This window comes from Methylobacterium indicum (assembly GCF_017347565.1).
In the GTDB taxonomy this organism is placed as follows: domain Bacteria; phylum Pseudomonadota; class Alphaproteobacteria; order Rhizobiales; family Beijerinckiaceae; genus Methylobacterium; species Methylobacterium indicum.
Genome location: NZ_AP024145.1, coordinates 5,179,375 through 5,292,644, shown reverse-complemented (window position 1 = coordinate 5,292,644; position 113,270 = coordinate 5,179,375). Strand labels below are relative to the sequence as shown.

Genomic DNA, 113,270 nt, shown 5'->3' with positions numbered 1-113,270 from the left:
GCCCCGACGGCCCGCCCGCTCTCGCGGCGCTGGCGGCGGGGATGCGCGGCCTCGGCTGCCCGTGGTGGTGGCCGCTCCTGCCCACTGAGGACGGCGTGGGACCGGCCTTCCTCGCGGCGCTCGCCCGCGACGGCTGGGGCCGGGCGGAGGTCTCGGCGTTCCAGCGCCCCGTCCTCGACCGGCGCGCCAGCCACGACGCCTTCCTGAAGGGCCATCCGCACAAGGGCCGGCTCAAGGACCTGCGCCGGCGCCGGCGCCGCCTGGAGGAGGCCGGTCTCCTCTCGGTCGAGGCGGTCGGGCCGGACGGCGACCTCGCGGGCGCGGTGGCGGAGTTCCTGGCGCTCGAACGGCGCGGCTGGAAAGGACGGGCGGGCACCGCGCTCGCCTGCCGGCCGGGCACCGCGGGCTTTGCCCGCGACGTCTTTCGCGCCGGCGACGGGCCGGTGACGACGCGCGCCGACCTCCTGCGCCTCGACGGGCGGGTGGTCGCGGCGAGCCTCGCTCTCGTCTGCGGCGGCACCGCGATGCTGCTCAAGACCGCCTACGACGAAGACCTGCGCCAGCTCGCCCCCGGCGTGGTGCTGGAGGCCGAGATCGTCCAGGCCCTGCACGAGACCCGCTTCGCCGACCGGCTCGATTCCGCCACCCTGGCGAGCGCGGTGCTGGACGATCTCTACCCGGAGCGGACGCGCATCGCCGAGACGATGCTCTCGCCTCCGGGCGGCCCGGCGCCGTCGCGGCTCGCCGACCGGGCGAGACGGCAGCAGGCCGCCAAGGCTTGGCTTAAGGCTTGGCTCAAAGCGCGGCTCGCCCGTCTGCGTCGGCGCTGATGTCCGGCTCGCGGGCCGAGTCGGCCTCGCGCCAGCCGACCCGGGCCTGCGGCTTGGCATCGGTGGAGGCGAAGTAGGGCTTGATGTCGAGGAGCGGCGTGCCGTCGAGGCAGTCGAGGCCGCGCACCCGCAAGCAGGCGCCCTCGATGCCGAGAAGCTCCACCACCGAGACGGCGATCGGGTTCGGCCGGGCCGGCGAGCGCAGCGCGAAGGTGCCGCGGGGCGCCGGCGCGTGGCGGGGCTGCTGCGCCACGAGGTTCCGGGGCGCCCGGTCCATCCAGTAGAGCACGATCAGGTGGGTGGTGCCGGACAGCTCCCGCAGGGCGGGGGCGAAACGCGGATCGACCTCCAGGGTGCAGACCGCGTCCGACTGGCCCGAATTGCGCGGGCAGGCCGCGCGCTCGGTCCAGGGCGTGCGCACCCGTCCGACGAAGTAGAGCCCGGCATCGAACGCCGCGGGCAGCGCGACCGTCTCCTCCCCCGGCCGCGGCCCGAATTCCGTCTCCGCACCGTTCATCGCGTCACCTCGCTTCCCCGAAACACGCAGGAGCCGGGTCGCCCCGGAGCGGCACCCGGTATAGGCTGGCGCGCAGGACATCAGGGAGACCGACCGCGTGTTCGCCGACGAGCTGAGACCGATGGAGACGGTGGCCGACCCCGAGACGGCGGTCGATCGCCTGGCGAGCCTGCACACCGCCGCCACCGGGAGCCTGCGGGACGCGCTGAACCGCTTCCTCGCCGAGGGCGTGCCGCCCGATTCCGCCGAGCGGCTGACCTTCCGCTATCCCGAGCTGCGCCTGACCTACCGGCCGACCGGACCGATGCCGCGGATCTCCCGCGCCACCGCGAAGTTCCAGGGCCCGGGCGTCTTTTCCACCACCCTGACCCAGCCGGGCCATTTCCGCCCCTACCTGCTCGAGCAGCTGCGCCCGCTGGTGCAGGATTACGGCGCCACGATCGAGGTGGGCCTGAGCGCCCAGGAGATCCCGTACCCCTACGTCGTCGAGCCGGGGGCGGAGCTCGCCCGGGGCGTGACGTCGAGCGACCTCGCGCGCCACTTCCCGACCCCGATGCTGTCGAGCGTCGGCGACGAGATCGCCGACGGGCTGTGGCTCGACACCGACGACGAGGTGCGCCCGCTCGCCCTGTTCGACGGGCCGCGGGTCGATTACTCGCTGCGCCGCCTTGTGCACTATACCGGGGCCGACTGGCGCCAGATCCAGCCCTGGATCCTGCTCACCAACTACCACCGCTACGTCGACCAGTTCGTGCGCGTCGGCCTCAAGGCGCTGGTCGCCGAGCCGGAGCGCTACGCCCGCCTGGTCCTGCCCGGCGGCGTCTCGGTCGAGGCCGGGGAGGCGGCGGGCGCCCAGGCCGAGGCGCTCATCGCCGCCTCGCCCTGGCACCGGTTCCAGATGCCGGCCTACCACCTCGTCGCCCGGGACGGCCAAGGGCAGCCGGGGCAGGGGACCAGCCTCGTCAATATCGGCGTCGGGCCGTCGAACGCCAAAACCATCACCGACCACCTGGCGGTGCTGCGGCCGCATTGCTGGCTGATGGTCGGCCATTGCGGGGGCCTGCGCCAGTCGCAGACCATCGGCGACTACGTGCTGGCCCACGGCTACCTGCGCCGCGACCGGATCCTCGACGAGTTGGTGCCGCCCGACGTGCCGATCCCGGCGCTTGCCGAGGTCCAGGTCGCGCTCCAGGAGGCTGCCGCCAGCGTCACCGGCGAGCGGGCGGAAGCGCTGAAGCAGCGTCTGCGCACCGGCACCGTCGTCACCTACGACGACCGCAACTGGGAGCTGCGCTGGTCGCAGGAGCGGCGGCGGATCAACCTGTCGCGGGCGATCGGCGTCGACATGGAGAGCGGCACCATCGCGGCGCAGGGCTACCGCCTGCGGGTGCCCTACGGCACGCTGCTCTGCGTCTCCGACAAGCCGCTTCACGGCGAGATCAAGCTGCCGGGCGCCGCCAACGCCTTCTACGAACGGGCGGTGGGCGAGCACCTGCTGATCGGGCTCGCCACCCTGGACGCCCTGCGGCGCAACCGGCACGGCCTGCACTCGCGCAAGCTGCGCAGCTTCGACGAGCCGCCGTTCCGGTAACAGAGGCCCGATGACGGAGGCTTTTCAACGGAGACTTGGCGCGTGGCGTCCCTGCCGATCTCGAACAGCCGCCACGTCGCGATCGCGGAGGGCGGCGCCACCCGCGTCGTCGCGGTGGCCGACCTCGCCGCCTCCCTCGGGGCCGAGGCGCTGATCCGCCTGCACGAGGCGGATTTCGCCGCCCTCGAGGCCGTGGAGCGCGATCTCGTCCACTTCAACCTGGAGCGGACGATCAACCGCACCGGCACGCGCTACGCCCTCCTGCCGATCGTCCGGCCCGGGCGGCGCCGGCCCGGCGGGCCGGAGGAGCTGCCGATCCTCGACCCGACCCGGTTTCGCACCGGCCTGTGCGTCGCGGTGCGCCAGGGCGTGCCGGTGGCGGCGGTGACGCCGGACCTGTTCGCGATCTCGCTGCCGACGATCCGCGACGCGAGCGCCCTGGCGGCGGCCCTGGTGCGCCGCTACGCCGAGCTGTTTCCCGATCTCGGCCCGGACGACATCGTCCGGCGCGGCTGCGCGATCACGCGGCTGCGTCTCGACGCTCCCGGTCGGGTCCCGGGCGCCGAGCCGGCCTGATCGGCCGGCCGAGATCGCGGGCGGCCCAAGTCGCGGGCGGCCAACACATCGCGGGCGACGACGTGAGGCTCAGTCGATCCGCCGCAAGCCTTGCGCGAACCGCTTGGCGTTGGCGACGTAGCGGTCGGCCGAGGCGCGCAACCCCGCGACCGCCGCCTCGTCGAGGACCCGCACGGCCTTGGCGGGCGCGCCGACGATCAGGCTGTTGTCGGGAAATTCCTTGCCCTCGGTGACGAGGGCGTTGGCGCCGACGAGGCAGTTGCGGCCGATCTTCGCGCCGTTGAGGATCGTCGCCCCCATCCCGATCAGCGAATTGTCGCCGACCGTGCAGCCATGCACGATGGCCCCGTGCCCGACCGTGATGCCCTCGCCCAGGGTGAGGGGGAAGCCCGCATCGGTGTGGAGCACCGCACCCTCCTGGACGTTGGTGCGGTCGCCGACCGTGATCGGCTCGTTGTCGCCGCGGATCACCGCACCGAACCACACCCCGACCTCGCGGCCGAGCCGCACCCGCCCGATCACGTGGGCATCCGGGGCGATCCAGGCGCTGCCGTCCTCCGGCACGACCGGGCTGACGGTGTCGAGGGCGTAGAGCGGCATCGGATCCTCCGGGTGGTTTGCCCTCCCTTTCGCATGGCGAGAGGGCGGCGTCAGCCCGGAGCGGGGCGGCTCACACCGAGCCGACGGTCTTGAGCCGCGCCCGCGGGTGGATCTCGGCCTGGCTCATCACCGGCGTCTCGCGGCGGAAGCGCTCGATGATCGAGCGCACGAAGGGCCGGGCCTGGACCGAGGTGACGAGGACCGGCATCTCGCCGATCCGCGCCGCCTCCTCGAATCGGTCGCGCACGGTGGTGACGAAGTCCGAGAGCTTCGAGGGCTGCATCGCCAGGTGGCGCTCGTCGCCATGGCCGACGATCGCCTCCATGAAGGCGCTCTCCCAGGCCGGCGACAGGGTGATGATCGGCAGGACGCCGCCCGGCCCCTGGTACTGGGCGCAGATCTGGCGGCCGAGGCGGGCGCGCACGTGCTCGACGATGTCGCGCGGGTTCTTGATGTGGCCGGCCACCTCCGCGATGCCCTCCACGATGGTGCCGAGGTCGCGGATCGAAACCCGCTCGGAGAGCAGGTATTGCAGCACCCGCTGGATGCCCGTGGTGGCGATCTGGCTCGGCACCACCTCCTTGAGCAGCTCGCCGTGCTCCTTGGGCAGCTCCTTGAGGAGCTTCTGCACCTCGACGTGGTTGAGGAGATCCGAGACGTGGGCCTTGATCACCTCGGTGAGATGGGTCGAGACCACGGTGGCGGCATCGACCACGGTGTAGCCCTTGAGCTGGGCCTCGTCGCGCAACGCCGCGTCGACCCAGGTCGCCGGCAGGCCGAAGGTCGGTTCCAGGAGGTGCTGGCCGGGCAGCTGCACCTGGCCGCCCATCGGGTCCATCGCCATGAACTGGCCCGGGAAGATCTGGCCGGTCCCGGCCTCGATCTCCTTGACCCGGACCACGTAGGTGTGGGCCTCGAGCTGGACGTTGTCGAGGATGCGCACCGAGGGCATCACGAAGCCGAGCTCCGCGGCGAGCTGCCGGCGCAGGGCGCGGATCTGGTCGGTGAGGCGGTCCTGGGCCGCCGGCCCGTTGACGAGGGGCAGGAGCGCGTAGCCCATCTCGAGCTTCAGGTCGTCGAGCTTCAGGAGGTCGGCCGCCGTCTCCTCCTTGGCTTCCGCGGCGGTGGCCTCGGCGGCCTTGTCGGCCGCGGCATCGGCCTGCGCGGGGGTCGGCAGGAGGGCGATGCGCCGGGCGAGGTAGGCGGCGCCGAACCCGAGCGCGAGGAAGGGCAGCATCGGGATGCCGGGCAGGAGCCCGATCAGGATCATCACCGCGGCCGACATGCCGAGCGCCTTGGGGTAGTTGGCGATCTGGCGCCCCAGCGCCCGGCTCGCCGGCCCGCGCACGCCGGCCTTGGAGACGAGGAGGCCGGCGGCGGTCGAGACCACGAGGGCCGGGACCTGGCTCACCAGACCGTCGCCGACGGTGAGCAGCGTGTAGGTCTTGCCGGCCTCCGCGAAGGTCAGGCCCTGCTGGGCGACGCCGATGATGATGCCCCCCACCACGTTGATGACCGTGATGAGGAGCGCGGCGATCGCGTCGCCGCGCACGAATTTCGAGGCGCCGTCCATGGCGCCGAAGAACGAGGATTCGTCCTCGAGCGACTGGCGGCGCGACCTTGCGGTCTTCTCGTCGATGAGGCCGGCCGAGAGGTCGGCGTCGATCGCCATCTGCTTGCCGGGCATCGCGTCGAGGGAGAACCGGGCCGCGACCTCGGCGATGCGCCCCGAGCCCTTCGTGATGACGACGAAGTTCACGATGATCAGGATCGCGAAGACGATGATCCCGATCAGGAAGTTGCCGCCCATCACGAAATGGCCGAAGGCCTCGATGACGTGGCCGGCCGCCGCCGTGCCCTCGTGGCCGTGGCCGAGGATCAGCCGCGTCGAGGCGAGGTTGAGCGCCAGCCGCAGCATCGTGGTGATGAGCAGCACCGTCGGGAAGACCGTGAACTCGAGCGGGTTCTCGATGAACAGGCCGGTCATCAGGATCAGGACCGACAGGATGATCGAGACCGCCAGCAGGAGATCGAGCAGCAGGGCCGGCAGCGGAAAGATCAGCACCACCAGGATGGCGAGCACCGAGACCGCCAGCACCAGGTCGCTGCGGCGCGTGAGCGCGACCAGATCCGCCCGCGACGGCAGCGCGAAGATGCGGCCTGCGCCGAGGGCCTCCGTATCGCTCATCTCGGTCCGCACTCCGCCACCACCCGGCAATTCCTGCCGGGTGCGTGGTTAGGGAATGGTTAACGAGGCCGGACACCGCCGCCGGATCGGGCCGTCCGGCGCGCCGTACGGATGGGACGCCGCATAATAATCCATCCGATGATGGAACGATTTTCATGTTCTAACTTTGTGCGGCGCACCATAATGCACAATGCAATTTCGCACCGCGACGATCAAGCTCGGCCATTCGAGCTATATTGTTCGCAACAGGCTTCGGTCACGACCATCCTCCTGCGGAACCAAGACGCTCGGCGATGATTGAGATGGCATCGATCGCTCAGACAAGGTTCGAGGAGACCATGCGCAAGACCCTCATCACCCTCGCGGCCCTCGGCATGCTCGGAGCCGGCGCGGCGCAGGCCCAGACCACCGTGACCGGCGACCCGGCCCGCGACGCCAAGCCGAGCACCCAGTCGCAGGGCCAGGAGGCGGTGACCCGGCCCAACACCGACATGATGGACAAGACCAACCCGGGCACCACCGGCACCGTCGCCACCAACGCCAAGCTCGAGCCCGGCGCCAACAGCTTCACCGAGGCCCAGGCCCGCAGCCGCATGGAGCAGGCCGGCTTCAAGGACGTGAAGGAACTCAAGAAGGACGATCAGGGCATCTGGCGCGGCCAGGCCATGCAGTCCGGCAACACCGTGATGGTCGGCCTCGACTTCAAGGGCAACGTCTCGACCGCCCGCTAAGACCGCCCCGCCGACCCCTTCCTCTCCCCGAACACAAGGACGACGCCCATGGCGACCCGTACCATCACGGCCCTGTTCGACAGCTACGACGACGCCTCCGCGGCGGTGCGCAAGGTGGAGGCGGCGGGCGTGCCGCACGCCGACATCAGCATCGTGGCCAACAACCAGGGCGACCGCTATTCCGGCCATATCGGCCAGCGTGACGCGACCGTGGCCGGCACGACGACGACCGGCGAGACCGCGCACGACGCCTCGAACGGCGCCGGGGCGGGCGCCTCGCTTGGCACCGTGCTCGGCGGCGGCGCCGGCCTTCTCACCGGCCTCGGCCTCCTCGCCATCCCGGGCGTCGGCCCGGTGGTGGCCGCGGGCTGGCTCGTCGCGACCGTGACCGGCGCCGGCGTCGGCGCGGCCGCGGGCGGCCTGATCGGCTCCCTGACCGGCGCCGGCCTCAGCGAGGAGCACGCCCACAGCTACGCCGAGGGCGTACGCCGCGGCGGCACGCTGGTGACCGTGCGGGCCGACGACGTCCATGCCGACCGGGTCTATTCGATCCTCAAGGAGCACGGCTCGGTCGACATGGACGACCGCGCCAAGACCTGGCGCCAGGACGGCTGGACCGGCCGCCACGACGAGACCGCCCCTTCGATGACCAACCCGGCCGCGGTGGCGGGCGGCTCGTCGGCGGTCGGTGCCGCCGGCAGCACCACCACGGGGCTCAACACCGGCGGCATGCCGTTCGCGGCCGGCGCTTCGCCGACCACCCAGCGGGTCGATGCCGGCCTGCCCGGCACCACCCGCGAGCGGAACATCGGCATCGAGGACGAGCTGCCCCCGGCCCGTCAGCCGATCGGCACCGAGCGGCGCTGATATCGATTATCGGTCACTGGTTGAAGAACGCGGCGGCAGGGGCGACCCTGCCGCCGCTTCCTTGTGCGGCTTCTAAGAGGCTATCCCGGTAGGACGTGTCGCCATGCGATGATGGCTGCTGCGAAGTGGAGGACGGCGAGGGCGTTCTCGGGTTTTTTGGCCCATCGGATCAGGAGGGCGCGGAAGCGGTTGAACCAGGAGTGGCAGCGCTCGACCACCCAGCGCCTCGCCCGCGTGCCGCATTCGCGCTTCTCGACGATCTCTTCTCCACGCCGTCGCAGATGCAGTTCGAAGCCGTACTCGTCGGCTGTCTCACGCGGACCGGCATAGTCGTAGCCCTTGTCCAGGCACAGGTGCTGGGGATCCCACGCACCCGGATCAGGCCGGGAGACCGGGATCGCCTCCAGCGTCTCGCGCAGCAGCAGGTGATCGTTGACGTTGGCGCCGGCGATCACCAGCCCCACCGGCACCCCGCGCCCGTCGGTGAGCACCGAGCGCTTGGTGCCGCGCTTGCCCCGGTCGGTCGGGTTGGGACCGGTTTTTCCCCCCACCCAGCGGCGCCTTGCCCTGCGCCCCGTCGAGAGACAACCACGTCCAGTCGATCCCCACCAACGCGTCGTAGGCCAGAAGCCCCTCGCGCCAGAACGCCGCGAACACGCTGGCTGCCGTCCACTCCTGGAAGCGGCGGTGAGCCGAGGACGAACTGCAGATCCCTGTGGCGTTGAGCGCGTTCCACTGGCAGCCGGTGCGCAGCACGAAGAAGATCGCGTCCATCGCCGCCCGATCGGGCACCCGCGGGTTGTGGCAGCCGAGCGGATGGCGCGGCCGGGGCGGCAACAGCGGCTCCATCCGCCGCCACAGATCATCGGGGATGCGCCAGCCGTCGTCCGCGACCGCAGGACGCTGACCAGCTTGGCTCTTGAGCGTCAGCATCCTCACAAGGTGGGAAACTCGACCTGCAATGCCACCCCCAGCAATCCCTACCGGGATAGCCTCTAAGCCGCAGCACCTGCGAACAAACTCGTTCGACGATGCGGGGCTTGTCCGAGATGCGCGTCGATGCCGATGCGCCGGACGCTTCACCATCGAGGTGTCGATGGCGACGCGCCACGCCGTCATGTCTCGACGCCTCCCGCCGGCCCGGCGAAATCCGCCGCCCGCTCGGCGAGGTCGTCGAGGTTGCGGCGCAATTGCTCCAGCGTGAAGGCGAGCCAGAAGATGCGGCCGACGCCGTCGGTGGAGAGCGTCCGGGTCACCTGGCGCCGGCGCATCCCGTCGATGGCGTCGCGGTAGCCGGCGACCGCCGCCGCCAGATCGGCGCCGTCACCGGTCGGCCGATGTCCCGCGGCCAGCGCGTCGGCGACGTTTTGCAGGCGGGAAGCGGCGGCGTTCGCCGCCTGTCCCCAGGCCTGCGCGAGATGGACCCGCAGAACGTCCTCGTCGGATTCGGCGATGGCGCGGCGCAGCAGCACGAGGTCGTGGCGCAGGCGCGTCAGGGTGCGCAGCAGCGGATCCGGATCGGGGGCGGCGGAGAGCCGGCTGCGGCGCTCGCGGGCCGCCTCGCCGGCCAGGGTTTCCAGCCGCGCCAGGCTGCGGCGCACGGCCGGCGGCAGGGCCTTCACGTCGGGCGTCTCCTCCGCGTCGAGGCGGGCCAGCGCCGCGAGCTGGTCCGCGAGCAGCCGGGCGAGGCTCGCCGCCTGGCCGGTCACCGCCCGGGCGGCGCGGGCCGGGGCGACGAGGAGCGAGACCGCCAGCCCGATGACGCAGCCGAGCCCGATCTCCAGGATCCGGTCGAGGGCGAAGGCGAGGGGACCGAGCGTCGAGCCGGTGGTGGAGAGGAGCACGATGATCGCGGTGATCGGCGCGATGCGGAACCCCGCCGAGACCGCGGCCGCGACGGTGAGCGGCGCCACCGCGACGACGAGGGCGATCACCGTCGAGGCGCCGCCGTGATGCGGCAGCGCGAAGGCGACGGCGCCGCCGTAGCAGGCGCCGAGCACCGAGCCGAGGAACCGGTCGAGGGCGGCCTTGAGCGAGCCGCCGACGCTGCTCTGCGTGACGATCAACGCCGTGATCACCGCCCAGTAGGCCTGGGGCAGCCCGAGGGATTCGGCGAGCAGGAAGGTCGCCAGGCTCGCCGCGGTCATCCGCAGGCTCTGGGTCAGGCGCGGGCGCTGGCGGGTGAGGAAGCGGGCGAGGGATCCCGGGCCGTCCGGAGAAGAAGCCATGGCAGGGTCAGAGCCGGTGTGGGCTCCACAAGTCAACCACTCGCCGACCGCCCGCGACGGGATCGCGCCGTCATCCGGGCTTTACCGGACCCATGCGATGTCCGTACGACAGAACAATTGACGACGACGCGAAGGTCAGGGCGGTGACGATGCGCAAGTTCGTGGGTGTTGTGGGTGTTCTGGCGGCGCTGGCGGCGGTCCCGGTGCAGGCGCGGCCGCTGGCGGCGATCAAGCAGGACGGCACGCTGCGGGTCGGATTGACCGGCGACTACGCGCCCTATTCGCTTCGCCTGCCCGACGGCAGCATCAAGGGCGCCGACGTGACCATGGCGGACGAGCTCGCCCGTGCGCTCGGCGTCAAGGTCGAGATCGTGCCGACGACCTGGAAGACCCTGAAGGACGACCTCCTGGCCGACCGCTACGACGTCGCGATGGGGGGGGTCAGCGTCACGCCCGACCGGGCCTCGGTGGCCGATTTCTCGGTGCCGGTGCTGACCGACGGCAAGCGCCCGATCGTGCGCTGCGGCGACAAGGGCCGCTTCGTCACGATCAAGGACATCGACAAGCCGGAGGTCCGCGTCGTGGTCAATCCCGGCGGCACCAACCAGCGCTTCGCCGATGCCAACTTTCCGCACGCCTCGGTGCGGGTGTTTCCCGACAACCGCGCCATCTTCAAGGAAGTGGCCGAGGGCCGCGCCGACCTGATGGTCACCGACGGCGCCGAGGTCGACTATCAATCGCGCCTGCATGCCGGCGTGCTCTGCCCGGCCGCCGTGCCCGACACCTTCGACAAGGCCGACAAGGCCTACTGGATGACCCGCGATCCGGCGCTGAAGGCGGCGGTCGACGCGTGGCTGGGCAAGACCCTGAAGAGCGGCGCCTACCAGAAGGCGCTGGCGAAGGCGGCGGAGTAGGATCCGGCTCCGATCGGATCGGCTGCGCGCGACGTCTCTGCGTCCCCATTTCCGATTCACGACGTCATCCCGGAGCTCGTCGAAGACGAGAACCGGGATGCCTGATCACGGACGGCATGGGAGAGGAGCGGGGATCGTTCCGCCCCGTCCCGCATCGTCGGCGTCGATGAATCCCGGGCTGCGCTTCGCGGCCCCGGGATGACCAGCAGAATGCCGGGACCGTCTTCGGGTCCCGGCATCACTCAGTGCAAGAACCTGCCTCAGTGCAGGAACCCGATCGAGATCCAGGGCACCAGGATCACCACCACGAGGCCGACCAGCAGCGCCGTCATGTAGCCGATGATCGGCCGGATGCCGGCATCCGGATGGATCCGGCTGATCGCGCAGGCGGCGTAGTACCCGACCCCGAAGGGCGGGGCGAACAGGCCGACGCCCATCGCCAGGATCACCACCATCGCGTAATGCACCTCGTGCACGCCGACCTGGCGGGCGATCGGGAACAGCAGCGGGCCGAACAGCACGATCGCCGGGATGCCCTCCAGCACCGAGCCGAGGATCACGAAGGCCACCGCCGACACGACCAGGAAGCCGAGCGCACCGCCGGGCAGGCTCTTCATCATCACGGCGAGGCTCTGCGAGAAGCCCGACTGCGTCAGCGCCCAGGCCATGCCGGTGGCCGCCCCGATGATCAGCAGGATCGCCCCCGACAGGGAGGCGGTCGAGACCAGCATCGGATAGACCCGGCGCCAGTCGAACTGGCGGTAGATCAGGAGGCCGGCGAGGATCGCGTAGACGATGCCGATGGTCGAGACTTCCGTCGCGGTCGCGACACCTTCCACCACCGCGGCGCGGATGACGAAGGGGAGCGCGATGGCCGGGAAGGCGATGACGAGCGACTTCAGGATCTCGCCCTTGGTGGCGCGCCGGACGTGGCTCAGGTCCTCGCCGCGGTAGCGCCACCAGACCAGCATGCACAGCGTGATGCCGAGCACGACGCCGGGCAGCAGGCCGCCGGTGAAGAGCGCGGTGATCGACACGCCGGTCACCGACCCGATGGTGATGAGCACGAGGCTCGGCGGGATGGTCTCGGTCTGGGCGCCGGTGGCGGCGAGCAGCGCGACGAGGTCGCCCTCCTTGGCGCCGCGCTTCTTCATCTCGGGAAACAGGACGGGCGCCACCGCCGCCATGTCGGCGGCCTTGGAGCCGGAGATGCCCGAGACGAGGTACATCGCGCCGACCAGCACGTAGTGCAGGCCGCCGCGGACGTGGCCGAGCATGCTCGCCAGGAAGCCCACCATGGCCTTGGCCATGCCGGTCATCTCGATCAGCAGGCCGAGGAACACGAAGAGCGGCACGGCGAGCAGGATGAGGTGGCTCATCCCCTCGTCCATGCGCCCGACCACCACCATGGCGGGGGCCCGCGTCGTCAGCATCAGGTAGCCGAAGGTGGCGAGCCCGAACGCGAAGGCGATCGGCACGCCGGTGAAGACGAGCGCACCGACGCCCAGCACGAAGAAGATCAGCAGGTTCCAGTTGCCGAGGGTGCGAAGCAGCGGCTCGGCCAGCATCAGCGCCACGATGACGAGGGCGGTGACGGCGACCGCCCCGACCGCGTGGCGCCAATCGGCGCACTCGATCAGGCGAAGTACCGCGACGACCAGCATCAGGCCGAAGCCGACCGGCAGGGCCGCGGCCCGCCAGGCATTGGTGATCTCGAGTGCCGGCGTCTGGACGAAGATCTCCTCGGCCGCGAACTCGTAGGCCGGATGCAGCAGCATCACCACGAAGGCGAGGCCGGCGGCGAGAGCCACCGCCTCCAGGAAGGCCTGGGTCTTCACCGAGGTCATGCTGACGATCGCGGTCATCCGCATGTGCTCGGCGCGGCGGTAGGCCACCACCGACCCGAGCATCGCCAGCCAGAGAAAGAGGATCGAGGCCAGCTCGTCCGACCACACGATCGGCGAGTGGAAGACGTAGCGGCTGACGACGCCGGCGAGCAGCACCACCACCTCGGCCACCACCAGGAGGGCGGCCGGGATCTCGATCAGCGGGCCGAGGGCTTTGTCGAGCGTGCGCGCCCAGGCACGCTTGGCGGAGGCCGCCGGCAATGCCGGCGTCTCCGTCGCGATATCGACATGCATCTCTCAGGCCTCCCTCAGGCCAGTTTGCCGGAGACGGCCTCGAGGTGCTCCCAGGCCGCGTCGCCGTACTTGCTCTTCCAGTCCTTGTAGAAGGTCGTGCGGCCGAGCGCATCGCGAAATTTCTGGCGGTCGACGTCGATGAAGGTGATTCCCTTGGATCCCAGCTCCTTCACCAGGGAGTCGTTGAGCTTGACGATGTCGGCGCGCTCGTCGTCGCCCGAGCGGTCGAGCTCGCGGGTTACGAGGGCGCGCAGGTCCTCGGGCAGGCGCTGGACCGCCTTCTTGTTGCCGAGGATCCAGTAGCCGTCCCAGACGTGGCCGGTGAGGCTGCAGGTCTTCTGCACCTCGTAGAGCCGGGTCGTGGCGATGATCGCCAGCGGGTTCTCCTGGCCCTCGAAGATCTTGGTCTGCAGCGCCGAGTACAGCTCGTTGAAGTTGAGCGGCGCGGCGCCGGCATCGAACGCCTTGAACAGCGAGGTCAGCATCGGCGACGGGGGCACGCGGATCTTGAAGCCCTTCAGGTCCTCCGGCGCCTTGATCTCGCGGGTCGAGGAGGTGATCTGGCGGAAGCCGTTGTCCCACACCTTGGACACGGTCTGGATCGGGGTCTTGGCGATCTGCTCGCGGATATAGGTGCCCAGCCCCCCATCCATCGCCTTCCAGACGTCGTTGTAATCCTTGAACGCGAAGCCGGTATTCGGCAGAGCCGCGGCGGGCACGAAGGTGGAGAGGATCGAGGTCGAGAGGTTGAAGAACTCGACGCTGCCGTTGCGCACCTGCGACAGCAGGTCGGTGTCGGAGCCGAGCTGGTTGGCCGGGAACAGCTTGATGTCGAGCCGGCCGTTCGAGGCCTCGCGGATGCGGTTCAGCGCTTCCTGCGCGCGGATATTGACCGGGTGGGTCGGGTCCTGGCCGGTGGCGAGCTTGTACTCGAACTCGGCGGCGCGAACCGGCCGGGTGAAGACCGTGGCCAGGGGGAAGGCGGCGGCACCGGCAAGCAGCGTACGACGGGAGACGGTGTGGCTCATGGGGGTTTCCTCGAGGAAAGGGGGGAACTGGGCCGGTTGGGCCGGCCTCTGGATGTGAGATACCTTCCCCTCCCCAGGCGATCCCGGGCTTACCCGGTATCGCTGCGAGTTGTGGGGAGGGGAGATTTGGCGAATTACTTGCCGTTGAGCGCCCGGTACGACCCGATTACCTGGCTATCGTCCTCGGCGCCCGCCCCACGGCCCGATGCCGCGAGGAAGAGCTGATGCGCCAGGGCCGCCAGCGGCAGGGCCGCCTTCTCGCTGCGCCCGGCCTCCAGCACGATGCCGAGATCCTTGACGAAGATGTCGACCGCGCTGGTGACGCGGGGGGCCTCCTCCAGCATCCGGGGCCCGCGGTCGCGCAGCATCCAGCTCGACGCGGACGAGCCCGAGACGATCTCCAGCGCCGTCGCGCCGTCGATCCCGACCTTGGCCGCCAGCGACAGGGCCTCCGCCGCCGCCGCGAGGTTGACCCCGCAGAGGAGCTGGTTGACCGCCTTCATGGTGGCGCCCTGGCCGGGCTCGGGCCCGACATGGAACACCTTGTCGCCCATCGCTTCCAGGAGCGGCCTCGCCTGCGCGATCACGGCGTCCGGGGCCGCCGCCATGATCGTCAGCGTCCCGGCCTCGGCGCCGACGACCCCGCCGGAGACGGGAGCGTCGACGAAGGCCCGGCCGGTCGCGGTCACGCGCTTGGCGAGAGCCGCCACGGAGGCCGGCGGGCAGGTCGCCATCAGCACCACGGCAGCGTCGGCGGAGAGACGCTCCAGGGCGCCCTCGCCGAACAGCACCGCCTCGGCCTGGTCGGCATTGACCACCATCAGCACCAGCATCCCGGCGCCGTCGGCCATCTCGGCGATCGTCGCGGCGGGTGTCCCGCCGGATTGCGCGAAGGCGCTCCGCCCCTCGGCCCGCACATCGAAGCCGCGCACGGGAAAGCCGTGGCGCACGAGGTTGCGGGCCATCGGCAGGCCCATCGAGCCGAGGCCGACGAAAGCGACGGGGCGCTCGGCGCTCACAGCCATTCGCGGATGCTCCGCACCATGGCGCCGGTCGAGATGCCGTAGCGGTCGTGGAGGGTCGGCAGGGCGCCGGCATCCAGGAACTCGTCCGGCAGGCCGACCTGGCGGAAGGCCTTCGGCACCGTGCCGGTGCGCATCAAGAGCCCCGCCACCGCCTCACCGAGGCCGCCGACGACCGTGTGGTTCTCGGCCACCACCACCAGGCGCCCGCCCTTGCCGGCCTCGCGCAGGATGGTCTGCGTGTCGAGCGGCTTGATCGTCGGCACGTGCAGCACCGAGACGTCGATCTTGTCGGCCTTCAGGGCGTCGGCTGCTTCGAGGGCCCGCATGGTCATCAGGCCGGTCGAGATGATCAGGACGTCGTTGCCGTCCCGGATGGTCTTGGCCTTGCCGAGCTCGAATGTGTAGCCGTACTCGTCGAGCACCAGGGGCACGTTGCCCCGCAGGAGCCGCATGTAGACCGGCCCCTTGTGATCGGCGATGGCCGGCACGGCCTGCGCGATCTCGTGCGCGTCGCAGGGGTCGAGGATCGTCATGTTGGGCAGGCCGCGGAAGATCGCGATGTCTTCCGTCGCCTGGTGGCTCGGGCCGTAGCCGGTGGTCAGGCCCGGCAGGGCGCAGACGATCTTGACGTCGAGATTCTCCTCCGCGATCGCCATGCAGATGAAGTCGTAGGCGCGGCGCGCCGCGAACACCGCGTAGGTGGTGGCGAAGGGCTGGAAGCCCTCGCGCGCCATGCCGGCGGCGGCGCTGATCAGGAGCTGCTCGGCCATGCCCATCTGGTAGAAGCGCTCGGGGTGCTTCTGGGCGAAGATGTGCAGGTCGGTGTACTTGCCGAGATCGGCGGTGAGCCCGACGATCTCCGGCCGCTCCTCGGCGAGCTTGGCCAGCGCGTGGCCGAACGGAGCCGGCGCGGTGCGCTGGTCGGGACCGGCCAGCGAGGCGATCATCGCCGAGGTGGTCAGGCGCTCACCCGTATTGGCCTCGGAGAGCCAGGCCGGGCGCGTGTACTTCGAGCGTTTCATGCGGGCCTCCCGGCATCCAGGATCTTGATCGCGTCCTGCCATTCCTGCGGCTCCACCCGCAGGAAGTGGTTGCGCTCGCGCGCCTCCAGGAACGGGATGCCCTTCGCCATCTTGGTGTCGCAGATGATGATGCGGGGCTTCTGTTCGGCGCAGGCACGCGCCGCGTCGAAGGCCTGGACCAGGGCGTCGATGTCGTTGCCGTCGACCCGCTGGACGTGCCAGCCGAAGGCTTCGAAGCGCGACGCCGCCGGCTCGAAGCCGGTGACCTGCGAGGCCGGGCCGTCGGCCTGCTGGTTGTTGACGTCGACGATGGCGATCAGGTTGTCGAGCTTCCAGTGGCTCGCCGACCAGGCGCCCTCCCAGATCGAGCCCTCGCCGAGCTCGCCGTCGGAGATCAGGCAATAGACGAACGAATCCGACTTCTTGCGCTTGAGCCCCAGGCAGAAGCCGACCGCGAGCGCGAGGCCCTGGCCGAGGGAGCCGCCGGTGATCTCCATGCCGGGGGTGTAGGCGGCCATGCCGGACATCGGCAGGCGGCTGTCGTCGGCGCCGTAGCTCGTCAGCTCGTCCTCGGGCAGGATCCCGGCCTCGAGGAGCGCGGCGTAGAGCGCGATGGCGTAATGGCCGATCGAGAGCAGGAAGCGGTCGCGCCCCTCCCATTCCGGATCGTCCGGCCGGTAGCGCATGGCGTGGAAATACGACACCGCCAGCACGTCGGCGATGCCGAGCGCCTGGGCGATGTAGCCCTGGCCCTGGACCTCGCCCATCAGCAGGGCGTTGCGGCGGATGCGGTAGGCGCGCTCGGCCAGCGACGGGCTGTTCTGCCCGGGTTCTGTGGCAGGCATGATGGTCGTCCTCAGTGGATCAGCATGCCGCCGTTCACGTCGATGACGGCGCCGGTGATGTAGGAGGAGAGGTCGGAGGCCAGGAACAGGCAGGCATTGGCGACGTCGTCGGCGACGCCGAGGCGGCCGAGCGGGATACCCTTGGCGATCTCGACCTTGAGCTCGTCGGTGAGCTTGCCGCCGGTGATGTCGGTCTGGATCAGGCCGGGGGTGATGCTGTTGACCCGCACCGTGTCGGGACCGAGCTCGCGGGCCATCGCCTTGCCGAGACCCAGCACGCCGCCCTTGGCGGCGCTGTAGTGGGGCCCGCCGAAGATGCCGCCGCCGCGCTGCGCCGAGACCGACGACATGCAGACGATCGAGCCGGATTGCTGCTTGCGCATCTGCGGCACCACCGCCTGGCTCATGTAGAGCGTGCCGCGCAGGTTCACGTCGAGCACCGCGTCGTAGTTGCCGGGCTCGATGTCCATGAACTTGAGCGGCTGGGTGATGCCGGCGTTGTTGATCAGCACGTCGATGCGGCCGAAGCGCGACACCACCTCGTCGGCGGCGGCCTGGCAGGCGGCCTTGTCGGTGACGTTGCAGGCGAGGCCGACGTGACCCTCGCCGAGCGAGCGCGCGGCCTCCTCGGCCTGGCCGGCATCGAGATCGAGGATCACCACCTTGGCGCCGTGGCTCGCGAAGAGCTTCGCGGTGGCGCGGCCGATGCCCCGCAGCGAAGCGGCGCCGGTGATCAGGCACACCTTGTCGGTCAGAAGCATGTCGTCCTCCCTCCAGGACGGGCCGGTTGCGGCCCGCTGCACACGAGGGAGCGACGTCGGCGCCGGGGCTCATCCCCGCGTCGCCTTCCGTCCTCGACGGTGCCTCCCTCGTTTCGTTGCGGGCAGAGTGCCCGCCGGCAGGGTCGGCGACAAACGCGGAAATTGCAGCCGGAGGTGAATTTGATTCACTTGACCCAGGGGCAGCGGGGTGGGCGCGGGGCGGGGCCGCGCCCTCACCATTCCGGTGCCGCCGTCGCGAGGCGGCCGGCGGGCCGGTCCCAGCGCATCGGCACGCCCGCCAGGATGAGCGGCGGCCGCAGGCGCAGCGCCGGCCCCCAGGCGGTCGGCTCGGGCGCGTCCATGCAATCGTCCGGCCCGAGAGGGGCGGGGGCGGGCTCCGGCGGAGCGGGCGGGGCGGCGAGCAGGAGGGCGGCGGTCCGGGCGAGCGCGGTGCGCGCCGCGCAGCCCCGGCCGGTGGCGAGGCGGCGGGCGAGGCCGTGCAGGACCGCCGCGGCCATGACGTAGCCGGTGGCGTGGTCGAGGGCCTGGACCGGCAGCGGCACCGGACGGTCGGCGCCGGCACCGCGCATCCCGGCCTCGGCGAGACCGCAGCTCATCTGCACCAGGCTGTCGAAGCCGCGCCGCTCCCGCCACGGGCCGGTCCAGCCATAGGCGTCGAGGCCGACGTCGATCAACCCCGGCCGCAGGCGGGCCCGGGCCGCCGCGTCGAGCCCGAGGCGCGCCAGCGCGTCCGGCCGGTAGCCGTGAACCAGCACGTCGGCCCCGGAAAGCAAGGCCTCGAACCGGGCCCGGCCGGCCGGATCCTTGAGGTCGAGGCGGGCGCAGGCCTTGCCGAGCGTCGTCTCCGGCAGGACACCCGGCTCGTCCCAATCCGGCGGATCGAGGCGCAGGACCGTGGCGCCGTAGCCGGCGAGGACGCGGGTCGCGACCGGGCCGGCGAGCACGCGGGTCAGGTCGAGGACCCGCAGGCCGGCGAGCGGCCGGTCCGGGCGGGCCTCCGCGAGGAGGCCGTCGGGCCCCGCCTCTCCGTCCTCCCAGCTCACCAGGGGCTCCCGCGCCACCGCCGCCCCCTGCGGGTGGGCGGCCCAGGCGGCGGCGGAGCGCATCGCGGCGGCGCAGCCGCCCGCCGCCACGATGGCGGCTTCGAGGGCGTCCGCCGTCCATCCCGCGACCGCCTCCGCCACCGCCGCCCGCTCCGGGGCGGATCCCAGCACCGACAGGGCCGCCGCACGGTGGTGCGGCGCGTTGGTGTGGAGCCTGATCCAGCCGTCGGCGGCCCGGTAGTCGCCGGCCACCGCGTCCCAGACCGGCGGCAACTCCCAGCCCTGCGGCGCGAGCGAGCGGGCGAACCAGAGCGCGGCGAGGCGCCGATCGACCGCGACGGCCGGTCGCTCGCCGAAGCGGGCCGCGACCAGTTCCGCCAGGGCGAGCCCCGCCGCCGCGACCGAGGCCGCCGCGAGGTCGCTGACGGGACACACCGAGGGCAGGGCGCCCGCGCCGGTCACGGCCACCGGCGGGGCGTCGCCGGCCCCGAGGGCGCGGCGGATCGCCGTCAGCAGCGCGTCGAAGGGTGGCGTCCCCGACGCGTTCGTGTCCGCGACATCGGTCATGGCTCCGTCCCCTTCGCCGAACATCCGGGTGACAGGAGCGCGCCGCGCAGGTCAGATCGTCAATCTTGATTCCTCTGATCAACCTGTGCCGTCGTGACCGCCTATCTCACCGCCGCGGACGCGGCCGCCCGCCTCGGGGTGAGCCGCCAGACCCTCTACGCCTATGTCAGCCGCGGCCTGATCGAGGCCCATCCGACGGACGACCCGCGGGTGCGGGCCTACGCCGCCGAGGCGATCGCCCGCCTCGCGGAGGCCCGCCGGCGGGGACGGCGCCCGCGGGACGTGGCCCGGGCCGCCCTCGACTGGGGCCTTCCGGTGCTGGAGACCGCCGTGACGCTGATCCGGGACGGCCGGCTGTTCTATCGCGGCACGGACGCCGTGGTCCTGGCGGAGACCGCGACCCTGGAGGAGACGGCGGCGCGGCTGTGGGACCTGCCGCCCGGCCCGGCCTTCGGGCCGGACGGGCCCGGGGCGAGGCCGCAGGGCGGCGATCTCCTGGAAGCCTTCGCGGCGGCGACGTCGGACGCGCCGACCGCCCTGGCGCAGGAGGATCCGGCCGGTCTCGCCGCCGGGTGCGGCGCCCTGGTCCGGATCCTCGCCGCCTGCGTCACCGGGGCCGCGCCGGACGCCCGCCCCGTCCATCGGCATTGCGCTGCCGCCTGGGGCCTCGCGCCGGCCGCGGCCGAGGCCGTGCGGCAGGCCCTGGTGCTGTGTGCCGATCACGAGCTCAACGCCTCCGGCTTCACCGCCCGCTGCATCGCCTCGACGGGCGCGAGCGTTCGGGCGGCGGTGGTCGGCGGCCTCGCGGCGCTGAGCGGCGGCCGCCACGGCGGCGCCACCGACCGGGTGGAGGCGCTGTGGGACGGCCTCGATCCGGCCGATCCGGGCACCGCCCTGCGGCACTGGATCGCCGGGCACGGGGACCTGCCGGGCTTCGGCCATCCGCTCTATCCGGCCGGCGACCCGCGGGCGGCGGTCCTTCTCGCGCCGCTCCTCGCCGACGATCCCCACCTGCGCGCCGCCGTGGCGGCGGCCGAGGCGTCGACCGGGGCGCGGCCCTCCCTCGATTTCGCCCTCGTCGCCCTGCGCCGGCATCTCGGCCTGCCCCGGGGGAGCGCGTTCGGCGTCTTCGCCCTGGGCCGCTCGGCCGGCTGGATCGCCCAGGCGCTCGAGCAGCGTCGGGCCGGCGGGCTGATCCGGCCGCGGGCGGTCTATGTCGGGCCGGTGCCCTGACGGGCCCAAGCAGACTTGCGTTGGCAGGCCACACGGTACACGACATTGAAGAAAGTGGAGGCCACCACGCAGGCGTTCCACCCCCTTTCCCGGACGACTGGAGCGTCAGCGGAAGGAGATCCGGGATCCAGCAGAGGACATGCCGCGAAGCGGCTCACCCTGTTGCACCGTCGCAGACAATGAGACGCTTCGCGGCTTTTCGTGCTGGATTCCGGATCTCCTTCCGCTTCGCTTCAGTCGTCCGGAAAAGGGATTGGTTTGCAATGGGTCATTGCAATGGGTCATGGAGCCTGGCTGCACGGTTCCCGGCCAGGGTCGTGTACCGTGGGCAGGCCAACGCTTCGCCCGCTTAGGTTCTTGTTTTGTCGCCGATTTTCAGCGCCGAACCGGCATCCACTTCGGCGAAATCTGCTTAGGATCGGCGGCGATCCCCGCCCGGGCCGCCCCGGCGCAGGGCGCGCGCGCGCGTCACCGGTCGAGCCGATGCACCACCACGGCGAGGCCCGCCACCGCGAGCGCCAGGACCGCGCCGATCAGCGGCAGGTCGGCGTAGGCGACGCCCGCCGTGATGGCGACGCCGCCGAGCCAGGCGCCGAGCGCGTTGCCGAGGTTGAAGGCGCCCTGGTTCATCGTCGAGGCGAGGTTGCGGGCGCCGTCGGCGGTGGTGAGCACCCGCATCTGCAGCGGCGCCACCAGCGCGAAGGCGAGGATGCCCCAGACGCCGATCGCCGCGGTGGCCGGCACCAGGGCGGCGCTCCCCGGCACCAGGGCCAGGATCGCCAGGAGGGCCAGCAGCACCGCCGCGAGGGCGAGGCCGAGGCCGATCACCGAGGGCAGCATCCGCCAGTCGCCGAGGCGGCCACCCAGGACGTTGCCGAGGGTCAGCCCGACGCCGAACAGGAGCAGCACGCCGGTGATCGCCGAGGGGCTGGCCCCCGCGGCGGCGGCGAGCATCGGCGCCACGTAGGTGAAGACGCTGAACAGGCTGGCGGAGGCGAGCACGCTCAAGAGCATCGCCAGCACCACCTGCGGGCGGCGCAGGACCCGCATCTCCGACAGGAGGCTGCCGGATTCCCGCGGCAGGTGCCGGGGCAGCCAGGCGAGGAGCGCCGCGGCGGCGGCGAAGCCGATGCCGACCACCGCCCAGAACGTCGCGCGCCAGCCGAGCGCGTGGCCGAGCGCGGTGCCGAAGGGCACGCCGAGCACGTTGGCGAGGGTGAGCCCGGTGAACATGACCGCGATCGCGCTGGCCTTGCGGTGCGGCGGCACCAGATCGGCGGCCACCACCGAGCCGAGGCCGAAGAAGGCGCCGTGGCAGAGCGCCGTGACGATGCGGGCGAGCATCAGCAGGCGGTAATCGGGGCTCAGCGCGCAGAGCGCGTTGCCGAGGATGAACAGCCCGACCAGCACCAGGAGCGCCCGGCGCCGGTCGAGGCGGCCGAGCAGCACCGCCACCACCGGCGAGCCGAAAGTGACGCTGAGCGCGTAGCCCGAGACGAGCAGCCCGGCGGTCGGGATGTCGACGCGGAGGTCGGCCGCCATCTCGGGCAGGAGCCCCATGATGACGAACTCGGTGGTGCCGATGCCGAACGAGGCCGCCGCCAGCGCCAGGAGCGCCAGGGCCACGGGCCGTCCGCCCGACGCGGCGCGGGCGGTATCGTCGAGGGTGTACTGCATCGCCGTCCCCATTGCTGCGATGCAGCATAAAGACGGTGGCGTCCCGGGTTCAGCCGCTCTCGCGCATGGCTGGCCTGCCCGACACCGGGGGCGTCAGCGCAAGGCGGCCCGGGGGCCGGCGGCGGCGGGGAGGGCGGCGAGCGCGTCGCGGACGATCGATTCGGTGAGGATCTGCGGCAGCACCGCGACGCCGCCGCGCCCGTCGTAGAGCAGGTAGAGCGGCACGCCCGAGCGGCCGTTGGCCTCGAGCACCCGGGTGATCTCCGGGTTCTGGTTGGTCCAGTCGCCCTTGAGCTGGGCCACGTCGCGAGCCTTGAACGCCGCCTGGACGGCGTCGGCCCGCAGGGTGGCGCGGTCGTTGACCTGGCAGGTGATGCACCAGGCCGCCGTCATGTTGACGAAGACCGGGCGGTGCTCGGCCAGCAGCCCGGCGAGCCGGGCCTGGCTGAACGGCTCGACCCCGTCGGCGGAGGCGACCGCCACCGGCCCGGCGCGGTCCCGATCGAGCACGGCCAGGAGCCCGGCGAGGCCGAGGAGGGCCACGATTACCGCGGCCTGCGCCCCCCGCCGTCCGAGCCCCTCGGCCGTCCGGCCGCGCTCGATCGCCCAGGCGCCGAACCCGACGAGGACGAGACCGGTGAGGCCGGCCATCAGCCCGGTCGGGCCGACCTGCTGGCTCAGCACCCAGACGAGCCAGGCCACCGTGAGGTAGAGCGGGAAGGCTAGAAGCCCCTTGAGCGTCTCCATCCAGGCGCCGGGCCGGGGCAGGCGGCGCAGGAGTGCCGGCCAGGCCGCCAGCAGGGCGAAGGGCAGGGCGAGGCCGAGGCCCAGCGCCGCGAAGACCGTGAGGGCCACGGCCGCTCCCTGCGTCAGGCCGTAGCCGACCGCCGCGCCCATGAACGGCGCGGTGCAGGGCGTGGCGACCACCGTCGCCAGCACGCCGGTGAAGAACGAGCCCTCGAGCCCCGTGCGCCGGGTCAGCCCGTCGCCGAGGGCGGCGGCCCGGCCGCCGAGATGCCAGACCCCCGACAGGCTCAACCCCATGGCGAGGAGCCCGTAGGCGAGGCCGGCCACCACCAGGGGCGATTGCAGCTGGAAGCCCCAGCCGATCTGCGCGCCGCCGGCCCTGAGCGCGATCAGCACCGAGGCGAGGCCCAGGAAGGTGGCGAGCACGCCCGCCGCGTAGGCGAGGCCGTGCAGCCGCACCCGGCCCGGGCTCTCGCCGGAATGGCGCACCAGGCTCAGGACCTTGATCGACAGGACCGGGAAGACGCAGGGCATCAGGTTGAGGAGGAGCCCGCCCAGGAAGGCGAGGAGGGCGGCCTGCCACAGGCCCTCGGCCTCTCCCGTCCCGGTCGCAGGCGCGGCCGGAATGGGGGACGCCGGCGCGGCGGCGACCGGAGCCGGGGCGGGCGCCGCCTCGCCGAGCGCGTAGGCGCGGCGGACCGGGCCGGAGGCGGTTTCCTCGGTCAGGGTCAGCACGCCGTCGGCGCGGGGTGCCGGGGCGTCGGGGGCGGCCTGGCTGCTGCGCTGCAGCCGCAGGTGCAGGCCCGCCGCGTCGCTGGTCGCGACCTGCGGGGCGGCATGCTCCAGGGCGGTCTCGGAATAGGGGAAGAACGCGACGTCCCGGGCCCGGAGGCCGGGCGCGTCGAGGGTCAGGACCGGGTTCGCGCCGCCCTCGCTCATCCGCACCGGCCAGGGTGCCGGCACCGGCACCTTTTCCCGGGCCTGCGCGAACAGCTCCGCGGTGCGGGGATCGGGCCGCGGGCTGGTGCCGGCGGGGGCGACCGGCAGGCCGAGCGACAGGTTCGCCTCGCCGGGCACGCATTCGCGCTCGCAGACGAGGTAGGAGACCTTGGCCTTGAGGCTCACCGGCCCCGGCCCGAGGGTCTCGGGCACCGTCAGCGGCACCGTGAGCAGCACCTCGCCCTCGTAGCCGAAATTCATCAGGTCGCCGACCGGGATCCGCTCCGGCGCCGGCCATTCCACCGCCCCGGCGGCAAACCCCGCCGGCAGGGTCCAGGCGATCTCCGGCGGCAGGCCGGAATCGCCCGGGTTGCGCCAGTAGACGTGCCAGCCCGGCTTCATCGTGAGGCGCACCCCGGCGGTGAGGGGGGAGCCGGGGGCGACCGCGCCCTCCTGGGTCACCAGCTCGGCCCGGACGAGATCGGCGTATTTCGAGCGCCCCGTGACCTGCGCCTGCGCCCCGGCGGGCCCGAGGACGAGGCAGGATGCGAGAAGGGCGAGGAGGGCGAGGGGACGGGCGGGCATGGTCTCCGGGTTACCCGGACTCCGTGGCGCTGGCGAGGCCGGCCCGCATCGCGTTCGCGTGAAGCCTGCGGCTCATCCCGCGGGCTCGCGCCAGGGGACCGGGTCGAGGGCGGCGGCGAGCGCGTCGAGGAAGCGGCGGGTGCGGGCGGCGCGGGCGCGGCGGCGGGCGCCCAGAAGCGCCACGACGGGCGCCTCCGGCGCGGAGAATCCCGGCAGGAGCCGGACGAGGCGGCCCGCCCGCAGGTCGTCGGCGACGTCCCATTCCGAGCGCAGGATGACGCCCCTGCCGGCGAGCGCCCAGCCGCGCACCACCTCGCCGTCGTTGCTGGCGAGGCGCGGCTCGATCCGCACCCGCGCCTCGCGGCCGTCGCGGGCGAAGCGCCACAGGGTCACGTCCTCGTCGTTCTCGCGCAGCGCGATGCAGGCATGCCGGCGCAGGTCGTCGGGTACGGACGGCTCCCCCCGGGCGGCGAGGTAGGCCGGGGCCGCGCAGACGATCCGGGCGTTGGGGGCGAGCCGCCGGGCGATCAGCCCGGGGGCCGCCCCGGCGATCTCCCCGACATGCACCGCGAGGTCGAAGGTGCCCTCCGGCACGCCGCCGAGGCGGTCGGACAGGGTGAGGTCGATCGCGACCTCGGGATGCGCCGCCTGGAACGCCGCCGCGACCGGGGCGACGTGGCGGCGCCCGAAGCCCAGCGGCGCCACGACCCGCAGGTGACCCACCACCTGCCCGCGCCGGGCGGCCAAAGCCTCGTCGAGTTCGCCCAGCGCATCGAGGATGGCGCGGCCGCGCTCGGCGAGCAATTCGCCCTCGTCGGTGAGCGCGAGGTGGCGCCCGGCGCGATCGACGAGATGCGTGCCGAGCCGCTCCTCGAGGGCGCGCAGGCGCTGCGTCACCGCGGGCGGCGACACGTCGAGGGCCCGCGACGCGGCGGCGAGGGAGGGCGCCTCGGCCACGGCGAGGAAGAAGCGGAGGTCGTCGGTCGCGAGCATTAAGTCTGCTCTTAATGCAGAAGGCAGGCGGCGTTAATGGCGCTCCCCGGCGCGTCGTGGTTCCTGTCGTCACCCCGGACGACACGAGAGCGACCCACGCACCATGGCCGAACCGACCCCGCTCCACGCCCTCGACACGCCCTGCCTGCTCCTCGACAAGGCGATCCTGCGCGGCAACGTCGCGCGGATGCGAGCACACCTGGACGGGCTCGGCGTGACCCTGCGCCCGCATCTCAAGACCGCCAAGTCCCTCGACGTCGCCCGCCTCGCCATGGCGTCGCCGACGGGTCCCGCCATCGTCTCGACCCTGCGCGAGGCCGAGTATTTCGCGGCGGGCGGGGTGCGCGACATGATCTACGGGGTCGGCATCGCTCCGGCGAAGCTTCCCCGGGTCGCGGCGATCCGGGCCGGCGGCACCGACCTCGAGATCATCCTCGACAGCCTCGACCAGGCCGAGGCGGTGGCGGCCCATGCCCGCGCGAGCGGCGATGCGCTCCCGGTGCTGATCGAGGTCGATGCCGACGGCCACCGTTCCGGCGTCGCGCCGGGCGACCGCGACACCCTGGTGGCGATCGGCCGGACGCTCACCGGCGGCGGCGCCGCATTGCGCGGCGTGATGCTGCATGCCGGCGACAGCTACGCCCTGTCGGACCCCGACGCCCTGGCGGCCGCGGCCGAGGACGAGCGCGTCGCCGCCGTGACGGCGGCCGAGATCCTGCGGGCGGCGGGCCTGCCCTGTCCGGTGGTGAGCGTCGGCTCGACACCGACGGCGCGGTTCGCCCGCGACCTCACCGGCATCACCGAGGTCCGGGCCGGCGTGTTCATGTTCGGCGACCTGTTTCAGGCCGGAATCGGCGCGGTCGCGGTGGCGGACATCGCCGTCTCGGTGCTCGCCACCGTGATCGGCCACCAGCGGGCGAAGGGCTGGATCATCGTCGATGCCGGCTGGATGGCGCTCTCGCGCGACCGCGGGACGGCGCGCCAGGCCGTCGACCAGGGCTACGGCCTCGTCTGCGACCCCGCCGGCCGGCCCTATCCCGACCTCGTGGTGCGCGACGCCAACCAGGAGCACGGCATCGTGGCGGTCCGTACGGGCTCGGGAGCCGACCTGCCGGACCTTCCGATCGGCGCGCAGGTGCGCATCCTGCCCAACCACGCCTGCGCCACCGGCGCGCAGCACGACCGCTACCACGTCCTCGATGCGGATCACCGCGTCGCGGCCGTCTGGCCCCGCATCAACGGCTGGTAGGAGCCCCCATGACCGATCCGATCACCCGCCTCGCCACCCGCGACGCCGCGGCACCCGCCGGGCACTACTCGCAAGGAGTGGCCTGGGGCGACCTCGTCTTCGTGTCGGGCCAGCTCGGCGCCCGGCCGGACGGCAGCCACACGGCCGACCAGCCCTTCGAGGTCCAGGCGCGCCAGGCGCTCGCGAGCCTCCTCGCGATCCTGGCCGAGGCGGGCAGCGGGCCGGAGCGCATCCTGCGGGTGACCGCCTACGTCGTCGGCGTCGCGCACTGGCCGGAGTTCAACCGGATCTACGCCGAGGTGATGGGCGGGGCGAAGCCGGCCCGCACGGTGGTGCCGGTGCCCGAACTCCACCACGGCTACCTCGTGGAGGTCGAGGCGATCGCCGTACGGGGCGGATGAGGCCGCGCCGCGGCCTCCTCACTCCGCCTCTTCCGGCTCCGGCCCGCGGGTCGGGTCGAGGCCCTTGGCGTCCTGCTCCCTTGCCTGATCCTTGGCCTTCTCCTTGTCGGTCAGGCTCGGGCGCCGCTCCGGGCCCTTCAGGGCCACGGTCTGGCCGGTGCGGGCGGCCTCGTAGATCGCCTCCATCAGGATCTGGTCCTGCAGCCCCTCCTCGCCCGGGGTGCGGGGGGTGCGGTTCTCCAGGATGCAGGTCGCCATGTGGTCGATCTCGAGGGCGAACTGGTTCTTCGCCCCGAGCACCCGCTCCTCCCGGGCCTCGGCCTTGCCCTCGCGGTGGCTGAGGAACAGCCTCTGGCCCTGATACGCGAAGGCGTTCTGGAGCGCGATCGCGCCGCCCTCGGCCTGCACGGTCAGCGAGCGGGTCTCGTGCGCGCCGTAGCTGGTGGAGCAGAGCGCCAGCGCGCCGGAGGGGAAGCGCAGGGTGAAGGCCACCGTCTCCTCGACCTCGCGGTAGAGCGGATCGTCCGGCGAGTGGATCTGCGCCTGGACCGCGACCGGTTCCTCGCCCATCAGCGCCCGTACGCCGTTGAGGCAATAGAGCCCGATATCCGGCAGCGACCCGCCGCCGGCCAGCGCCTTCTTCAGGCGCCACTGCTCGGGCAGGCTCATGGTCTGGGTGTTGGTCGCCTCGATCAGCCGGACCTTGCCGTACTTGGCGCTGCGCACGAGGCGCACGACCTCGCGGTTGTAGGGCTCGTACTGGCAGCGATAGGCGATCATCAGCTTCACCTTCGCGGCCGCGCAGGCCTCGATCATCGCCCGCGCCTCGCCCGACGAGACCGCCATCGGCTTCTCGCACAGGACGTGCTTGCCGGCGCCCGCCGCGGCGATGACCTGGTCGCGGTGGAGCGCGTTCGGGGTGACGATGTAGACGGCCTTCACCTCCGGGTTGCGGGCGAGCGCGTCCCAGCCGTGGTAGCCATGGACCGCCTCCGGCTTGATGCCGTACTGCGCCGCCACCGCCTTGGCCTTGTCGGGTGAGCCCGACATTAGCGCGACGGGCCTGGCCTTGCGGCACTCGCCGAAGGCCGGAAGGATTTCTTCGAGCGACAGCCGGCCGAGGCCCACGATCGCGAACCCGACCCGCTCGGCCGGCGGCAGCGGCGCGGCGGGGGGCGGAGCAGGGCGGTCGGAGGGGCCGCGCCAGTTCGGGAAGCTCACCCGGCCGTTCTCGACCTTGCCGGTATCGACCGGCCGCTCTGGGCCGGGCAGACCCTGGCCCGACGCACCTTGGGCCGACGCCGTCCCGAGGCCGACCAGTGTGGCACCCCCGGCCATCATCAGGCTGCGGCGCGAGAGGGCGGTGACATCGTCCGGCATCGGGCAACCATCCGTGGCGGTTTTGGGAGCCTGCGCAACGTGCCGGGGGTGGTGGGGTTCCGCCCGGCACGGGAGGCGAGCGATCCGCGTCCGCCCGGTCCGACGGAGGCCCGAACGCAGAGAAGCCGGCCTCGACGGCCGGCTTCCTGGAACGATCAGCGACGGCGGAAGGCTCACTCGCCCGCCATCATCTCCGGCGAGAAGTGGCCGCACCAATCCTGGGACGAGACCACCGGCCACAGGCCGTGGCCCTGCGGCTCGGGCTGGCTCACCGGCGGGTTGAAGCGGCACAGGCCCTCCTCGCCCTGCGGGGCGCCGGCATTGAGCTTGTGGTCGTCGAAGTAGCGGCAGCTGCGGCAGTTCGCGGACGGGTTCGTCGCCATGCGGCATCTCCTCGTGAATTAGAAACGCTCCAATCAGCGGGACAACGGCGGGGCAGGCGGGGGGTTCCGGGCGTCTCGGATGCGGCTTTCGACCACGGGGTTCAGCGCGCTTCCGCCTTGAACGAAACAGGAACGAGGGCCAGGTTGCGGGGATGGACGACGCCCTGAAGAAGAAGCTCACCATCCTCGCCGACGCGGCGAAGTACGATGCCTCCTGCGCCTCGTCGGGAGCGCCGAAGCGCAAGGCCGAGGCCGGCGGGCTCGGCTCGACCACCGGGGCGGGCATCTGCCACGCCTACACGCCGGACGGGCGCTGCGTCTCGCTGCTCAAGATCCTGCTCACCAATTACTGCCTGTTCGACTGCGCCTATTGCGTCAACCGGCGCTCCTCGAACGTCCGCCGGGCCAAGTTCTCGGTCGACGAGGTGGTGACGCTGACGGTCGAGTTCTACAAGCGCAACTACATCGAGGGGCTGTTTCTCTCCTCCGGCATCATCCGCTCGCCCGATCACACGATGGAGCAGCTGATCCGGGTGGCCAAGACCCTGCGCCAGCGCCACGGCTTTCGCGGCTATATCCACCTGAAGACCATCCCGGAGGCGAGCCCGTGGCTGATCGAGCAGGCCGGGCTCTATGCCGACCGGCTGTCGATCAACCTCGAACTGCCGACCGAGGCGAGCCTGGAGCGGCTGGCGCCGGAGAAGGACGGCGCCGCGATCCAGACCGCGATGGGCCAGATGGGCGAGCGCATCCTGCAGGCCAAGGAGGAGAAGCGCCGCTTCGCGCCGGCCGGGCAGTCGACGCAGGTGATCGTCGGCGCCGATGCCAGCACCGACGAATCGCTGATCCGCACCAGCGCCCGGCTCTACGACCATTACGGATTGAAGCGGATCTACTACTCGGCCTTCAGCCCGATCCCCGACGCCGCCTCGATCCTGCCGAGCCAATCCCCGCCGCTCCAGCGCGAGCATCGGCTGTACCAGGCCGACTGGCTGATGCGGTACTACGAGTTCTCGCCCGACGACGTGGCGGGGGCGACGGAATCCGGCATGCTCGCCCTCGACGTCGACCCCAAGCTCGCCTGGGCCCTGCGCAACCGCGACCGCTTCCCCGTCGACGTCAACAAGGCCGACCGGGAGATGCTGCTGCGGGTGCCGGGGCTCGGCGTCCGGGCGGTGGACAAGATCGTGACGGCGCGCCGCCACGCGAGCTTACGACTCGACGACGTGGCGCGCCTGACCTCCGGCCTCAAGCGCGCCCGGCCGTTCCTCGTCGCCGCCGACTACGCGCCGACCCGGCTCACCGACCGGCTCGACCTGCGCGCCCGCCTCGCCGAGCCGCCGCGCCAGCTGAGCCTGTTCTGATGGAGGCTCAGACCCTTCAAGCCCGCACGATCCGGCTCGCACCCGGCGCCGATCTCGACGGGTTCCGGGGAGCGATCCGGCGGCTCGTCCCGGCGGGCGTCCCGCCGGAGGCGGTGACCTGGGTCGAGGGCGAGGCCCCGTCGCTGTTTCCCGACGCGATGCCGGAGGCGGCGCCGGGCCCCGCGCTCGCCCTGCCGCGGGCGGTGGCCGGCCTCGTCGCCTCGGTCGTGATGCACCGTGACCCCGAGCGCTACGGCCTGCTCCACCGGCTGATCCGGCGCGTCGCCGACGGCGAGCGCCACCTCGCCGAGGTGGCGAGCGACCCCCTGGTCCACCGCCTGCACCTGATGCGCAAGGCGGTGGGGCGCGACCTGCACAAGATGCACGCCTTCCTGCGCTTCCGCCGCGCCGGGGCGGGGCAGGAGGGCCGGGAGCGCTTCATGGCGTGGTTCGAGCCCGACCACCACATCCTGGCGGAGGCCGCGCCGTTCTTCTCCGCCCGCTTCCCGTCCTTCGACTGGTCGATCCTGACCCCGGACGGCTCGGCGCACTGGGACGGTCGCTCCCTTCGCTTCGGGCCCGGCGGCCGGCGCGAGGACGTGCCGGAGCAGGACGCCTTCGAGGCCGGCTGGACCGACTATTATTCCAGCACCTTCAACCCCGCCCGCACCAACCTCGCGGCGATGCGGGCCGAGATGCCGAAGAAGTACTGGCACAACATGCCCGAGACGGCGGCGATCCCGGCGCTCGTGCGCGAGGCCGGGCGGCGGGTCGGCGAGATGATCGCCCGTGCCCCCGAAGCCCCCGTCAAGCGCGTGCCGGCCCGGGCGCTCGCCGCCATGGCGGCGCAGGAGCCGGATTCGCTCGCCGCGCTGAACGCGGTCATCCGCGCCTCCGAGCCCCTGGTGCCGGGCGCGACGCAAGCCGTCCTCGGCGAGGGCCCGATCGGGGCGGGGATCGCCTTCGTGGGCGAGCAGCCGGGCGACCAGGAGGATCTTCAGGGGCGGCCCTTCGTCGGCCCTGCGGGCCAGCTCCTGTCGCGGGCCTTGCGGGAGGCGGGGATCGACCGCGACCGGGCCTATCTCACCAATGCGGTCAAGCACTTCAAGTTCGAGGCGCGGGGCAAGCGCCGCATCCACCAGAAGCCGACGGCAGGCGAAGTCGCGCATTACCGCTGGTGGCTGGAGCGCGAGCTCGCCTTCGTGGCGCCGCGCCTCGTGGTGGCCCTCGGCGCTACGGCGGTGCTGGCGCTCACCGGCCGGCAGGTGCCGATCACCCGGGCCCGCGGGCCGGCGACGTTCGAGGGCAAGCCCTATGCCTGCCTCGTCACCGTCCACCCCTCCTACCTCCTGCGCCTGCCCGACACGGCCCGGCCCGAGGCCTATGCGGCATTCGTCGCGGACCTGCGCCAGGCCGCGGCCCTCGTGGCGGAGCCGGCTCTCGGGGCTGCGGGATAGGATCTTACCTTACGGAAACGCTGCGCTGCGGCAACCAAGCCCGGGCTGCCGAGTTTGTCGCCTGACCGAATCGGGAATCGAGGACCATGAAGCTGATCGTGTCCGCCCTCGCGGCGGGATTGTGCCTGGCGGGCGCCGCGTCGCCCGTCTTCGCCAAGGGTGGCGCCAAGGCGGACCGCTTCGACGGCAACTGGAGCGTCGAGGTCATCACCGAGGGCGGGGCGTGCGACCGCGCCTACCGCTACGGCGTGATCATCCAGAACGGCCAGGCGCGCTATGCCGGCGCCGGCGACTTCACGGTGTCTGGCCGGGTGCAGCCGAGCGGCGCCGTGCGGGCGACGATCAGCCGGGGCGACGCCGCCGCGCAGGTGGTCGGCCGCCTGACCGCCGAGGGAGGCGGCAACGGCACCTGGACCACCTCCGGCTCCACCAGCTGCAAGGGCCGCTGGAACGCCGAGCGCCGCGGCTGACGACCCGCGCCGGCCTACGACGGGCCGTAGGTCTGCGCGTCTCCGGGAAAGCGCCCGGCCTGGACATCCTCCGCATACTCGCGCACCGCGGCCTCGATATGGCCGCGCAGCGCACCGTACCGCTTCACGAATTTCGGGGTGCGGTCGGACAGGCCGAGCATGTCCTCCAGCACGAGGATCTGGCCGTCGCAGGACGGCGAGGCGCCGATGCCGATGGTCGGCGCCGCGACCTCCCGGGCCTGCGCGATGGCGCGGGCCACCGGCTCGACGATCCCTTCGAGCACGATCGCGCAGGCGCCGGCCTCGCTGATCGCCCGGGCATCCTCCAGGAGCAGGCGCTGCGCATCCGGCCCCTTCCCCTGCACCCGAAAACCACCCATCGTGTTGATCGCCTGCGGGGTGAGGCCGACATGGCCCATCACCGGGATGCCGCGTCGGGTGAGGAACGCCACCGTCTCGGCCAGATGCGCGCCGCCCTCGAGCTTCACCGCGCCCGCCCCGGTCTCCTTCAAGATCCGGGCCGCGCTCGCGAAGGCCTGCTCGCGGCTCGCCTCGTAGGAGCCGAACGGCATGTCGACGACGACGAGCGCCCGGGCCGTGCCCCGCACCACCGCCTGCCCGTGCAGGATCATCATCTCCAGGGTCACCGGCAGGGTCGAGTCGAGGCCGTGAACCACCATGCCGAGCGAATCGCCGACCAGCACGACGTCGCAATGGGGATCGAGGATCGCGGCCATGGCTGCGCTCGTGGCGGTGAGCGCGACGATCTTGCGCCCCTCGGCCTTGCGCCGGGCGAGATCCGGGGCGGTCAGGCGGCGGGACTGCACGACCTGCGACATGGCATGGCCCCCTCGGGTTCCGGCGCGCCGGCCGGCCGCCGCATGACGCCCTTATAGAAGGCCCCGCGTTCCGGGGCAGCCCGGGCGGAGGGGGGAGGGGAGAGGCCCCCCGGACGGCCCGAGGACGCGGCCGGCGAGATCAACGGCCCGACCGTCACGGCCTCTGTTCGGCTAAGCTTCGTGCCGAAAGCACACAGCCCGGAAAAAATCGCTCCGGCGATGGAACCTGCCGCAGATCCGCCCTTGATCGGCGCGAGGCTCGCCGGGTTACAGTCGATCGATTCGACGCGAAGGCCTGATGATGAGAGCTCTGCTGTACGGCGCAATCTGCACCCTCGCGGCGGTCGAGCTGGCCGCGGCGGCCCACCCGGCCGCGGCCGCTCCGGCGAGCCGCGCCGAGCATCGGCGCGCCGCGCTCGCCCCCCTCGAACAGGCGGCGACCGACTGCTTCGCCGAGACGATCGGCAACAACCCGGCGGCGCTCGCCCATGCCCGGGCCGGCCGCTGGTACGAGGCGGCCGGGGTGATCGGCTTCCTGTGCCGGCCCGAGGTCGACGCGATGACCAAGGCCCGCGACCACCTCGAGGGGCGCGGCGCCGGCGGGCGCTACTTCACCGGACCCTATACCCGCCATCTCGGCGAGCAGCTCGCCCGGCGCCTCGAGCCGCTGCTGACCACCAAGACCGTCGCCACCGCCGAGCCGCGCCCCGACAGCGAGGCGCCCGGCGCGGCCGCTCCGGCCGGGGAGCCCTGAGGAACCGGACGACCCGGGGCGCGGCGTCCCGCCCTGCGTCGTCGCGCCGACCTTGCCTTGCGGTGGGGAAGGGATCCACACTCGCGGATCCCGAGAGGCACCCGTCGTGCCCTCGTCGGCACCCCGGGTGCCCAGGACCACGACCGAGGAGACCGCATGAGTGACGCCAGCGCGCCGGCCGCCGCGACCCCCATGGACGACGGCATCGTCGCCGCCGCGGAGGCCTGTCTCGACGGCGTCGGACGCGCTCGCGCGGCGATCCACCAGGTCATCTTCGGGCAGGAAGCCGTCGTCGACCTGGCGCTGGTCACCGTGCTGGCGGGGGGCCACGGGCTCCTCGTCGGCCTGCCGGGCCTGGCCAAGACCAAGCTCGTCGAGACCCTCGGCACCGTGCTCGGGCTCGATGCGCGCCGGGTGCAGTTCACCCCCGACCTGATGCCCTCCGACATCCTCGGCAGCGAGATCCTCGACGAGGACCAGGACCGGCACCGCTCGTTCCGCTTCGTGCGCGGGCCGATCTTCACCCAGCTCCTGATGGCCGACGAGATTAACCGGGCGAGCCCGCGGACCCAGTCGGCCCTGCTGCAGGCGATGCAGGAGCGCTTCGTCTCGGTGGCCGGCGCCCGCCACGACCTGCCGCGGCCGTTCCACGTTCTCGCGACCCAGAACCCGATCGAGCAGGAGGGCACCTACCCGCTGCCCGAGGCCCAGCTCGACCGCTTCCTCCTCGAGATCGACGTCGGCTACCCCGATCGCGCCGCCGAGCGCCGCATCCTGATCGAGACCACCGGCGCCGAGGAGCACCGGCCCGACGCCGTGATGGATACCGAGGCGCTGCTCTCGGCCCAGCGCCTGGTGCGGCGCCTGCCGGTCGGCGAGGCCGTCGTCGACGCGATCCTCGACCTCGTGCGCGCCGCCCGCCCCGTCGGCGGGGACGCGGCGATCGCCGACAAGCTGCTCTGGGGCCCCGGCCCCCGCGCCAGCCAGGCCCTGATGCTGGCGGTGCGCGCCCGCGCGCTGATCGAGGGCCGGGTCGCGCCCTCCGTCGACGACGTGGCGGCGCTCGCCGAGCCGGTGCTCAAGCACCGCATGGCGCTGAGCTTCGCGGCGCGCGCCGACGGCGAGACGATCCCCGGCCTGATCGGCCGCCTCGTCGGGCGGCTCTGACCCGGTGGCCCCGACGCGCGTCCTCGACGCGGCTGCCCGCGCCCCCGGCCGGCGGGAGACCGAGACCGCCCTCTCCCTCGCCGAGCGGATGCCGCGCCTGATCCTCGAATCCCGCCGGGTCGCCGCGACCCTGGCGCACGGCCTGCACGGCCGGCGCCGGGCCGGCCCGGGGGAGAGCTTCTGGCAGTTCCGCCCCTTCGTCGCCGGCGAGGCGGCGAGCCGGGTCGACTGGCGCCGCTCGGGGAGGGACGACCGGCTCTACGTCCGCGAGCGCGAATGGGAGGCGGCCCACACCGTCTGGCTCTGGGTCGACCGCTCGGCCTCGATGGGGTTTTGCTCCGACCTCGCCCAGGCGCCGAAGATCGAGCGCGCCCTCGTCCTGGCGCTGGCGCTCGGCGACACCTTCGTGGAGGCCGGCGAGCGGGTCGGCCTGCTCGGCCTGTCGCGGCCGCTGGCCGCCCGCACCATCGTCGAGCGGATGGCCGAGACGCTGGCCGCCGATCCGTCCGGCCTCGACGAGGACCTGCCGCCCCGCGCCCCCGTCGCGCGCTTCGACGAGGTGGTGCTCATCGGCGACTTCCTCTCTCCTCCCGATGAGGTGCGGGCCAGGGTCGCGGCCATCGCGGCCGCCGGCAGCCGCGGCCACCTCGTGATGGTGGTGGATCCGGTCGAGGAGAGCTTCCCGTTCTCCGGCCAGGCCGAATTGCACGACCTCGAGGCCGGCCTGTCGCTGCGGGTCGGCGACGCCGCCGCCTGGGGCGAGGCCTATCGCCGGCGGATCCGCGCCCACCGCGACGCCCTGGGCGAGATCGCCCGGGCGCAGGGCTGGACCCTCACCCTGCACCGCACCGACCGCCCGGCGAGCGAGGCGGCGTTGCGCCTCGTCACCCTGGTCGCCGCCGCCCGCGGCGCGGGCTGAGGACGCCTTCGATGTTCGGATTGTCCCTCGGCTTCGCCGCCCCCGCCGCCCTCGCGGCGCTGATCGCGCTCCCGGCGCTCTGGTACCTGCTGCGGGTGACGCCGCCGCGGCCGCGGCGGATCGACTTCCCGCCTTTGCGCATCCTCGCCGACCTGCTGCCCGAGCGCGAGACGCCGGCCCGTACCCCGCCCTGGCTGCTGGCGCTCCGGCTGCTCGCCGCCGCCTGCCTGATCCTGGCGGTGTCGGGCCCGGTCTGGAACCCGACCCCGCAGGCCGCGGGCGACGGACGCGCGCCCCTCGTCCTCGTCCTCGACAACGGATTTTCCGCCGCCCAGGATTGGCGCGACCGCCTCCGCGTCGCCACCGCCGAGGTCGAGGCGGCGTCCCGCGCCGGGCGGCCGGTGGCGCTCCTGCCCACGGCTTCGGCGCCGACGGGCCTCGAAGCCACCGGCCCCGGCCCGGCTCTGGAGCGTCTGCGGGCGATCGAGCCGCTGCCGCACCTCGCCGACCGCGCCGCGCATCTCCCCGCACTCACCGCCTTCCTCGACAAGACGCCGGGCAGCACCGTCGTGTGGATCCACGACGGCGTGGCGGGGCCGGACGGCGACGCCTTTCCGAAGGGCCTCGCGGCATTGGCCGGGCGCGACCGGGCCGAGATCACCGTGCTCAAGGCCGAGCGGCCGCCGGCGCTGGCGCTGGCCGGTCCCGATTCGTCGGGCGGGCAGCTCGGCGTGAGCGTGGTGCGGGCCGCCGCCAACGGGCGCGACGCCGGCACGGTGCGGGCCCTCGACGCCAAGGGCCTGCCGCTCGCCGAGACCAACTTCGCGTTCGCGGGCGGGGCCGACGCGGCACCGGTCCGCTTCGACCTGCCGGTGGAGTTGCGCAACGCCATCGCGCGGTTCGAGATCGCCGGCGAGCACTCGGCCGGCGCCGTGGTGCTGGCCGACGAGCGCGGACGCCGCCGCCGGGTCGGCCTCGTCTTCGGCGGGACCAGCGACCAAGCCCAGCCGCTCCTCTCGCCGACCTACTACCTCTCGCGGGCGCTCACCCCCTTCGCCGACGTGCTGGAGCCCCGCGGCGGGCGCGGCGTCGCGGAATCGATCGGCCAGATGCTCGATTCCCAGGTCTCGGTGCTGGTGCTCGCCGATGTCGGCGCCCTCGACCCCGCGACCCTGGAACGGGTCTCGGCCTTCGTCGACAAGGGCGGCCTGCTCCTGCGCTTCGCCGGGCCGCGGCTCGCCGCCGGCAGCGACGATCTCGTGCCGGTGCGCCTGCGCCGGGGCGGGCGCAACCTCGGCGGCACCCTGTCCTGGGACAGCCCGCGCACGCTCGCGCCCTTCGCCCCCGAGAGCCCGTTCGCCGGCCTGACGCCGCCGGCCGATATCGGCGTGCGGCGCCAGATCCTCGCCGAGCCGGACGGCGAACTCGCCCGGCGCACCTGGGCCGCCCTGCAGGACGGCACCCCGATCGTCACCGCCGCCAAGCGCGGGGAGGGCATGGTGGTCCTGGTCCACGTCACTGCCGACACCACCTGGTCGAACCTGCCGCTGTCGGGCCTGTTCGTGACCATGCTGCGCCGCGTCGTGGCGCTCGCCGGCACCACCCCGCCGACGGCCGACACCGCGCCCGGCGCCGCCCCGCCGGTGCTCGCCCCGCGCCTCACCCTCGACGGCTTCGGGGCGCTGAAATCCCCGCCCGCCACCGCCCGGGCGGTGCCGGCGACCTGGACCGAGCGGGCGACCCCGGACCACCCGCCGGGCTATTACGGCCCGGCCGACGGGGGCCTCGCCGTCAACGCGCTGACCGCCGAGGACCGCCTGAAGACCCTCGATCTCGCGAGCCTGACCGGCGCCCGCTTCGGCGGCCTGGAGGAGGCCCGGACCCGCGACCTGCGCGGGCCGTTCTTCCTCGCCGCCCTGCTGCTGCTCGCCCTCGACACCCTGGCGAGCCTGTGGCTCGGCGGCTTCCTCGGCCGGCTGACGGCCCGCCTGCGGCGGCATCCGGCGGCCGCGGCCCTCGTGCTCGGCATCCTCGTGCTCGGCGCAGGCCCCGAGACCGCTCGGGCCGCCGAGCCCGCCGCCAACCGGCCGAACGGCATCGAATCGGCGCTGGTCACCCGCATCGCCTACGTGATCACCGGCGACGCGACGGTGGACGAGACCAGCCGGGCCGGCCTCACCGGCCTGACCCAGATGCTGGCGAGCCGCACCGCGCTCGAACCCGGCGAGCCCGCCGGCATCGACCCGGCCAAGGACGAGCTCGCCTTCTATCCCCTGATCTACTGGCCGATCGTACCGAGCCGGCCGCTGCCGAGCGAGGCGACGATCCGGCGGATCGACGCCTTCATGAAGAACGGCGGCACGGTGATCTTCGACACCCGCGACGCGATGACCGCCCGCCCGGGCGGCCCGCCGACGCCCGAAGCCCTCACGCTCCAGCGGATGCTGGCGACGCTGGAGGTGCCGGAGCTGGAGCCGGTGCCCCGCGATCACGTGCTGACCAAGGCGTTCTACCTCGTCGACTCGTTTCCGGGCCGCTACGCCACCGGCCAGACCTGGGTCGAGGCCCTGCCGCCGGCGGGCGACGGGGCCGAGCGCCGCCCGGCGCGGGCCGGCGACGGCGTCTCGCCGATCGTCATCACGGGCAACGACCTCGCCTCCGCCTGGGCGGTCGGCCGGCGCGGGGAAGCGCTATACCCCCTCGTCGGCGGCGACCCGCGCCAGCGCGAGATGGCGTTCCGCGGCGGCGTCAACCTCGTGATGTACGCGCTCACCGGCAACTACAAGGCCGACCAGGTCCACGTTCCGGCTTTGCTGGAGCGGCTGGGGCAGTGAGGCGTCGCATCACCCAACGGTATCGTTCATGCTGAGCCTCAGCCTCGCCCCGCTCGTCCCCATCCCCGTCCTCTGGGCCTTGGGCGGGCTCGCCGCGATCCTGGCCGTGGTGGCGTTCCTCGCCCGCGGGCCGGTGGCGCTGCTGCGCGTCCTCGTCCTCGCCCTGGTGCTGCTGGCGCTGGCCAATCCCTCGCTGGTCCAGGAGGAGCGCGAGCCGGTCAAGGACATCGTCGCCGTGGTGGTCGACCGCTCGGGCTCGCAGGGTCTGGGCGACCGCCCGGCGATGACCGAGAAGGTCAAGGCCGAGCTGCAGCGGCGCCTGGGCACCCTGACCGAGATCGAGCCGCGCTTCGTCGAGGTGCCGGAAGCCGGCGGCGACGAGGGCACCCGGCTGTTCACGGCGCTCTCGAGCGCGCTCGCCGACGTGCCGCCCGATCGCCTCGCCGGCGTGGTGATGCTGACGGACGGCGTCGTGCACGACATCCCGGCGAGCCTCGCGGCCGCGAGCTTCAAGGCGCCGCTCCACGTCCTGGTCACCGGCCGGCCCGACGAGCGCGACCGGCAGATCCGCCTGATCGAGGCGCCCCGCTTCGGCATCGTCGGGCGCGACCAGACCATCCGGGCCGAGGTGATGGAGCGCGGCGGCACCGGCTCGGCCGTCGTGACCGTCCGCCGCGACGGCGAGGAGGTGGTGCGCCAGTCGGTCCGCACCGGCCAGCCCTTCAACCTGACGCTGCGGGTCGAGCATGGCGGGCCCAACGTCGTCGAGATCGAGGCCGAGGCGCTGCCGGGCGAATTGACCACCGCCAACAACCGCGCGGTGCTGCCGATCGAGGGCATCCGCGAGAAGCTCCGGGTGCTGCTCGTCTCCGGCGAGCCGCATGCCGGCGAGCGGACCTGGCGCAACCTGCTCAAGTCCGACGCCAACGTCGATCTCGTCCATTTCACCATCCTGCGTCCGCCCGAGAAGCAGGACGGCACGCCGATCTCCGAACTGTCGCTGATCGCCTTCCCGACCCGCGAGCTGTTTCAGCAGAAGATCAAGGATTTCGACCTCATCGTCTTCGACCGCTACGCCAACCAGAGCGTGCTGCCGTCGAGCTACTTCGACAACATCGTGCGCTACGTGCGCGAGGGCGGGGCGCTCCTGATCGCGGCCGGCCCCGAATTCGCCTCCGCCGCCAGCCTCGCCCGGACGCGGCTCGCCGCGATTCTGCCGGGCGAGCCGAACGGACGCGTGGTCGAGCGGGCCTACAAGGCGGCGCTGACCAATAGCGGCCAGCGCCACCCGGTCACCCGCGACCTGCCGGGTTCCGAGGCCTCGCCCCCGGCCTGGGGCGACTGGCTGCGGCTCATCGGCGCCGAGGTCCGACCGGGCGTGACCCCGATCCTGTCCGGGGCCGATTCGCTGCCCCTGCTCGCGCTGTCGCGCGAGGAGAAGGGCCGGGTGGCGCTCCTGCTCTCCGACCATGCCTGGCTGTGGGCCCGGGGCTACGAGGGCGGCGGGCCGCATCTCGACCTGCTGCGCCGCCTCGGCCACTGGCTGATGAAGGAGCCGGCGCTCGAGGAGGAGGCGCTGCGCGCCGCCACCACGGGCCACGGCCGCGAGGTCCGGGTCGAGCGGCAGACCATGGGCGACACCGCCGAGCCCGTCACCGTGACGGCGCCGAGCGGCAAGACCCGCACCCTGACGCTGAACCCCGACAAGCCGGGCCTGTTCGCCGCCGCCTTCAAGGCCGAGGAACTCGGGCTGCACACCCTGCGCTCCGGCAACCTCGTGGCTTTCGTCAGCGTCGGGCCGGCCAATCCGCGCGAACTGGTCGACGTGTTCAGCGACACCGAGCGCCTGCGTCCCCTCGCCGAGGCCACCGGCGGCTCGGTGCGGCGGCTGGCCGAGGCCGGCGGCGGGATCGCGATCCCGCGCCTCCAGCTCACGCGCTCCGGCCGGCTGTCCGGCTCCGACTGGATCGGCTTTCGCCCGAGCGACAGCGCGGTGGTGCGGGGCGTCTCGGTCTATCCGCTGGGCCTCGGCCTCGCGGCGCTGGCAGCCCTCGCGGCGGCGGTGCTGGCGATGTGGCTGGCGGAGGGGCGGCGAGGGCGGGTATGATACGAGATCCGGAAGATGACTTCCGGATCTCGTATCACCAGCCAGCGCGGCGCCTGAGCGAAGCCGCTTTCCGCATCGCGAAGCGATCAATCGGAAAGCGTATGAGCGGTACCCGCCGTCACGCGGGCCCGTCCCATATCCCCGCCTCGACCCCGGCCATCGCCGCCTCCGGCGCCAGCCAGGTCCAGTCCGGCCCAGCCTGGTGGCGGAACCACGTCACCTGCCGCTTGGCGTAGCGGCGCGTATCGGCCTGGCCCCGCGCCACCGCCTCGTCATACGGGAGGTCGCCGCGCAGATGCGCGATCAGCCCCGGCACGCCATGGGCGCGCATCACCGGCAGCATCGGGTCGAGGTCGCGGGCGGCCAGTGCCTCCACCTCGTCGAGGGCGCCGGCCGCCATCATGGTGAGGAAGCGGGCGTCGATCCGGGCCCGCAACGCGTCTCGATCGGGCGTAAGGAAGAGCTTGATGCAGGGCAGGCCGGTGAGGGGACCCGGCCGGCGGGTGGCCTGGAAGGCGGCGATCGGCCGGCCCGTGGCGGTCAGCACCTCGAGCGCGCGCAGCACCCGCAGGCGGTCGTGGGGGTCGAGCCGGGCGGCGCCCTCGGGATCGCGGGCCGCGAGGGCGGCGTGCAGCTCGGGCGTCTCGCGCCCCTCCGCCTCGGCCCGCATCGCGGCGCGGACCGCGTCGGGCACCGGCGGGATCTCCGACAGACCGTCGGTCAGCCCCATGAAATAGAGCCCGGTGCCGCCGACGACGATCGGCAGGCGGTCCGTCTCCCAGGCTTCCGCCAAGGCCGCAGCGGCCGCGGCGAGGTAATGCCCGACGGAAAAGTTCACCGCGCCGTCCACGCTGCCATAGAGGCGGTGGGGCGCCTGCGCCGCCTCGTCCGGGGCGGGGCGGGCGGTCAGGAGGTGCAGGTCGCGGTAGACCTGCATCGAATCGGCGTTGATCACCACGCCGCCGTGCCGGCGGGCCAGCGCCAGCGCCAGCGCCGACTTGCCCGAGGCGGTCGGCCCTGCGATGAGGATCGCCCGAACCCGCCCGTCCATGCCTGCCCCTCTTCACGCGTGCGGGCGGGACGCGCCGCCTGAGACGAGCCCCGAGATCCCCGATGACCCTGGTCGCCACCCTGATAGCAAACCCGGAGCGCCCCGCCATCACCGACGCGGTGCTGGCCGAGGCGCGGGCGCTGCTGGCGACCGAGCATCAACCGCGGATCCTGCACGGCGAGGTCGCGGCCGAGATCCTGGTCGAGGGCGTGCCCGCCGCGGCTCCCGCGCTCGCCGAGCGCCTGCGCGCGGCGCTCGCCGGCGAGCCGATCGACGTCGCCGTGCAGGCGGTGACGCCCCACCGGCGCAAGCGGCTCTTCCTCGCCGACATGGATTCCACCATGATCGGCCAGGAATGCATCGACGAGCTCGCCGACGAGGTCGGCCTCAAGGAGCACGTCGCGGCGATCACCGAGCGGGCGATGCGCGGCGAGATTGCCTTCGAGCCGGCGCTCCGGGAGCGGGTCGGCCTGCTCAAGGGCCTGCCCCTCGCGGCGGTCGAGGCGGTGATCGCTCAGCGCATCACCCTGATGCCGGGCGGCCGCACGCTGGTGCGCACGCTCAAGGCCCACGGCGCCTACACGGCCCTGGTCTCGGGCGGCTTCACCCTGTTCACCGGGCCGGTGGCGGCGCGGATCGGGTTCGACGAGCACCGCTCCAACCGACTCGTGACCGAGGGCGATATGCTCGCCGGCACCGTGGCGGAGCCGATCGTCGGGCGCGAGGCCAAGCGCGACGCGCTCGTCGAGCTGCGCACCCGCCTCGGCCTCGACTCGGCCGAGACCCTGGCGGTCGGCGACGGCGCCAACGACCTCGCGATGCTGGAGGAGGCGGGCCTCGGCGTCGCGTTCCGGGCCAAGCCCGCGGTCGCCGCCGCGGCCCATGCCCGCATCGATCACGGCGACCTCACCGGGCTCCTCTACCTGCAGGGCTTCGCGGCGGCCGAGTTCGTCGGGTAGGCCGAGTTCGCCGGGTCGCTTGCCTCGCCTCCCCGCATCGTGACACGAGACCGGATGTCGACCGGACTGATCCTGCATCCCGACGGGCACCCGCGCTGCTGGTGGCCGGGCACCGACCCGCTCTACGTCGCCTATCACGACACCGAGTGGGGCGTGCCCGAGCACGACGACCGCGCCCTCTACGAGAAGCTGATCCTCGACGGATTCCAGGCCGGCCTGTCCTGGATCACCATCCTGCGCCGGCGCGACGGTTTTCGGAGCGCCTTCGCGGGATTCGAGCCGGAAGCGATCGCGCGGTTCGGTCCGGCGGAGGTCGAGGCGCTGATGCAGGATACCGGCATCATCCGCAACCGCGCCAAGATCGAGGCGACGATCCGCAGTGCGCGGGCCTGGCTCGCCATCCAGGAGCGCGGCACCGGCTTCTCCGCCTTCCTGTGGGACTTCGTCGACGGGCGCCCGCTCCAGACGAAGGCCGAGACCCGCGCCGAGATCCCGACCGAGACCGAGATCTCGCGAAAGATGTCGAAGGCGCTCAAGGCGGAGGGGTTCGGCTTCTGCGGCCCGACCATCGTGTACGCCTTCATGCAGGCCGTCGGCATGCTCAACGACCACCTCGTCGGCTGCTGCCGTCACGCGCCCTGCGCCGCCCTGCCGGGACCGGGTGGCCTCGGGGTTCGGACGTGAGCGCCCAACCGCGGGCGTGGCAGCGGATGCTGTCGGGGCGGCGCCTCGACCTCCTCGATCCCTCGCCTCTCGACGTCGAGATCGCCGACATCGCCCACGGGCTCGCCCGTGTCGCGCGCTGGAACGGCCAGACCGCGGGCCCGCACGTCTTCTCGGTGGCCCAGCATTCGCTGCTCGTCGAGGCGATCGGCGGCGCCTTCGAGCCGGCGCTCGGAGCGGCTGGGCGGCTGGAACTGCTGCTCCACGACGCGCCCGAATACGTGATCGGCGACATCATCTCGCCGTTCAAGGCGGCGATCGGCCATTCCTACAAGGCGGTCGAGACCCGGCTGCTCGCGGCGATCCGCCTGCGCTTCGGCCTCGCGCCGGCGCCGAGCGCCGCGACGCAGCGCCTGATCAAGCGCGCCGACCGCCTGAGCGCCTATCACGAGGCGACGCGGCTCGCCGGCTTCGCAGAGGCCGAGGCCGTGCGGGTGTTCGGCAAGCCCGAGCGCGTCGAGGCATCCCTCGACGCGCTGCTCGTCCCCTGGCCGACCGCCGAGGCGCAGGGCGCCTTCCTCGCCCGCTTCCACGCCCTCGCCGAGGCGGGGCAGGCGGCCCACGCTTCCTAGACAAGGACCCTCCGCCGCCATGCCGACCCTGCATGTCTGCCCCCTGTCCCGCCTGCCCGAGACCGTGGACGCGACGGGCGCGCGCCACGTGGTGACGCTGATCAATGTCGGCACGCCGGTGATCCGGCCGCCGAGCATCGCGGAGGCCGACCACCTGTTCGTCGGCGTTAGCGACATCACCGACGCCCTCGACGGCCACGTCCTGCCCGACGAGGCGCATGTCCGGCGCCTCCTCGACTTCGTGCGCGCCTGGGACCGGGCCCGGCCCCTGGTGATCCACTGCTACGCCGGCATCAGCCGCTCGACCGCTGCTGCCTTCATCGCGACCTGCGCGCTGCGGCCGGACCGGGACGAGGCCGAGATCGCCCGCGAGCTGCGCGCCGCCTCGCCCTCGGCGACGCCGAACCGGCGCCTCGTCGCGGTGGCGGACGCGATGCTCGGCCGGGACGGGCGCATGGTGGCGGCCATCGCGGCGATCGGCCGCGGCGCCGACGCCTTCGAAGGCGAGCCCTTCAGCGTCACCATCGAGTGATTCTACTGTGGCCGAAAGGCAGCCCTGGCGCGCAAACGGGCATCCGCACTCCTGCGTCGCCGGGGAAGGGTTGTTTCACGTCACCTCACTCGCCATAACCCGATGCTCATCATGGGAGCATCGTCACGCATGTCCGCAGCCCGGTCCGATGCCAGCCGCGCGGCAGCCTCCGCACCCGCCGGCCCGACCGGAACCGCGGATCTGCCGTTCGAGAAGGCCCTCGAGGAACTCGAGGGCATCGTTCAGCGCCTGGAACAGGGCAATGTCCCGCTCGACGAATCCGTCGCGATCTACGAGCGGGGCGAAGCCCTGAAGCGCCATTGCGAGACGCTGCTGCAGCGGGCCGAGGCGCGCATCCAGCGCATCACCCTCGGGGCGGACGGACGTGCCGCCGGGACGGCGCCACTCGATGTCGCCTGATCGCTCCCATTCATCCCGCGCCGGATTCCGGCGGCGGGTTTCCTCCTTCCGGACGTGAGGATGGCTCCGGTGTCACCGCTCAACCTTCCCCTCCTCGACCGCGTCCGCGTTCCCGCGGATCTGCGCCAGCTGCCCGAGAGCGACCTCGCCCAGCTCGCCGCCGAACTGCGCGCCGAGACCATCGACGCCGTCTCGGTCACCGGCGGCCATCTCGGCGCCGGCCTCGGCGTCATCGAGCTCACCGTCGCCCTCCACTACGTCTTCAACACCCCCGACGACCGCATCATCTGGGACGTCGGACACCAGGCCTACCCCCACAAGATCCTCACCGGACGCCGCGACCGCATCCGCACGCTCCGCCAGGGCGGCGGCCTCTCGGGCTTCACCAAGCGCTCCGAGAGCCCCTACGATCCCTTCGGCGCCGCCCATTCCTCCACCTCCATCTCCGCCGGCCTCGGCATGGCGATCGGCCGCGACCTCGCGGACGCCGCCGCGAAGGCGCGCGGCGAGACGCCCCCGCGCCGCAACGTCGTGGCGGTGATCGGCGACGGCTCGATCTCGGCCGGCATGGCCTACGAGGCGATGAACAATGCCGGCGCGCTCAAGAGCCGCCTCATCGTCATCCTCAACGACAACGACATGTCGATCGCGCCCCCCGTCGGCGCCATGTCGTCCTATCTCGCCAGGCTCGTCTCGGGCGACACCTACCGCTCGCTTCGCGACACCGCCAAGCAGTTCGGCCGGCTGCTGCCCAAGGCCCTCTACGACACCGCGGCCCGCGCGGAAGAGTATGCCCGCGGCATGCTGGCCGGCGGCGGCACGATGTTCGAGGAGCTCGGCTTCCACTATGTCGGCCCGATCGACGGGCACAACCTCGAGCACCTGCTGCCGGTGCTCAAGAACGTGCGCGACGCCCCCGACGGCCCGGTTCTGATCCACGTCGTGACCCAGAAGGGCAAGGGCTACGCCCCGGCCGAAGCCGCGGCCGACCGCGGCCACGCGGTGGTGAAGTTCGACGTGGTGTCGGGCAAGCAGACCAAGGCCAAGCCCAACGCCCCGGCCTATACGCGGGTGTTCGGCGAGAGCCTGATCAAGGCGGCGGATGCCGACGACAAGGTGGTGGCGATCACCGCGGCGATGCCCTCGGGCACCGGCGTCGACCTCTTCTCGAAGGCGCATCCCGACCGGACCTTCGACGTCGGCATCGCCGAGCAGCACGCGGTGACCTTCGCGGCGGGGCTGGCGACGGAGGGGTTCAAGCCGTTCTGCGCGATCTACTCGACGTTCCTGCAGCGCGGCTACGACCAGCTGGTGCACGACGTGGCGTTGCAGAACCTGCCCGTGCGCTTCGCGCTGGACCGCGCGGGTCTGGTCGGCGCCGACGGGGCGACGCATGCGGGCGCCTTCGACCTGGCGTATCTCTGCTGCCTGCCGAACATGACCGTGATGGCGGCGGCCGACGAGGCCGAGCTGGTGCATATGGTGGCGACGGCCCACGCGCATGATACGGGGCCGATCGCGTTCCGGTATCCGCGCGGCGAGGGCGTCGGCGTCGAGATGCCCGAGCGGGGCGAGGTGCTGGAGATCGGCAAGGGCCGGGTGATCCAGCGCCCGGAGGGAGCGCGGGTGGCGCTGCTCAGCCTCGGCACGCGTCTGGCGGAAGCGCTGAAGGCGGCGGAGCGTCTGGAGGCGGCCGGCATCGGCGTGACGGTGGCGGATGCGCGGTTTGCCAAGCCGCTCGACGAGGCGTTGATCCTGGATCTCGCGGGAAGCCACGAGGTTCTGGTGACGCTGGAAGAGGGGTCGGTCGGCGGCTTCGGCGCGATGGTGCTGCACCTGTTGTCGTCGCGCGGAGCGCTGGACGACGGCCGGGTGCGGGTGCGCACGCTGACCTTGCCGGACAGCTACCAGGACCACGACACACCGGAGCGGATGTACGCCGAGGCCGGGCTCGACGCTCCCTCGATCGTCAAGGTCGTCGAGGAGATCCTCCCGGCCCGCGAGGCCAAGGCTGCGGCCGCCAGCAACGTCGTCAGCGTCGCGCGCCGCCAGCGCTGACCGCGAGCTCGGGCCGCGTCCGGCGGACGCGGCCCGGTCGCCGTTACTTGATGACCGCGCAGGCGATGCGGGCGCCCGCATTGCCGATCGGCTGCGTGATGTGGTCGTCCTCGTTGGCGTGGATGATCAGCGCCGAGCCGTCATTGTCCTTCAGGCCGCCTTCGCCGGTGAGCGGCGTGTCGCTCGACACCTCGGCATTCACCGAGCCGTCGGTGGCGGCAAAGACGTTCGGCATGTCGCCCTCGTCCGGCCCTTCCGGGTGCAGCAGGCCGTGCTTGGCGTTGTCGTGATTGACGTGCGCCTTGGACTCCTGGAACTTGTCGGTGTCGGCACAGCTGCCCACGGCGTGGAAGTGGATGCCGTGCCAGCCGGGCGGCAGGCCGCCGGGCTGGATCGTCACCCGCATCACCAGGGTGTTGGCACCGTCGCGGATCGCGATCTTGCCGATCGTATCGCCCTTGTTGTTGACGATCGGCGCGTCGTAGGTGGTCGGCGCCGCGGGCTTGTCCGCCGCAGGCTTGTCCTGCGCCAGGGCGGGGGCGGCGAGGCCGAGGGCCAGGGTGCTCGCGAGCGCGATATGTCTCATGGAATGAACTCTCCTCGTGTGCCGCCCCATAGCTAGAGCATTTTCCGACGAAGTGGATTCCGGTTCGTCGAAAGAAAATGCGGCAAGATCAAAGACCTAGAGAGCTTCGCGATGGCAACGCGATCGTGAAGCTCTCTCGGGCGCGCGGCGCCCGCGGGGACGGCCGGCCCGCAAGACGACGAGCCGGTCGTAGACGATCGAGAATGGGACGATGATGACGACGGGCGAGCGGCTGCGGGCCGACCGCCTCCTGGTGGAGGCGGGCCATTTCGAGAGCCGGGCGCGCGCGCAAGCCGCGATCGAGGCCGGTCTGGTGCGGGCCGACGGACTCGTGGTCCGCCGGGCCTCCGACCTGATCGCCCGCAGCGCCACCATCGTCGCCGAGGCGCCGCATCCCTACGTCTCCCGCGGCGGGCTCAAGCTCGCTGCCGCCCTCGACGCCTTCGGGATCGACCCCGCCGGCCGGGACTGCCTCGATATCGGCGCCTCGACCGGCGGCTTCACCGACGTGCTGCTGCGCCGGGGCGCACGCTTCGTCCACGCCGTCGATGTCGGCCGCTTCCAGCTCCATCCGAGCCTCGCGGCCGATCCCCGGGTCGCGGCGCTCGAGGCGACGGACGCCCGCGCCCTCACCCCCTTTCCCGAGCCGCCCTCCCTCCTGGTGATCGACGTGAGCTTCATCTCCCTGCGGCTGGTCCTGCCACCCGTTGTCCCGCTCCTGGCGCCCGGTGCCGCCCTGGCGGCGCTGATCAAGCCGCAATTCGAGGCCGGGCGCGAGCATGTCGGCCGCGGCGGCCTGGTGCGGGACGAGGCGGTGCAGGACGCGGTCTGTGCGCGGATCCGGGATCTCGTCGCGTCGCTCGGCTTCACGGTCCGCGGCCTGATTCCGTCGCCGGTCGAGGGCGGCGACGGCAACCGCGAATTCCTGATCGGTGCCGTGCGGGAGACCGGGCGATGAGCGAGGCGACCATGACGACGACCTGCGAGATCGCGCGCCTGGGCCTGCGCGGCGACGGGGTGACGCCGGAGGGCGTGGTGGTGCCCGGCGCCCTGCCGGGCGAGACCGTGCGGGTGGCGCCGGAGGAGGGCACCCGCCCACCCCGTGCCCGGCTCGACGCGGTGCTGGCTCCGTCCCCCGACCGGATCGCACCGTTCTGCCCGTATTTCGGCACCTGCGGCGGCTGCGCCATCCAGCACCTCGCGCCCGCCCCCTACGCGAAGTGGAAGCGCGACCTCGTCGTCGGCGCGCTCGCGCGGGTGGGGATCGAGGCCCCGGTCGGCCCGCTCCTCGACGCCCACGGCACCGGGCGCCGGCGCATCACCCTGCACGTGCGCGCCTCGGACGGAGGGCCGCAGGCCGGCTTCATGGCGGCGCGAAGCCACGCGCTCGTCCCGATCGACCATTGCCCGATCACGGAGGCCGCCCTGCACCGCGCGCCCGAGATCGCCCGGCGGGTCAGCCGTCCCCTCGGCGGCGGAGGGGGCAAGCCCCTCGACGTCCAGGTGACCGCGACCGCGGGCGGCCTCGACGTCGACATCCGCGGCCACGGCCCGGCCTCCGACCGGGCGCGCCAGGCCCTGGTGCTCATCGCCGGCGAGCTCGATCTCGCCCGGCTCTCCCTCCACGGCGAGGTGCTGATCGTGCGCCGCCCGCCCGAGATCCCGGCCGGCCGCTCGCGGCTGGTGCCGCCCTCCGGCGGCTTCCTGCAGGCGACGCAGGAGGGCGAGGCGACGCTCGCCCGCCTCGTCGTCGAGGGAGTCGGCAAGGCGAAACGCGTGGTCGACCTCTTCTCGGGCGCCGGCGCCTTCTCGCTGGCGCTGGCGGAAGCCCATACCGTCCACGCCGTCGAGGGCGAGGACGGGGCGCTCAAGGCGCTCGACCGCGCCTTCCGGGAGACCGGAGGCCTGCGCACCGTGACGACCGAGCGCCGCGACCTCTTCCGCCGGCCGCTGCTGGCGCCGGAGCTCGACCGCTACGACGCCGTGGTGTTCGACCCGCCGCGCGCCGGCGCCGAGGCGCAGAGCGCCCGCATCGCCGAATCGAAGGTGCCGGTGGTGGTCGGCGTCTCCTGCGACGCCGGCAGCTTCGCCCGCGACGCGGCGCTCCTGGTGCACGGCGGCTACCGGCTCGAGACCGTGACCCCGGTCGACCAGTTCCGCCACTCGCCGCATGTCGAGATCGTCGGCGTGTTCAAGCGGCCGGGCAAGAAGCGCTGAGCCCGCGACGCGTCGGAACGGCCGCCGGACCGCACGGGCGGCCCGGCGGAGATCGGTTCATCCGAAATCCGATCGATCGCCTTGCGATGCGGATTTCGGCTTCGCTCGAGCGTGTGGAGCCTGCGGCTCCACCGCGCGGGCCGGTGATACCGCGTCGGGAAGATCCCTTCCGGAAACGGCATCACCCGTCCTTCGGCTCCGCCCGCGCCTCCAGTTCCGCGATCAGGCCCTGGAACGCGGGCGGCACCGGCTCCTGTGACGGCTCGACGTACATCGTCCGCAGCAGCCGGCCGATCTCGCCGAGCGACACGCTGCCCTTGACGATCACACGCTCGGTGTCGCGGCCCAGCCTCTCCTTCTCGGCCGGGGTGATGTCCTTGGCGGTGAGCACCACCACCGGCACGTCGCCGCCATCGGGCCGGGCGCGCAGCTTCGTCAGGAAATCGAAGCCGTCCATCACCGGCATCATCAGGTCGAGGAGGATCAGCGAGGGCCGGCCCTCGTCGAGGCGGGCGAGGCCGGCGGCGCCGTTCTCGGCCTCGCGCACGGTCCAGCCGTCCCGCGACAGGCTGCGGCGCAGGCGGTCGCGGGCATCGGCATCGTCGTCGACGAGCAGCACCGTGCCGGGGGCGTCGGCCGGGCGGTAGCGCTCCATCAAGCCCTTGAGGTGATCCCAGTCGATCGGCTTGACGAGGTAGTCGGTGGCCCCGAGCGCCCGGCCGAGGCCCTGCTCGTTGACCACCGAGGTCATGATCACCGGGGTGGCGGCGAGGTCCGGGTCGTTGCGGATGGCGTGGAGCACCGACCAGCCGTCCATCCGGGGCATCTCGATGTCGAGGAGGATCGCCCGGGGCTTGAGCGCCCGGGCGAGCGCCAGGCCGGCCCGGCCGTCGCTGGCGGTGCGCACCCGGAACCCCTCGCGCTCGAGGAAGCGGGAGAGCAGCTCCCGGGCCGCGGGGTCGTCGTCGACGAGGAGCACCACGTCGTGGCGCTGGGCCTCGGCCTTGGCCTCGGCGAGCGCCCGCACCTCCTCGGGGCCGGGCTCCTCGTCCTGGGCGGTCAGCAGGGCCGGCAGCCGGATGGTGAAGGTCGCGCCCTCGCCGTAGGTCGAGGTCACGGTGATGTCGCCGCCCATGCGCCGGCAGAAGGCGCGGGTGATGGCGAGCCCGAGCCCCGTGCCGCCGAATTGCCGGGTGGTCGATTCGTCGGCCTGGGCGAAGCGCTCGAACAGGCGCCCGCACTGCTCCGGCGTGAGGCCGATGCCGGTATCCGTCACCGAAAAGGTCAGCCAGTCGGCGCCCTCTTCGCTCTCGCGCCGGGCCGAGAGGGTGATGGTGCCGTCCTCGGTGAACTTCGCGGCGTTGCCCAGGAGGTTGACGAGGCCCTGGCGCAGCTTGCCCTGGTCCTGGTGCATGGCGCCGATGTCGTCGGGCAGGTCGAGCACCAGGCGGTTGCGCTTCTTTCCGATCAGGGATGCGGTCGCCGCCACCACGTCGTCGACCATGTCGCGGACGGCAAAATCCTCCGCCGCCACGGTCATGCGGCCGGCCTCGATCTTCGAGATGTCGAGGACGTCGTTGATGAGGCCGAGCAGGTGGCGGGCCGAGGATTCGATCTTGCGCAGGTCCGGCAGCAATTCGGCCTGGCCGAGATCCTCCAGCTCCTCGGCGAGCATCTCGGAATAGCCGATCACCGCCGAGAGCGGCGTGCGCAGCTCGTGGCTCATGTTGGCGATGAACTGGCTCTTGGCGCGGTTGGCGGCTTCGGCGGCGTGGCGCGCCCGGTCGATCTCGGCCTCGGCCTCCTTGCGGTCGGTGATGTCGACATGCATGCCGACCCATTCGCGCAACGACCCGTCCTCGGCGAGGACGGGGGCGGCCCGCACCTCCATGTGGCGCCAGGCGCCGTCGCGTCGGCGCATCCGGTACTCGATCTCGAAGGGCGTGCGCGTCTCGACGGCGCGGGCCCAGGCATCGGCGGCCCGGGCGCGATCGTCGGGATGCACCGCCTCGACCCAGCCCCAGCCCTGGCATTCCTCGTCGCTCTGGCCGGTATAGGCGGTCCAGCGCCATTGCCCGATCGAGAGCTCGCCATTGGCATCCGCCGACCAGATGATCGCCGCGGCGCTGTCGACGAGGGCGCGGAAGCGCTCCTGGGCGTGGCGCAGGCGCTCCTCGGCGGCGCGCCTCCGGGTGATGTCGGTGTTGGTGCCGTACCAGCGCACGATGCGGCCCGCGGCATCGCGAAAAGGCTGGGCCCGGGACAGGAACCAGCGGAAGACCCCATCGGCGCCCTTCAGCGGAAAGGTGTCCTCCCAGGACTCGCCGCTGGCGAAGGCGCGGCGGAAGCGCGCCTCGACCCGCTCGAGGTGGTCGGGGTGGTGGACGGCGCGCCAGCCCCAGCCCCGCATCGTGTCAGGCGTGGTGCCGGTGTAGTCGTACCAGCGCTGATTGTACCAGATGATCGAGCCGTCCGCCTCGGCGATCCAGGCGAGCTGGGGCAGCGACTCGGCGAGGTTGCGGTAGTCGTCCGGCTGCAGGGCGCTCTCGCTCATCGGGCGCGGCCCCGGACGGGGTGCGAGGGCAGGCGGTCGGACATCCGGGGGCTCCGTGGCGAGGCCCCGACCTCGGGGCCCGGCGACGGAACTAAGCGGGAATGAGCCGGCTTCCAGTGCGCCCCGATGCCGTAACGTCGCGGGCCTCAGCCGAACTGCTCGCGCAGGATGCGCTCGTCCATGCCCTGGCCGGGATCGTGCAGCATCACGAGGTCGGTCGAGCGGTCGAGCTGGGTCTCGACCCGGGCGACGCGGCGGAACTCGGTATGGTCGGCCACCGCCGCGACGGGGCGATATTCCGGATCCTTCACCTCGATGCGGATGCGGGCATGGTTGGGCAGGAGCACGCTGCCCTGGCGCCGGGGCCGGAAGGGCGAGATCGGGGTAAGCGCGATCAGCTGCGAGGAGATCGGCAGGATCGGCCCGCCGACCGAGAGGTTGTAGGCGGTGGAGCCCACGGGGGTGGCCGCCAGCACCCCGTCGGCGATCAGTTCCGGCAGGCGGACCTGGCCGTCGATCGAGATCTTCAGCTTGGCGGTCTGGTGGGTCTGGCGCAGCATGTAGACCTCGTTGACCGCCCGCGCCGTGTGGGTGAGGCCGAGCACGTCGGTCACCACCATCAGGAGCGGATGGACGATGCTGCGCTGGGCCACCTCCAGCCGCTCGATCAGGTCGTCGAGGTGGAACTCGTTCATCAGGAAGCCGACGGTGCCGCGGTTCATGCCGTAGATCGGCTTGCCGGTGCCCATGAAGCGGTGCAGCGCCTGGAGCATCAGGCCGTCGCCGCCCAACCCCACCACCACGTCCGCCTCCTCGGGCGGGACGTGGTCGTAGCGCTGCATCAGGAGCTCGGCCGCCTCGCGGGCGTCGGGCGTCGGGCTCGCGATGAAGGCGATCTGGTTGAAGCGCCGCGCCATGTGGGGTGTCCCGACCGCCGAAATCGCACAATCCCGCCGCGCCTCCCTCGACGCGAACGGCCGCCGGGCCGTCGCCGGCCGCGTCGGCGGAAGGCATAGCACGCGGGGGCGGCGTCCCGTCCAGCGGCCGGACGGACTCAGGCGAGATCCACCCCCCATTGCAGGGGCACGAACTCGTAGGCGCCGTCCGCCTTCGCGATGTGGCCGGCGGCCGGGAAGGGGGCGTGGTAGAAGGCCACCGGCACCCGCTCGTCGGCCATCAGCGCCAGCATCCGGTGGCGGGTGGCCCGCGCCTGATCGGCATCCATGTCGAACAAGGCCGACCAGTCGGGATGGCGCACGAACAAAGCCGGGTGGTTGGTGATGTCGGAGGCGATCAGGAGCCGCTTGCCGCCCGATTCGAGCCGGAACGAGGTGTGGCCCGGCGTGTGGCCGGGGGTGCCCAGCGCCGTGAGGCCCGGCAGCACCTCCTTGTCCCACGAATAGCGATCGACCGTGAGGCCGCTCCCGAAGGTTTTCTGGACGGCGGCGAGATTGGCCTTCAGGGCGTCCGGCGGGTTGGCGATCCGCCCGTCATCCATCCAGAAGCGCCACTCGGCCTCCGGCACCAGCACCTGCGCGTTCGGGAAGGTCGGGCTGCCGTCCTTGCGCTTGAGGCCGAGGATGTGGTCGGGGTGGAAGTGACTGATCACCACCGCGTCGACCGTGCCCGGGTCGATCCCGGCGAGCGCCAGTCCCCGCAGCACGCCGCCGGTGCCGGGCGGGCCCTGATCGGCGAAGCCGGCATCGACCAGCACCCGCTTGCCCCCGAGGGTGAGGAGGAGCGGGGTGAAGGTGATCGGCAGGGTGTCGGTCGGCAGGAAGGCCCGGGCGAGGGCGCCCTGCACCTCGGGGAGAGGTGCGTTGCGCACGAACCCGGCATCGAGCGGGCGCTTCACCCCGCCCTCGTGCAGGGCCAGGACCGACGCCTCGCCGACACCGTACCGGTAGGCCCCCGGCAGGTCGGCAGCCGGGGCCGCGCCGCCGCCGGCGAGGCCGGGCGCGCTGGCGAGGATCGGGCCGGCCAGGATGCCTCCGGCCATGAGGGTGCGACGGTTCATCGACATGGAGGCCTCCCGCTTGCGTCTTCTTCCCGCAGCTAGAGCGCGGGGCGTGGAAGGGGATGGGTCTCATGCGCTTTCCGATTGATCGCTTCGCGATGCGGAAAGCGGCTTCGCTCAGGCGCCGCGCTGGCTGGTGATACGAGATTCGGAGGTCATCTTCCGGATCTCGTATCACAAGGGATAAGTCGCCCCCGGGATCAATCGAGCGCGCGATTCAGCGGCGCGCCGCCCTCGTGTACCGTAGGGGCGAATCAACCAGGGACCCGCCATGCGCCACAGGTTCGCCGCGATCGGCACCACGCTCCTCACCGCGTTCCTCGTCGTGGCGGTCCCGGGGGGGCCGGCCCTCGCCGCCTCGCGGGCGCCGGTCGCCGCCGAGCACGGCATGGTCGTGACGGCGCAGCATCTCGCGACGCAAGTCGGCGTCGACGTCCTGAGGCAGGGAGGCAACGCCATCGATGCGGCGGTCGCGGTCGGCTACGCCCTGGCGGTGGTGTATCCGGCGGCGGGCAATCTCGGCGGCGGCGGCTTCATGACGATCCAGCGCGCCGACGGCAGCCGGACCTTCCTGGATTTCCGCGAGAAGGCCCCGCTCGCCGCGACCCGCGACATGTTCCTCGACACGAACGGCAACGTCATCAAGGGGGCGAGCACCAAGAGCTTCCTGGCGGTCGGCGTGCCCGGCACGGTGTCCGGCCTCGAGGAGGCGTGGGCGAAGTATGGTACGAAGCCCCGCGCCGACCTGATCGCCCCGGCGATCCGGCTCGCGGAAGAGGGCTTCGTCCTCGACCAGGGCGATGTCGACATGCTCGGCACCGCCACCGAGGATCTCGGCAAGGATCCGGCCTCGGCCAAGATCTTCCTCAACCAGGGGCAGCCCTACCGCGTCGGCGACCGGCTGGTGCAGCAGGATCTCGCCGGGACGCTGCGGGCGATCGGCGAGCAAGGCAAGGACGGGTTCTACAAGGGCGCAGTCGCCGCGGCGCTGACCGGGGCGAGCAAGGCGCAGGGCGGGCTCATCGTCCAGGCCGATCTCGACCGCTACGCCACCCGCGAATTGCCGCCGATCGAGTGCGACTATCGCGGCTACCGGGTGATCTCGGCCCCGCCGCCCAGCTCCGGCGGCGTGGTGATCTGCGAGATGCTGAACATCCTCGAAGGCTACGACCTCGCCAAGCTCGGCTGGGGCTCGGCGCAGGCCGTCCACTACGAGATCGAGGCGATGCGCCACGCCTATCTCGACCGCAACAGCTATCTCGGCGATCCCGATTTCGTGAAGAACCCGGTCGCGCGGCTGACCGACAAGGCCTATGCGGAGAAGATCCGCGCGGCCATCGATCCGCAGAAGGCCGGGGTCTCGGCCGAGCTGAAGCCCGGCGTCCCGCCGCACGAGGGCAGCAACACCACCCATTACTCGATCGTCGACGGGCAGGGGAACGCCGTCTCGGTGACCTACACCCTCAACGATTGGTTCGGGGTGCGGATCACCGCGCCGGGGACCGGCGTCCTCCTCAACAACGAGATGGACGATTTCACCGCCAAGGTCGGCGTGCCGAACATCTACGGCCTGCTCCAGGGCGAGGCCAACGCCGTCGCGCCCGGCAAGACTCCTTTGAGCTCGATGAGCCCGACCATCGTCACCAAGGACGGCAAGCCGGTCTTCGTGACCGGCACGCCCGGCGGCAGCCGGATCATCACGGTGGTGCTGCACAGCATCCTCAACGTGATCGATTACGGCATGAACGTGCAGGAGGCCGCCGACGCGCCGCGCCTCCACAACCAGTGGATGCCCGACGTGACCAATGTCGAGCGCTTCGCCCTGTCGCCGGATACCCGTCGGATCCTGGAGGGCATGGGGCATAAATTCGGCGCCGCGCAGCCGGCCAACCACCTGGCGGCGATCCTGATCGGGGCGCCGGTTCTGGGTGGGAAGCCGGTGGGGGCATTCCGCTACTACGGTGCCAACGACCCGCGGCGGAACACCGGGAGCGCACAAGGGTATTGAGGCGAGCGCGCTGCGGGACCCGTCCGCACCGTCTCCCGGAGGCGCGAAAGCGGCCTCCGGGATGACGGCGAGGCGTGGTCGAGAAACCGACGCGAGCGGCTGCCTACAGCAGCGTCCCCTTCAGGATCACCAGCGCCACCGTGAAGTAGATCACCAGCCCCGACACGTCGACGAGGGTCGCGACGAAGGGGGCCGAGGCGGTGGCGGGGTCGAAGCCGACGCGCTGGAGGATGAAGGGCAGCATCGAGCCGGTGAGCGAGCCGAACAGCACGATGCCGACGAGGGCCGTGCCGACCGTGGCGGCGACCAGGAACCAGTGCTCGCCGTAATCGTAGAAGCCGAGCTTCTGCCAGATGACGATCCGCACCACGCCGATCGTCCCGAGGATGGCCCCGAGCGTCAGGCCGGCCGGGATCTCGCGGAGCGCCACCCGCCACCAGTCGCCGAGGCGCACCTGATGCAGGGCGAGGGCCCGGATCAGCAGCGAGGTCGCCTGCGAGCCCGAATTGCCGCCCGAGCTCATGATGAGCGGGATGAACAGGGTCAGCACCAGGGCCTTCTCGAGTTCGCCCTCGAAGCCCTGCATCGCGCTGGCGGTCAGCATCTCGGAGAGGAACAGCACGCAGAGCCAACCGGCCCGCTTGCGGATCATGGTGAGGAAGTTGATCGACATGTAGGGCTCGTCGAGCGCCTCCATGCCGCCGAAGCGCTGCACGTCCTCGGTCTGCTTCTGGATCATCGCGTCGATCACGTCGTCGACGGTGACGATGCCGACCACCTGGTTGGTCGCGTCGACCACGGGAATCGCCAGGAGGTCGTATTTCGAGATCAGGCGGGCCGCCTGGTCGCGGCTGGCATCGGCCGAGATCACCACCGGGCGACGGCTCGGCGCCACCGACAAAATGGAGTCCTCCGGGTTGCCGGTGATGAGGCGGCGCAAGGGGACCGCCTTGGCGAGCGCCCCGGTGCGCGGATCGAGGACGAAGATCGAGTAGATGGTCTCGCGGGTGCGCTCGACCTTGCGGATGTAGTCGAGGGTGAGCCCGACGGTCCAGGTCGTCGGCACGGCGACGAACTCGGTCGTCATGATCGAGCCGACGCTCTCCTCCGGATAGGCGATGAGCTTGTCGACGGCACCGCGCGTCTCGACGTCGAGGCGGGTGCGCAGGTCCGAGCGGCCGGGCTCCTCGATCTCCCGGAAGACGTCGGTGACCCGGTCGGCCGACATTCCCGACAGGAACGAGGCGACGCGGTCGCGCGGCAGCATCTCGATGATGTCGGGCGCGCAGTCGAGCTCGGGCTGGTCCAGCACCTCGACGGCCCGGTCGTGCGGCAGGCTGAGCAGGATGGCGGCCGCCACCTCCGGCGCCTCCCGGTTCAGGGCCTCGACGATGTCGGGAGCGCTCTCCTCGGAAAGGCGCGCGGCGAGGGCGGCGGGCTCGACGGGGGCGTCGATCACGGTGTCGGTCATGGCTCACCTGTTGGGCGCTGGCGTCGGCCGGCCGTCCCCGGCCGGTCGCGGTGAGCCGCCGAAAGGCGAAGCGCGCGGGACCTCAGACCGGAGACGGCAAGAGCGGTCGACTGTGACTGTCGCTCGGCATGGAGTGGGGGTTGTCCGGGGATGCTGCGGCGCGAGAGCGCGCCGCGAGCGGCCTGTCACTGCGCCGGTGCCACGGCCGCGTCAAGAGGGGAACCGCCGACGCCGGATCCGAATTCGTAACCGGAGCCTCGTCGGCCGGATTCTTCGGCCCAGAAGCTTGGAAACCTTGGGGAAACCTTTGGTTCACCGGACCGCAGCGGGAGCCACGATGGTCACGACACGCATCCGCACCTTCTCGGATTTCGCCGCTGCGGTCGCCCGGGCGGCGGGGCGTCCCGCCACCTTCGCGGCGAGCCTGATCCTGATCGTGCTCTGGGCGGTGACCGGCCCGCTGTTCCACTACTCGGACACCTGGCAGCTGATCATCAACACCGGCACGACCATCGTGACGTTCCTGATGGTCTTCCTGATCCAGAACACCCAGAACCGCGACGGGGCCGCGATCCAGGCCAAGCTCGACGAGCTGATCCGGGCGAGCGCGGCCCAGAACGCCTATATCGGCATCGAGCACCTGACCGAGGAAGAACTCGACGGCTTGCGCGCCCGCTGCGAGGCGCGGGCCAGGGACTTCCGCCTCAGCGAGGCGGCGGACGCCGCCGAGGAGGCCGCCAACGCCAAGGCCGAGGCCGCCGCCCGGGCCGCGACCGGATCGCGCAACGCCCTCAGGCGCTGAGCCGGCGGGTCGCCTCCATCTCGCTCCCCATCATCCGGGCGAGCCGCAGGATGTCGGCGATCACGTAGGGCTTGGTCACGAAGATGCTTCCGGGCACCGCCGGGTGGCGCAGATTGGCGGTGGTCGAGGAATAGATCACCGGGCGGTGCGGCTGGATCTGCCGGTAGGCCTCGGCGACGCTCCAGCCGTCGACGAGACCGGGAAGCCGGATGTCGGTCAGGAGCCAGTCGATCCGGCCGCCATGCTCGCGCAGCAGCATGAGCGCCGCCTCGCCGCTCGAGGCGGTCAGCGTCGCGATGCCGTGCTGCTCGCACAGGGTCACCAGCAGTTCGAGCAGCATGTAGCTGTCCTCGACGATGAGCACGCAAGGGCGGCCGTCGCGGGAGGGTGCGTCACCCGGCAGGGTCGTCCGGGGGGAGGGCAGAGGCGCTGGCATCGCCGGATGATCCCAATCATCGATCGGGGATCAATCCCGCGGTTTGGTTAACGGTCCGTCAACCGCGGCCGGGCGCCACCGGACCGGCCTGTGGCCCGTCCGCAACAGGTCGGCCGCCGCGCGCGCCGCCCGCGTTTCGCGCCGCAGCGTGGCCGTATTTGCAGGATGTGCTGTCGTCGGCTCCGGTGATGCTGCGGGGCCGGGAAGGGTCGGCCGGCGTCGAGGTCCCGTCAAGGTTGACGGAACCTTCGCTTAACCGGCCGGGACTACAGACGATCCGGTGTTCCAGTCGTGGCGCCGCCGGGCGAAGGGACCGTCCCGGACGTCGCCGGGTCGCGGCCCCGCACGGGGCCGCCAGAGGAGTTTTGGTCGATGTCGCTGCCGCTCGCGCCCCTGCGCGCGCTCAAGATCGCCGCCGCCTTCGGGCTCGCCCTGTCGATGGCCGCCTGCGCGAGCAACAACGACCTCGCCGACGCCTCCGCGGCCTATGGTGCCGGGGGCGCGGGCGGGGCCGGCGGATATGGGGGCCGCGGCGGCCCCGCGACGCCGGGCAGCGCCCAGGACTTCGTGGTCAATATCGGCGACCGGGTCTTCTTCGATTCCGATTCGACCGACCTGAACCCCACCGCCATCGCCACCCTCGACAAGCAGGCCCAGTGGCTGCAGCGCTACCCGCGCTACACGTTCCTGATCGAGGGCCACGCCGACGAGCGCGGCACCCGCGAGTACAACTTTTCCCTCGGCGCCCGCCGCTCCCAGGCGGTGCGGGACTACCTCGCCTCCCGGGGCATCGGGTCGAACCGCATGCGCACGGTGTCCTACGGCAAGGAGCGGCCGGTCGCGGTCTGCAACGACATCTCGTGCTGGTCGCAGAACCGCCGCGCCGTCACGGTGCTCGACGGCGGCGCCGGGTCCTGACCGAAAGTCGGGGAGGGCGGCCCGCGCCGCCCCTTTTGCCGGGAGGCGCGGCTTCTGCTAACCCGCCCTCCCGAGAGCGGACCTCCCGAATGCGGACCTCCCGCGCGAGGACCTGCCGCCTGACCCGAGCCGTGATGCGCCCCGCCATGCTTCGCCGCCTGTTCCTCGCCCCCGCCCTCGCCGTCTCGGGGCTCGCCCTCGCCGCCGCCTGCCCGGCCGCGGCCCAGGATGCCTCCGAGTTCGTGGTGCGCCTCAACCGGCTCGAGAACCAGTCGCGCCAGATGTCGGGGCAGATCGAGTCGCTCCAGTACGAGAACCGCCAGCTCAAGGAGCAGCTGCGCAAGTTCCAGGAGGACGTCGAGTTCCGGTTCCAGGAATCGAAGGGCGGCCAACGCCCGGCGACCGCGTCTCCGGCGGCCAAGCCCCACAAGCGCAGCGACGCCTTCGATCCGTCCCAGAACCCCGACGCCCCGGGCGCGCCCCAGGCGCTCGGCAACGCCCAGGCCTCCGGCGCCGCGACGCCCACCCAGCCGCCGCGCGGCGCCGCCACCCCGAATGCCACCGCCGGCCTCACCGCGCCCCGCGGCGCGATCGAGGACGCCACCCCGGATTACGCCGCCCCCGTCGACCTGCGCCCGCCGGCCCGCGCCGCGGCCCCGGTCCCGGCGGCGCCGCGCCCCTCCGCGAGCGTGGCGGCCACCGGTTCCGGCGACGCCAAGGCCGATTACGAGGCGGCTTACGCCTACGTGCTGCAGCGCCAGTACGAGCAGGCCGAGATGAGCCTGCGCCAGTTCATCCAGTCGCATCCCCGCGACGCCCTGGTGCCGGACGCGACCTACTGGCTCGGCGAGAGCTACCTGCAGCGCAACCGCACCCGCGAGGCGGCCGAGCAGTTCCTGAAGGTCTCGACGGACTATGCCCGCTCGCGCAAGGCGCCGGACGCGATGCTGAAGCTCGGCGCCTCGCTCAACGCGCTCGGCGCCCGCGAGCAGGCCTGCGCCACCCTGGCCGAACTGGAGCGCAAGTTCCCGCAGGCCTCCTCGAACGTGAGGCAGGGCGTCGACCGCGAGCAGAAGCGGGCGCGCTGCGCCGCGTGAGCGGCCCGGACGGTCCCCTCGGCCCGTCCGAGCGCGACGACCTCCTCCGATCCTGGATCGGCCCGGGCACCCCGTACCGGGGCGCCGTGCTGGCGGTGTCGGGCGGACCCGATTCGACGGCGCTGATGGGCTGCGCCGCTCTGGCGCGTGCCGCCATCCCGCTCCTCGTCGCCACGGTCGATCACGGCCTGCGGCCGGGCTCGCGCGGCGAGGCGGAAGGGGTAGCGGTCCTCGCCGCCGCCTTCGGCCTGCCGCACCGGATCATGTCCTGGACCGGACCGAAGCCGGCGGCACGGCTGCAGGAGGCGGCGCGGGCCGAGCGCTACCGGCTGCTCGCCGGCCTCGCCGGCGAGGTCGGGGCCGACCTTCTCCTCACCGCCCACACCCTCGACGATCAGGCCGAGACGGTGCTGATGCGGCTCTGCGCCGGCTCCGGCCCGGCCGGGCTCGCCGGGATGGCGCCCGTTCGACGCCTCGGAGCCCCGGCCTCCGGCCGCGTCACCCTCGGCCGGCCGTTCCTCGGAATGCCGAAGGCCCGGCTCGTCGCGACCTGCGAGGCCCAGGGCTGGCCGTTCGTGCGCGATCCCTCCAACGCCGACCCCCGCTTCGGCCGCGCCCGGCTACGGCGCCTGCTGCCCCTCCTCGCCGAGGAGGGGCTGAGCGCCGAGCGTCTCGCGCGTCTCGCCGGGCGCCTGCGCCGCGACGAGGCCGCCCTGGCGCAGGCCGCCGAGGCGGCGTTCCGGGACCTGCGACGGCCCGATCCGGCGGGGGAGGGGCGTCTCGTCCTCGACGGGGCCGGCCTCGCGGCCCTGCCTGAGGCGGTGGCGCTGCGGATTGTCGGGCTCGGGCTGGAGATCGTCGGCGGGGACGGGCCGGCCCTGCGGCTCGAACGGCTGGAGCGGATCCTCCTCGGCGAGGTCCTGCCGGCCCTGCGGGCAAGCGTGCGGTGCCGCCGCACGGTGGCGGGCCTCCTCCTCACCGCCCAGGGCGGCCGGCTGGTGCTGGAGCCGGAGCCGCCGCGGCGGCGCCCGCCCGCGGGGTGACGCCCGGGCGCACGCCGCCGCAGGCGCCGGGCGATTGCTTGGCCGGGCGCACGCCGCCGCAGGCACCGGGCGATTGCTTGGCCGGGCGCACGCCGCCGCAGGCGCCGGGCGATTACTTGGCAACGCCCGGGTGGGTGCCTACATTGCGTCCCGAGTGCCGGTGCCCACCCAGCACGCCCGCGCGGCGCCGCGCTCCTCAGGGATTGACTCTTCGATGAACCCCAATTTCCGCAATTTCGCCCTGTGGGTCGTCATCTTCCTGCTGGTGCTGGCCCTCGTGACCCTGTTCCAGAATCCGGGTCACCGCTCGGGCGGCGGGGAGATCGCCTACAGCCAGCTCCTGAACGACGCCGAGGCGGGCCGCATCCAGAACGTGGTCATCTCCGGCCAGGAGGTGAGCGGCACCTACACGAGCGGCGGCACCTTCACGACCTACGCGCCGAACGACCCCTCGCTGGTGTCGAAGCTGCAGGGCAAGGGCGTGACCATCACGGCCCGTCCGCCGTCCGACAACACCCCGTGGTTCATCGCGCTGCTCGTCAACTGGCTGCCGATCCTGGTGTTCATCGGGGCCTGGATCTTCCTGTCGCGCCAGATGCAGTCCGGCGCCGGCCGGGCCATGGGCTTCGGCAAGTCCAAGGCGAAGCTCCTGACCGAAGCCCATGGCCGCGTCACCTTCGAGGACGTGGCGGGCGTCGACGAGGCCAAGGAAGACCTGCAGGAGATCGTCGAGTTTCTGCGCGACCCGCAGAAGTTCCAGCGCCTCGGCGGCCGCATCCCGCGCGGCGTGCTGCTGGTCGGCCCCCCCGGCACCGGCAAGACCCTGATCGCCCGGGCGGTCGCCGGTGAGGCCAACGTGCCGTTCTTCACCATCTCGGGCTCGGACTTCGTCGAGATGTTCGTCGGCGTCGGCGCCAGCCGCGTCCGCGACATGTTCGACCAGGCCAAGAAGAACGCCCCCTGCATCATCTTCATCGACGAGATCGACGCCGTCGGCCGTCACCGCGGCGCGGGCCTGGGCGGCGGCAACGACGAGCGCGAGCAGACCCTCAACCAGCTCCTCGTCGAGATGGACGGCTTCGAGGCCAACGAGGGCATCATCATCATCGCGGCGACCAACCGCCCCGACGTGCTCGATCCGGCGCTGCTGCGCCCGGGCCGCTTCGACCGCCAGATCATCGTGCCGAACCCGGACGTGATCGGCCGCGAGCGCATCCTGCGCGTCCACGTCCGCAAGGTGCCGCTGTCGCCCGACGTCGACCTGAAGGTGATCGCCCGCGGCACCCCCGGCTTCTCGGGCGCCGACCTGATGAACCTCGTCAACGAGGCGGCCCTGCTGGCGGCCCGCCGCGGCAAGCGCATCGTCACGATGCACGAGTTCGAGGATGCCAAGGACAAGGTGATGATGGGCGCCGAGCGGCGCACCCTCGTCATGACCGAGGACGAGAAGCGGCTGACCGCCTATCACGAGGGCGGCCATGCCATCGTGGCCTTCAACGTCCCGGCGACCGATCCCGTCCACAAGGCGACGATCATCCCCCGCGGCCGGGCGCTCGGCATGGTCATGCAGCTGCCCGAGCGCGACAAGCTGTCGATGTCCTTCGAGCAGATGACCTCGCGCCTCGCCATCATGATGGGCGGCCGCGTCGCCGAGGAGATGATCTTCGGCCACGACAAGGTCACCTCCGGCGCCCAGTCGGACATCGAGCAGGCGACCCGTCTCGCCCGCATGATGGTGACCCGCTGGGGCTTCTCGCCGGAGCTCGGCACCGTCGCCTACGGCGAGAACAACGACGAGGTCTTCCTCGGCATGCAGGTCAACCGGCAGCAGAACGTGTCGGAGGCCACCGCCCAGAAGATCGACGCCGAGGTCCGCCGCCTGATCGAGGCCGGCCTGCAGGATGCCCGCCGCATCCTCAGCGAGCGCCACGCCGACCTCGAGGCCCTGGCCCGCGGCCTGCTCGAGTACGAGACCCTGTCGGGCGACGAGATCCGCGATCTCATCAACGGTAAGCCGCCCGTGCGCGACGCCGGCGACTACCCGACCAACCCGAGCCGCGGCTCGCCGGTCCCCTCCGCCGGCCGCGGCCGGCCGCGGGAGAACGACGGCGGCTACGAGCCCCAGCCCCAGGCCTGATCCCGATCGAGCCGGGGGCGGGCCCGAAAATCCACACCGGTCCATTTTCGCGATGAGGGGCGGCGGGAGAGATCCCGTCGCCCCTTGTCGTTGTGGTCGGGCCCCAAAATAACCCAACCAACGTGTGACCGCGTCCGGCGAAGGGCGGTACCGGCTCGAGCCCCGAGGGGCGCGGGGACCGGCGCCCGCCGGCCCGGACGGGACAGGGAGACGACGAGCGTGCGCAAGTATTTCGGGACCGACGGCATCCGAGGCCGGGCCAACGGCGTGATCACGCCGGAACTCGCGCTCAAGGTGGGCCAGGCCGCCGGGCTCGTCTTCCTGCGCGGCGACCACCGCCACCGGGTGGTGATCGGCAAGGACACCCGGCTGTCGGGCTACATGATCGAAACGGCGCTCGTCGCCGGCTTCACCTCGGTCGGCATGGACGTGATGCTGCTCGGCCCGATGCCGACGCCCGCCGTGGCGATGCTGACCCGCTCGATGCGCGCCGATATCGGGGTGATGATCTCGGCCTCGCACAACCCGTTCGAGGATAACGGCATCAAGATCTTCGGGCCCGACGGGTTCAAGCTCTCCGACGACGTCGAGCGCGAGATCGAGCGCCTGATCGACTCGAACCTGCAGACGAAGCTCGCCGGCTCGAACGATCTCGGCCGGGCCAAGCGGATCGAGAGCGTGCATGCCCGCTACATCGAGTTCGCCAAGCGCACCCTGCCGCGGGCGCTCACCCTCGACGGCCTGCGGGTGGTGGTCGATTGCGCCAACGGCGCCGCCTACCGGGTGGCGCCCGAGACCCTGTGGGAGCTCGGCGCCGAGGTGATCGCCATCGGCACCGAGCCGGACGGCTTCAACATCAACCGCGACGTCGGCTCGACCGCCCCGGAAGCGCTGGTCGGCAAGGTGCGGGAGCTGCGCGCCGATATCGGCATCGCGCTCGACGGCGACGCCGACCGGGTCCTGATCGTCGACGAGAAGGGCCAGCGGGTCGACGGCGACCAGCTGATGGCGGTGGTCGCCCGCTCCTGGCAGGAGGACCAGCGGCTGACGAAGAACGGCATCGTCGCCACCATCATGTCGAATCTCGGCCTCGAGCGCTATCTCGGGGGCTTGGGCCTGGGCATGGTCCGCACCGCCGTCGGCGACCGCTACGTGCTCGAGCACATGCGCGAGCACGGCTACAATCTCGGCGGCGAGCAGTCCGGCCACATCATCATGTCGGACTACGCCACCACCGGCGACGGGCTGGTGGCGGCGCTCCAGCTGCTCTCGGTGGTGCAGCGCCAGCAGCGCCCGGTGAGCGAGGTCTGCCACTGCTTCGAGCCGCTGCCGCAGGTGCTCAAGAACGTGCGCTACGGCGCCGGCCGCGAGCCCCTGCGCCAGGATTCCGTCGTCACCGCCATCGAGGGTGCCCGCCAGCGCCTCGGCGAGGGCGGGCGCCTCGTCATCCGCCCCTCCGGCACCGAGCCGGTGATCCGCGTGATGGCCGAGGGCGACGACCGCGACCTCGTGGTCCAGGTGGTCGACGACGTGATCGAGGCCCTGCGCAAGGTCGCGGCCTGACCGGCCGCGCGACGCGTCTCGCCCCCGGTTGATCCATCCGGGCCGACCGCTCCGGTCCAAGGGCGATGCGCGGGACCCCCGCCTCCGCTCGGGGGAGGGGGATCCCGCGCCGGCCCTGCATCCCGCCTGCCGCAATCTCGCGCGAAAGCAACGATTTCTCAGGCATAAGGCTTAACGTTAAGGGCGGGTTTACCGAACGCGGCAAGAGTCGTGAGGTCTTCCGGAACGGCCGCCCGACATCCAGCGGCCCTTCGCAACAGGGAACCGTCATGGGCCGCTGCAAGCCACTCGCGCTGGCGCGCATCTTCACGCTCGCAGCGAGCGTGGCCGCGCCGGGGCTCGTCCACGCCGCCGACCTCCTGCCTCCGCCGCCCCCGCCGCTGCTTCCGCCCCCTCCGGTGGAGATCGGCGGCAGCTGGTACCTGCGCGGCGATGTCGGCGTCGGCATCCTGGATCTGCGCAAGACGGTCGTCGAGGACGTCTCGACCCCGCGGGTCCCCTACAAGTACAGCGCGATCGAGGACCACGTCGGCGACCAGACCTTCGTCGGCGTCGGCGTCGGCTACCAGTTCAATCCCTGGCTGCGCTTCGACGTCACGGGCGAATACCGCACGCAGGCGGAATGGCGCTTCCTCGCCGAGGATCTCTCCTACAACACCCGCGGCGGCTACAACCTGACCACGGGCAAGTTCTCGTCCGTCGTCGGCCTGGCGAACGGCTACGTCGAGCTCGGCAACTGGTACGGCGTGACCCCCTTCGTCGGCGCCGGCGTGGGCTTCGCCCACCATATGTTCGGCAGCGTGACGGATCAGGGCCAGGGCACCTACGCGGGCGGCCTCGGCTACGGCAAGTCCAAGGACAAGACGAACTTCGCCTGGGCGGCCCATGCCGGTCTCAGCTACGCGGTCACGTCGAACCTCAAGCTCGAACTCGCCTACCGCTACCTGAACATGGGCGAGGCCGAGACCGGCGTCGTCGGCTGCCTGCCGAGCTGTGCCCTGAAGACGGTGTACCGCGCCAAGGAGCTCGAGTCGCACGACATCAAGCTCGGCATGCGCTGGATGTTCGGCGCGCCGGTCGTGACCGCCGCCTACGAGCCGCCCCCGCTGCCGATGGCGCCGCTGGTGCGCAAGTACTGAGCATCGCGCGCCGCCCGTCCTCCGCTGCGGCGGGGCGGGCGGCCGGCAAGGGCGACACCGCCCCTTTCTCGTTTCCGCATCATGTCAATCGCCGAACGGGCGAGAACTCGGGCGAATGATGCGGAAGGTTAAGTGTCCGCTAACCTCGTGGCCTTAACCCTAACCATCGGACCCGCGGGGTCCCATCCGAGACGATCACGACGTTACGCCCCGGCTGAGGAGCCGACGGGGCAGAAGAGGGCGCCCCATGGCACGGTTCGGTCACTGCATTCCGGTCGCGGCCCTCGGGCTCGGGCTGCTCGGCGCGCCGGCCCTCGCCGCCGACCTGCTGCCCGCGCTTCCGCCGCCGCCGCCCCCGCCGGTCGCCCCGGTGGAGGTCGGGTCCGGCTGGTACCTGCGCGGCGACTACACGGCGAGCGACTTTCGCCATCCGAAGGACGACACCCTGCCGGGCACCGACGGCGCCAGGCTCGTCGGCTTCCGCATGAGCGACACCGACGGCTACGGCGGCGGCATCGGCTACCGCTTCAACAGCTTCCTGCGCGCCGACGTCACGATCGACGGGCGCACCCGCAGCCGCTTCCGCGACTATTCCTCGCGCACGCTGTTCGTCGAGGGCTTCAACACCGAGGCCGGCAAGATCGACGTCCTGACCGGCCTGTTCAACGTCTACGTCGATCTCGGCACCTGGTGGGGTCTCACGCCGTATGTCGGCGCCGGCGTCGGCATGGCGAGCAACCGCTTCCACGACGCCTGGACCGGCACGACCTGCTACACCACCGCCTGCGGCAGCGGCGTCGACGGCGCCTACACGCTCGGCGCGCAAGGGTTCGACGCCCGCGCCGGCCATACCTCGCTCGGCCTCGCCTGGGCGGCGATGGCGGGCGTCTCCTACGAGATCGGCGCCGGCGTGAGCGTCGATGCCAGCTACCGCTACCTCAACGCCGGCAAGGCACGCTCGGGCTTCGACGCCTATACCCAGAACACCCGCATCAAGGACATCACCGCCAACGAGTTCCGGGTCGGCCTGCGCTGGGCCTTCGGCAACGGGCTGGCCCTCCCGGGTCTCGGCGGCGGCGAGTGGTACTGACCGCCCAATAGCCTATCCAGGTGCAGCAGATCAGATTAGTCCCCGGTTCAGGCAGACCGCGAATTCAACGCTGCCATCGACCTGACGGATCATAGTTACGAGCCCGGCGCCACACGCGCCGGGTTTTTTGCTTGATCTACGACATCTGGAAACTTCGCGACATGATGTAAACGAAATATTAGTGTTAATATTTTATTGTAATAGCTAGATCGGTCCGGAGGAGAGGCCGAGCTGTGGGGCCGCCATGCGCACCGTTCTCTTGGGTCTATGTGCCAGCCTGCTGGTCATCTCGGGCGTCAAAGCCGCCGACTTATTCTCAGAGGACACTGCCGAAATCTTGCGCAGCAACACTTTCTCCGGTGAGGTATTCACCGGCTACCTGCGCAGCGAGGTTCGGGAATACGTCAACGACGTGGGCTCGCGCGCCCGGATCAGCCAGCTCAACTGGAATACCGATGCCGCCGTGGTCGGCGGGCGGGTCGCTCTCCAGCCCCTGGACTGGCTGGCGATCCGGGGCCGCGGCTGGGTCGGCATAGCCTCCAGCGCGGACATGCGTGACTACGATTGGCTCTATGGCTATTATGGCAAGGATAGCTGGTCGCATTACTCTCACAGCCCGAACACACGGACGCCGAAGGCGTGGCAGGTTGATGTGAGCGTCGCAGCGACTTTCTACGAAGATGAAGACACCAAGGCCTATGCTATCGCCGGATACAGAGCGCTCACACTCAAGTCGAACGCCCGCGGGGGTGGCTTCATTTATTCGCAAGACGGGTTCCGGGACACGAGCGGCAGCCTACCCAACGACAGGCTTGGGATCGGATACCAGCAATGGTGGCAGACGCCATATTTTGGCGTTGGTGGCTCCTTCGCGTTCGATGACTGGAGCGTGTCTGGCGAAGTAATTGGAAGCCCATTCGCCATTGGGAGCGACAAGGATCACCATGCCCTGCGCTACTTGGTATTCCGGGAAGATTTCGGAACGACCGGCATGGTCGGCGCCAACGCATCGCTCGAGTACCGCATTGCCCCATTCCTTTCGGCCGTCGGCCGGGTGGAGTACCAGCGCTACTTCGAAGGTTATGGGCCGACGCGCGTGACGTCGGGCTTCACCGGCCAGACGGCAACGATTCCGGCTCCGTCCGGCAGCGGCAGCGCCGAAACCATGCTGCTGTCGCTTGGTATCAAGGCGCGGCTGTAGCGCCCGCGGATCATCTTTCGGATGATTGGCTGGCGCCGCGTCGCCAGCCCAGCTAGCCTCCGACGGCGCCGCGGAACAAGCGACGGGGAGGAACAGCGTCATGCAGCGTCTGGCCGGCAAGGTGGCCCTGGTGACGGGCGGCGCGCGGGGAATCGGCCTCGCGATCGCGCGGCGCTTCGCCCGCGAGGGAGCCGCGGCGGTGATCCTCGCCGACCTCGACGGGGCGGAGGCCGAGCGCGTGGCGCCGGAGAATCCCGCCTTCCATCCCTGCTCCCTCGACGTGACGAAGGACCAGGACTGGACGCGGGCGATCGACCGCACGGTCTCGCGCCACGGCGGCCTCGACGTGCTCGTCAACAATGCCGGGATCGCGGTGGTCGGCACGATCGAATCCGTGACCCTGGAGCAGTGGCGCCGGGTCCAGGACGTCAATGTCGACGGCACCTTCCTGGGCTGCCGCCACGCCGTGCGGGCGATGAAGCCGCCGGCCGGGCGCGGCGGGGCGATCATCAACCTCTCGTCGGTCTCCGGCATCGTCGGCGGGCACAACCTCGCCGCCTACAACGCCTCGAAGGGGGCGGTGCGGCTCCTCACCAAGTCGGTGGCGCTGCACTGCGCCCGCCAGAATTACGGCGTGCGCTGCAACTCGATCCATCCGGGCTTCACCGAGACCGACATGCTGCGCGATCTCGCCGCCGGCAGCCGCTACAGCCCGGAGGAGCTGCGCCAGCGCCTCCAGGCCTCGGTGCCGCTGGGGCGCAACGCCGCGGCCGAGGAGATCGCGGGGCTCGCGACCTACCTCGCCTCGGACGAGGCCGGCTTCGTCACCGGGGCCGAGATGGTGATCGACGGCGGCGTGACGGCGCAATAAACGCCTGCCCCGAAAGTCGGAACCCGGCGGCAGGCTGCCCCCTCTACAGGTCGGCGATTCGCGGCTATTTGTATGCGCCGCAGCAAGATTGACCGGAGACCTGACCGATGTCCGCCCAGGCCGCCCCCGCCCCGACCGACCTCGTCACCCTCGCGCAGGAGGCGGGTCTCTCCGCGAAGGCGCTCGCCGCGGATGGCGCCCGGCGCGTGCGCGCCGGCCTCGTCGGGGCCGACGGCCGCCTGTCGGCGGAGCGCCTCGAGGCCGAGCAGCACGCCGCCCACGGTCTCGCCTGGCTCTCGACCTACGCCGAGGCGATCGTCCAGCTCGGCGCCTACGCGGCCCGCCTCGCGGGCGAGGGGCGCTTCGGCGAGACCGAGACGCTTCTCGTGCGCATCGGGCTCGGCGAGTACCTGGAGCAGCTCTTCGGCGGCATCCCGATGAGCCAGGGCGAGATGGTGCGCCCGACCTCGTCGCTCGGCCTCAAGGCCCAGGAGGTAGCGCGCCACCGCTCCGACGCCGTCGAGACCCTGATCGCGGAAGGCAACACCGCCGGCAACCGCGCCGCCCTGGTGCGGCTGATCCGCGAGGGTTCGGGCGCCACCGTCGGCGACAGCGGCCTCGACGAGGACATGGAGGCGATCCGCACCGAGATGCGCCGCTTCGGCCAGGCCGAGGTCGCGCCCCACGCCCATGAATGGCACCTCGAGAACGCCTACATCCCGCTCGAGATCATCGGCCAGATGGCCGAGCTCGGCGTGTTCGGGCTCACCATCCCGGAGGAATACGGCGGCATGGGCCTGCCGAAGATCTCGATGTGCGTGGTCTCGGAGGAATTGTCGCGGGCCTATATCGGCGTCGGCTCGCTCGGCACCCGCTCGGAGATCGCCGCCGAGCTGATCCTGTGCGGTGGCACCGAGGAGCAGAAGCAGCGTTTCCTGCCCAAAATCGCCTCGGGCGAGATCCTGCCGACCGCGGTCTTCACCGAGCCGAATACCGGCTCCGACCTCGCATCGCTCCGCACCAAGGCGGTGAAGGACGGCGATACCTGGCGCATCCACGGCAACAAGACCTGGATCACCCACCCGGTCCGCGCCGACCTGATGACCGTGCTGGTGCGCACCAAGCCCGAGGAGCCGGGCCACAAGGGCCTGTCGCTTCTGCTCGGCGAGAAGCCCCGCGGCACCGACGCGGATCCCTTCCCGGTCGAGGGGCTGTCGGGCGGCGAGATCGAGGTGCTCGGCTATCGCGGCATGAAGGAGTACGAGCTCGCCTTCGACGGGTTCGCAGTGCCGGAGGGCAACCTGCTCGGCGGCGTCGAGGGCAAGGGTTTCGCCCAGCTGATGCAGACCTTCGAATCGGCCCGCATCCAGACCGCGGCCCGCGCCGTCGGCGTCGCCCAGGCGGCCCTCGATGTCGGCCTGCGCTACGGCGAGGAGCGGGTGCAGTTCGGCAAGCCGCTGGTCTCGTTCCCGCGGGTCGCCGACAAGCTCGCCATGATGGCGGTCGAGATCGCGATGGCCCGCCAGCTCACCTACTACGCCGCCCATCAGAAGGACGAGGGCAAGCGCTGCGACCTCGAGGCCGGGATGGCGAAGCTCCTCGCCGCCCGCGTCGCCTGGGCGGCGGCCGACAACGCGCTCCAGATCCACGGCGGCAACGGCTTCGCCCTCGAATACCCGGTGAGCCGCCTGCTCTGCGACGCCCGCATCCTGTCGATCTTCGAGGGCGCGGCCGAGATCCAGGCCCAGGTCATCGCCCGGCGCCTGCTCGAGGTGCAGTGAGGCGCGGGCCGGCGCGAGCCTCCGACACGTCGAAGCGGCGCGAGGGGGGCTACCCCTGCACGCCGCCGCCGTTTCCGATCCCAGTGTCCGGGGCTACTTGGTGATCTTCACCGAGACGGGATCGCTCGACGGAAACGTCTCCTCCAGCCCCTCGTCGAGGCGCTCGCTGAGCTTGCTCTGCTGATTCTCCGGCCGCGCCTTGTCGTCCGGGGAAGCGCTGTCGCGGCGGAAGCCGGGCTGGTCCTGGTTCGGGGTCTTGGTGTCGTCGGCCATCGGGGCCTCCCTGGGTACGGCGTCCCGGCACGGGACGGGTTGCCCGGCTAACGCGTGGGGCGGGCACCTGTTTCGTCCGCTGGCGCGCTTAACCGCGCGGTGGCGCCTCGCCGGCTAGGATGCGCGGGTGAGAGGGCCCGCCGATGCACGCCGTCATCCTGACGAATTTCGCGACGCCGAAGGGCGGCGCCGAGAAGGTCGCGATCGAATCCGCCCGCGGCCTCGCCGAACGCGGCGTCGCCGTCACGCTGATCCACGGGGTCGACGGCCCGGCCGACCCGCTGCTCGATCACCCGGGCATCCGCCGGGTGTCCTTGGGCCTCACCGACGTGTGGGAGCGTCCGGCCTGGCGCGGCGCCGTCGAGGGAATCTGGAACCGCGAGGCGGCGCGGCGCCTGGACGCGGCGCTGGCGGCCCTGCCGGACCGGCCCGACGTGCTGCACCTGCACCAGTGGACCCGCTCGCTCTCGCCGGCGGTGTTTTCCGTGCTGGCGCGCCAGCACGCCCCGGTGGCCGTGACCCTGCACGATTACTTCCTCGCCTGCCCGAACGGCGTCTATTACCGCTTCGACACCGCGGAGCCCTGCTCCCTGCGGCCGTTCTCGCCCGGCTGCCTCGCGGCGTCCTGCGATCCGCAATCGCGCGCCCACAAGGCCGTGCGGCTGGTGCGCGGCTTCGCCCAGCAGGCCGCGATCTTTCGCGGCTTCGGGCGCCGCCCGCTCGCCCTCGTCCACGTCTCCGACGGCAGCCGGGCCCGGCTCGAACCGATGCTGGCGGGCGGGCCGTTCTTCCACCACCGGATCGACAACCCGGTCCGGGTCGCGCGCGCCGCCCCGGCGGATCCGGCCTGCGGCGACGCCGTCGCCTTCGTCGGCCGCTTCACCCGCGAGAAGGGGGCCGACCTCGTGGCGCAGGCCGCCCACCGGGCCGGGCTGCCATCGCTGTTCGTCGGCGACGGGCCGCTCGCCGACGAGTTGCGCGCCGTGCCCGGCGCCGAGGTGGTCGGCTGGCGCGCACCCGCGGAGGTCGAGGCGCTGCTGCGCGCCCGGGCCCGCGCCGTGGCGGCCCCGTCGCGCTGGCTCGAGACCGGGCCGCTGACGGCCTACGAGGCGCTCGCCGCCGGCATCCCGGCCATCGCCTCCGACCGGGCCGGCGCGGGAGAGAAGATCCGGGACGGGGAGACCGGCTTCGTCGTCGTGCCCGACGTCGCATCGCTCGCGGAGGCGTTCGGTCGCTTGAGGGACGATGCCCTGGTGCGCCGCCTCGGCCGGGCGGCGCACGAGTGCTACTGGGCGGCCCCGATGACGCTCGATGTCCACGCGGCGGCGCTCTGCGACCTCTATGCGGGGATGACGGGCGCGGCCGAGGCGCCATCTTTTCAGCGCAGTGCTGTCATGTGAGAGAGCACCCAGACACGGACAGGACCCGAATGCCGATGCGCCGCCCGACGACCTCCCTGCTGCTCGCCGCGCTCCTGCTCGGAGTCGCCCACCCGGCAGGCGCGCAGGCCGAGTCGGTGCCGCCGTTCCGCGCCCTTCAGGACAATCGCACCGTCCCCGAGTCGAAGGCGCAGGTGCAGCTCTCCTTCGCGCCGCTGGTCAAGCGCGCCGCGCCCTCCGTGGTCAACGTCTACGGCACCCACGTCGAGAAGCGCGCCGCCAACCGCGGCGCGATGGACGAATTCCTGCGCCGCTTCTTCGGCGATGCCGGTCCGAACCTGCCCCAGGAGCGGGCGCAGCGCTCGCTGGGCTCCGGCGTCATCGTCGACGCCTCGGGCCTGATCGTCACCAACAACCACGTCATCGAGAACATGAACGAGGTGAAGGTGGCGCTGAACGACCGGCGCGAGTTCGAGGCGCAGATCCTGCTGCGCGACCCCCGCACCGACCTCGCGATCCTGAAGATCAAGAGCCCGAGCGGCGGCCTGACGCCGATGGAGATCGGCGACTCCGAAAACCTCCAGGTCGGCGACTTCGTGATCGCGATCGGCAACCCGTTCGGCGTCGGCCAGACGGTGACGCAGGGCATCGTCTCGGCGCTCGCCCGCACCCAGGTCGGCTCGGCCGACTACCAGTTCTTCATCCAGACCGACGCGGCGATCAACCCGGGCAATTCCGGCGGCGCGCTGGTCGACCTCAATGGCGGCCTCGTCGGCATCAACACGGCGATCTACTCGCAGTCCGGCGGCAGCCACGGCATCGGCTTCGCGATTCCCGCCAGCATGGTCAAGGCGGTGGTGGAGACGGCCAAGGGCGGCGCCAAGACGGTGCGCCGGCCCTGGCTCGGCGCGCGGCTCCAGCACGTCACCCCGGACATCGCCGAGAGCGTCGGCCTCGACCACCCGACGGGCGTGCTGGTCGCCTCGATGCAGGCCAAGAGCCCGGCCGAGGAGGCGGGGCTGAAGCGCGGCGACGTGATCCTGGCGGTGGACGGGCAGACGGTCGACGACCCGGAGGCCTTCGGCTACCGCTTCGCCCTCAAGGGCATCAAGGGCGAGACCAAGCTCACGGTCCTGCGCGGCGCCACCCGCACGACCCTGCCGGTGCGCCTCGGACCGGCGCCGGAGACCCGCCCGCGCGACGCGCTCAAGGTGAAGACCCGCTCGCCCTTCCTCGGCGCCACGGTGGTCAACCTGTCGCCGGCGGTGATCGAGGACCTGCAGCTCGACCTGCCGGCCGCGACGCAAGGCGACGGCGTGATCATCTCCGAGGTCGAGAGCGGCACCGTCGCCAACCGGGTCGGCCTGCAGAAGGGCGACATCCTGATCGCCGTGAACGGCACCCCGGTCGCCACCACCAAGGACCTCGAGCGGATCACCCGCGCCACCGCCCCGATGTGGGAGGTCACGATCAACCGCGGCGGGCAGCAGATGACGTCGGTGTTCGGGGGGTAGTTCCCCCCGCGTCCAGTTCTCCCCCTGTCCCGGACGACTGACGCGTCAGTCGTCCGGGACAGGGGTCGTGGCGGCTGTCAAAACCGGCGGGATCTACGACCGCACTTCCCGCTTCGCGACGAAATTGATCTCGTCGACCAGCACGTCCTTCACCACGTCGCCGCCGAGACGCTCGTTGACCTTCGCCCGCACCTCGGCCAGCCGCTTGGTGATGTCGTATTTCGCCAGCTTGCGAAAATCGAGCGCCGGATCGCCGTAGATCTGGCGGAAGGCCTCGTCGACCACGAAGGCGTTGGGCGGCACCGGCAGGGTGTGCATCAGCTTGGCGTCGGCGGTGAAGACCAGCACCGCGATGACGTAGCCCTGCACACGGCCGTCGGCGATCATCGGGATGTTGATCGGCGCGAGCTTCTGGTATTGCAAGCCTTCGAGATAGGGCTCGGTCTTCTTCGAGAAGATGCCGCCGCCGAAGGTCACCGCGCCGTAGCACGATGCGATGGTGACGGCGCAGATCCACAATCCGGTGATCAGGATCTTCATGACCGGAGGCTCGTGCGCGCGGTGTAGGTGCCGTCGGAGTCGCGGGCGAGCGCCGCCTGGGTCAGGGTGTCGTCGATCTCCTCCAGCGCCCGCAGATGCAGGGCGACGACCTGCTGGTTGCGGGCGAGCTTGTCGCGCAGCCGCGCCAGATGGATCGCCTCGGTGGTCTCGAGGGCGGTGGGATCGAGGTCGCGGGTGAGGCGGGTGAGCTCCAGGAGCCCCTGGCTCTTGCGGCGGTTGAGGCCGTCGAGGTCCATGGGCGATCGCGTTTCCAGCGCCTCGGTCTCCTCCTCGACCACGGCCTCGAGCCGCTTGATGCAGGCGAGCAGCATGGCGGTCACACCTTGGCCGCCGGATTGGCGGCGTCCACCGGCGCGGGGCCGGCCGGGTGGGCGGCGTTCAGCATCTTGGCGATGCCGATGCCGCCGGCCTTGGCGATCTGGGTGCCGATCTGCTCGGCCAGCATCGACTTCCAGATCCCGCCGGCATTGCCCTTGCCGTACACGGTCTCGGACTTCTCCGGCATCATCGCCTCGACGAATTGCTGCAGCACCAGCCCCTCGAACTTCTTGTAGGGGTCGCTGCCGGCCCCCGACATCGCGGTCTGGTTCTGCAGGCCGGTGAGGGCGCCGCGGGCGTCGAGCGGCATGTGGGTCGAGAGCCCGACGTCGCGGGCCGCGTCCGCGAAGGCGGTCGCGCCGGCGCTGCCGGGCTGCGACAGCTTGGCGGCGGCCTCCTGGAAGCGCGCCGGATCGGCGGCCCGGGCCACGTCGAGCACGATGTCGGAGGGCGGGGTGATGCTCATCGGCGGTCGGGTCCGGACTCGTTCGGTGAACGGAGTGTTACCGCGCCTGGCTTACGGGAGGCTTGCGTCGGGGGAGGCCGCATCGGGCCTGCCCGACAAGCCGTCGAGGCGCTCCATGTCGGCGCGCCGGTCCTGCTCGCGGCGGTGGTCGTCGGCCCGGCGCTCGGCGAGCGCCTCGGCGCGTTTCTGGGCGAGCCCGCGCTCGCGCAAAGCCTGGGCGTGGGCGGCGGCGGCGGCCTCCACGGCGCTGGCCTCGCTGGCGAGCCCGCGCAGGCGCCGGGCGGTCGCCTCCAGCAGCATCGGGCCGTGGGCGCTCTCGGACAGGGCGGCGAGCAGCCTCGCCCGGTCGGCCTCCAGCGCGGCGGCGCGCTCGCGGGTCGCCGCGAGCTCGATCTCCGCCACCCGGCGCATCTGCTCCTGCACGGCGACGAGGCGCTTGGCGCGCTTGAGCCGGTCGCCGGTCCCGGCCGCCATCAGCCGCGCACCAGCCAGGCCGCGTAGCCGAGAAGGAACTGCGTCATGAACTCGCCCGCCAGGTAGTAGAGCATCAGGAGCCCGCCGAACATCACGAACGGCGTGGCGACGAAGTAGACGGGGATCGTCGGCGTGAGCTTGTTGACGAAGCCCGCCGCCAGGTTGACCAGGATCGAGTAGATGATGAAGGGCGCGGTGATGCGAAGCCCGAGCATGAAGGCGCTGGCGACCTGGTCGACGATCCGGGTCAGCATGATCTGGCTGCCGACGCCCTCGCCGGGCGGGATGCGGGCGTAGGATTCGACGAGGCCGCGGAACAGCTCCCAGTGCAGGTCGGCGGCGAAGAGGAGGGCGGTGGCGGTGAGCAGGATCAGCCCCTCCACCGCCGGCACCGGGTCGATGCCCTCGATCGGCGTCCCCGGCATGCTGCCGAAGCCCACCATGGTCGAGGTCGCGTTCATCACGGTCTCCAGAACCAGGATGAAGATCCGGCCGAGGAAGCCGATCATCAGCCCGGTCAGGGTCTCGATGGCGATCCAGACGAGCGTCTGGGTCGGGGCCTGTCCGGCCAGCCGCGGCTCGAATTGCGGCACGATCAGCGGCGCGATGGCGAGCGAGACGGCCCCGGCGATGAGGAGGCGCACCTGCTGGGGCACCCGGGGGCTCGAGAAGCCCGGCACCACCAGGAGGCAGCCGCCGACCCGGCAGAAGATCAGGAAGACGGCGAGGAAGCTGTCCGGCCCGATCCCCGTCACGAAACGGTCCCTAGGGACTTGATCTCGACGCCGCGGGCGATCTCGAGATGCGAGAGCACCGGCAGGGTCGGGAAGATGCGCTCGATGATCATCCGCACGTAGGGCCGGGCATCGGGCGCGGTGACGAGGGCGAAGCCGTGCGCCTCCCGCATCCGGGCGCGGATCGCTTCGGAGGCCTCGGTACCGAACTGCTCGACGAGGCGCGGGTCGATGTCGAACTCCACCACCTCGCCCTTGGCGTCGCGCTTCAGGCTCTGGTGGAACGACAAATCCCAGCTGGCGCCCAGGCGCAGCACGCTGAGCACGCCGTTCTCGGCGAGGTCGCCGCAGATCTGCTGGGCCATGCGCATCCGGACGTGCTCGGCGATCTGCTCGGCCCGGCGCGCATGCGGGGTGATCTCCGCCACCGCCTCCAGGATCAGGTGCAGGTTGCGGATCGAGACCCGCTCGGCGAGCAGGAGCTTGAGCACCGCCTGGAGGCCCGAATAGGAGATCTGCGACGGGCAGATCTCGTCGAGCAGGCGCTTGTATTCGGGGTCGAGGCGGTCGAGGAGCGCGCGCATGTCCTTGTAGGACAGGAATTGCGGCAGGTTGTTGCGGATCACCTCGGAGAGGTGGGTGAGCAGCACCGAGGCGCCGTCGATCGGCTCGAAGCCGCCGCGGCGGACCTCGCCGGCATAGGAATCCATCACCCAGAGCGCCTTCATGCCGAAGGCGGGCTCGCGGACCTCGTCGCTCGGCACGTCGGGGCGCGGCCCGTCGCCGATCACCACCAGCATCTCGCCCGGGCGCAGCTCCTGGCTCGCCGCCACGGTGCCGTGGATCAGGATCTGGTAGCTCTTCGGCGGCAGGGCGAGGTTGTCCGAGACCTTGATGTCCGGCACCACGAAGCCGTACTGGCGGGCGAACTTGCGCCGCATCTTGGCGACCCGGTGGCCGAGCTCTCCTTGCGAGGCCTGGATCTGCGAGCTCGCCTGGCGGCCGAGGCTGAGCTCGATCTCCGGGGTCTTGAGCGAGTCCTTGACCGAATCCTTCTCCTTCGCCTCGGCCTGGCGGACCGCCTCCTCGGCCTTGGCCTTGGCCTCCGTCGCGGCTGCCTGCGCCTGGAGGCGGCGCGGGATGGTGCGGGCGATGAAGAACAGGAGACCGCTGAGCGCCATGAAGGGCAGGAAGGGCAGGCCCGGCACGAGGGCGAACACTCCCATCATCGCGGCCGCCACGAGCAGCGCGCGGGGATAGGCGCCGAGCTGGCCGATCACCGCCTGCTCGGCGGTGCCCCTTGTGCCGCCCTTCGAGACCAGCAGGCCGGCGGCCAGCGAGACGATGAGGGCCGGGATCTGCGAGACGAGGCCGTCGCCGACCGAGAGCTTGGTGAAGATGTCGGCGGCGGTGCCGAGCGGCAGGCCGTGCCGCGTCGTCCCGATGATGATGCCGCCGAAGACGTTGACCGCGATGATGATGAGCGAGGCCACCGCCTCGCCGCGCACGAATTTCGAGGCGCCGTCCATCGAGCCGAAGAAGGCGCTCTCCTCCTCCAGCTCCCGGCGCCGGCGTTGCGCCTCCTTGTCGTCGATCAAGCCGGCATTGAGATCGGCGTCGATCGCCATCTGCTTGCCGGGGATCGCGTCGAGGGTGAAGCGGGCGCCCACTTCCGCGATGCGGGTCGCGCCCTTGGTGATGACCAGGAAGTTGACAGTGATCAGGATCAGGAAGACCACGATCCCGATCACGAAGTCGCCGCTCATCACGAACTGCGAGAAGCCCTGGATGACGTGGCCGGCGGCGTCCACGCCCTTCTGGCCGTTGGCCAGGATCAGCCGGGTCGTCGCGATGCCGAGCGCCAGGCGCAACAGCGTGGCGATCAGCAGGACGGTCGGGAAGGCGGAGAATTCGAGCGGCTTCTGGATCCAGAGCGCCACCATCAGGATCAGCACCGACAGGGCGATCGAGAAGGCGAGCCCGACATCGATGAGCAGGGCCGGGACCGGCAGGAACAGCACCGCCAGGATCGCCACGATGCCGGCCGCGAAGCCGAAATCCCGCCGCGACTTGCGCTCGATCGCGAGTGCTGCGCCCGCTGCCATGTCCCGATCACCCTTCGCCGAGGCTCACGCGGCACGACGTGCCGTCCGGCACTCTGTGCCGCCGCAAGCTTGCGCGAGGGTTGGGAGGGCGCGACGCCCCGGTCTCTAGAAGCCGGTCGCGATGCGCCCGTAGGCGGCCTCGGCGAAGGCGTAGATCTGGCCGCCGATGAAGGTGCCGGTGACGAGGAGGACGAGCAGGATCACCACGATCTTCGGCACGAAGGTCAGGGTGACCTCCTGGATCTGGGTCAGCGCCTGCAAGAGGGCCACCGCGATGCCGACCAGCATCGCGGCGCCGACCGCGGGACCCGCGGCGACGATGACGGTCCAGATCGCGGCCCGGACGAGCTCGAGGGCGTCGACCTCGTTCATGGAATGCCGGTCATGGGGTGCCGCTCACGGATGCCTGTCGCGGCATCCTACTGGATCGTGATGCCGGAGGTCAGCAGCACGTCGGCGCCGCTGGTGAGCCGCGCCTGGACCCCGTCGGCCGTCACCTTCACCGACTGGACGGTGCCGGTCACGGTGCCGTCGGCCGAGGTGAGGGTGCGCCCGATGACCGAATCGGCCTGGTCGAGGAAGCTCGAGGCCAGCAGCGAATCGAGCTTCTGGTTGGTCTTCGTCGCCTGCTCGACCTGCGAGAAGGTCGCGAGCTCGCCGACATACTGCGTCGAGTCCATCGGCTTCGTCGGATCCTGGTTCTTGAGCTGCGCCACCAGCAGCGTCAGGAAGGTGTCCGAGTTCATCGAGGCGGCGACCGAGCTGGTCGCCTTGGCGGCGGCCGCGGCGGTCGTGGTCGCGCCGGTCGCGGTCACGCCCGAGGTGGCGCTGGTTGTGCTGGCGACGGTCATGGTCAGGCTTCCGGGTCGAGGGCGGGCAGGGCCGCGGCGGCGAGGCGGGGCGCGGCCGGCGGCCGGCGCTGCGGCCGCTCGCGGGGACGCTCGACCCCGCGGGGGCGGCGGCCGAGGGCGCCGAGAACCGGCACCGGGACCGCGGCGGCGGGCGGCGCGGCATCGGCGAGGGCGGCCGGGTCGGCGGTCATCAGGGCGGCCTCCAGGGGGTAGAGCCCGCGGATCATCTTGAGGGCCTCGAACAGGCGCCCGGCCGCCACCAGGGCGTCGGCCGAGGCCAGCCCCTCGCGCAGGGCCGGCTCGCCGGTGGCCGCGAGCAGGCCGTCCCGGACCCCGTCGTAGAGCGCCCGCGCGGCCTGCGCCTTGGCGGGCTCGATCAAGAGGGTCTGGGCCGCGAAGTAGAGCTGGCGCAGCGGCGTCGTCGCCTCCTCGGCCTGGAGGACGTGGCTCTCCAGCAGGAAGGTGGCGTCGTTCATGAGCTCGATCGCCACCTTGCGGTCGACCCGCAGCACGGCGCCGTTGATGTAGATCCGTTCCCCGGCTCGCAGCGACAGGCGCATGGCGCGGCTCACCGCAGCCCGTCGCGGATCGAGGTGTTCACCTCGATCAGCGCCGCGAGGCTGCGCTCGGGCGAGCGCAGGACCGCGCCGGCCTCCTGCATCGTCCAGGCGCCGATCTGCACCAGGTCGGCGCGCAGGGAGGCGGGCAGGGCGTTCTCGGGTTCGAGCAGGTCGGCGATCAGGACGTTCCAGAGCTCCTGCACGAAACCCACGGCCGCGGTCCGCTCCGGCCCGGACAGGCCGCGGGCCTCGACGTCGCGCAGGAGGGTGAGGGCCCGGTCGAAGGCGGCGCGCTCGCGGTCGCGGCCGACCTCCGGGGCGTCCTCCAGGATCTCGGAATAGGAAAAGCGGTACATCGAGCCGATGCCTCGTGTGTGTCAGCGCGTGTGGTCGGCGTGGCGCGGCGGGGTCGCGCGCTACGAGATGTATTTCAGCAGGGACAGGCCCTGGAGCTGCGCGGTCAGCGAGTACGACATCTGAAGCTGGGTCGTCGCGGCGTTGAGCCGGGTCTTGGCCTCGGCCGGGTCCACGGCCTCCAGGCCGGCGATCTCCTTGGCGACGAGGGCGGACTGGGCGTCGAGCCGGGTGTTGGCGTCGGTGATCCGGGCCTGGACGCGGCCGAGATCGGCCTGGAGCGAGACCAGCCCGGCGCTGCCCTTGCTCAGGAGGCTCATCGCCCGGTTGGAGACCACCGCCTGGGCCTCGGCCGAGAGGCCGGTCATGCCGAGCGAGGACACCAGGGCGGCCTCGGCGAGCTGGCGGAACGCCGTCTCGTTGGCGCCGACCGAGGTGGTGACGGTCTCGGTGAGGGAAATCCGGCTGGTGATGGCGGTCGAGGAGGCCTGCGACCAGGTCGTGCCCCAGTTCGGGTCGGCGAACTGGGCCGCGACCGTACCTTCGAGGAAGCCCTGGATCTGCGCGGCCGTGAGGTCGGAGGTGCGGGCATCCGACGGCGGGAAGCCGAAGGCGGTCTGGAACGCCGCGACCGCATTGGTCTTGGCGGCAGCCGCCGCACCGTCGCGGATCGGGCTGACCCCGGTATTGGTGCCGGAGAACAGCGACTGGCCGTTCGACGAGGCGTTGAGGAGGCTGGTGAGCGTCGCCAGCGTGTCGTCGGCCGAGGCCGCCATCGCGGCGACGCGCTGGTCGGCCGGCAGCCCGGTCAGGGTGGCGAGCCGGGCGTCGGCCGCCTTCTGCATCTGCTGCAGGTTGGCCTGGGTCGCGCTCAGGCGCGAAGCGGTGAGGCCGTTGCCGTCCTTGAGGGCGGCGATCTCCGCCGCGCCCTGGCGCAGGGAGAGGCTGCGGCCGACCTGGCCGCCGAGGGAGAGGCCGATATCGGCGTAGCGCCCGTCGGCGATCTCCTTGGTGGCATTCGCGATCTCGGCTTGGAGCCGGCCCGACGCGCTGCGGGGCACGTTCCACAGGCTGAGACTGGAGATGTAGCTCGTGGTCATCATGGCTGGCAGGGCTCTGTCTCTGGATCGCCGCGAAACCGCCTCACCGCACCGCGGCGAAGAGGGTCTTCAGCAGGTCGTCCACCATGGTCAGGATCTTGGCCGAGGCGGTGTAGGAGCGTTGGAGCTGCAGGATCTGCGCGGTCTCGTCGTCGCCGTTGACGCCGGCGACGTTCGACAGGGCCTCGGTGGCCCGGCCGAGCAGGGTCTTCTGGTAGTCGGCGTCGGTCGAGGCGGCCTTGCGGCTCGCCTCGAGCCAGCCGGCGGAATCGGCCGCGAAGCCCGCGAGCGTCGTCGTCTCGCGCAGGGACGGGCCGGGATCGAAGCTGCGCGCCGCGGACAGCCCGCCGGTCAGCGCGCGCAGGCGCCCGGAATAGCTCGCATCCGTCGACGGGTTGGCCCTGTAGGCGCTGCCGTTCATGCCGCCGTCGCGCAGGAGCGTCACGGTCCCGCCCGCCTGCGGATCGACCGCGGCGTTGAGGGCGATGCGGCTCGCCAGCCCGGTCTGCGAGACCGGCAGCGCCGCACCGGACCCGGCGGTGAACAGGCCGGCCAGCGGCCCGACATAGGCCGGATCGGTGGCGGCGCGGGTGTCCGCCTCCTGGAACGTGTCGACGAGCGCCCCCGCGATGGCGTCGAGCTGGCCCTGATAGGCGACGGCCGTCTCGTCGCGCAGGGTCGCGAAGCCGGCGAGCTTGCCGCTCGCGATCCGCATCGGCGAGGTGCTGCCGGTGACCGGCACCCCGTCGACCATGACGGCGGCCCCTTGGGTGCCCGACGGGAAGCCGGCGCGCGGCGAAAAGCTCACCGTGCGGGCACCGCGCTCGTAGAGCGGCACGCCGCTGTCGGTGTAGATCGCCATGTCGCCGCCGGACCGGTCGGAGACGGTGATGCCGACCTCCTCGGAGAGCTGCGACAGGATCCGGTCGCGCGCGTCGAGGCTGTCGCTGATGTCCTGGCCCGCGGCGGTGCCGCGCATCACCGCCCGGTTGGCCGTCTCGAACTGGCCGAGCAGGTCGTTGATCCGCGAGACCGAGTCCGCCATGCCCTGGTCGGCCTGGGACCGGACCTGCTCCACGGCCGAGGCCGCGGCGTTGAGGCTCGCCGCGAGGTCGCGGGCGCTCTCGACCGCGGCCCGGGCGAGGTTGGCGTCGTCCGGGCGGTTGGCGGCAGCCTGGAGCGCCGCGTTGAGGGCGCCGAGCCGGGCGGCCGGCGAGCCCGCATCGCTGGTGTCGCCCACCGTCTTCGACAGGGCGGTGATGCCGTCGAGGAGCGCCTGCCGCTCGGCGGCGCCCGAGGACGCCGCGAGCTTGCGCATGAACAGGGCGGCGTCGCTCGCCCGGGTGACGACGACGGTGGTCCCCCCGACCCCGCTCACCAGGCTGACGACCTTGCGCGAGTAGCCGGGATCGTTCGCCCCCGCGGTGTTGCGCGCGGAGGCGGCGATCTGGCTCGACGTCGCGAGGAGCGCCGATCGTGCCGAGTCGAGTGCGAGCGAGAGGCCCATCTGTCAGCTCCCGGTGGCCGTACCGGCTACCGCTTCAGGTTCATCAGGGTGTCGAGCATCTCGTTGCCGGTCGTGAACACCTTGGAGTTGGCGGTGTAGACCGACTGCGACTCGATCATCGCGGTCAGCTCGGTGCTGACGTCGACGTTCGACTGCTCGAGGGCGCCGGACTTGATGCCGCCCCGGCCGTTCTGGTTGGCGAAGCCGACCTGGATGTCGCCGGAATCGACGCTGACCTGGTAGACGTTGCCGGAGCGGGGCTGGAGGTTGTCCGGGCTCTTCACGGTGGCGAGCGGCACCTTGAAGGCGGCCAGCCGCGTGCCGTCCTCGAAGGAGGCGTAGACGGTGCCGTCGGCGCCGAACTCGGTGCCGGTCACCGCGGCCGGCGCCTTGCCGTCGGCCTTGCCGTCGACGCTGTAGTCGCCGGCGAGCTGGTTCAGGCCCGAGAAGTCGAGGGTGATGTTCTCGCCCTTGTTGCCTGGGGCGGTGTTGAGGGTGATCGACTTCGCGCCGCCCGCATCCGCGAGTCGGCCCTGGGCGTCGAAGCTGAGCGTCGCGGCCGCGAGGCGGGTGCCGCTCGGCAGGGCCGGGGTGGAGCCGGCCGGGGTCGGGTCGGTGGCGGCGTTGTAGATCGAGGCGGTCCAGGTGCCGCCGGTGTTCTTCGACAGGTAGACGTCGAGGGTCTGGGCCTTGCCGAGCTTGTCGTAGGTCACGAGCGAGTACTTCTTCGAGTACTGGCCGGCGGCCGCGACGTCCGCGTCGAGGGGCAGCTTGCCCGACAGGCTGGCCTCGGTGGTCGGGGTCGCCCGGGTGCTGACCGACGAGAGGTTGATCGGCACCATGTCGGCGACGCTGTTGAGCGTCGGGTTGGGCTCGCCGTCGAGCAGGCTGTAGCCCATCAGGGTCATGCCGGCCGCGTTGGAGAAGTTGCCGGTGACGCCGTCGACCTTGAAGTTGCCGGCCCGGGTCAGGTAGGGCGCGCCGGACGGGTCCTTGACGACGAAGAAGCCGTTGCCGTCGATCGCGAGGTCGGACTTCGAGGTCGTGGCGTTGAGGGTGCCGCCCTCGGTCACCGCGCGGCGCACCTTGGTCTCGACCGAGCCCGAGTTGTAGTTGCCGCCGGCGCTGTCGGCGATCAGCAGCGACGAGAACTCCGCCGAGCTGCGCTTGTAGCCCGTCGTGCCGGAATTCTGGATGTTCTCCGCCACCGTCGAGATGCGGTTCGACTGGGCGTTCATGCCGGAGACGCCGGAGCGGAGCACGCCGATGAGACTCATTGCGGGACCTCGTTCGTCAGGATGCGGGACCGGGCGTGCCGGGCGGCGGGGTTCTTGCGGTCGCGCGCAGGCGGGGGAGCGGCCTGCGGCAGGGTTTCGGCCGGAATAGACCCGCACAGGCTTGCGCGGGGCTTGGAGAGGAGCCTGGAGGGGAGCGCCGGGCGGCGCGGGAGACGGATCGCCATCGCGCGTCAGCCCCGCAGCGACTGGGCGAGTTCGAGGAACGCGTCCTGGCTCGCCGGCTGGGACGGGTCCTGGCGCAGGGCGTCGTAGATCCGCGGCACGAGGCCGATCGCCTGGTCGAGCTCGGCATCGGTGCCGGCCCGGTAGCCGCCCATCAGGCGCAGGTCCCGGGTCTCCTCGAACCGGGCCATCATCGCCCGGAGCTTGCGGATCAGGTCGCGCTGCTCGGGCGTCCAGACCTCGGTGGCGAGCCGCGAGATCGAGCCGAGGAGGTCGACCGCCGGGTAGCGGCCCTGCTCGGCGATGGCCCGGTCGAGGACGACGTGGCCGTCGAGCGTGCCGCGGATGCTGTCGGCCACGGGATCGTTGTGGTCGTCGCCATCGACCAGCACCGAGAACACCCCCGTGATGGTGCCGCGGCCCTCGAGCCCCGGACCCGCCCGTTCGAGCAGGCGCGGCAGGTCGGAGAAGACGCTCGGCGGGTAGCCGCGGGCCACTGCCGGCTCGCCGGCCGCCAGCGCCACGTCCCGGGCGGCGTGGGCGTAGCGGGTCACCGAATCGACGATCAGGAGCACCGATTCGCCGCGGTCGCGGAAGGATTCGGCCACCGCGAGCGCCACCTTCGGGGCCTGGCGGCGCATCATCGGGCTCTCGTCGCCGGTCGAGACCACCACGACGGCGCGGGCGCGGCTCGGCGCCAGCGCGCCCTCCAGGAACTCGCGCACCTCGCGCCCGCGCTCGCCCACCAGGGCGACCACGACGCTGTCGAAGCCGGCGGCGCCGGCCAGCATCGCGAGAAGCGTCGACTTGCCGACGCCGGAGCCGGCGAAGATGCCGATGCGCTGGCCGGCGCAGAGCGGGGTGAAGAGGTCGAGCGCCCGGACCCCGGTGCGTAGCGGCGCGCGCACCCGGGCGCGGCCGAGGGCGGCCGGCGGGTCGGCGTCGAGGGGGCTCGCGCGCTCGCCCGGAACGAGGGGCCCGGCCCCGTCCACCGGACGGCCGAGGGCGTCGATCACCCGGCCCTTCCAGCTCGGGTCCGGCCGCAGCTCTGCCGGGCCGAGGCGCCGGGCGAGCGTGCCGATCCCGGCCTCGATCCGGCTCTCGTAGGCCTTCAGCGTCGCGCCCTCGGCGTCGACCCGGACGATCTCGCCGACCTGCTCCCGGCCGCCGGCCTCGAAGGCCATGCGGTCGCCCAGGCGCACGAAGGGCGAGACGCCGCCGATCCGGCAGGCGCTGGCGGTGACCTCGCGGATCGGACCGCCGATCCGCACCAGGGCGCCGTCCCGGCGGGCGGCCGCCATCGTCTCGGCGAGGCGCGCGAGCGGATCGGCCATCCTAGCTGCCCTGCGGCGAGAGCGACTTCACGGCGCTCTGGAGAGAGGATTCGGCTTCCGCGGTCGCGGTGGCGGCGCTCTCGAAGGCGCGCTGGATGGTGATGAGCTTCGTCATCTCCATGATCGGGTTGACGTTCGAGCCCTCGACGTAGCCCTGGACGACTCCGATGCCGGTGAAGTCCTGGACCGGCCGCGCGGGCAGGCTGGAGGTCACGGCGTTGTTGGGCGCCCGGGTCAGCGTCGCCTTCTTGTCGAGGATGAAGACGCCGAGCGCCCCGACCTGGTTGGTGCCCTGGAAGATGCTGCCGTCGCGCCCGATGGTCGGGGGACCCTGCTGCGGGTCGAGGAGCAGCGGCGAGCCGCCGGGATCGAGCACCGGCTGGCCGGTGAGGTTGCGCAGCTGGCCGGTGGCGTCCATCGTCAGGCGCCCGTCGCGGGTATAGGCGGGGCCGGACTGGCCGCCGATGGCGAGCCAGGCATCGCCCTGCAGCGCGACGTCGAGGGGCGAGTCGGTCTTGGTGATCGGGCCGGAGGCCCGCGACAGGTAGGTGTCGCCGGTGCCGACGAAGGCCACCGCGCCCTTGGTCGCCTGGGCGAGGAGGGCCGAGAACTTCGTCTCCTCGGCCCGGTAGCCCGCCGTCGACATGTTGGCGACGTTGTTGGCGGTGGTCGTCAGGCGCTTGTCGAGGGCGACCTGGGCCGACAGGTTGACGTAGAGGCTGTTCTGCATCGCCGCCTCACCCCTGCCCGTTGCTGAACAGGGCCAGGATCGGATCCGTGGCGGTGTTGTTCTGCGCGTCCCAGATCGCCGCGAAGCGGCGGGCGAAGGCCTCGACCTTGGCCGGGTCCTGGAAGCTCGCGAAGTCGACCTTCGAGGAGATGAGGTTCGCCCGCACCGTCAGGGCGTCGGAGGTGGTGGCGCTGCTCGTCGCCGGCAGGCCGATCACCGTGTTGACGACCTGGGTCAGGGCGGGGTCGCTCAGGATGTCGTAGCCGGTGTTGAGGCCCGGCGCCTTGCGGGCGAAGTACAGGGCGAGGCGCACGCCGGTATCCTGGGCACCGGCATCCGATTCGAGGCTCTGCTGCAGGTAGGCGTCGACCACCGCCTGGACGTTGGCGCTCGGCGGCAGGTCGGTGCCGTTGCCGATATCGACCGCATTCTGGCCGGTGCCGGACAGAGGCGCGTTGGTGACGCTCAGGGTGCGGACGGTGCCGCCCGCGGCGTAGATCGTGTCGGCGTTCACGCCGTCGCCGCCCGGCGCCCCGTCGAAGCCGTAATCGGTGTAGCCGGTGGATTCGAAGAACAGGTTGCCGTTGACCCCGATGCCGACCTGCACCTTGCCCATCAGCCCGTCGGCGCCCGAGGCGCCGATCTGGGCGCTGATCGCCTGGCCGAGCTCGGTCGGGGTGACGTTGGCGAGGTCGGCGACCTTGCCGGCGAGGGCGGCCCGGTTGAGGACGATCGTGGCGGACTTCGTCGTTCCCGCGTCGACCTGCGACGAGAGCGTGAAGCGCGCCTCGTTGGTGCCGGAGAAATCGTAGCTCGTGGCGAGCGTTCCCGGCAGGGAGAGCCGGGCGGCGACCGCCGGGACCGGATCCTGGCCTTCCGCGAACACTCCGTCGGTGCCGGCGGCGGAGGGGCCAGGCGCGAAGTCGAAGGCCTTGGCGAAGGCGACGTAGCGGTCGTCGGCGAGACGGTTGGCGAAGGCCGCGGACGAATCCGTGCCTTCGGTCAGCACCTTGCGCATGAACGCCTTGGCGTAGCCCATGTCCTCGAGGCCGAAGGCCTTGACGGCGTAGTTGTAGAGCCGGCTGTCGGCCATGAAGTCGTCGATCGACTTCACCTTGCCGATATTGGCCTGGTAATAGGCGGTGTCGCGGGCCACGATCGGCTCCGCGCCCTTGCGCTGCATCGAGGTCGCAAGATTGCGCGACAGCAGCATGTAGCTCGTGAGAGTCGTCACGGATCAGCGCTCCGGCCCGTCGGCCCGGTGGGACGGGGCGGCCGGCCGCTGCGGCACGAAGCCCCGATGAGGCCTCCGCTCTAGGTGGCCACGCTTGCTCGGGGCTTGCAGCCCGGCCGCGGCTTGACGCGTCGAGACTCGCCGCATCGAATCTTGCCGCGTCGAATCTTGCCGCATCGCGTTCACAGCGGGGTCGGCCCGATGATGGTCTCGGTGGTGATGACGATCCAGCCGGCGCCGGTGCTGCGGATCGACAGCACGCGGCCGCCCCCCGGCAGGACCGAGCCGACGGCGACCTGATGCAGGCCGTCGCGTCCCTCGACCACCGCCTGGCCGGCGGCGGCGCGGCGCAGCACGAAGCCGGCTTGCGGCGGGGCGGCCTGCACGACGAGGCCCTGCGCCGGCGCGGGGGCGGACGGAGCCGGGGGCGGCACGTCCGGCAGCGAGCCGGTGATCAGGGGATCGAGGTCGATCTCGGGCTGAGGGGCCGGCGCCGCGATCCGCTTCCAGGTGAACGGCCCGGCGGTCGCGGGCAGCACCTCCCGCACGTCGTAGGGGCGCACCGGCTGGGACAGCGTGTAGCCGGCGAATCCGGTCGCGGTCAGCGCCAGCAGGATGGCGGCCCCGAACACGCCCCGCTCGGTCGCCGCCTCCCGGGCCCGGCGGCGGGCGATCAGGCCCGCGATCGGGCTCGCCGGGGGCGAGGCGGGCCGCGCGAGGGCGGGATGTCGTGGTTTGGCCGGGGCTGCGGGCATGGCCGGGATCGATCGGATGGTTGATGGCTAACGAGAGATGAAGGAACAGGCTTTATGATCGGTTAACGCCGCCGCGCGGGCCCGTCCCGGGCTTGCGCGCCGGCCGGAACGCCGTAAGCGTGACGGGCGGGCAGCGCGGCCCGGATGCGGGGAGACCATGGCCGACCGACCGGAGACCGATCGCCCCGGACCCCACGGACCGGGCCCCGACGACGGTCGCGGCGACGCGCCCATTCCCCGCGCGGGCCGGCGCCACCGCGTGATCCAGCAGGGACGGATCGTGCTCGGCCCCGACCGCCTCGTGACCTGCGAGATCGCCGACCTCTCCGCCGCCGGTGCGAGGCTGCGCGTCCCGGCCCGCATCGCCCTGCCGGAGACCTTCCCGCTCGTCATCGCCGCCCACGAGCTGCGCACGGTCGAGGTCCGCCTGCGCTGGCGCCGGGGAGATTTCGCCGGGGTGACGTTCGAGGGGGCGGGGGCCTATATCGGCTGAGGCGGACGTGGAGGTTCTGAGGTTGTTCGAACCGACCGACGGGATCGAGAGCCCCGCTGTCGTTCCGAGGTCGCGACAGCGGAGCCGCACGACACCTGACGGCGTCGCGCGCTTCCCTTTCCCGGACGACTGACGCGATAGCGCAAGGAGATCCGGGAACCAGCGCAAGAAGCCAGCATGACGGCAACCTTGCAGGATACGGAGCCGCTTCGCGGCATTTCTCCCCTGGATCCCGGATCTCCTTGCGCTATCGCGTCAGTCATCCGGGACAGGGGAGTGGCTCACGAGACGCCGCGCATCTCCCGGCACCCCGTCAAGGCATCGTCATCACGTGGCGGCATGGGTCAGAACAGCTTCTTCAGCTCGCCCTTCAGGATCTTGCCATTCGGGTTGCGCGGCAGGATCTCGTCGTGGAGCAGAACGCGGACCGGCACCTTGAACGAGGCGAGGCGGGCGGCCACGAAGGCGCGCAGTTCCTCCTCGCTGGCCTCCGCGCCGCGGGCGATCGCCACCACGGCGCCGGGCTCCTCGCCGAGCGTCGGATGCGGGATGCCGACGAGGGCGGCGTCGACCACCGCCGGGTGCTCGTAGAGGACGCTCTCGACCTCGCCGCAATAGATGTTCTCGCCGCCGCGGATCAGCATGTCCTTGGCCCGGTCGACGATGGTGACGAAGCCCTCGGCGTCGATCCGCGCCAGGTCGCCGGTGCGCAGCCAGCCCTCGCGCATCACCTCGGCATCGGCGTCGGGCCGGTTCCAGTAGCCCGCCACCACGTTCGGGCCCTTGACCCACAATTCGCCGACCTCGCCGGCGGGCAGGGTGGTGCCGTCCGGATCCGCCACCCGGGCCTCGCAGACCGGCAGCGGCGGGCCGCAGCTGTCGGGGCGGTGGACGTAATCCTCGCCCTGGTGGTGGGTGAAGGTGCCGGAGGTCTCGGTCATGCCCCAGCCGGTGGCGGGCTGCGCCTTCGGGAAGGCGGCGCGCAGGCGCCGCACCAGCTCGGCCGGGGCCGGGGCGCCGCCATAGCTGATCGTCTCCAGGGAGGAGAGGTCGTGGGTGCCGGCCGCCATCCCGTCGAGGAGCTGGAAGGCGATCGTCGGCACGCCGCCGGCGCTGGTGCAGCGCTCGCGCTCGATCAGCGCCATGGCGCGGGCGAGGTCCCAGCGCCGCATCATCACCAGGCGCCCGCCGCGAAACAGGGTCGGCACCAGGGTGGCGAAGCAGCCGGTGACGTGGAAGAGCGGGATCGACAGAAGGGAGACCTTCTGGGGCGCGGCCGGGTCGGGCACCGGCACCGGCTCGCCCCGGCGCAGGAAGGCCCGCGCCGCCGAGAACGGATGCGCCATCACCCCGCAGGCGCCGGCCCGCTGGGTGCCGATCGCGCCCTTCGAGCGGCCGGTGGTGCCGGAGGTGTAGAACAGGGTGGCGACGTCCTCGGGGCCGACCGCGACCTCCGGCAGCGTTCCCTCCGGCAGCCCGGCCCAGCCGGCGACCGGGCCGATGATGTCGGCCAGGCTCTCGGTGCCGGGCGCGGCGGGCGCGCGGGCGAGGAGCACCCGCGCGAGGGCCGGGTAGGCGGCGCGGCGCTCGCCGATGCGGGCCCAGCGCTCCTCGTCGACGATGGCGACGGACGCGCCGGAATCCAGGAATCCGTGATCGAGCTCGGGGCCGGTCCACCAGGCGTTGAGCGGCGTGACGACCGCGCCGGCCAGGATCGCGGCGAAGAACGCCACCGGCCATTCCGGCAGGTTGCGCATCGCCACCGCCACCCGGTCGCCGGGCCGGACCCCGCCGCGGATCAGGTCGGCGGCGAGCGCCAGGGTGGCGCGGCCGAACGCCTCGAAGGTCGCGCGCTCGTCCTCGTAGACCAGGAAGGTCTTTTGGCCGTGCGCCCGCCCGGCGACGAAGACGTCGCGCAGGGTCAGCGGCGCGTTGGCCCAGATCCGGGTCGGCACGCCGCGGATCGGGGTCTCGGCGACGGCGAAGGGCGATCCGGGCGCGGTCAGCCGGGCCGTCGCCTCGGCGAAGGAGAGGGCGGGCCAGAGCGGCGCGGTCATGGGCGGCGCGGTCATCGGCGGGCTCGTGATCGGGGGATTCTCGGGCGATGCAGGAGGGGACGAGCGCTCAGGTGATGGTCTGGCCGCCGTCGATCACGATGCTCTGGCCGGTCATGAAGGCCCCGGCCGGGCTCGCGAGGAAGACCGCCGCCCCGGCGATCTCGTCGGGCTGGCCGATGCGGGCGAGCGGCGTGCGCGCCGTGTAGGCGGCGCGGGACTTCGGGTCCTCCCACAGGGCGCGGGCGAAGTCGGTCTGGATCAGGCCGGGCGCGATGCAGTTGACCCGCACGTTGTGCGGTCCCAGCTCCACCGCGAGGTTGCGGGCGAGCTGGAAATCGGCCGCCTTCGAGACGTTGTAGGCGCCGATCACGCCCGAGCCCTTCAGGCCCCCCACCGACGAGACCAGGATGATCGACCCGTCCCTGCGGGCGATCATGCCGGGGGCGCAGAAGCCGATCAGCCAGTGGCTGGCGATCACGTTGTTGTCGAGGATCTTGCGGAACTGGTCGTCCGAGATGCCGCTCATCGGCCCGTAATACGGGTTCGAGGCGGCGTTGCAGACCACCGTGTCGATGCGGCCGAACCGGTCCTCGGTGCCCTTGGCGAGCCGTTCCAGGTCGCTCTTCGACGAGATGCTGGCGGGGATCACGACGGCGCGCTCCTCGCCGTGACGGGCATTGATCGCCTCGGCCACGGGCGCGCAGGCCTCGGCCTTGCGCGAGGAGATGACGACCTTCGCGCCGTGCTCGGCCAGGCGCTCGGCGATGGCCCGGCCGATGCCGCGGGACGAGCCGGTGACGATGGCGACGCGGCCGGTCAGATCGAAGAGCGGCGTCTGCATGGGGCGTCCTCCCGGGTGGGCCTTTGCCAAAACAGGCCTTGCTTTTGCGCCGACCTTAGCCCCGTATGACGATTAAGCAAGCCGCCTTTTCGAAAACGCGGCCACGGGGAGGGACGAACGCGGGACTTACCCCTCGTTCAGGTCCCGGTTTCGGGGCCCTTGCGGCACCATACCCAATCCCCGATAATGAGGCAGAACCCCACGCTGCCGTGAAGAGCGGCGGCGGGACCATCGGAGGAACCGAGATGCGGGAAGCCGTCATCGTCGCCACCGCGCGCACCCCCATCGGCAAGGCCTATCGGGGCGCGTTCAACGACACGCAAGGACAGGCGCTCGGCGGCCACGCCATCGCGCATGCCGTGCAACGCGCGGGCATCGACCCGGCCGAGATCGGCGACGTGGTGATGGGCGCAGCCCTCCAGCAGGGCTCGACCGGCGGCAACATCGCCCGCCAGGCGGCGCTCCGGGCGGGCCTGCCCGAGACGGTGGCGGGCATGAGCCTCGACCGGCAATGCGCCTCGGGCCTGATGGCGATCGCCACCGCGGCGAAGGAGATCATCACCGACGGGCTCGCCGTCGCGGTGGGCGGCGGGCTCGAATCGATCTCGCTCGTCCAGAACGACAAGGTCAACCGCTTCCGCGGCCAGGATCCGTGGCTCGTCGAGCATGTCCCGGCGATCTACATGACGATGATCGAGACCGCCGAGACGGTGGCGCAGCGCTACGGCATCAGCCGCGAGGCGCAGGACGCCTACGCGCTGCAATCGCAGCAGCGCACCGCCCGGGCGCAGGCCGAGAACAAGTTCGCCGACGAGATCGTGCCGATGGACGCCCGCATGGCGGTCGTCGACAAGGCGACCGGCGCGGTCTCGCACAAGGACGTGACGCTCGCCCAGGACGAGGGCAACCGGCCCCAGACCAAGCTCGAAGACCTCCAGGGCCTCAAGCCCGTCTTCAAGGACGGCCTGCGGATCAAGGAAGGCCGGTTCATCACCGCCGGCAATGCCAGCCAGCTCTCCGACGGCGCGGCGGTGGTCGTGCTGATGGAGGCGCGCGAGGCCGAGCGCCGCGGCCTGCAACCGCTCGGCGCCTATCGCGGCATGGCGGTGGCTGGCTGCAATCCGGACGAGATGGGCATCGGCCCGGTCTTCGCGGTGCCCAAGCTCCTCAAGCAGCACGGTCTTAAGGTCGAGGACATCGATCTCTGGGAGCTGAACGAGGCCTTCGCCAGCCAGGTGCTCTATTGCCGCGATAAACTCGGCATCCCGGACGAGCGCCTGAACGTCAATGGCGGCGCGATCTCGATCGGGCACCCCTACGGCATGTCGGGCGCGCGGATGACCGGGCACATCCTGCTGGAAGGCCGCCGCCGCGGCGCCAGGTACGGCGTGGTGACGATGTGCGTCGGCGGCGGCATGGGTGCCGCGGGCCTGTTCGAGATCTACTGAACCTGCCACCATCCCGGCTTCGCGACGGCGCCCGCCAAGAGGCGCCCGGAGGAGACCGGCAGAGGGATTTTTTGGGATATGGCGCAAGCTTCCAACGCCCAAGGTACGCCGACCAACGACAACGTCGTCTCGACCGCCCGCGAGGGCGCGGTCGCGGTGCTGACGCTGCAATCCGGCCCGGTCAACGCGCTCGGCACCGCGCTCCGCCAGGGCCTCCTGGCGGCGGTCGAGGCTGCGGAGGCCGATCCCGCCGTGACGGCGATCGTCCTGATCGGCGGCGGCCGGATGTTCTCGGCCGGGGCCGACATCACCGAGTTCGGCAAGCCGCAATCGGGCATCGGCCTGCCCGACCTCCTCAACCGCATCGAGGCGGTGGGCAAGCCGGTCGTCGCGGCGATCCACGGCAACGCGCTCGGCGGCGGGCTCGAGACCGCGCTCGCCTGCCATTACCGGGTCGCGGTGCCCTCGGCCAAGGTCGGCCTGCCGGAGGTCAAGCTCGGCATCCTGCCGGGGGCTGGCGGCACCCAGCGCTTGCCGCGGGTGGTCGGGCCGCGCAAGGCCCTCGACGTCATCGTCGGCGGCTCGCCGATCGGCGCCAAGGCGGCGGCCGCGATGGGGCTCATCGACGAATTGGCACCGGAGGACGGGCTTCGCGCCCACGCCATCGCCTTCGCCGAGCGGGTGGTGGCGGAAGGCCGGCCGCTCCTGAAGATCCGCGACCGCGACGACAAGATCGCCGAGGGGCGCGAGAATCCGGGCCTGTTCTCGGAATTCCGCGAAGAAAATGCCCGCAAGACCCGCGGCTTCGAGGCGCCGGAGGCCTGCATCGCCTGCATCGAGGCCGCCTGCCGGCTGCCCTTCGACGAGGGGCTGGCCTTCGAGCGGGCGGAATTCCAGAAACTCGTTTCCGGCACCCAGTCGGCGGCGCAGCGCTACGTGTTCTTCGCCGAGCGCCAGGCCGCCAAGATCCCGGACGTGCCGGACGACACGCCCGCCCGCCCGATCGCCCGCGTCGGCGTGATCGGCGCCGGCACGATGGGCGGCGGCATCTCGATGAATTTTTTGAACGCCGGCATCCCGGTGACGATCGTCGAGACGAAGCGCGAGGCGCTCGACCGCGGCCTCAAGACCATCCGCACCAACTACGAGAACACCGCCAAGAAGGGCCGCCTCAAGCCCGAGGACGTCGAGACCCGGATGGGCCTCCTCACCGACACCCTGGAGCTCGAAAAGCTCGCGGAATGCGACCTCATCATCGAGGCCGTGTTCGAGGATATGGGCATCAAGAAGGAGATCTTCTCCAAGCTCGACACCATCGCGAAGCCCGGTGCGATCCTGGCCTCGAACACCTCCTATCTCGACATCGATGCCATCGCGGCGATGACGAACCGGCCGGCCGACGTGATCGGCATGCACTTCTTCTCGCCGGCCAACGTCATGCGCCTGCTGGAAGTCGTGCGCGGCGAGAAGACCGCCAAGGACGTCATCGCCACCGCGATGCAGATCGGCCGCAAGGTCGGCAAGATCCCGGTGCTGGTCGGCGTCTGCCACGGCTTCGTCGGCAACCGGATGCTGGCCGAGCGCCAGCGCGAGGCCAATCGCCTGATCCTGGAGGGCGTCACCCCCTGGGACGTCGACCGGGTGGTCTACGAGTTCGGCCTGCCGATGGGCCCGTTCACGATGAGCGACCTCGCCGGCCTCGATATCGGCTGGAGCCGGGAGACCAACAAGTCGGAGAGCGTGCGCGACCTCCTCTGCGAGCAGGATCGCCGCGGCCAGAAGACCAGCGCCGGCTTCTACGACTACGACGCCAAGCGCAAGGCGACGCCCTCCACGGTCACCGAAGAGATCATCGCGCGTGTCGCCGAGCGCCAGGGCGTGAAGCGGAAGGCGGCGACCGACCAGGAGATCCTGGAACGCACCCTCTACCCGATGATCAACGAGGGCGCGAAGATCCTCGAAGAGGGCAAGGCGATCCGGGCCTCGGACATCGATATCGTGTGGATCAACGGCTATGGCTGGCCGGTCTATCGCGGCGGCCCGATGTTCTGGGCCGACACGATCGGCCTGCCCAAGGTGCTGGAGCGCCTGCGCGCCTACGAGGCCGAGTACGGCGAGGCGTTCAAGCCGTCGGCCTTGCTGGAAAGACTGGCGGCCGAGGGCAAGGGCTTCAAGGACCTGTAGCGCGTCTGAACCCTCCCCCCCCCTCTGCGGGGGAGGGTGCCCCGCGGATGCGGGGCGGGAGAGGGGACGCCGCTTCCGGATATGGCGGCACCGTTCTGACGGACGCCCCCTGGATCAGCGTCGCGCTGCCCCTCTCCCGGCCCCTGCTCACGCAGGGTCCACCCTCCCCCGCAGAGGGGGGAGGGTTCGGCGTCGCGCCGACCTCTTCAAGACAACAAACCCTCCAGGAGGCACCCCATGGACCTTCGCTTCACCCCCGAGGAGCGCGCCTTCCGCCAGGAAGTCCGCACCTTCTTCCAAGAGAACCTGCCGCAGGAGATCCGCCAGAAGATGATCGACGGGCGCCACCCGTCGAAGGACGACATCGTCACCTGGCAGAAGATCCTCAACAAGAAGGGCTGGGCGGTGCCGAACTGGCCCGTCGAGTGGGGCGGCACCGGCTGGGACCCGGTGCGCCAGTACATCTTCCTGGATGAACTCCAGAGCTTCCCGGCCCCGTCGCCGCTTCAGTTCGGCGTCTACATGGTCGGGCCGGTGATCGCGCAGTTCGGCAACGAGGCGCAGAAGAAGCACTTCCTGCCCCGCATCGCCAACATCGACGACTGGTGGTGCCAGGGCTTCTCCGAGCCGGGCTCGGGCTCCGACCTCGCCTCGCTCAAGACCAAGGCGGTGCGCGAGGGCGACCATTACATCGTCAACGGCCAGAAGACCTGGACCACGCTCGGCCAGTACGCCGACTGGATCTTCTGCCTGGTGCGCACCGATGCCACCGTGAAGAAGCAGGAGGGCATCAGCTTCCTCCTCATCGACATGAAGACGCCGGGCATCACCGTGCGGCCGATCCAGACCATCGACGGCGGCCACGAGGTCAACGAGGTCTTCTTCGACGACGTCAAGGTGCCGGTCGAGAACCTGGTCGGCCAGGAGAACAAGGGCTGGGACTACGCCAAGTTCCTGCTCGGCAACGAGCGCACCAACATCGCCCGGGTCGGCGTCTCCAAGCAGCGCATCCGGCGCCTGAAGGAGCTGGCGGCGATCGAGCGGATCGGCGACACCCCGATCCTGGAGAACCCGCGTTTCCGCGAGAAGCTGGCGGCGCTCGAGATCGAGCTGAAAGCGCTGGAGATGACCCAGCTGCGGGTGGTGGCCGCCGAACGCACCCGGGAGAAGGGCAAGCCCGATCCGGCCTCCTCGATCCTCAAGATCAAGGGCTCGGAGATCCAGCAGGCGACGACCGAATTGCTGCTGGAGGTCGTCGGCCCCTACGCCCTGCCTTACGTCTCGGAAGACGAGGGCGACGAGCCCTTGAGCAACGAGCCGCCGGTCGGGCCCGACTGGGCGGGGCCGGCCGCGCCGACCTACTTCAATTGGCGCAAGATCTCGATCTACGGCGGCTCGAACGAGATCCAGAAGAACATCATCGCGAAGGCGATTTTGGGACTTTGAGATCCAACCCTCGACCTCATCCTGAGGTGTCAGTCCATCGCAGATGGACTGACCTCGAAGGAGGGATCCAGGGACCACCGAGACATCTGGAGCCCTCCTTCGAGGCTCGCTGTCGCTCGCACCTCAGGATGAGGTCGCGGGTGGGATGAAGATACGCAGCCGCGCCGAGGCGCCGGCGAGAACGGAAACGACCCGATGGATTTCGATCTGAGCGAGGAGCAGCGCCTCCTCAAGGACAGCGTCGAGCGGCTGCTGACCGACCGCTACGACTTCGAATCCCGCAAGCGCTACGGCCGTGAGACCGAGGGCTTCGCCAAGGCGATGTGGGCGGCTTACGCCGAGCAGGGCCTGCTCGCGGTGCCGTTCTCGGAGGAGGATGGCGGCATCGGCGGCGGGCCGGTCGAGACGATGATCGTCATGGAGGCGTTCGGCGGCGCGCTGGCGCTGGAGCCCTATCTGGCGACCGTGGTGCTCGCCGGCGGCGTGCTGCGCCATGCCGCGAGCCCGGAGCAGCGGGCCGAATGGCTGCCCGGCCTCATCGCCGGCGAGACCCGCTACGCCTTCGCCCACAGTGAGCGCCAGGCCCGCTACGACCTCCACGATGTCGGCGTCACCGCGCGCCGCGACGGCGACGGGTGGGTGCTGGAGGGGGAGAAGTCGCTGGTCCTGCACGGGGACAGTGCTGACCGGCTGATCGTTTCGGCCCGCACCGCCGGCTCGCGGCGCGACCGCGACGGCATCGGGCTGTTCCTGGTCGAGGCGAATGCCGAGGGCGTGTCGCGCCGCGGCTACCCGACCCAGGACGGGTTACGGGCGGCGGAAGTCTCGCTGTCCTCGGTCCGCGTCGGGGCGGAGGCGGTGATCGGCGACCCGGCAGGCGCGCTTCCGGTGATCGAGCGGGTGACCGACGAGGCGATCGCCGCACTCTGCGCCGAGGCGGTCGGCGCCATGGACCGGATGCACACTCTGACGGTCGAGTACCTCAAGACCCGCAAGCAGTTCGGGGTGACGATCGGCTCGTTCCAGGTGCTCCAGCACCGGGCCGCCGAGATGTTCATCGCGCTCGAACAGGCCCGTTCGATGGCCTTCCTCGCCACCATGATGGCGGGCGAGGACGATGCCGAGGAGCGCGCCCGGGCCATCGCCGGAGCCAAGGTCCAGATCGGCCGCTCCGGCCGCATCGTCGGCCAGGGCGCGGTGCAGCTGCATGGCGGCGTCGGCGTCACCATGGAGTACAGCGTCGGCCACTACTTCAAGCGGGTCACGATGATCGACCAGCTGTTCGGCGATGCCGACCACCATCTCGGCCGCGTCGCCCGGATGGGCGGGCTGATCGCCGCCTGACGCGGGATCGAGCGGGAGATGAATCCCGCTCATCTCGGCGCGGATAAAACTCGTTTGAGTTCCGCCCCGGGCGATTGTTGGGTGATCGTGCCTCAAGAGCACCCGACAATCCCCGGGAGGGAATCCAGATGACCGGCACCGAGCCGCGCGCGCTCGCGGATGCGATCCGCTTCCTGTCCATCGACGCCATCGAGCGGGTGGGCGAGGGGCATCCGGGCACGCCGCTCGGCGCCGCCGACACGGTGACGGCGCTCTTCACCCGCCATCTCAAGTTCCTGGCCCGCGAGCCCCTGTGGTTCGACCGCGACCGCTTCGTCGAGTCGAACGGCCACGGCTCGATGCTGCTCTACTCGCTGCTCCACCTCTCGGGCTATGCGGGGATCGGGCTCGACGACATCAAGCGCTTCCGCGAGCTCGGCTCCCCCTGCGAGGGCCATCCGGAATACGCCCCCGCCCACGGCATCGAGACCACCACCGGCCCCCTCGGCCAGGGCATCGCCAACGCCGCCGGCATGGCGCTGGCCGAGGCTTATCTGAACCGCTGGCTCGGGCCCGACCTCATCGACCACCGCACCTACGCGCTCGTTGGCGACGGCTGCCTCCAGGAGGGCGTCGGCCAGGAGGTGATCTCGCTCGCCGGCCACCTGCGTCTCGGGAAGCTCACCTTCCTCTGGGACGACAACCGGATGACCGACGACGGCGCGATCGACCTCGCGCTGAGCGACGACATGGCGGCACGGTTCCGCCTGAGCCACTGGCACGTCCAGGAGGTCGACGGCCACGACATCGAGGCGGTCTCGGCCGCCCTGCTGCTGGCCAAGGCCGATCCGCGCCCCTCGATGATCCGCTGCACCACGGTGATCGGCCGCGGCCTGCCCGGCGTCGAGGGTACCCGGGCCGCCCACTCCGCCCGCATCCCGGCTTCTTTGAGCGAGGCCGCCCGCAAGGCGCTGAACTGGCCCCACCCCGCCTTCGAGATCCCGGACGAGATCCGGGCCGCCTGGCGCGCGGCCGGCGAGCGCAACGCGCCCGAATTCGAGTCCTGGACCCGCCGCGTCGCCGCCCTGCCGCCGGAGCGCCGCCGCCTGCTCGACCGCCTGCGCGACGGCAAGCTGCCGGAGGGCTGGGAGGCGCCCCTGCGCGCCTTCCGCGACGAGGCCGCCCGCGCGGGCACGGCGCAATCCGGGATCGCGCTCTCGGGCGAGCTGGTCGACCGCCTCGCGGACGCCATTCCGGAACTCCTCTCCGGCGCGCCGGACCTGGAGGGCGCGACCCAGCACAAGCGCAAGCTCAAGGCCTTCACCGCCGAGGACCAGGGCGGGCGCTACGTCCATTACGGCATCCGCGAGCACGCCATGGGGGCGATGATGAACGGCATGGCCGCCCATGGCGGCGTGGTGCCGGTCGGCGTCACCTACCTGGTCTTCTCCGACTACCTGCGCCCGGTGCTGCGGCTCGCCGCCATGATGGGGCTGCCGGTGCCGTTCGTGTTCAGCCACGATTCGGTCGGCATCGGCCGCAACGGGCCGACCCACCAGCCGGTCGAGTACCTGGCCTCCTTGCGCGCCATTCCCAACATGCTGGTCCTGCGCCCGGCCGACGCCGTCGAGGCGGCGGAATGCTGGGAGATCGCGCTCCGGACCCGCACCGGCCCGTCCTCGCTGATCTTCGCCCGCCAGGCCCTGCCGGCGGTGCGGCGCCAGGCGGGGTCCGAGAACCTGTCCGCCCGCGGCGCCTACGTGCTGGAGGAGGCCACCGGCCCCCGCCGCGTGACGCTGCTCGCCACCGGCTCGGAAGTGGCGCTCGCCGTCGAGGCGCGCCGCCGCCTGGAGGAGGAGGGCATCCCGACGGCGGTCGTCTCGATGCCGTCCTGGGAGCTGTTCGAGCGCCAGGACACCGCCTATCGCCGCGCCACGCTCGGGCCCGGCACGGTCCGGGTCGGCATCGAGGCGGCGGTGCGCCTCGGCTGGGACCGCTATCTCGGCGAGGAGGGCGGCTTCGTCGGCATGAGCGGCTTCGGCGCCTCGGGGGCGGAAGCCGATCTCGCCCGGCATTTCGGCCTCACCCCGGAGCGGGTGGTGGAGGAGGTGCGGGCGCGGCTCGGCACCGTCTGAGCGGAACTCCTGCAGAGCGACCCGACAGTCGCGATTCCCCATCCGATTGCCTCGTCGTGAGGCATCGACCGGCTCGGTGGAATCCCGGGCTACGGCCGGGGCGAGGCGCTGGCCGCCGGGCGCGACGGATAGCGTCGAGCGGCCGGCACGTTGAACCGGATCCCGGCGCGATCGGGTGGGGGGCCTCGCTGCGCGCGCCAGCCTGCGCCGCGAGGTTGCCGATCAACAACCGTGGGCAGTCCTGGAAAGAGAACGGCCTTCACCGCTCGTTCTTCCGGCCGATCCGGACACCGGATGACGCGGGCTACGCAGATGTCGCCGAGTCGGACACTGGTTCGGCGGCAAAAATCTGCGACAAGACAAGAACCTGAGCGGGCGAAGCGTTGGCCTGCCAACGCAAATCTGCTCAGGTGGCGGACGGCCTCACCTTCCACGGTCTGCGCCACACCGGGGCGACGCAGACGTGCCGGCTCGATTTCGACACGCGCACGATCGCCCACATGCTCGGCCAGGAGACCGAGGACATGACGGCGCATGACTTGCGGGAAACCGACCTCGGGCCGAAGCTGAGCGGGGGTTGGCGACCAAGCTGGTTGAGCAGCACAGGAAGCGCGAGGGGAGTGTCCAACCGTGCGGGCCGGGTTGTCTAACCGCCCGCCAAGCCAGTTGAAAATCGAGCGCTCGATGCCTGGCGAATAAGGTGGCTGGGGGACGTGGATACGGATCCACCGGACCGCCACACGAAAACCTGATCTGCTACAGGCGCTTAGCCTCGCTACCGCCACAGAATGTGTAGCAGCAGAGTGGAGCGGCGGCAAGGAAGAGCGCTAGAGCCAGCCTGCCGACGACAGCGCACGGGGCACCCCGTTGCAGAGCCCCCGTTCATCCGCCGTCGATGTCCCGCATGCGCTTCTGCCCTCTTGAATTCAAAGCTTTGGCAGAGGGTACGAAGGTAGAGTCCGGGGAGGGTGCCACGTTGGGCGCGCGGCGAGAGACGGGGACGAAGCACTCAGGCCGCGCGCTCGCCCTGTGCGTGCGATGGCCGGCCTGTGCGATCTGGGAACGGTGTCGGCCCCTGGGCCGGTGCGGGGGTTGTGCTTTTCTCGTTCTCCATCCCCTGTGCGGTTCGGCTCTCCGGCTGCAGGGCGGTGAGGTAGTCGGCCGCCCGCGAGGCTTGGGTGGCGGCGTGACTGAGTGCGCGCGGGTCCGTCCGCAGCAGGGGGGCCCAGAATGCGCAGTAGGCAGCGTGGTTGGGGTGGGGTGTGCGCGCGAGGCCGAGGTCTGCCAGCACGAAGGCGGCGCCGAGTTCAGCTGTCAGTTCCTCGGCGGCGTAGGCGCGGGCGCCGAAGCGGCCAGTGAGGTCGCGGGCGAGGCGGTGGGGGGCGCCGGTCCAGTGCACGAGTTCGTGGGCGAGCGTGCCGGCGTAGCCTTCGGGCGTTCGGAACGCGCTCCGCGGCGGCAGGTGGATCGTGTCTGTGGCCGGGACGTAGCAGGCGCGGGTGCCGCCCTCGCGGATCGTCGCGCCGGTGGCCGTGACGAAGGCGTGGAAGGCCGGAAGCGGTGCGGCTGGCGACGTGAGGGTGGCGATGTCCACGGTCGGAGGAGCGGCATCGACCTGGGCGACGTTGAAGACGTGGGCGGCGCGGGCGACGAAGGGGGCGCCGTCGCGCGGGTCGGTGTCGCCGGTGTCGGTGCGGGCGCTGCGGGGCAGGTCCTTGTAGAACAGCACCAGCGTGCCGCGCTCGGCCTTGCGGACCTGCGCGCCGAGGGCGGCCCATTGCTGGTAGGTGGCCCAGCGCGCATCGGCGTAGCCTTCGGCTTGGGCTACGCACCAAAGGGCCAGCACGTTGATGCCGCGGTAGCGCCGGCCGGTGCGGGCGTTGCGCGGCATCGGGTCGGCGCCGTGCCAGGGCGGGGTCCAGGAAGCGGGGTCGGCGGTCTCGATCTGAGCGAGGATGGCGGCGGCGACGCGGGCGTGCAGATCGGTGGGGCGCGGGTCGGCGGGCATGGGCGGTGATCCGGGAACCCCATCGGGGGCGTGGGTCCGGGTTCCCGCTCCCGCGGCGTTCGTTCACCGGGCTGCCTGGGTCGGCGTCCGCGTGCCCCATACGGCGTGGGGGGCTACCTGCCTGGAACTTGGTGGACGTTGGAGGGAGGCCGGCTTGCTGAAGGCAAGGCTTTGCCGGGCGCTGGCAAAGCCTCGTTCGTCCGGGGCGAGTGGAACTCGGAGCCACGCCGTCGGTCGACCGGCGGATCGACGTGCGACCCCACAAAGGGCAGACCGGGGCTGTGCTGTCGGCCTTTATGCACCGCTTCCCGTCAGCTTGGACGGCCAGCGCGGACAGGCCCCGCCGCTCGATCCGGCTGACGGCGGAGTGTCCCGGAGGTCGGGGCGACCCGTTGCCTCCTCCTGCGGTCCGTCCCGGTGTCGGGGCGGGACCGCTTGCTGCCGATGCCCTTCGGCGTGCGACCCGGCGGTCCCCATCCCGCATGGCTGGCGGTGGAGGCTCGGGGCGAGCGTGGCTCTTTCCCTTGGCGGGACAAGAGGTCCGAGACACGCAGTCTCGGCGGAGCAGCGTTTTGGCACGTCGTGCGCGTTGCGGCCGGGCGTTGGGCAAATCGAATCAGCAGGGTTACCGCCGAAACGAGCCCAGCTCGAGCCGGGTTCGCCTAAGAGAGCTTCTGCGCGACAGGCGATGACGCTCTCTGGACTTTCTGCGAACGGATGAGAAAATTCACTGCGTTAGTTCACTTTTTCGTGACCGAACGTTGGATATTCTACCGCTGGTTGTGTCTTATGCGTCTGTTATTGCGCCGCTCCGCCCGATGAGCACTCGTCAAGCCATTGTGAAATATGAACCATATCGGCTACGACGATCGGTACTGGCGCTCTGCTTCGGTTGTATCAAAACAACTTATGGGCCCTTCTATAAGGGCCAAAGACTAAAAACCCACTATTTTACTTAAATTCGTGATTTTTGCTTGTGCTCGCGCTTTTTGGATGCTTGATGAGCTTGCCGACGGCGACCCCGAAGTCGTTACCGGTAAAATCCAGCTAGAACGGCAGATGGGCCATGCACATCGAAGATCACGGCGTGCCTCGCGGCACGACAGAAGACGCACGTCTCGAATCTAACACTTCTACACAAGGCGCTGTTCACGCATCCAGCGCGATTTTACCCCCCTCCGAATGCGCGCCCGCAGGGCCCTATGGGGCACCCGAGGCCAGCACTCAGTCGCCAGCCGATGCACCAGAGCTGTCGCCGACGTCCAATGGTTTCGGGGCGATCGAGCGGATGGACCAAGTGGCCTTCTTCGACCGAATCGAGAAGGTATCGAACTTGGAACAGCGAGCGTTCTTGCTGCGCTGCAGTCGCTTCAAGCCGTACGACGAGCGCTCACGCGGCCTAATCGCGTCGGTGGCCGACGCGGGCCTGGTAGGCGCCATCGTCCAGCACCTGCTGCATACCCCGCCGCCGATGCCTGCTTCGATCATGAAGCCGATGCGCCTCCCGCGTCCCCCGAGACTCAAGCGTGTGAAGCCGCCGAAGAGCCTGATCGAGTCTCTCCTCGGCGAGGACGACGCCGCAGCCTGAACCCCGCGGGGATCAAAAGGCACCACCCTGTCGCGTCCGAGACCATGGCCACGGACCGACACCCTGTCATCCAGAGTGATCCATCACGCACGTATCCGCCGCAGCGGGTCGCTCTGTCCGATTACCTGGGAGTGCAGAAATGCTTGATTACGACGATGAGAAGTCGTTCTTCGAACGGCCGGAAGAGGAGTTTTTCCTGCCCTACGCCGATAGCCATCAGCGTGCGATGCGAGATGCCATCGTCGGCAGCAGTATGGCCGTGTACCTAGAGCAGTTTCAGCCGCAGTCGCGCTATATCAGGCGGATGCAGCTCTGCGTAGCACATCAGGCAGTGGCGTTCGCTAACCATCAGGGGGCCATCCTCAACGTGCAGATCACCCTGGCCTGGGATAGGATTGGTTACCGTCACGGCCAGGAAGTCGATGCGGCGCACCGTCTCTTAATGCAGGCCCAACGCAAATTCATGCGGCGTTACGGGGTGCCGAACTACAACTACACGGTTTTCGAGCGCTCCCAGACGTTTGGCCTCCACTCGCACAGCGGGGTCCATGTCCCCGTGCACGTGTACCCCCAGTACCGGCGGTGGCTGGAACGGTACGTCAAGCGCATCGACCGAGTGGGCTTCAAACGACGCCTCCACGTTCGGCGCCGCCGAGAGACGGCCGTCGCGCGTGCGATTGAGGAGCAGTGGCGCTGGTTTCGCTACTGCATGAAGGGAGTCGACCCGGCGCTCAACGCGCGCGAGCGCGATGTCAACGGCTTGGCGCCCGACGACACATTTACCGGCTTCTATGGTTTGAAACACCGGTACTCGGGCATCGTGACCCTTCAGCGCGTGCGGGTGTCGCAGGACATGCTCAGGAAAGCTAGGCAGGAGGCAGGGTACCCCGAGCGCTACTACCTGATCGATGGCGAGCATCGGTACGACGACGCGGAGTACCGACGCGGGGAGGGCGACCGTCTGACGGAGATGCTTCGACGCGATCTGATCTAGCAAACAGGCCTTTGGGGCATCAAGGAGACTGCGCCGCCTTTAAATAGATCGGCCTTCATTCCGCGTCCTCATGAACTCGTATTTAGAGAAGCCCGCCGGGGATCCCTGGCGGGCTTCTCTGCGTTTGCGACCGTTCGCAACGTAAGCTTTCTCGGTGATCGGGATGCTGTTCCGCCGAGCAACATCCGAGGCGAGGCGATCCGTCGACCGATCATCCGTGGGCCTCAGCGTACCGTCCGAGACGGTCTCGGTGATAGTCGTTGAGGGCGCCTCCGTTCGGCCGCCGGGAAAACTGCCACTTTCACCACTCCGACAGGAATGGACATTTGTCGGGCCGAAATGGCAGGCCGCCTTGAAAAGATATTCTGGTTCAATAGCTTGCGCGCTTCGCTGGGGCAGGCGGGCCAAGACGGTCATTTGAGGGCCTAGCTGTGCGGCACCCAGGGTAGTGACCGGCCTCGGGGCCCCGGGGCCCCGGGCGTGATGGATCGTGGTGGGGCGCCGGTTCCAGAGTGTGATTAGGCGTGGAATAAGGGCTCTGACGCACTCTCGGTGCAGACGAGTTCACGCCGCTCCAACCAGCCGAGCTTCAAGCAGGTCAAGATTGGCACGGCCGAACATCTGCCGCTTCACCAGCTTCAAGCGGGTGATCTGCCCTTCAGTCTGTCCGTTCGACCACGGCTCCGTCAACGCGGCAGCGACGGCTGCCTTGTCCTTCACGAGCCCCGCCGCGAAGGATCCCAGCAGGCTGGCAGCCGCCCTCTCGATCCAGCCATCGAGGTCAGCGTGACGCCGCTTCCGAACCATTGCCTGGAAGGCGCTGACGAGGGAGCGAGCCTCCACGAGCCCCGTCACCTCGGTCTCGACCGTCGCCACGACCACCGCGTCGGCTTTCGTCAGGCCATCCCGCGCGATCGTCAGCAGACGCGCGAGCCGACGAGCCGACGGAACCTGGCCAGGTGCGCCGTCCGGGACCTGCTCGCTGCGGCGCTGCCGTGTCGCCCACTCTCCGACCACCCGCAAACTACCGGTGAACCCTCTCGCACGAAGTTGCCGCCACAGCTCCGCCCCGTTCCGGCAGCCCGCCTTCCACTCGCCCTCCAGCCAGGGCAGATGAGCCTCCAGGCTGCTCTGGCGGGAGCGGAACACGTCGCCCGTCAGGCCGCGCACCACGTTGCGGACGAGCTTGCGGCTGTGGCCGGTCGTGCGAGCGATCGTCTTGATCGGCACGCCTTTCCGCGAGAGGGCCAGGATCGCCTCGCCCGTCGCCTCCCGACGCAGATAACCTTCGTACCGCAGACGCTCGGCACGGGTCAGCCGCTCAGGGTCGACCGTCGCGGTGCCCACCGCCTTGCGGATCGCCGGCATCGACCGGCGCACGGCGTCGAGGAAGGCAGCGCTGGCGTTCTCCATCAGGTGCCAGCGATCGGCGGTCTGGACGGCATCGGGCAGCGCCCGCGTCGTGGCCTCCCCGTAGCCGCCACCACGATCGCGTGCGACGATGGTGATCTCGGGATGAGCCGACAGCCAGGCCTCCACTGTGCCGCTCTCGCGATCCGGCAGCAGGGCGAGGGTGCGCCGCCGCTCCAGATCGACGATGATGGTGCCGTAGCGCCGTCCACGGCGGAACGCCCAGTCGTCGATGCCGATCACGCGCGGCGCCTCCACCGGTCGCGCGGCGTGCCGGCGCACGCTGCGCAGCATCGTATCGCGACGGGCGGGGACGACGAGCCGGCGGCTGAGACGCTCCGCAGGCCTGCCGCCGAGCGCGAGACCGAGGTGGTGCACGATGCTCTCGAGCCGGGCGGTGCGCCGGGCATAGGGGCCGGCGAGATCCGGACCCAGCCGTTCGGCGAAGATCCTGATCGGGCAGCCACTTGCGGCACAGCGGAAGCGGCGGACGACGACCTCGATGACGGCCTGCCTGCCGGCGATGGGCAAGTCCGCAAGGGTTCGCGTGTAGCGGCTGTGGACGCGGGATGAGGGCTGATCGCAGCCAGGACAGCGGGCCGACGCGGCTACGGGCTGCGCGATGATGGTGATGCGATCGGCAAGCTCCACGCGATCGACCAGGATGCCGGGCGGGGCAATCACGTCGGGGTGCAGGCTGGGAGCCATGGCAGGATCTCCAACGGCCAGAGCCGAGATCCATCAACCCACATGCACCGAGAGTGCGTCAGAGCCCCGATTGGACGCCGATCAGGGGTCCCGTTCCGATGCCGTTTGACACCAGAGGGCCGGGCCTTGGAGGGCTACCAGTGGGCGATGCCGAGGGCACCCAGTTGCTACCGTAGCTGTCGCAAGGGGCTTCGATCGGAGCGGCGCAGGTATGCTGGGAGCCCTTCAGGTGACGATCAGCGGAAGTCTAGCGTGCGTACCCGGATCGCGGGGGTGGCCTCGTTCACATTGGGTGCCCCGATTCCGTCGATGTGCAGGTCGGGGGTGAAGATGTCCCAGGGCTTCGGCCCGATCGGACCCGCGGCCTCGGCTCCTCCGGCGCGGTCCGACGGACGCCCGCGCAGGTCGGGGCTGCCTCCATGCCGCGCCTCGTCCCCGCGGCTGGTCATCAGGCGGCCTCGATCGAGATCGCCGATTCATTGCAGCCACGGTATCAGGTCGTCGGGTGCCTCCGCCACGACGTGCGTCACCCCCCCACCCTTGCTGCTGCACGACAGCAGGCCTGCCTCGAGCACGATCCCCCGGCGCCGCTCAAACAGGCTTGGCCAGACGAGGAGGTTGGCCACTCCACCCCTCGTCCTCCAGCGTGATGAACATCACCCGCCTTGGCCGATCCGTAAGCGCTCGGTGAAGGCCGCCTTGTGCCTGTAGTGCTTTGCTCTGGATACAGTGTCTGGCGTCAGATGGCGCTGTATCGGCCCTGTGTCTGGACCTATGACCAACTCTCCTCACGTTGTCGTTGCGGGCACCCGCCGCGTCTGGTCGCTCGAGCAGAAGCGCGCCATCCTGGCCGAGGCGGACGATCCCGCCACGACCGCCTCGGAGGTAGCCCGCCGGCACGGTCTGCACTCCAGCCTGCTGTTCCGATGGCGGCGCGCCTTGCTGGCCGAGCAGCAGGCCTCGGCTGCCCCACCGACCTTCGTCCCGCTCGCCCTGCCGCCCCCGGTCACGACGGCAGCCGACGTGCCGGCCGGGCCGGGCCTGATCGAGATCGAGCTGTCTGGCGGGCACCGGGTGCGGGCGGCAGTCGGGGCGGACCTGGCGCTCCTGCAAGGCGCGATCGCCGCGCTGCTGGGTCGATGATCCCCGTCCCGTCCGGCTCCCGCGTCTGGCTGGCCACCGGGCACACCGACATGCGCAAGGGCTTCGACGGGCTGGCCGCCCTCGTCCAGGACCATCTGGCGCGCGATCCGTTCTCGGGCCAGGCCTTCGTGTTCCGCGGGCGGCAGGGCCACCTGATCAAGGTGCTGTGGTGGGACGGCCAGGGCCTGTGCCTGTTCGCCAAGCGCCTGGAGAAGGGCCGCTTCGTCTGGCCGTCCACCGCCGGTGCCGCTGCCGCGTTGACGCCGGCCCAGCTCGCCATGCTGCTGGAAGGCATCGACTGGCGCACGCCGCTGCGCACCGATCGGCCGACGATCGCAGGCTGAGAGCGGCAGACTACCGAGGTGGCTGCGTCCGTGGTCAGGGCCGGTGGCGACGGCCCTCGGCAAGGGCTAAGCTGTTGGCATGGCTCTCGATCCTGCCTCGCTGCCCGACGACGTCGACGCGCTCAAGCGCCTGATCGTCGGCCTGACGCGCGAGGCGGTCCACGCCAGCACCCTGATCGAGAAGCTGCGCGGCGAGCTCGCCCGGATGAAGCGGGCGCGGTTCGGCACCTCGTCCGAGAAGCTCGGCACGCGCCTCGAGCAACTCGAACTGGCCATCGAGGCGCTGGAGGTCGACGAGGCCGAGCGCCTGGCCGGCACGCCGGTCGTCGCCGAGGCGAGGGAGACCGCACGGCTCAAGCCCGCCCGGCGGGACCTGCCGGCGCACCTGCCGCGCGAGAGCGTGGTCCACGCCGGTCCCTGCGCCTGCCCGGCCTGCGGCGGGAGCTTGCGCCGGATCGGCGAGGACGTCACCGAGAGCCTCGACTACGTGCCGGGCCGGTTCAAGGTCGTGCGCCACGTGCGCGAGGCGTTCGCCTGCCGTGCCTGCGAGCAGGTGGTGCAGGCACCGGCTCCCCACCATGCGGTTCCCCGCGGGCGGGCCGGTCCGGGGCTCCTGGCCCACATCGCGGTGGCGAAGTTCGACGACCACTTGCCGCTGTATCGCCAGGCCGAGATCTACGCGCGCGACGGCGTCGAACTGGCGACCTCGACGCTCTCGGGCTGGCTCGGCGCGACTGCGGCCACGCTGCAGCCGCTGACCGAGCTTCTGCGCCGGGAGGTGATCGGCGCCTCGGACGTCCTGCACGGCGACGACACGCCGATCCCGGTGCTGGCGCCCGGCACGGGCAAGACGAGCACCGGGCGGCTGTGGACCTACGTGCGGGATGAGCGTCCCCATGGCGGCGCCCGTCCGCCGGCGGCCGTGTTCTTCGCCTCGCCCGACCGTCGAGGCGAGCGACCGCTCGCGCACCTGGCGGCCTTCTCCGGCGTGTTGGTGGCCGACGGCTATGCCGGCTTCAACGGGCTGTACGAGGCCGGGCGAGTGGGCGGCGGCCTGACCGAGGCGGGGTGCTGGGCGCACGTGCGCCGCAAGATCTTCGACGTGCACGCCGCGACGGGCTCGGCTCTCGCGGCGGAGGCGCTGGAGCGGATCGGGGCGCTCTACGGGGTCGAGCGCGACCTGTACGGCAAGCCGCCCGATGCCCGCACCCGCGAGCGGCAGACCCGCTCGAAGCCGCTGGCCGAGGCGCTGAAGGCGTTTGCCGAGACGAGCCTGGCCCAGATGCCGGGCCGCTCCGACCTGGCCAAGGGGTTGCGCTACATGCTGGCACGCTGGCCGGCGCTCATGCGGGCCTTCGAGGACGGCCGTCTCGCCCTCGACAACAACGCGGCCGAGCGGGCGCTGCGCTGTGTGGCGGTCGGGCGCAAGAACTACCTGTTCGCGGGATCCGAGCTGGGCGCCGAGCGTGCGGCGGCGTTCTACACGCTGATCGAGACGGCCAAGATGAACGGGCTCGATCCCGAGGGTTACCTGCGCGACGTGCTCACGCGCATCGCCGATCACCCGGCCAAGCGACTGGCCGATCTGCTGCCTTGGAACTGGATGCCAACCAGTGAGGCCGAGCAGGCCGCCTGACCAGTGGCTCCGTCACCGAGCGCTTACGCCGATCCCGGCTTCTACCGATCAGCACCAGTCCCGCCACCGCGACGCATGCGCCGTCCAGGACTGTGGCGAGGTCACAGCAAGGGACGTGACCGCCCGCGGCGAGGTCGGAACGCAGGAAGGCCAGGTGACGGGCGCGCAGGGACAGCTTGGTCGCGCGGTAATCCTCGGCGATTTCCCGCCCCCCGCGGTCATCGCGGCGAGCCGCACCGGTTCCTCTTCGCGTTCTGGCCGCAGCACGCCATCCCGCGCGTCGGCGGTGGCGAACAACGGCATGGGTGCGTCCGACAGCCTACGCACCGCCCACAGCGCCTTGCGCCGAGCCAGACCGAGCCCCGGCTGGAACGCGTCCGCCGCCGCAAGCCGCCGTAATGCGCCCGCGCTCACGCCCGCCCGCCGCCGTAGCGCGTCGATTTAGGCGTAGGGTTCGTCCCCTCGGGCCAGGACCAGCCGCGCCCCATCCCGGTTCGACAGACCCCGCACCGTGCGCAGGCCCAGGCGCAGTGCGAGCCAGCGCCCTGCCGCCGGCTCCAGCGTGCAGTCTTACTGGGAGGCGTTCACGCAAACGGGGCGCACGATCATCCTATGCTCGCCCGCGTCCCGCACCAGCTGCGTCGGGACCGTACGCGGTCAGGGTGAGCCGTGCGCGGGCGCGACGAAGGTCCGTCGACCCGGCGGGGGCGAGCTGCAGCTCGTGGGCTGCGTCGGAGACCGTCTGTCGGCAGAATGCCTCTGATCAGATGTGCCAAGTTTCAGACACTTGGCGTGGCCGCAATCGGCGCTAGAACGGCGATGGGTCTATCTGGGTTGTCCGGTCTCGTCCGGTCTCGTCCGGTCTCGTCCGGTAGGTTCGGCGGTTGCGGGCCGTCGCCGTCGCCTGCGCCTCGAGGCGCCGGAGCCAGAGGTCGGCGAGGTCGCTCAGCAGACCAAGCGGCATGCGAACAACTGACCCATCTCGGACGTTCGGAAGGTCCGCTCCACCCCCGGCGGCCGCGCGCAGGTAGACGTCAGAGCCAAGGCCTGATCATGGACGCCAGTGCGTCGAGATCGCCTTCGTTGTGCCCTGGAGCGACATTGGGGTGGGAGCCGATCCCGTAGGCTTCAAGGAATTTCCGCGTCTCGGGCGTGATCCAAGCCGTCGTCAGGAGCGCCGCGCGCGGATAGCCGAAGCGTTCGACATAGGTGTCGGAAGCCTTGGCGCGGAATTCGATCTTCACACTCTTGACGACCGCGCCGGGGTGGAGGTCGACGACGGTGCCTAGCAAGGCGCGCGCGATCGCCTTGTCCAGCGTAGTCGCATCGTCATAAGCCTTCAGTTCCAGGCCGAGGGCACACGGGCCCTCGTAGGGTCCCCCCTTTGCAGACTTCCTTAGGCCCGAGGTGTACCGCTTCGAGATCGCCGACACGTCGAACTCGTGCGTCTCGTCGCTGAGGCCGACGTGCTCGACGCTGTTGTGAAGTTCGAGCGGCTCCCTCGCCTGGGGCGACCCGAGCTCGAAGTGGCAGGGTAGTTTGCCGGGGGGCTCGCTCGCCGACT

The 113,270-nt window shown here is 71.5% G+C and carries 100 protein-coding genes (2 of these 100 only partly in view); 50 read left to right on the top strand and 50 right to left on the bottom strand.

The genetic code is table 11. The features are described 5' to 3' along the window. Positions 1–830, top strand: the 3' portion of a protein-coding gene (locus miv_RS24535) for a GNAT family N-acetyltransferase (RefSeq protein ID WP_244748690.1). The gene continues 370 nt to the left of window position 1, outside the view; only the last 830 of its 1,200 coding nucleotides appear in the window; the start codon falls outside the window, past its left edge; it ends in the stop codon at positions 828–830. Here the strand turns inward: miv_RS24535 and tsaA are convergent. Continuing rightward, positions 796–1,347 (bottom strand): tRNA (N6-threonylcarbamoyladenosine(37)-N6)-methyltransferase TrmO, encoded by a 552-nt coding sequence (gene tsaA, locus miv_RS24530; protein WP_207179416.1) that lies wholly within the window; start codon positions 1,345–1,347, stop codon positions 796–798. The genes miv_RS24535 and tsaA overlap by 35 nt on opposite strands. Before the next feature lie 97 nt (positions 1,348–1,444). Here tsaA and miv_RS24525 point away from each other — a divergent pair, with 97 nt between their 5' ends. Beyond that, positions 1,445–2,938 (top strand): AMP nucleosidase, encoded by a 1,494-nt coding sequence (locus miv_RS24525; RefSeq protein ID WP_082711228.1) that lies wholly within the window; start codon positions 1,445–1,447, stop codon positions 2,936–2,938. 42 nt (positions 2,939–2,980) lie between these two features. Next, the gene (locus tag miv_RS24520; RefSeq protein WP_058618460.1) at positions 2,981–3,514 is read left to right on the top strand and encodes a hypothetical protein; all 534 of its coding nucleotides are present in this window, start codon (positions 2,981–2,983) and stop codon (positions 3,512–3,514) included. 69 nt (positions 3,515–3,583) lie between these two features. On the opposite strand, the gene miv_RS24515 is transcribed toward miv_RS24520, so the two are convergent. Next, complete coding sequence (locus miv_RS24515) at positions 3,584–4,114, bottom strand: gamma carbonic anhydrase family protein (RefSeq protein WP_048427972.1); 531 nt, start codon at positions 4,112–4,114, stop codon at positions 3,584–3,586. Positions 4,115–4,184: 70 nt separating this feature from the next. After that, on the bottom strand, positions 4,185–6,302 hold the full coding sequence (gene flhA, locus miv_RS24510; protein WP_207179414.1) for a flagellar biosynthesis protein FlhA: 2,118 nt from the start codon (positions 6,300–6,302) through the stop codon (positions 4,185–4,187). Between the two features lie 338 nt (positions 6,303–6,640). Between flhA (miv_RS24510) and miv_RS24505 the strand changes: the two genes are divergently transcribed. Together miv_RS24505 and miv_RS24500 are read left to right on the top strand one after the other, a co-directional pair. After that, on the top strand, positions 6,641–7,033 hold the full coding sequence (locus miv_RS24505) for a PepSY domain-containing protein (RefSeq protein ID WP_048427971.1): 393 nt from the start codon (positions 6,641–6,643) through the stop codon (positions 7,031–7,033). 48 nt (positions 7,034–7,081) lie between these two features. Then, positions 7,082–7,900 carry a hypothetical protein gene (locus miv_RS24500; protein ID WP_048427970.1) on the top strand — a complete coding sequence of 273 codons (819 nt, stop codon included), beginning with the start codon at positions 7,082–7,084 and terminating at the stop codon, positions 7,898–7,900. Between the two features lie 80 nt (positions 7,901–7,980). Here miv_RS24500 and miv_RS24495 read toward each other — a convergent pair. Further along, a protein-coding gene (locus miv_RS24495) for an IS5 family transposase (RefSeq protein ID WP_425312976.1) occupies positions 7,981–8,749 on the bottom strand; the annotation gives its coding sequence in 2 pieces (ribosomal slippage) (positions 7,981–8,451 and positions 8,453–8,749; 768 coding nt in all). A 266-nt stretch (positions 8,750–9,015) separates the two neighbouring features. Next, positions 9,016–10,128 carry an FUSC family protein gene (locus tag miv_RS24490; RefSeq protein WP_207179412.1) on the bottom strand — a complete coding sequence of 371 codons (1,113 nt, stop codon included), beginning with the start codon at positions 10,126–10,128 and terminating at the stop codon, positions 9,016–9,018. 149 nt (positions 10,129–10,277) lie between these two features. Here miv_RS24490 and miv_RS24485 point away from each other — a divergent pair, with 149 nt between their 5' ends. Continuing rightward, entirely contained in the window at positions 10,278–11,042 is a 765-nt protein-coding gene (locus miv_RS24485; RefSeq protein ID WP_058618476.1) for a transporter substrate-binding domain-containing protein, read from the top strand. 260 nt (positions 11,043–11,302) lie between these two features. On the opposite strand, the gene miv_RS24480 is transcribed toward miv_RS24485, so the two are convergent. The 7 genes from miv_RS24480 to miv_RS24450 form a co-directional block, all read right to left on the bottom strand. Then, positions 11,303–13,183 carry a TRAP transporter large permease gene (locus tag miv_RS24480; RefSeq protein ID WP_048427968.1) on the bottom strand — a complete coding sequence of 627 codons (1,881 nt, stop codon included), beginning with the start codon at positions 13,181–13,183 and terminating at the stop codon, positions 11,303–11,305. Positions 13,184–13,197: 14 nt separating this feature from the next. Beyond that, entirely contained in the window at positions 13,198–14,211 is a 1,014-nt protein-coding gene (locus miv_RS24475; protein ID WP_058618456.1) for a TRAP transporter substrate-binding protein, read from the bottom strand. Between the two features lie 134 nt (positions 14,212–14,345). Further along, positions 14,346–15,230 (bottom strand): NAD(P)-dependent oxidoreductase, encoded by an 885-nt coding sequence (locus tag miv_RS24470; RefSeq protein WP_207183621.1) that lies wholly within the window; start codon positions 15,228–15,230, stop codon positions 14,346–14,348. Beyond that, a complete protein-coding gene (locus miv_RS24465) occupies positions 15,227–16,258 on the bottom strand; it encodes a transketolase family protein (RefSeq protein ID WP_207179409.1) in 1,032 nt (343 codons plus the stop codon). The genes miv_RS24470 and miv_RS24465 overlap by 4 nt, the downstream gene beginning before the upstream one ends. Then, on the bottom strand, positions 16,255–17,103 hold the full coding sequence (locus miv_RS24460) for a transketolase (RefSeq protein WP_207179407.1): 849 nt from the start codon (positions 17,101–17,103) through the stop codon (positions 16,255–16,257). The genes miv_RS24465 and miv_RS24460 overlap by 4 nt, the downstream gene beginning before the upstream one ends. Before the next feature lie 11 nt (positions 17,104–17,114). After that, entirely contained in the window at positions 17,115–17,864 is a 750-nt protein-coding gene (locus miv_RS24455) for an SDR family NAD(P)-dependent oxidoreductase (RefSeq protein WP_207179406.1), read from the bottom strand. A gap of 233 nt (positions 17,865–18,097) precedes the next feature. Continuing rightward, complete coding sequence (locus miv_RS24450) at positions 18,098–19,495, bottom strand: CoA transferase (RefSeq protein ID WP_207179404.1); 1,398 nt, start codon at positions 19,493–19,495, stop codon at positions 18,098–18,100. 93 nt (positions 19,496–19,588) lie between these two features. Between miv_RS24450 and miv_RS24445 the strand changes: the two genes are divergently transcribed. Beyond that, a complete protein-coding gene (locus tag miv_RS24445; protein ID WP_207179403.1) occupies positions 19,589–20,728 on the top strand; it encodes a citrate synthase in 1,140 nt (379 codons plus the stop codon). A gap of 468 nt (positions 20,729–21,196) precedes the next feature. Here miv_RS24445 and miv_RS24440 read toward each other — a convergent pair whose 3' ends face one another. From miv_RS24440 to miv_RS24430, 3 genes are all read right to left on the bottom strand, one after another. After that, entirely contained in the window at positions 21,197–22,354 is a 1,158-nt protein-coding gene (locus tag miv_RS24440; RefSeq protein ID WP_207183620.1) for an MFS transporter, read from the bottom strand. Between the two features lie 144 nt (positions 22,355–22,498). After that, positions 22,499–24,676, bottom strand: a complete 2,178-nt coding sequence (locus miv_RS24435; protein WP_207179402.1) for a protein-disulfide reductase DsbD family protein — start codon at positions 24,674–24,676, stop codon at positions 22,499–22,501. A gap of 72 nt (positions 24,677–24,748) precedes the next feature. Next, positions 24,749–25,669 (bottom strand): LysR family transcriptional regulator, encoded by a 921-nt coding sequence (locus miv_RS24430; protein WP_207179401.1) that lies wholly within the window; start codon positions 25,667–25,669, stop codon positions 24,749–24,751. Positions 25,670–25,772: 103 nt separating this feature from the next. Between miv_RS24430 and miv_RS24425 the strand changes: the two genes are divergently transcribed. Both miv_RS24425 and miv_RS24420 read left to right on the top strand, forming a co-directional pair. Beyond that, positions 25,773–26,918, top strand: a complete 1,146-nt coding sequence (locus miv_RS24425) for a DSD1 family PLP-dependent enzyme (protein ID WP_207179400.1) — start codon at positions 25,773–25,775, stop codon at positions 26,916–26,918. 8 nt (positions 26,919–26,926) lie between these two features. Then, positions 26,927–27,319 (top strand): RidA family protein, encoded by a 393-nt coding sequence (locus miv_RS24420; protein WP_048430430.1) that lies wholly within the window; start codon positions 26,927–26,929, stop codon positions 27,317–27,319. 18 nt (positions 27,320–27,337) lie between these two features. Here the strand turns inward: miv_RS24420 and miv_RS24415 are convergent, their stop codons facing one another. Both miv_RS24415 and miv_RS24410 read right to left on the bottom strand, forming a co-directional pair. Continuing rightward, positions 27,338–28,699 carry a Gfo/Idh/MocA family protein gene (locus miv_RS24415; RefSeq protein ID WP_207179399.1) on the bottom strand — a complete coding sequence of 454 codons (1,362 nt, stop codon included), beginning with the start codon at positions 28,697–28,699 and terminating at the stop codon, positions 27,338–27,340. A gap of 173 nt (positions 28,700–28,872) precedes the next feature. Further along, complete coding sequence (locus tag miv_RS24410) at positions 28,873–29,082, bottom strand: hypothetical protein (RefSeq protein ID WP_048461072.1); 210 nt, start codon at positions 29,080–29,082, stop codon at positions 28,873–28,875. Positions 29,083–29,234: 152 nt separating this feature from the next. On the opposite strand from miv_RS24410, the gene miv_RS24405 reads away from it, so the two are divergent. From miv_RS24405 to miv_RS24395, 3 genes are all read left to right on the top strand, one after another. Next, a complete protein-coding gene (locus miv_RS24405; RefSeq protein WP_048430428.1) occupies positions 29,235–30,446 on the top strand; it encodes a putative DNA modification/repair radical SAM protein in 1,212 nt (403 codons plus the stop codon). Next, positions 30,446–31,903: a UdgX family uracil-DNA binding protein gene (locus miv_RS24400; protein ID WP_207179398.1), complete on the top strand. Its 1,458-nt coding sequence runs from the start codon at positions 30,446–30,448 to the stop codon at positions 31,901–31,903. Before miv_RS24405 ends, miv_RS24400 begins: the two co-directional genes overlap by 1 nt. Before the next feature lie 92 nt (positions 31,904–31,995). Next, positions 31,996–32,373, top strand: a complete 378-nt coding sequence (locus tag miv_RS24395) for a hypothetical protein (RefSeq protein ID WP_425312991.1) — start codon at positions 31,996–31,998, stop codon at positions 32,371–32,373. A 14-nt stretch (positions 32,374–32,387) separates the two neighbouring features. Here miv_RS24395 and panB read toward each other — a convergent pair whose 3' ends face one another. Next, a complete protein-coding gene (gene panB, locus miv_RS24390) occupies positions 32,388–33,212 on the bottom strand; it encodes a 3-methyl-2-oxobutanoate hydroxymethyltransferase (RefSeq protein ID WP_207179395.1) in 825 nt (274 codons plus the stop codon). Between the two features lie 301 nt (positions 33,213–33,513). Here panB and miv_RS24385 point away from each other — a divergent pair, with 301 nt between their 5' ends. The 5 genes from miv_RS24385 to miv_RS24365 all read left to right on the top strand — a co-directional run bounded on the left by miv_RS24385 (position 33,514) and on the right by miv_RS24365 (position 40,993). Further along, entirely contained in the window at positions 33,514–33,966 is a 453-nt protein-coding gene (locus miv_RS24385; protein ID WP_048427820.1) for a hypothetical protein, read from the top strand. Between the two features lie 156 nt (positions 33,967–34,122). Next, positions 34,123–35,133 (top strand): AAA family ATPase, encoded by a 1,011-nt coding sequence (locus miv_RS24380; RefSeq protein ID WP_207179394.1) that lies wholly within the window; start codon positions 34,123–34,125, stop codon positions 35,131–35,133. A 4-nt stretch (positions 35,134–35,137) separates the two neighbouring features. After that, on the top strand, positions 35,138–36,052 hold the full coding sequence (locus miv_RS24375) for a DUF58 domain-containing protein (protein ID WP_207179393.1): 915 nt from the start codon (positions 35,138–35,140) through the stop codon (positions 36,050–36,052). An 11-nt stretch (positions 36,053–36,063) separates the two neighbouring features. Beyond that, entirely contained in the window at positions 36,064–38,886 is a 2,823-nt protein-coding gene (locus miv_RS24370) for a DUF4159 domain-containing protein (RefSeq protein ID WP_207179392.1), read from the top strand. 28 nt (positions 38,887–38,914) lie between these two features. Then, a complete protein-coding gene (locus miv_RS24365) occupies positions 38,915–40,993 on the top strand; it encodes a hypothetical protein (protein ID WP_207179391.1) in 2,079 nt (692 codons plus the stop codon). A 118-nt stretch (positions 40,994–41,111) separates the two neighbouring features. On the opposite strand, the gene miaA is transcribed toward miv_RS24365, so the two are convergent. Next, the gene (gene miaA / locus miv_RS24360) at positions 41,112–42,044 is read right to left on the bottom strand and encodes a tRNA (adenosine(37)-N6)-dimethylallyltransferase MiaA (RefSeq protein ID WP_207179390.1); all 933 of its coding nucleotides are present in this window, start codon (positions 42,042–42,044) and stop codon (positions 41,112–41,114) included. Between the two features lie 62 nt (positions 42,045–42,106). Between miaA and serB the strand changes: the two genes are divergently transcribed. The 6 genes from serB (at position 42,107) to dxs (ending at position 47,308) form a co-directional block, all read left to right on the top strand. Beyond that, entirely contained in the window at positions 42,107–43,003 is an 897-nt protein-coding gene (serB, locus tag miv_RS24355) for a phosphoserine phosphatase SerB (protein WP_207179388.1), read from the top strand. Between the two features lie 54 nt (positions 43,004–43,057). After that, on the top strand, positions 43,058–43,687 hold the full coding sequence (locus miv_RS24350; protein WP_207179386.1) for a DNA-3-methyladenine glycosylase I: 630 nt from the start codon (positions 43,058–43,060) through the stop codon (positions 43,685–43,687). 26 nt (positions 43,688–43,713) lie between these two features. Beyond that, positions 43,714–44,298, top strand: a complete 585-nt coding sequence (locus miv_RS24345) for an HD domain-containing protein (protein WP_207183619.1) — start codon at positions 43,714–43,716, stop codon at positions 44,296–44,298. A 19-nt stretch (positions 44,299–44,317) separates the two neighbouring features. Continuing rightward, positions 44,318–44,830 carry a tyrosine phosphatase family protein gene (locus miv_RS24340; RefSeq protein ID WP_207179380.1) on the top strand — a complete coding sequence of 171 codons (513 nt, stop codon included), beginning with the start codon at positions 44,318–44,320 and terminating at the stop codon, positions 44,828–44,830. A 129-nt stretch (positions 44,831–44,959) separates the two neighbouring features. Continuing rightward, positions 44,960–45,250: an exodeoxyribonuclease VII small subunit gene (locus tag miv_RS24335; RefSeq protein WP_048431453.1), complete on the top strand. Its 291-nt coding sequence runs from the start codon at positions 44,960–44,962 to the stop codon at positions 45,248–45,250. A gap of 69 nt (positions 45,251–45,319) precedes the next feature. Then, positions 45,320–47,308, top strand: coding sequence for a 1-deoxy-D-xylulose-5-phosphate synthase (gene dxs, locus miv_RS24330; RefSeq protein ID WP_244748688.1), 1,989 nt, complete (start codon positions 45,320–45,322; stop codon positions 47,306–47,308). Positions 47,309–47,351: 43 nt separating this feature from the next. Here the strand turns inward: dxs and miv_RS24325 are convergent, their stop codons facing one another. Beyond that, entirely contained in the window at positions 47,352–47,894 is a 543-nt protein-coding gene (locus tag miv_RS24325; RefSeq protein WP_207179376.1) for a superoxide dismutase family protein, read from the bottom strand. Positions 47,895–48,108: 214 nt separating this feature from the next. Between miv_RS24325 and miv_RS24320 the strand changes: the two genes are divergently transcribed. Both miv_RS24320 and miv_RS24315 read left to right on the top strand, forming a co-directional pair. Next, on the top strand, positions 48,109–48,852 hold the full coding sequence (locus tag miv_RS24320; protein WP_207183618.1) for a TlyA family RNA methyltransferase: 744 nt from the start codon (positions 48,109–48,111) through the stop codon (positions 48,850–48,852). Further along, positions 48,849–50,111, top strand: coding sequence for a class I SAM-dependent RNA methyltransferase (locus miv_RS24315; RefSeq protein ID WP_207179375.1), 1,263 nt, complete (start codon positions 48,849–48,851; stop codon positions 50,109–50,111). Before miv_RS24320 ends, miv_RS24315 begins: the two co-directional genes overlap by 4 nt. 181 nt (positions 50,112–50,292) lie before the next feature. On the opposite strand, the gene miv_RS24310 is transcribed toward miv_RS24315, so the two are convergent. The 3 genes from miv_RS24310 to miv_RS24300 form a co-directional block, all read right to left on the bottom strand. Further along, positions 50,293–52,665 carry a hybrid sensor histidine kinase/response regulator gene (locus tag miv_RS24310; RefSeq protein ID WP_207179373.1) on the bottom strand — a complete coding sequence of 791 codons (2,373 nt, stop codon included), beginning with the start codon at positions 52,663–52,665 and terminating at the stop codon, positions 50,293–50,295. Positions 52,666–52,811: 146 nt separating this feature from the next. Then, positions 52,812–53,582: an NAD kinase gene (locus miv_RS24305; RefSeq protein WP_048427735.1), complete on the bottom strand. Its 771-nt coding sequence runs from the start codon at positions 53,580–53,582 to the stop codon at positions 52,812–52,814. Between the two features lie 137 nt (positions 53,583–53,719). Beyond that, positions 53,720–54,682, bottom strand: a complete 963-nt coding sequence (locus miv_RS24300; protein ID WP_244748686.1) for an MBL fold metallo-hydrolase — start codon at positions 54,680–54,682, stop codon at positions 53,720–53,722. 271 nt (positions 54,683–54,953) lie between these two features. Here miv_RS24300 and ggt point away from each other — a divergent pair, with 271 nt between their 5' ends. Continuing rightward, positions 54,954–56,690, top strand: coding sequence for a gamma-glutamyltransferase (gene ggt, locus miv_RS24295; RefSeq protein WP_207179369.1), 1,737 nt, complete (start codon positions 54,954–54,956; stop codon positions 56,688–56,690). A gap of 103 nt (positions 56,691–56,793) precedes the next feature. Here ggt and mgtE read toward each other — a convergent pair whose 3' ends face one another. Then, on the bottom strand, positions 56,794–58,161 hold the full coding sequence (mgtE, locus tag miv_RS24290) for a magnesium transporter (RefSeq protein WP_048427733.1): 1,368 nt from the start codon (positions 58,159–58,161) through the stop codon (positions 56,794–56,796). Between the two features lie 337 nt (positions 58,162–58,498). On the opposite strand from mgtE, the gene miv_RS24285 reads away from it, so the two are divergent. After that, on the top strand, positions 58,499–58,963 hold the full coding sequence (locus tag miv_RS24285; protein WP_048427732.1) for a low affinity iron permease family protein: 465 nt from the start codon (positions 58,499–58,501) through the stop codon (positions 58,961–58,963). Here the strand turns inward: miv_RS24285 and miv_RS24280 are convergent. Then, the gene (locus miv_RS24280; RefSeq protein WP_048427745.1) at positions 58,953–59,303 is read right to left on the bottom strand and encodes a response regulator; all 351 of its coding nucleotides are present in this window, start codon (positions 59,301–59,303) and stop codon (positions 58,953–58,955) included. The genes miv_RS24285 and miv_RS24280 overlap by 11 nt on opposite strands. 468 nt (positions 59,304–59,771) lie before the next feature. Here miv_RS24280 and pal point away from each other — a divergent pair, with 468 nt between their 5' ends. The 10 genes from pal (at position 59,772) to miv_RS24230 (ending at position 72,239) form a co-directional block, all read left to right on the top strand. Then, positions 59,772–60,317, top strand: a complete 546-nt coding sequence (pal, locus tag miv_RS24275) for a peptidoglycan-associated lipoprotein Pal (protein WP_048427731.1) — start codon at positions 59,772–59,774, stop codon at positions 60,315–60,317. Between the two features lie 146 nt (positions 60,318–60,463). Then, positions 60,464–61,414 carry a tol-pal system protein YbgF gene (ybgF, locus tag miv_RS24270; RefSeq protein ID WP_207183617.1) on the top strand — a complete coding sequence of 317 codons (951 nt, stop codon included), beginning with the start codon at positions 60,464–60,466 and terminating at the stop codon, positions 61,412–61,414. Beyond that, positions 61,411–62,457, top strand: coding sequence for a tRNA lysidine(34) synthetase TilS (tilS, locus tag miv_RS24265; protein WP_207179366.1), 1,047 nt, complete (start codon positions 61,411–61,413; stop codon positions 62,455–62,457). The genes ybgF and tilS overlap by 4 nt, the downstream gene beginning before the upstream one ends. 214 nt (positions 62,458–62,671) lie before the next feature. Next, entirely contained in the window at positions 62,672–64,594 is a 1,923-nt protein-coding gene (gene ftsH, locus miv_RS24260) for an ATP-dependent zinc metalloprotease FtsH (RefSeq protein WP_048427730.1), read from the top strand. Between the two features lie 219 nt (positions 64,595–64,813). Then, positions 64,814–66,157 carry a phosphoglucosamine mutase gene (gene glmM, locus miv_RS24255; protein ID WP_048427729.1) on the top strand — a complete coding sequence of 448 codons (1,344 nt, stop codon included), beginning with the start codon at positions 64,814–64,816 and terminating at the stop codon, positions 66,155–66,157. Positions 66,158–66,426: 269 nt separating this feature from the next. Beyond that, positions 66,427–67,296 carry an outer membrane protein gene (locus tag miv_RS24250; protein WP_048427728.1) on the top strand — a complete coding sequence of 290 codons (870 nt, stop codon included), beginning with the start codon at positions 66,427–66,429 and terminating at the stop codon, positions 67,294–67,296. Positions 67,297–67,543: 247 nt separating this feature from the next. Beyond that, positions 67,544–68,386 carry an outer membrane protein gene (locus miv_RS24245; RefSeq protein ID WP_207179357.1) on the top strand — a complete coding sequence of 281 codons (843 nt, stop codon included), beginning with the start codon at positions 67,544–67,546 and terminating at the stop codon, positions 68,384–68,386. Between the two features lie 244 nt (positions 68,387–68,630). After that, positions 68,631–69,587 (top strand): omptin family outer membrane protease, encoded by a 957-nt coding sequence (locus tag miv_RS24240; RefSeq protein ID WP_207179356.1) that lies wholly within the window; start codon positions 68,631–68,633, stop codon positions 69,585–69,587. A 100-nt stretch (positions 69,588–69,687) separates the two neighbouring features. Further along, a complete protein-coding gene (locus tag miv_RS24235; protein WP_058618174.1) occupies positions 69,688–70,458 on the top strand; it encodes a glucose 1-dehydrogenase in 771 nt (256 codons plus the stop codon). A gap of 107 nt (positions 70,459–70,565) precedes the next feature. Then, positions 70,566–72,239, top strand: coding sequence for an acyl-CoA dehydrogenase family protein (locus tag miv_RS24230; RefSeq protein WP_207179355.1), 1,674 nt, complete (start codon positions 70,566–70,568; stop codon positions 72,237–72,239). 93 nt (positions 72,240–72,332) lie between these two features. Here miv_RS24230 and miv_RS24225 read toward each other — a convergent pair whose 3' ends face one another. After that, a complete protein-coding gene (locus tag miv_RS24225) occupies positions 72,333–72,512 on the bottom strand; it encodes a hypothetical protein (RefSeq protein ID WP_048427723.1) in 180 nt (59 codons plus the stop codon). Between the two features lie 143 nt (positions 72,513–72,655). Here miv_RS24225 and miv_RS24220 point away from each other — a divergent pair, with 143 nt between their 5' ends. Then, positions 72,656–73,912, top strand: coding sequence for a glycosyltransferase family 4 protein (locus miv_RS24220; protein ID WP_207179354.1), 1,257 nt, complete (start codon positions 72,656–72,658; stop codon positions 73,910–73,912). A gap of 35 nt (positions 73,913–73,947) precedes the next feature. Continuing rightward, the gene (locus miv_RS24215; protein ID WP_048427742.1) at positions 73,948–75,405 is read left to right on the top strand and encodes a DegQ family serine endoprotease; all 1,458 of its coding nucleotides are present in this window, start codon (positions 73,948–73,950) and stop codon (positions 75,403–75,405) included. A gap of 93 nt (positions 75,406–75,498) precedes the next feature. Here the strand turns inward: miv_RS24215 and miv_RS24210 are convergent, their stop codons facing one another. The 17 genes from miv_RS24210 to miv_RS24130 all read right to left on the bottom strand — a co-directional run bounded on the left by miv_RS24210 (position 75,499) and on the right by miv_RS24130 (position 89,948). Then, positions 75,499–75,945, bottom strand: a complete 447-nt coding sequence (locus miv_RS24210; protein WP_048427721.1) for a hypothetical protein — start codon at positions 75,943–75,945, stop codon at positions 75,499–75,501. Continuing rightward, positions 75,942–76,277, bottom strand: coding sequence for a hypothetical protein (locus miv_RS24205; protein ID WP_048427720.1), 336 nt, complete (start codon positions 76,275–76,277; stop codon positions 75,942–75,944). Before miv_RS24205 ends, miv_RS24210 begins: the two co-directional genes overlap by 4 nt. A 5-nt stretch (positions 76,278–76,282) precedes the next feature. Further along, on the bottom strand, positions 76,283–76,750 hold the full coding sequence (locus miv_RS24200) for a rod-binding protein (protein WP_048427719.1): 468 nt from the start codon (positions 76,748–76,750) through the stop codon (positions 76,283–76,285). Between the two features lie 51 nt (positions 76,751–76,801). Then, positions 76,802–77,224, bottom strand: a complete 423-nt coding sequence (locus miv_RS24195) for a hypothetical protein (protein ID WP_048427718.1) — start codon at positions 77,222–77,224, stop codon at positions 76,802–76,804. Next, positions 77,224–77,979, bottom strand: coding sequence for a flagellar biosynthesis protein FliR (gene fliR, locus miv_RS24190; RefSeq protein WP_244748684.1), 756 nt, complete (start codon positions 77,977–77,979; stop codon positions 77,224–77,226). The genes miv_RS24195 and fliR overlap by 1 nt, the downstream gene beginning before the upstream one ends. Beyond that, complete coding sequence (gene flhA / locus miv_RS24185) at positions 77,976–80,063, bottom strand: flagellar biosynthesis protein FlhA (protein WP_058618179.1); 2,088 nt, start codon at positions 80,061–80,063, stop codon at positions 77,976–77,978. The genes fliR and flhA (miv_RS24185) overlap by 4 nt, the downstream gene beginning before the upstream one ends. 105 nt (positions 80,064–80,168) lie before the next feature. Continuing rightward, positions 80,169–80,435, bottom strand: a complete 267-nt coding sequence (locus tag miv_RS24180; protein WP_048427715.1) for a flagellar biosynthetic protein FliQ — start codon at positions 80,433–80,435, stop codon at positions 80,169–80,171. 47 nt (positions 80,436–80,482) lie between these two features. Continuing rightward, positions 80,483–80,914, bottom strand: coding sequence for a flagellar hook assembly protein FlgD (flgD, locus tag miv_RS24175; protein WP_207179353.1), 432 nt, complete (start codon positions 80,912–80,914; stop codon positions 80,483–80,485). A gap of 2 nt (positions 80,915–80,916) precedes the next feature. After that, positions 80,917–81,474: a flagellar biosynthesis repressor FlbT gene (gene flbT, locus miv_RS24170; protein WP_082171659.1), complete on the bottom strand. Its 558-nt coding sequence runs from the start codon at positions 81,472–81,474 to the stop codon at positions 80,917–80,919. A gap of 8 nt (positions 81,475–81,482) precedes the next feature. After that, complete coding sequence (flaF, locus tag miv_RS24165; RefSeq protein ID WP_048427713.1) at positions 81,483–81,830, bottom strand: flagellar biosynthesis regulator FlaF; 348 nt, start codon at positions 81,828–81,830, stop codon at positions 81,483–81,485. Positions 81,831–81,890: 60 nt separating this feature from the next. Then, positions 81,891–82,931 carry a flagellar hook-associated family protein gene (locus miv_RS24160; protein WP_048427712.1) on the bottom strand — a complete coding sequence of 347 codons (1,041 nt, stop codon included), beginning with the start codon at positions 82,929–82,931 and terminating at the stop codon, positions 81,891–81,893. 40 nt (positions 82,932–82,971) lie between these two features. Continuing rightward, a complete protein-coding gene (gene flgK / locus miv_RS24155; protein WP_207179352.1) occupies positions 82,972–84,435 on the bottom strand; it encodes a flagellar hook-associated protein FlgK in 1,464 nt (487 codons plus the stop codon). A gap of 26 nt (positions 84,436–84,461) precedes the next feature. After that, positions 84,462–85,712 carry a flagellar hook protein FlgE gene (locus tag miv_RS24150; protein ID WP_048427710.1) on the bottom strand — a complete coding sequence of 417 codons (1,251 nt, stop codon included), beginning with the start codon at positions 85,710–85,712 and terminating at the stop codon, positions 84,462–84,464. Between the two features lie 191 nt (positions 85,713–85,903). Continuing rightward, the gene (gene fliI / locus miv_RS24145; RefSeq protein ID WP_207179351.1) at positions 85,904–87,229 is read right to left on the bottom strand and encodes a flagellar protein export ATPase FliI; all 1,326 of its coding nucleotides are present in this window, start codon (positions 87,227–87,229) and stop codon (positions 85,904–85,906) included. A 1-nt stretch (position 87,230) separates the two neighbouring features. Beyond that, positions 87,231–87,959: a flagellar basal-body rod protein FlgF gene (gene flgF / locus miv_RS24140; protein WP_048427708.1), complete on the bottom strand. Its 729-nt coding sequence runs from the start codon at positions 87,957–87,959 to the stop codon at positions 87,231–87,233. Between the two features lie 7 nt (positions 87,960–87,966). Then, entirely contained in the window at positions 87,967–89,193 is a 1,227-nt protein-coding gene (locus miv_RS24135) for a DUF1217 domain-containing protein (protein WP_244748682.1), read from the bottom strand. Between the two features lie 182 nt (positions 89,194–89,375). After that, positions 89,376–89,948, bottom strand: coding sequence for a hypothetical protein (locus tag miv_RS24130; RefSeq protein ID WP_048427706.1), 573 nt, complete (start codon positions 89,946–89,948; stop codon positions 89,376–89,378). Between the two features lie 157 nt (positions 89,949–90,105). Here miv_RS24130 and miv_RS24125 point away from each other — a divergent pair, with 157 nt between their 5' ends. Continuing rightward, on the top strand, positions 90,106–90,441 hold the full coding sequence (locus tag miv_RS24125; protein ID WP_207179350.1) for a PilZ domain-containing protein: 336 nt from the start codon (positions 90,106–90,108) through the stop codon (positions 90,439–90,441). A 344-nt stretch (positions 90,442–90,785) separates the two neighbouring features. Here the strand turns inward: miv_RS24125 and miv_RS24120 are convergent, their stop codons facing one another. Both miv_RS24120 and miv_RS24115 read right to left on the bottom strand, forming a co-directional pair. Beyond that, entirely contained in the window at positions 90,786–92,513 is a 1,728-nt protein-coding gene (locus tag miv_RS24120) for a class I adenylate-forming enzyme family protein (RefSeq protein WP_207179349.1), read from the bottom strand. Positions 92,514–92,565: 52 nt separating this feature from the next. After that, on the bottom strand, positions 92,566–93,339 hold the full coding sequence (locus miv_RS24115; protein WP_207179348.1) for an SDR family oxidoreductase: 774 nt from the start codon (positions 93,337–93,339) through the stop codon (positions 92,566–92,568). Positions 93,340–93,584: 245 nt separating this feature from the next. On the opposite strand from miv_RS24115, the gene miv_RS24110 reads away from it, so the two are divergent. From miv_RS24110 to miv_RS24090, 5 genes are all read left to right on the top strand, one after another. Beyond that, positions 93,585–94,787 carry an acetyl-CoA C-acyltransferase gene (locus miv_RS24110; RefSeq protein ID WP_207179347.1) on the top strand — a complete coding sequence of 401 codons (1,203 nt, stop codon included), beginning with the start codon at positions 93,585–93,587 and terminating at the stop codon, positions 94,785–94,787. 78 nt (positions 94,788–94,865) lie between these two features. Then, positions 94,866–96,971, top strand: coding sequence for a 3-hydroxyacyl-CoA dehydrogenase NAD-binding domain-containing protein (locus miv_RS24105; protein WP_207179346.1), 2,106 nt, complete (start codon positions 94,866–94,868; stop codon positions 96,969–96,971). Between the two features lie 237 nt (positions 96,972–97,208). After that, positions 97,209–98,417 carry a pimeloyl-CoA dehydrogenase large subunit gene (pimC, locus tag miv_RS24100; protein ID WP_207179344.1) on the top strand — a complete coding sequence of 403 codons (1,209 nt, stop codon included), beginning with the start codon at positions 97,209–97,211 and terminating at the stop codon, positions 98,415–98,417. A 195-nt stretch (positions 98,418–98,612) separates the two neighbouring features. Then, entirely contained in the window at positions 98,613–99,761 is a 1,149-nt protein-coding gene (locus tag miv_RS24095) for an acyl-CoA dehydrogenase family protein (protein WP_207179343.1), read from the top strand. Positions 99,762–99,889: 128 nt separating this feature from the next. Further along, a complete protein-coding gene (locus miv_RS24090; RefSeq protein ID WP_207179342.1) occupies positions 99,890–101,875 on the top strand; it encodes a transketolase family protein in 1,986 nt (661 codons plus the stop codon). 1,009 nt (positions 101,876–102,884) lie between these two features. On the opposite strand, the gene miv_RS24085 is transcribed toward miv_RS24090, so the two are convergent. Then, on the bottom strand, positions 102,885–103,883 hold the full coding sequence (locus miv_RS24085) for an ArdC family protein (protein WP_207179341.1): 999 nt from the start codon (positions 103,881–103,883) through the stop codon (positions 102,885–102,887). A 1,066-nt stretch (positions 103,884–104,949) separates the two neighbouring features. Between miv_RS24085 and miv_RS24080 the strand changes: the two genes are divergently transcribed. Further along, positions 104,950–105,471 carry a hypothetical protein gene (locus tag miv_RS24080; RefSeq protein ID WP_207179340.1) on the top strand — a complete coding sequence of 174 codons (522 nt, stop codon included), beginning with the start codon at positions 104,950–104,952 and terminating at the stop codon, positions 105,469–105,471. A gap of 139 nt (positions 105,472–105,610) precedes the next feature. After that, positions 105,611–106,465: a hypothetical protein gene (locus miv_RS24075; RefSeq protein WP_207179338.1), complete on the top strand. Its 855-nt coding sequence runs from the start codon at positions 105,611–105,613 to the stop codon at positions 106,463–106,465. Positions 106,466–107,029: 564 nt separating this feature from the next. Here miv_RS24075 and miv_RS24070 read toward each other — a convergent pair. The 3 genes from miv_RS24070 to miv_RS24060 all read right to left on the bottom strand — a co-directional run bounded on the left by miv_RS24070 (position 107,030) and on the right by miv_RS24060 (position 109,209). Continuing rightward, positions 107,030–108,583, bottom strand: a complete 1,554-nt coding sequence (locus miv_RS24070) for an ISL3 family transposase (protein ID WP_207179337.1) — start codon at positions 108,581–108,583, stop codon at positions 107,030–107,032. Positions 108,584–108,819: 236 nt separating this feature from the next. Next, on the bottom strand, positions 108,820–109,032 hold the full coding sequence (locus miv_RS24065; RefSeq protein WP_207179336.1) for a hypothetical protein: 213 nt from the start codon (positions 109,030–109,032) through the stop codon (positions 108,820–108,822). Positions 109,033–109,059: 27 nt separating this feature from the next. Then, a complete protein-coding gene (locus miv_RS24060) occupies positions 109,060–109,209 on the bottom strand; it encodes a hypothetical protein (protein ID WP_207179335.1) in 150 nt (49 codons plus the stop codon). Positions 109,210–109,357: 148 nt separating this feature from the next. On the opposite strand from miv_RS24060, the gene tnpA reads away from it, so the two are divergent. From tnpA to tnpC, 3 genes are all read left to right on the top strand, one after another. After that, entirely contained in the window at positions 109,358–109,726 is a 369-nt protein-coding gene (gene tnpA, locus miv_RS24055) for an IS66-like element accessory protein TnpA (RefSeq protein ID WP_060847240.1), read from the top strand. Next, complete coding sequence (gene tnpB, locus miv_RS24050) at positions 109,723–110,070, top strand: IS66 family insertion sequence element accessory protein TnpB (protein WP_060847241.1); 348 nt, start codon at positions 109,723–109,725, stop codon at positions 110,068–110,070. The genes tnpA and tnpB overlap by 4 nt, the downstream gene beginning before the upstream one ends. A gap of 79 nt (positions 110,071–110,149) precedes the next feature. Then, on the top strand, positions 110,150–111,706 hold the full coding sequence (gene tnpC / locus miv_RS24045; RefSeq protein WP_207179334.1) for an IS66 family transposase: 1,557 nt from the start codon (positions 110,150–110,152) through the stop codon (positions 111,704–111,706). A 1,034-nt stretch (positions 111,707–112,740) separates the two neighbouring features. On the opposite strand, the gene miv_RS24040 is transcribed toward tnpC, so the two are convergent. Continuing rightward, positions 112,741–113,270: the 3' portion of a hypothetical protein gene (locus miv_RS24040; RefSeq protein WP_207179333.1), read on the bottom strand. 256 nt of this gene lie beyond the right edge of the window; only the last 530 of its 786 coding nucleotides appear in the window; the start codon falls outside the window, past its right edge; it ends in the stop codon at positions 112,741–112,743.

What these genes read in the sequence shown, in the direction of transcription:
- tsaA (WP_207179416.1), bottom strand. Translation starts at nt 1,347, where the DNA reads ATGAACGGTGCGGAGACGGAATTCGGGCCGCGGCCGGGGGAGGAGACG.
- miv_RS24515 (WP_048427972.1), bottom strand. Translation starts at nt 4,114, where the DNA reads ATGCCGCTCTACGCCCTCGACACCGTCAGCCCGGTCGTGCCGGAGGAC.
- flhA (WP_207179414.1), bottom strand. Translation starts at nt 6,302, where the DNA reads ATGAGCGATACGGAGGCCCTCGGCGCAGGCCGCATCTTCGCGCTGCCG.
- miv_RS24505 (WP_048427971.1), top strand. Translation starts at nt 6,641, where the DNA reads ATGCGCAAGACCCTCATCACCCTCGCGGCCCTCGGCATGCTCGGAGCC.
- miv_RS24500 (WP_048427970.1), top strand. Translation starts at nt 7,082, where the DNA reads ATGGCGACCCGTACCATCACGGCCCTGTTCGACAGCTACGACGACGCC.
- miv_RS24490 (WP_207179412.1), bottom strand. Translation starts at nt 10,128, where the DNA reads ATGGCTTCTTCTCCGGACGGCCCGGGATCCCTCGCCCGCTTCCTCACC.
- miv_RS24485 (WP_058618476.1), top strand. Translation starts at nt 10,278, where the DNA reads ATGCGCAAGTTCGTGGGTGTTGTGGGTGTTCTGGCGGCGCTGGCGGCG.
- miv_RS24480 (WP_048427968.1), bottom strand. Translation starts at nt 13,183, where the DNA reads ATGCATGTCGATATCGCGACGGAGACGCCGGCATTGCCGGCGGCCTCC.
- miv_RS24475 (WP_058618456.1), bottom strand. Translation starts at nt 14,211, where the DNA reads ATGAGCCACACCGTCTCCCGTCGTACGCTGCTTGCCGGTGCCGCCGCC.
- miv_RS24465 (WP_207179409.1), bottom strand. Translation starts at nt 16,258, where the DNA reads ATGAAACGCTCGAAGTACACGCGCCCGGCCTGGCTCTCCGAGGCCAAT.
- miv_RS24460 (WP_207179407.1), bottom strand. Translation starts at nt 17,103, where the DNA reads ATGCCTGCCACAGAACCCGGGCAGAACAGCCCGTCGCTGGCCGAGCGC.
- miv_RS24455 (WP_207179406.1), bottom strand. Translation starts at nt 17,864, where the DNA reads ATGCTTCTGACCGACAAGGTGTGCCTGATCACCGGCGCCGCTTCGCTG.
- miv_RS24450 (WP_207179404.1), bottom strand. Translation starts at nt 19,495, where the DNA reads ATGACCGATGTCGCGGACACGAACGCGTCGGGGACGCCACCCTTCGAC.
- miv_RS24435 (WP_207179402.1), bottom strand. Translation starts at nt 24,676, where the DNA reads ATGCCCGCCCGTCCCCTCGCCCTCCTCGCCCTTCTCGCATCCTGCCTC.
- miv_RS24430 (WP_207179401.1), bottom strand. Translation starts at nt 25,669, where the DNA reads ATGCTCGCGACCGACGACCTCCGCTTCTTCCTCGCCGTGGCCGAGGCG.
- miv_RS24425 (WP_207179400.1), top strand. Translation starts at nt 25,773, where the DNA reads ATGGCCGAACCGACCCCGCTCCACGCCCTCGACACGCCCTGCCTGCTC.
- miv_RS24420 (WP_048430430.1), top strand. Translation starts at nt 26,927, where the DNA reads ATGACCGATCCGATCACCCGCCTCGCCACCCGCGACGCCGCGGCACCC.
- miv_RS24415 (WP_207179399.1), bottom strand. Translation starts at nt 28,699, where the DNA reads ATGCCGGACGATGTCACCGCCCTCTCGCGCCGCAGCCTGATGATGGCC.
- miv_RS24410 (WP_048461072.1), bottom strand. Translation starts at nt 29,082, where the DNA reads ATGGCGACGAACCCGTCCGCGAACTGCCGCAGCTGCCGCTACTTCGAC.
- miv_RS24405 (WP_048430428.1), top strand. Translation starts at nt 29,235, where the DNA reads ATGGACGACGCCCTGAAGAAGAAGCTCACCATCCTCGCCGACGCGGCG.
- miv_RS24400 (WP_207179398.1), top strand. Translation starts at nt 30,446, where the DNA reads ATGGAGGCTCAGACCCTTCAAGCCCGCACGATCCGGCTCGCACCCGGC.
- panB (WP_207179395.1), bottom strand. Translation starts at nt 33,212, where the DNA reads ATGTCGCAGGTCGTGCAGTCCCGCCGCCTGACCGCCCCGGATCTCGCC.
- miv_RS24385 (WP_048427820.1), top strand. Translation starts at nt 33,514, where the DNA reads ATGAGAGCTCTGCTGTACGGCGCAATCTGCACCCTCGCGGCGGTCGAG.
- miv_RS24380 (WP_207179394.1), top strand. Translation starts at nt 34,123, where the DNA reads ATGAGTGACGCCAGCGCGCCGGCCGCCGCGACCCCCATGGACGACGGC.
- miv_RS24370 (WP_207179392.1), top strand. Translation starts at nt 36,064, where the DNA reads ATGTTCGGATTGTCCCTCGGCTTCGCCGCCCCCGCCGCCCTCGCGGCG.
- miv_RS24365 (WP_207179391.1), top strand. Translation starts at nt 38,915, where the DNA reads ATGCTGAGCCTCAGCCTCGCCCCGCTCGTCCCCATCCCCGTCCTCTGG.
- miaA (WP_207179390.1), bottom strand. Translation starts at nt 42,044, where the DNA reads ATGGACGGGCGGGTTCGGGCGATCCTCATCGCAGGGCCGACCGCCTCG.
- serB (WP_207179388.1), top strand. Translation starts at nt 42,107, where the DNA reads ATGACCCTGGTCGCCACCCTGATAGCAAACCCGGAGCGCCCCGCCATC.
- miv_RS24350 (WP_207179386.1), top strand. Translation starts at nt 43,058, where the DNA reads ATGTCGACCGGACTGATCCTGCATCCCGACGGGCACCCGCGCTGCTGG.
- miv_RS24345 (WP_207183619.1), top strand. Translation starts at nt 43,714, where the DNA reads ATGCTGTCGGGGCGGCGCCTCGACCTCCTCGATCCCTCGCCTCTCGAC.
- miv_RS24340 (WP_207179380.1), top strand. Translation starts at nt 44,318, where the DNA reads ATGCCGACCCTGCATGTCTGCCCCCTGTCCCGCCTGCCCGAGACCGTG.
- miv_RS24335 (WP_048431453.1), top strand. Translation starts at nt 44,960, where the DNA reads ATGTCCGCAGCCCGGTCCGATGCCAGCCGCGCGGCAGCCTCCGCACCC.
- miv_RS24325 (WP_207179376.1), bottom strand. Translation starts at nt 47,894, where the DNA reads ATGAGACATATCGCGCTCGCGAGCACCCTGGCCCTCGGCCTCGCCGCC.
- miv_RS24320 (WP_207183618.1), top strand. Translation starts at nt 48,109, where the DNA reads ATGACGACGGGCGAGCGGCTGCGGGCCGACCGCCTCCTGGTGGAGGCG.
- miv_RS24315 (WP_207179375.1), top strand. Translation starts at nt 48,849, where the DNA reads ATGAGCGAGGCGACCATGACGACGACCTGCGAGATCGCGCGCCTGGGC.
- miv_RS24310 (WP_207179373.1), bottom strand. Translation starts at nt 52,665, where the DNA reads ATGAGCGAGAGCGCCCTGCAGCCGGACGACTACCGCAACCTCGCCGAG.
- miv_RS24305 (WP_048427735.1), bottom strand. Translation starts at nt 53,582, where the DNA reads ATGGCGCGGCGCTTCAACCAGATCGCCTTCATCGCGAGCCCGACGCCC.
- miv_RS24300 (WP_244748686.1), bottom strand. Translation starts at nt 54,682, where the DNA reads ATGAACCGTCGCACCCTCATGGCCGGAGGCATCCTGGCCGGCCCGATC.
- ggt (WP_207179369.1), top strand. Translation starts at nt 54,954, where the DNA reads ATGCGCCACAGGTTCGCCGCGATCGGCACCACGCTCCTCACCGCGTTC.
- mgtE (WP_048427733.1), bottom strand. Translation starts at nt 58,161, where the DNA reads ATGACCGACACCGTGATCGACGCCCCCGTCGAGCCCGCCGCCCTCGCC.
- miv_RS24285 (WP_048427732.1), top strand. Translation starts at nt 58,499, where the DNA reads ATGGTCACGACACGCATCCGCACCTTCTCGGATTTCGCCGCTGCGGTC.
- miv_RS24280 (WP_048427745.1), bottom strand. Translation starts at nt 59,303, where the DNA reads ATGCTGCTCGAACTGCTGGTGACCCTGTGCGAGCAGCACGGCATCGCG.
- pal (WP_048427731.1), top strand. Translation starts at nt 59,772, where the DNA reads ATGTCGCTGCCGCTCGCGCCCCTGCGCGCGCTCAAGATCGCCGCCGCC.
- ybgF (WP_207183617.1), top strand. Translation starts at nt 60,464, where the DNA reads ATGCTTCGCCGCCTGTTCCTCGCCCCCGCCCTCGCCGTCTCGGGGCTC.
- ftsH (WP_048427730.1), top strand. Translation starts at nt 62,672, where the DNA reads ATGAACCCCAATTTCCGCAATTTCGCCCTGTGGGTCGTCATCTTCCTG.
- miv_RS24250 (WP_048427728.1), top strand. Translation starts at nt 66,427, where the DNA reads ATGGGCCGCTGCAAGCCACTCGCGCTGGCGCGCATCTTCACGCTCGCA.
- miv_RS24245 (WP_207179357.1), top strand. Translation starts at nt 67,544, where the DNA reads ATGGCACGGTTCGGTCACTGCATTCCGGTCGCGGCCCTCGGGCTCGGG.
- miv_RS24240 (WP_207179356.1), top strand. Translation starts at nt 68,631, where the DNA reads ATGCGCACCGTTCTCTTGGGTCTATGTGCCAGCCTGCTGGTCATCTCG.
- miv_RS24235 (WP_058618174.1), top strand. Translation starts at nt 69,688, where the DNA reads ATGCAGCGTCTGGCCGGCAAGGTGGCCCTGGTGACGGGCGGCGCGCGG.
- miv_RS24230 (WP_207179355.1), top strand. Translation starts at nt 70,566, where the DNA reads ATGTCCGCCCAGGCCGCCCCCGCCCCGACCGACCTCGTCACCCTCGCG.
- miv_RS24225 (WP_048427723.1), bottom strand. Translation starts at nt 72,512, where the DNA reads ATGGCCGACGACACCAAGACCCCGAACCAGGACCAGCCCGGCTTCCGC.
- miv_RS24220 (WP_207179354.1), top strand. Translation starts at nt 72,656, where the DNA reads ATGCACGCCGTCATCCTGACGAATTTCGCGACGCCGAAGGGCGGCGCC.
- miv_RS24215 (WP_048427742.1), top strand. Translation starts at nt 73,948, where the DNA reads ATGCGCCGCCCGACGACCTCCCTGCTGCTCGCCGCGCTCCTGCTCGGA.
- miv_RS24210 (WP_048427721.1), bottom strand. Translation starts at nt 75,945, where the DNA reads ATGAAGATCCTGATCACCGGATTGTGGATCTGCGCCGTCACCATCGCA.
- miv_RS24205 (WP_048427720.1), bottom strand. Translation starts at nt 76,277, where the DNA reads ATGCTGCTCGCCTGCATCAAGCGGCTCGAGGCCGTGGTCGAGGAGGAG.
- miv_RS24200 (WP_048427719.1), bottom strand. Translation starts at nt 76,750, where the DNA reads ATGAGCATCACCCCGCCCTCCGACATCGTGCTCGACGTGGCCCGGGCC.
- miv_RS24195 (WP_048427718.1), bottom strand. Translation starts at nt 77,224, where the DNA reads ATGGCGGCCGGGACCGGCGACCGGCTCAAGCGCGCCAAGCGCCTCGTC.
- flhA (WP_058618179.1), bottom strand. Translation starts at nt 80,063, where the DNA reads ATGGCAGCGGGCGCAGCACTCGCGATCGAGCGCAAGTCGCGGCGGGAT.
- miv_RS24180 (WP_048427715.1), bottom strand. Translation starts at nt 80,435, where the DNA reads ATGAACGAGGTCGACGCCCTCGAGCTCGTCCGGGCCGCGATCTGGACC.
- flgD (WP_207179353.1), bottom strand. Translation starts at nt 80,914, where the DNA reads ATGACCGTCGCCAGCACAACCAGCGCCACCTCGGGCGTGACCGCGACC.
- flbT (WP_082171659.1), bottom strand. Translation starts at nt 81,474, where the DNA reads ATGCGCCTGTCGCTGCGAGCCGGGGAACGGATCTACATCAACGGCGCC.
- flaF (WP_048427713.1), bottom strand. Translation starts at nt 81,830, where the DNA reads ATGTACCGCTTTTCCTATTCCGAGATCCTGGAGGACGCCCCGGAGGTC.
- miv_RS24160 (WP_048427712.1), bottom strand. Translation starts at nt 82,931, where the DNA reads ATGATGACCACGAGCTACATCTCCAGTCTCAGCCTGTGGAACGTGCCC.
- flgK (WP_207179352.1), bottom strand. Translation starts at nt 84,435, where the DNA reads ATGGGCCTCTCGCTCGCACTCGACTCGGCACGATCGGCGCTCCTCGCG.
- miv_RS24150 (WP_048427710.1), bottom strand. Translation starts at nt 85,712, where the DNA reads ATGAGTCTCATCGGCGTGCTCCGCTCCGGCGTCTCCGGCATGAACGCC.
- fliI (WP_207179351.1), bottom strand. Translation starts at nt 87,229, where the DNA reads ATGGCCGATCCGCTCGCGCGCCTCGCCGAGACGATGGCGGCCGCCCGC.
- flgF (WP_048427708.1), bottom strand. Translation starts at nt 87,959, where the DNA reads ATGCAGAACAGCCTCTACGTCAACCTGTCGGCCCAGGTCGCCCTCGAC.
- miv_RS24130 (WP_048427706.1), bottom strand. Translation starts at nt 89,948, where the DNA reads ATGCCCGCAGCCCCGGCCAAACCACGACATCCCGCCCTCGCGCGGCCC.
- miv_RS24125 (WP_207179350.1), top strand. Translation starts at nt 90,106, where the DNA reads ATGGCCGACCGACCGGAGACCGATCGCCCCGGACCCCACGGACCGGGC.
- miv_RS24120 (WP_207179349.1), bottom strand. Translation starts at nt 92,513, where the DNA reads ATGACCGCGCCGCCCATGACCGCGCCGCTCTGGCCCGCCCTCTCCTTC.
- miv_RS24115 (WP_207179348.1), bottom strand. Translation starts at nt 93,339, where the DNA reads ATGCAGACGCCGCTCTTCGATCTGACCGGCCGCGTCGCCATCGTCACC.
- miv_RS24110 (WP_207179347.1), top strand. Translation starts at nt 93,585, where the DNA reads ATGCGGGAAGCCGTCATCGTCGCCACCGCGCGCACCCCCATCGGCAAG.
- miv_RS24105 (WP_207179346.1), top strand. Translation starts at nt 94,866, where the DNA reads ATGGCGCAAGCTTCCAACGCCCAAGGTACGCCGACCAACGACAACGTC.
- pimC (WP_207179344.1), top strand. Translation starts at nt 97,209, where the DNA reads ATGGACCTTCGCTTCACCCCCGAGGAGCGCGCCTTCCGCCAGGAAGTC.
- miv_RS24095 (WP_207179343.1), top strand. Translation starts at nt 98,613, where the DNA reads ATGGATTTCGATCTGAGCGAGGAGCAGCGCCTCCTCAAGGACAGCGTC.
- miv_RS24090 (WP_207179342.1), top strand. Translation starts at nt 99,890, where the DNA reads ATGACCGGCACCGAGCCGCGCGCGCTCGCGGATGCGATCCGCTTCCTG.
- miv_RS24085 (WP_207179341.1), bottom strand. Translation starts at nt 103,883, where the DNA reads ATGCCCGCCGACCCGCGCCCCACCGATCTGCACGCCCGCGTCGCCGCC.
- miv_RS24080 (WP_207179340.1), top strand. Translation starts at nt 104,950, where the DNA reads ATGCACATCGAAGATCACGGCGTGCCTCGCGGCACGACAGAAGACGCA.
- miv_RS24075 (WP_207179338.1), top strand. Translation starts at nt 105,611, where the DNA reads ATGCTTGATTACGACGATGAGAAGTCGTTCTTCGAACGGCCGGAAGAG.
- miv_RS24070 (WP_207179337.1), bottom strand. Translation starts at nt 108,583, where the DNA reads ATGGCTCCCAGCCTGCACCCCGACGTGATTGCCCCGCCCGGCATCCTG.
- miv_RS24065 (WP_207179336.1), bottom strand. Translation starts at nt 109,032, where the DNA reads ATGACCAGCCGCGGGGACGAGGCGCGGCATGGAGGCAGCCCCGACCTG.
- tnpA (WP_060847240.1), top strand. Translation starts at nt 109,358, where the DNA reads ATGACCAACTCTCCTCACGTTGTCGTTGCGGGCACCCGCCGCGTCTGG.
- tnpB (WP_060847241.1), top strand. Translation starts at nt 109,723, where the DNA reads ATGATCCCCGTCCCGTCCGGCTCCCGCGTCTGGCTGGCCACCGGGCAC.
- tnpC (WP_207179334.1), top strand. Translation starts at nt 110,150, where the DNA reads ATGGCTCTCGATCCTGCCTCGCTGCCCGACGACGTCGACGCGCTCAAG.